The 113,558-nt window shown below is 72.7% G+C and carries 96 protein-coding genes and 2 tRNA genes (1 of these 98 cut by a window edge); 53 read left to right on the forward strand and 45 right to left on the reverse strand.

What is annotated here, in order from left to right; all coding sequences use genetic code 11:
• Positions 1 to 241: 241 nt before the first annotated feature.
• The 4 genes from pflB (at position 242) to ACFCZ1_RS02465 (ending at position 7,469) form a co-directional block, all read left to right on the forward strand.
• Complete coding sequence (gene pflB, locus ACFCZ1_RS02450) at positions 242 to 2,509, forward strand: formate C-acetyltransferase (RefSeq protein ID WP_376676448.1); 2,268 nt, start codon at positions 242 to 244, stop codon at positions 2,507 to 2,509.
• Positions 2,506 to 3,234, forward strand: coding sequence for a pyruvate formate-lyase-activating protein (gene pflA / locus ACFCZ1_RS02455; protein ID WP_376676449.1), 729 nt, complete (start codon positions 2,506 to 2,508; stop codon positions 3,232 to 3,234). Before pflB ends, pflA begins: the two co-directional genes overlap by 4 nt.
• A gap of 200 nt (positions 3,235 to 3,434) precedes the next feature.
• Positions 3,435 to 4,643 carry an enoyl-[acyl-carrier-protein] reductase FabV gene (gene fabV / locus ACFCZ1_RS02460; RefSeq protein ID WP_376676450.1) on the forward strand — a complete coding sequence of 403 codons (1,209 nt, stop codon included), beginning with the start codon at positions 3,435 to 3,437 and terminating at the stop codon, positions 4,641 to 4,643.
• Between the two features lie 315 nt (positions 4,644 to 4,958).
• Positions 4,959 to 7,469, forward strand: a complete 2,511-nt coding sequence (locus ACFCZ1_RS02465; protein WP_376676451.1) for a SpoIIE family protein phosphatase — start codon at positions 4,959 to 4,961, stop codon at positions 7,467 to 7,469.
• A gap of 129 nt (positions 7,470 to 7,598) precedes the next feature.
• Here the strand turns inward: ACFCZ1_RS02465 and ACFCZ1_RS02470 are convergent, their stop codons facing one another.
• Positions 7,599 to 11,075, reverse strand: coding sequence for a M28 family peptidase (locus ACFCZ1_RS02470; protein WP_376676773.1), 3,477 nt, complete (start codon positions 11,073 to 11,075; stop codon positions 7,599 to 7,601).
• 187 nt (positions 11,076 to 11,262) lie between these two features.
• Here ACFCZ1_RS02470 and ACFCZ1_RS02475 point away from each other — a divergent pair, with 187 nt between their 5' ends.
• Positions 11,263 to 12,222 (forward strand): LysR family transcriptional regulator, encoded by a 960-nt coding sequence (locus tag ACFCZ1_RS02475; protein WP_376676452.1) that lies wholly within the window; start codon positions 11,263 to 11,265, stop codon positions 12,220 to 12,222.
• Positions 12,223 to 12,303: 81 nt separating this feature from the next.
• On the opposite strand, the gene ACFCZ1_RS02480 is transcribed toward ACFCZ1_RS02475, so the two are convergent.
• The 3 genes from ACFCZ1_RS02480 to ACFCZ1_RS02490 all read right to left on the reverse strand — a co-directional run bounded on the left by ACFCZ1_RS02480 (position 12,304) and on the right by ACFCZ1_RS02490 (position 14,530).
• Complete coding sequence (locus tag ACFCZ1_RS02480) at positions 12,304 to 13,134, reverse strand: class I SAM-dependent methyltransferase (protein WP_376676453.1); 831 nt, start codon at positions 13,132 to 13,134, stop codon at positions 12,304 to 12,306.
• Positions 13,135 to 13,521: 387 nt separating this feature from the next.
• Positions 13,522 to 14,100 (reverse strand): hypothetical protein, encoded by a 579-nt coding sequence (locus tag ACFCZ1_RS02485; RefSeq protein WP_376676454.1) that lies wholly within the window; start codon positions 14,098 to 14,100, stop codon positions 13,522 to 13,524.
• 190 nt (positions 14,101 to 14,290) lie between these two features.
• A complete protein-coding gene (locus ACFCZ1_RS02490; RefSeq protein WP_376676455.1) occupies positions 14,291 to 14,530 on the reverse strand; it encodes an antitoxin MazE7 in 240 nt (79 codons plus the stop codon).
• Between the two features lie 118 nt (positions 14,531 to 14,648).
• Between ACFCZ1_RS02490 and ACFCZ1_RS02495 the strand changes: the two genes are divergently transcribed.
• The gene (locus ACFCZ1_RS02495) at positions 14,649 to 15,044 is read left to right on the forward strand and encodes a PRC-barrel domain-containing protein (protein ID WP_376676456.1); all 396 of its coding nucleotides are present in this window, start codon (positions 14,649 to 14,651) and stop codon (positions 15,042 to 15,044) included.
• Between the two features lie 103 nt (positions 15,045 to 15,147).
• On the opposite strand, the gene ACFCZ1_RS02500 is transcribed toward ACFCZ1_RS02495, so the two are convergent.
• The 5 genes from ACFCZ1_RS02500 to ACFCZ1_RS02520 form a co-directional block, all read right to left on the reverse strand.
• A complete protein-coding gene (locus tag ACFCZ1_RS02500; protein WP_376676457.1) occupies positions 15,148 to 15,894 on the reverse strand; it encodes a tyrosine-protein phosphatase in 747 nt (248 codons plus the stop codon).
• Positions 15,895 to 15,959: 65 nt separating this feature from the next.
• The gene (locus ACFCZ1_RS02505; RefSeq protein ID WP_376676458.1) at positions 15,960 to 16,343 is read right to left on the reverse strand and encodes a VOC family protein; all 384 of its coding nucleotides are present in this window, start codon (positions 16,341 to 16,343) and stop codon (positions 15,960 to 15,962) included.
• A 51-nt stretch (positions 16,344 to 16,394) separates the two neighbouring features.
• On the reverse strand, positions 16,395 to 17,822 hold the full coding sequence (locus ACFCZ1_RS02510; RefSeq protein ID WP_376676459.1) for an ankyrin repeat domain-containing protein: 1,428 nt from the start codon (positions 17,820 to 17,822) through the stop codon (positions 16,395 to 16,397).
• 44 nt (positions 17,823 to 17,866) lie between these two features.
• Positions 17,867 to 17,940, reverse strand: a tRNA-Cys gene (locus ACFCZ1_RS02515).
• A 167-nt stretch (positions 17,941 to 18,107) separates the two neighbouring features.
• Positions 18,108 to 18,181 (reverse strand) — tRNA-Met (locus ACFCZ1_RS02520).
• A gap of 108 nt (positions 18,182 to 18,289) precedes the next feature.
• Here ACFCZ1_RS02520 and ACFCZ1_RS02525 point away from each other — a divergent pair.
• Both ACFCZ1_RS02525 and ACFCZ1_RS02530 read left to right on the forward strand, forming a co-directional pair.
• A complete protein-coding gene (locus ACFCZ1_RS02525; protein WP_376676460.1) occupies positions 18,290 to 18,796 on the forward strand; it encodes a GNAT family N-acetyltransferase in 507 nt (168 codons plus the stop codon).
• Positions 18,797 to 19,069: 273 nt separating this feature from the next.
• Positions 19,070 to 19,810 carry an SAM-dependent methyltransferase gene (locus ACFCZ1_RS02530; protein ID WP_376676461.1) on the forward strand — a complete coding sequence of 247 codons (741 nt, stop codon included), beginning with the start codon at positions 19,070 to 19,072 and terminating at the stop codon, positions 19,808 to 19,810.
• Positions 19,811 to 19,819: 9 nt separating this feature from the next.
• Here ACFCZ1_RS02530 and ACFCZ1_RS02535 read toward each other — a convergent pair whose 3' ends face one another.
• The gene (locus ACFCZ1_RS02535; RefSeq protein ID WP_376676462.1) at positions 19,820 to 20,929 is read right to left on the reverse strand and encodes a sulfite oxidase; all 1,110 of its coding nucleotides are present in this window, start codon (positions 20,927 to 20,929) and stop codon (positions 19,820 to 19,822) included.
• 18 nt (positions 20,930 to 20,947) lie between these two features.
• Complete coding sequence (locus ACFCZ1_RS02540; RefSeq protein WP_376676463.1) at positions 20,948 to 21,460, reverse strand: GNAT family N-acetyltransferase; 513 nt, start codon at positions 21,458 to 21,460, stop codon at positions 20,948 to 20,950.
• A gap of 185 nt (positions 21,461 to 21,645) precedes the next feature.
• Between ACFCZ1_RS02540 and ACFCZ1_RS02545 the strand changes: the two genes are divergently transcribed.
• The 9 genes from ACFCZ1_RS02545 to ACFCZ1_RS02585 all read left to right on the forward strand — a co-directional run bounded on the left by ACFCZ1_RS02545 (position 21,646) and on the right by ACFCZ1_RS02585 (position 35,084).
• Complete coding sequence (locus ACFCZ1_RS02545; protein WP_376676464.1) at positions 21,646 to 23,097, forward strand: Ig-like domain-containing protein; 1,452 nt, start codon at positions 21,646 to 21,648, stop codon at positions 23,095 to 23,097.
• 87 nt (positions 23,098 to 23,184) lie between these two features.
• On the forward strand, positions 23,185 to 25,032 hold the full coding sequence (locus ACFCZ1_RS02550; protein WP_376676465.1) for a dynamin family protein: 1,848 nt from the start codon (positions 23,185 to 23,187) through the stop codon (positions 25,030 to 25,032).
• On the forward strand, positions 25,032 to 27,098 hold the full coding sequence (locus tag ACFCZ1_RS02555) for a dynamin family protein (protein WP_376676466.1): 2,067 nt from the start codon (positions 25,032 to 25,034) through the stop codon (positions 27,096 to 27,098). The genes ACFCZ1_RS02550 and ACFCZ1_RS02555 overlap by 1 nt, the downstream gene beginning before the upstream one ends.
• A gap of 57 nt (positions 27,099 to 27,155) precedes the next feature.
• A complete protein-coding gene (locus ACFCZ1_RS02560) occupies positions 27,156 to 27,947 on the forward strand; it encodes a class I SAM-dependent methyltransferase (protein WP_376676467.1) in 792 nt (263 codons plus the stop codon).
• 134 nt (positions 27,948 to 28,081) lie between these two features.
• The gene (locus ACFCZ1_RS02565) at positions 28,082 to 29,068 is read left to right on the forward strand and encodes an NAD-dependent epimerase/dehydratase family protein (protein WP_376676468.1); all 987 of its coding nucleotides are present in this window, start codon (positions 28,082 to 28,084) and stop codon (positions 29,066 to 29,068) included.
• A gap of 137 nt (positions 29,069 to 29,205) precedes the next feature.
• Entirely contained in the window at positions 29,206 to 29,766 is a 561-nt protein-coding gene (locus ACFCZ1_RS02570; RefSeq protein WP_376676469.1) for a 2Fe-2S iron-sulfur cluster-binding protein, read from the forward strand.
• Positions 29,763 to 30,779, forward strand: a complete 1,017-nt coding sequence (locus ACFCZ1_RS02575; protein ID WP_376676470.1) for an FAD binding domain-containing protein — start codon at positions 29,763 to 29,765, stop codon at positions 30,777 to 30,779. The genes ACFCZ1_RS02570 and ACFCZ1_RS02575 overlap by 4 nt, the downstream gene beginning before the upstream one ends.
• An 8-nt stretch (positions 30,780 to 30,787) precedes the next feature.
• Positions 30,788 to 32,899 carry a xanthine dehydrogenase family protein molybdopterin-binding subunit gene (locus tag ACFCZ1_RS02580; RefSeq protein WP_376676471.1) on the forward strand — a complete coding sequence of 704 codons (2,112 nt, stop codon included), beginning with the start codon at positions 30,788 to 30,790 and terminating at the stop codon, positions 32,897 to 32,899.
• A 100-nt stretch (positions 32,900 to 32,999) separates the two neighbouring features.
• Positions 33,000 to 35,084 carry a SpoIIE family protein phosphatase gene (locus ACFCZ1_RS02585; RefSeq protein ID WP_376676472.1) on the forward strand — a complete coding sequence of 695 codons (2,085 nt, stop codon included), beginning with the start codon at positions 33,000 to 33,002 and terminating at the stop codon, positions 35,082 to 35,084.
• Here ACFCZ1_RS02585 and ACFCZ1_RS02590 read toward each other — a convergent pair.
• Positions 35,059 to 36,429, reverse strand: a complete 1,371-nt coding sequence (locus ACFCZ1_RS02590; RefSeq protein WP_376676473.1) for an MFS transporter — start codon at positions 36,427 to 36,429, stop codon at positions 35,059 to 35,061. The genes ACFCZ1_RS02585 and ACFCZ1_RS02590 overlap by 26 nt on opposite strands.
• Positions 36,430 to 36,550: 121 nt before the next feature.
• Entirely contained in the window at positions 36,551 to 36,907 is a 357-nt protein-coding gene (locus ACFCZ1_RS02595) for an ArsR/SmtB family transcription factor (RefSeq protein ID WP_376676474.1), read from the reverse strand.
• A gap of 133 nt (positions 36,908 to 37,040) precedes the next feature.
• Here ACFCZ1_RS02595 and ACFCZ1_RS02600 point away from each other — a divergent pair, with 133 nt between their 5' ends.
• On the forward strand, positions 37,041 to 37,577 hold the full coding sequence (locus ACFCZ1_RS02600; protein ID WP_376676475.1) for a DoxX family protein: 537 nt from the start codon (positions 37,041 to 37,043) through the stop codon (positions 37,575 to 37,577).
• 66 nt (positions 37,578 to 37,643) lie between these two features.
• On the opposite strand, the gene ACFCZ1_RS02605 is transcribed toward ACFCZ1_RS02600, so the two are convergent.
• Complete coding sequence (locus ACFCZ1_RS02605) at positions 37,644 to 38,228, reverse strand: helix-turn-helix domain-containing protein (RefSeq protein ID WP_376676476.1); 585 nt, start codon at positions 38,226 to 38,228, stop codon at positions 37,644 to 37,646.
• Positions 38,229 to 38,305: 77 nt separating this feature from the next.
• Here ACFCZ1_RS02605 and ACFCZ1_RS02610 point away from each other — a divergent pair, with 77 nt between their 5' ends.
• Positions 38,306 to 39,805: an MFS transporter gene (locus ACFCZ1_RS02610; protein ID WP_376676477.1), complete on the forward strand. Its 1,500-nt coding sequence runs from the start codon at positions 38,306 to 38,308 to the stop codon at positions 39,803 to 39,805.
• Between the two features lie 18 nt (positions 39,806 to 39,823).
• Here the strand turns inward: ACFCZ1_RS02610 and ACFCZ1_RS02615 are convergent, their stop codons facing one another.
• The 3 genes from ACFCZ1_RS02615 to fusA form a co-directional block, all read right to left on the reverse strand.
• A complete protein-coding gene (locus ACFCZ1_RS02615; protein WP_376676478.1) occupies positions 39,824 to 40,441 on the reverse strand; it encodes a polysaccharide deacetylase family protein in 618 nt (205 codons plus the stop codon).
• 319 nt (positions 40,442 to 40,760) lie between these two features.
• A complete protein-coding gene (locus tag ACFCZ1_RS02620; protein WP_376676479.1) occupies positions 40,761 to 41,309 on the reverse strand; it encodes an FABP family protein in 549 nt (182 codons plus the stop codon).
• Between the two features lie 268 nt (positions 41,310 to 41,577).
• A complete protein-coding gene (gene fusA / locus ACFCZ1_RS02625; protein WP_376676480.1) occupies positions 41,578 to 43,656 on the reverse strand; it encodes an elongation factor G in 2,079 nt (692 codons plus the stop codon).
• 527 nt (positions 43,657 to 44,183) lie between these two features.
• On the opposite strand from fusA, the gene ACFCZ1_RS02630 reads away from it, so the two are divergent.
• From ACFCZ1_RS02630 to ACFCZ1_RS02645, 4 genes are all read left to right on the forward strand, one after another.
• On the forward strand, positions 44,184 to 44,540 hold the full coding sequence (locus ACFCZ1_RS02630; protein ID WP_376676481.1) for a hypothetical protein: 357 nt from the start codon (positions 44,184 to 44,186) through the stop codon (positions 44,538 to 44,540).
• A 187-nt stretch (positions 44,541 to 44,727) separates the two neighbouring features.
• Complete coding sequence (locus ACFCZ1_RS02635) at positions 44,728 to 45,681, forward strand: NmrA/HSCARG family protein (RefSeq protein ID WP_376676482.1); 954 nt, start codon at positions 44,728 to 44,730, stop codon at positions 45,679 to 45,681.
• A 114-nt stretch (positions 45,682 to 45,795) separates the two neighbouring features.
• Complete coding sequence (locus tag ACFCZ1_RS02640; protein ID WP_376676483.1) at positions 45,796 to 46,137, forward strand: ArsR/SmtB family transcription factor; 342 nt, start codon at positions 45,796 to 45,798, stop codon at positions 46,135 to 46,137.
• A 137-nt stretch (positions 46,138 to 46,274) separates the two neighbouring features.
• Positions 46,275 to 48,164, forward strand: a complete 1,890-nt coding sequence (locus tag ACFCZ1_RS02645; RefSeq protein WP_376676774.1) for a potassium channel family protein — start codon at positions 46,275 to 46,277, stop codon at positions 48,162 to 48,164.
• Positions 48,165 to 48,214: 50 nt separating this feature from the next.
• Here ACFCZ1_RS02645 and ACFCZ1_RS02650 read toward each other — a convergent pair whose 3' ends face one another.
• Positions 48,215 to 48,370: a DUF6131 family protein gene (locus ACFCZ1_RS02650; protein ID WP_376676484.1), complete on the reverse strand. Its 156-nt coding sequence runs from the start codon at positions 48,368 to 48,370 to the stop codon at positions 48,215 to 48,217.
• Positions 48,371 to 48,582: 212 nt separating this feature from the next.
• On the opposite strand from ACFCZ1_RS02650, the gene ACFCZ1_RS02655 reads away from it, so the two are divergent.
• From ACFCZ1_RS02655 to ACFCZ1_RS02665, 3 genes are all read left to right on the forward strand, one after another.
• Entirely contained in the window at positions 48,583 to 49,110 is a 528-nt protein-coding gene (locus ACFCZ1_RS02655; RefSeq protein WP_376676485.1) for a hypothetical protein, read from the forward strand.
• A gap of 236 nt (positions 49,111 to 49,346) precedes the next feature.
• The gene (locus ACFCZ1_RS02660) at positions 49,347 to 50,405 is read left to right on the forward strand and encodes an alpha/beta hydrolase (RefSeq protein ID WP_376676486.1); all 1,059 of its coding nucleotides are present in this window, start codon (positions 49,347 to 49,349) and stop codon (positions 50,403 to 50,405) included.
• A gap of 97 nt (positions 50,406 to 50,502) precedes the next feature.
• A complete protein-coding gene (locus ACFCZ1_RS02665) occupies positions 50,503 to 51,582 on the forward strand; it encodes an RICIN domain-containing protein (protein WP_376676487.1) in 1,080 nt (359 codons plus the stop codon).
• Positions 51,583 to 51,713: 131 nt separating this feature from the next.
• On the opposite strand, the gene ACFCZ1_RS02670 is transcribed toward ACFCZ1_RS02665, so the two are convergent.
• Entirely contained in the window at positions 51,714 to 53,027 is a 1,314-nt protein-coding gene (locus ACFCZ1_RS02670; protein WP_376676488.1) for a phosphoribosyltransferase family protein, read from the reverse strand.
• 151 nt (positions 53,028 to 53,178) lie between these two features.
• On the opposite strand from ACFCZ1_RS02670, the gene ACFCZ1_RS02675 reads away from it, so the two are divergent.
• Positions 53,179 to 53,739, forward strand: a complete 561-nt coding sequence (locus tag ACFCZ1_RS02675) for a DinB family protein (protein WP_376676489.1) — start codon at positions 53,179 to 53,181, stop codon at positions 53,737 to 53,739.
• Between the two features lie 148 nt (positions 53,740 to 53,887).
• Here the strand turns inward: ACFCZ1_RS02675 and ACFCZ1_RS02680 are convergent, their stop codons facing one another.
• Positions 53,888 to 54,088: a hypothetical protein gene (locus ACFCZ1_RS02680; RefSeq protein ID WP_376676490.1), complete on the reverse strand. Its 201-nt coding sequence runs from the start codon at positions 54,086 to 54,088 to the stop codon at positions 53,888 to 53,890.
• A 148-nt stretch (positions 54,089 to 54,236) separates the two neighbouring features.
• Between ACFCZ1_RS02680 and ACFCZ1_RS02685 the strand changes: the two genes are divergently transcribed.
• Complete coding sequence (locus tag ACFCZ1_RS02685; protein WP_376676491.1) at positions 54,237 to 55,631, forward strand: MFS transporter; 1,395 nt, start codon at positions 54,237 to 54,239, stop codon at positions 55,629 to 55,631.
• A 183-nt stretch (positions 55,632 to 55,814) separates the two neighbouring features.
• Complete coding sequence (locus ACFCZ1_RS02690; protein WP_376676492.1) at positions 55,815 to 56,339, forward strand: hypothetical protein; 525 nt, start codon at positions 55,815 to 55,817, stop codon at positions 56,337 to 56,339.
• Positions 56,340 to 56,349: 10 nt separating this feature from the next.
• On the opposite strand, the gene ACFCZ1_RS02695 is transcribed toward ACFCZ1_RS02690, so the two are convergent.
• From ACFCZ1_RS02695 to ACFCZ1_RS02720, 6 genes are all read right to left on the reverse strand, one after another.
• Entirely contained in the window at positions 56,350 to 56,565 is a 216-nt protein-coding gene (locus tag ACFCZ1_RS02695) for a hypothetical protein (protein WP_376676493.1), read from the reverse strand.
• A gap of 299 nt (positions 56,566 to 56,864) precedes the next feature.
• A complete protein-coding gene (locus ACFCZ1_RS02700; RefSeq protein ID WP_376676494.1) occupies positions 56,865 to 58,235 on the reverse strand; it encodes an FAD-binding oxidoreductase in 1,371 nt (456 codons plus the stop codon).
• 195 nt (positions 58,236 to 58,430) lie between these two features.
• The gene (locus tag ACFCZ1_RS02705; RefSeq protein WP_376676495.1) at positions 58,431 to 59,765 is read right to left on the reverse strand and encodes a radical SAM protein; all 1,335 of its coding nucleotides are present in this window, start codon (positions 59,763 to 59,765) and stop codon (positions 58,431 to 58,433) included.
• A 126-nt stretch (positions 59,766 to 59,891) separates the two neighbouring features.
• Positions 59,892 to 60,647 (reverse strand): methyltransferase domain-containing protein, encoded by a 756-nt coding sequence (locus tag ACFCZ1_RS02710; RefSeq protein WP_376676496.1) that lies wholly within the window; start codon positions 60,645 to 60,647, stop codon positions 59,892 to 59,894.
• The gene (locus tag ACFCZ1_RS02715; protein ID WP_376676497.1) at positions 60,622 to 61,116 is read right to left on the reverse strand and encodes a MarR family winged helix-turn-helix transcriptional regulator; all 495 of its coding nucleotides are present in this window, start codon (positions 61,114 to 61,116) and stop codon (positions 60,622 to 60,624) included. Before ACFCZ1_RS02715 ends, ACFCZ1_RS02710 begins: the two co-directional genes overlap by 26 nt.
• A 74-nt stretch (positions 61,117 to 61,190) precedes the next feature.
• Positions 61,191 to 62,144, reverse strand: coding sequence for a GlxA family transcriptional regulator (locus ACFCZ1_RS02720; protein WP_376676498.1), 954 nt, complete (start codon positions 62,142 to 62,144; stop codon positions 61,191 to 61,193).
• A gap of 110 nt (positions 62,145 to 62,254) precedes the next feature.
• Between ACFCZ1_RS02720 and ACFCZ1_RS02725 the strand changes: the two genes are divergently transcribed.
• Together ACFCZ1_RS02725 and ACFCZ1_RS02730 are read left to right on the forward strand one after the other, a co-directional pair.
• Positions 62,255 to 62,830, forward strand: coding sequence for a TIGR03086 family metal-binding protein (locus ACFCZ1_RS02725; RefSeq protein WP_376676499.1), 576 nt, complete (start codon positions 62,255 to 62,257; stop codon positions 62,828 to 62,830).
• 48 nt (positions 62,831 to 62,878) lie between these two features.
• Positions 62,879 to 63,505 carry a nucleoside/nucleotide kinase family protein gene (locus ACFCZ1_RS02730; protein ID WP_376676500.1) on the forward strand — a complete coding sequence of 209 codons (627 nt, stop codon included), beginning with the start codon at positions 62,879 to 62,881 and terminating at the stop codon, positions 63,503 to 63,505.
• Between the two features lie 37 nt (positions 63,506 to 63,542).
• On the opposite strand, the gene ACFCZ1_RS02735 is transcribed toward ACFCZ1_RS02730, so the two are convergent.
• On the reverse strand, positions 63,543 to 64,379 hold the full coding sequence (locus ACFCZ1_RS02735; RefSeq protein ID WP_376676501.1) for an alpha/beta fold hydrolase: 837 nt from the start codon (positions 64,377 to 64,379) through the stop codon (positions 63,543 to 63,545).
• 128 nt (positions 64,380 to 64,507) lie between these two features.
• On the opposite strand from ACFCZ1_RS02735, the gene ACFCZ1_RS02740 reads away from it, so the two are divergent.
• Positions 64,508 to 65,116, forward strand: a complete 609-nt coding sequence (locus tag ACFCZ1_RS02740; protein WP_376676502.1) for a sigma-70 family RNA polymerase sigma factor — start codon at positions 64,508 to 64,510, stop codon at positions 65,114 to 65,116.
• A 151-nt stretch (positions 65,117 to 65,267) separates the two neighbouring features.
• On the forward strand, positions 65,268 to 65,819 hold the full coding sequence (locus ACFCZ1_RS02745; protein ID WP_376676503.1) for a hypothetical protein: 552 nt from the start codon (positions 65,268 to 65,270) through the stop codon (positions 65,817 to 65,819).
• Between the two features lie 74 nt (positions 65,820 to 65,893).
• Here ACFCZ1_RS02745 and ACFCZ1_RS02750 read toward each other — a convergent pair whose 3' ends face one another.
• A complete protein-coding gene (locus tag ACFCZ1_RS02750; protein WP_376676504.1) occupies positions 65,894 to 66,634 on the reverse strand; it encodes a nucleotidyltransferase domain-containing protein in 741 nt (246 codons plus the stop codon).
• Between the two features lie 55 nt (positions 66,635 to 66,689).
• Entirely contained in the window at positions 66,690 to 67,094 is a 405-nt protein-coding gene (locus ACFCZ1_RS02755) for a hypothetical protein (protein ID WP_376676505.1), read from the reverse strand.
• A 344-nt stretch (positions 67,095 to 67,438) separates the two neighbouring features.
• On the opposite strand from ACFCZ1_RS02755, the gene ACFCZ1_RS02760 reads away from it, so the two are divergent.
• From ACFCZ1_RS02760 to ACFCZ1_RS02790, 7 genes are all read left to right on the forward strand, one after another.
• Positions 67,439 to 68,707 carry a ricin-type beta-trefoil lectin domain protein gene (locus ACFCZ1_RS02760; protein WP_376676506.1) on the forward strand — a complete coding sequence of 423 codons (1,269 nt, stop codon included), beginning with the start codon at positions 67,439 to 67,441 and terminating at the stop codon, positions 68,705 to 68,707.
• Positions 68,704 to 70,923: an RICIN domain-containing protein gene (locus tag ACFCZ1_RS02765; protein ID WP_376676507.1), complete on the forward strand. Its 2,220-nt coding sequence runs from the start codon at positions 68,704 to 68,706 to the stop codon at positions 70,921 to 70,923. The genes ACFCZ1_RS02760 and ACFCZ1_RS02765 overlap by 4 nt, the downstream gene beginning before the upstream one ends.
• Positions 70,924 to 71,743: 820 nt before the next feature.
• Positions 71,744 to 72,637 carry a hypothetical protein gene (locus tag ACFCZ1_RS02770; protein ID WP_376676508.1) on the forward strand — a complete coding sequence of 298 codons (894 nt, stop codon included), beginning with the start codon at positions 71,744 to 71,746 and terminating at the stop codon, positions 72,635 to 72,637.
• A 46-nt stretch (positions 72,638 to 72,683) separates the two neighbouring features.
• Positions 72,684 to 72,899, forward strand: coding sequence for a hypothetical protein (locus ACFCZ1_RS02775; protein ID WP_376676509.1), 216 nt, complete (start codon positions 72,684 to 72,686; stop codon positions 72,897 to 72,899).
• A 112-nt stretch (positions 72,900 to 73,011) separates the two neighbouring features.
• On the forward strand, positions 73,012 to 73,416 hold the full coding sequence (locus ACFCZ1_RS02780; RefSeq protein ID WP_376676510.1) for a luciferase family protein: 405 nt from the start codon (positions 73,012 to 73,014) through the stop codon (positions 73,414 to 73,416).
• A gap of 149 nt (positions 73,417 to 73,565) precedes the next feature.
• Complete coding sequence (fxsT, locus tag ACFCZ1_RS02785; protein WP_376676511.1) at positions 73,566 to 77,543, forward strand: FxSxx-COOH system tetratricopeptide repeat protein; 3,978 nt, start codon at positions 73,566 to 73,568, stop codon at positions 77,541 to 77,543.
• Between the two features lie 35 nt (positions 77,544 to 77,578).
• Positions 77,579 to 78,433 carry a class I SAM-dependent methyltransferase gene (locus tag ACFCZ1_RS02790; RefSeq protein WP_376676512.1) on the forward strand — a complete coding sequence of 285 codons (855 nt, stop codon included), beginning with the start codon at positions 77,579 to 77,581 and terminating at the stop codon, positions 78,431 to 78,433.
• A gap of 10 nt (positions 78,434 to 78,443) precedes the next feature.
• Here the strand turns inward: ACFCZ1_RS02790 and ACFCZ1_RS02795 are convergent, their stop codons facing one another.
• Complete coding sequence (locus ACFCZ1_RS02795) at positions 78,444 to 80,129, reverse strand: carbohydrate binding domain-containing protein (RefSeq protein WP_376676513.1); 1,686 nt, start codon at positions 80,127 to 80,129, stop codon at positions 78,444 to 78,446.
• 345 nt (positions 80,130 to 80,474) lie between these two features.
• Between ACFCZ1_RS02795 and ACFCZ1_RS02800 the strand changes: the two genes are divergently transcribed.
• The 3 genes from ACFCZ1_RS02800 to ACFCZ1_RS02810 are packed head-to-tail and all read left to right on the forward strand — an operon-like array spanning position 80,475 to position 82,898.
• Entirely contained in the window at positions 80,475 to 81,245 is a 771-nt protein-coding gene (locus ACFCZ1_RS02800) for an ABC transporter substrate-binding protein (RefSeq protein WP_376676775.1), read from the forward strand.
• Positions 81,212 to 82,042, forward strand: coding sequence for an amino acid ABC transporter permease (locus tag ACFCZ1_RS02805; protein ID WP_376676514.1), 831 nt, complete (start codon positions 81,212 to 81,214; stop codon positions 82,040 to 82,042). Before ACFCZ1_RS02800 ends, ACFCZ1_RS02805 begins: the two co-directional genes overlap by 34 nt.
• Before the next feature lie 34 nt (positions 82,043 to 82,076).
• Positions 82,077 to 82,898 carry an amino acid ABC transporter ATP-binding protein gene (locus ACFCZ1_RS02810; protein WP_376676515.1) on the forward strand — a complete coding sequence of 274 codons (822 nt, stop codon included), beginning with the start codon at positions 82,077 to 82,079 and terminating at the stop codon, positions 82,896 to 82,898.
• A gap of 34 nt (positions 82,899 to 82,932) precedes the next feature.
• Here ACFCZ1_RS02810 and ACFCZ1_RS02815 read toward each other — a convergent pair whose 3' ends face one another.
• A complete protein-coding gene (locus ACFCZ1_RS02815; RefSeq protein WP_376676516.1) occupies positions 82,933 to 83,091 on the reverse strand; it encodes a hypothetical protein in 159 nt (52 codons plus the stop codon).
• 129 nt (positions 83,092 to 83,220) lie between these two features.
• On the opposite strand from ACFCZ1_RS02815, the gene ACFCZ1_RS02820 reads away from it, so the two are divergent.
• A complete protein-coding gene (locus tag ACFCZ1_RS02820; RefSeq protein WP_376676517.1) occupies positions 83,221 to 84,192 on the forward strand; it encodes a TAXI family TRAP transporter solute-binding subunit in 972 nt (323 codons plus the stop codon).
• 43 nt (positions 84,193 to 84,235) lie between these two features.
• Here the strand turns inward: ACFCZ1_RS02820 and ACFCZ1_RS02825 are convergent, their stop codons facing one another.
• Genes ACFCZ1_RS02825 through ACFCZ1_RS02835 form a run of 3 tightly spaced genes read right to left on the reverse strand, consistent with a single transcriptional unit; the run spans position 84,236 to position 87,748 of the window.
• The gene (locus tag ACFCZ1_RS02825) at positions 84,236 to 85,645 is read right to left on the reverse strand and encodes an ATP-binding protein (RefSeq protein ID WP_376676518.1); all 1,410 of its coding nucleotides are present in this window, start codon (positions 85,643 to 85,645) and stop codon (positions 84,236 to 84,238) included.
• Positions 85,642 to 86,355 (reverse strand): response regulator transcription factor, encoded by a 714-nt coding sequence (locus ACFCZ1_RS02830; RefSeq protein ID WP_376676519.1) that lies wholly within the window; start codon positions 86,353 to 86,355, stop codon positions 85,642 to 85,644. The genes ACFCZ1_RS02825 and ACFCZ1_RS02830 overlap by 4 nt, the downstream gene beginning before the upstream one ends.
• A 31-nt stretch (positions 86,356 to 86,386) precedes the next feature.
• Positions 86,387 to 87,748 carry an MFS transporter gene (locus ACFCZ1_RS02835; protein ID WP_376676776.1) on the reverse strand — a complete coding sequence of 454 codons (1,362 nt, stop codon included), beginning with the start codon at positions 87,746 to 87,748 and terminating at the stop codon, positions 86,387 to 86,389.
• Positions 87,749 to 87,976: 228 nt separating this feature from the next.
• On the opposite strand from ACFCZ1_RS02835, the gene ACFCZ1_RS02840 reads away from it, so the two are divergent.
• The gene (locus tag ACFCZ1_RS02840) at positions 87,977 to 88,555 is read left to right on the forward strand and encodes a hypothetical protein (RefSeq protein ID WP_376676520.1); all 579 of its coding nucleotides are present in this window, start codon (positions 87,977 to 87,979) and stop codon (positions 88,553 to 88,555) included.
• 24 nt (positions 88,556 to 88,579) lie between these two features.
• On the opposite strand, the gene nadE is transcribed toward ACFCZ1_RS02840, so the two are convergent.
• From nadE to ACFCZ1_RS02860, 4 genes are all read right to left on the reverse strand, one after another.
• Entirely contained in the window at positions 88,580 to 89,410 is an 831-nt protein-coding gene (gene nadE, locus ACFCZ1_RS02845) for an ammonia-dependent NAD(+) synthetase (RefSeq protein WP_376676521.1), read from the reverse strand.
• An 856-nt stretch (positions 89,411 to 90,266) separates the two neighbouring features.
• The gene (locus ACFCZ1_RS02850) at positions 90,267 to 93,083 is read right to left on the reverse strand and encodes an AAA family ATPase (protein ID WP_376676522.1); all 2,817 of its coding nucleotides are present in this window, start codon (positions 93,081 to 93,083) and stop codon (positions 90,267 to 90,269) included.
• A 274-nt stretch (positions 93,084 to 93,357) separates the two neighbouring features.
• Positions 93,358 to 94,725 (reverse strand): cytochrome P450, encoded by a 1,368-nt coding sequence (locus tag ACFCZ1_RS02855; RefSeq protein ID WP_376676523.1) that lies wholly within the window; start codon positions 94,723 to 94,725, stop codon positions 93,358 to 93,360.
• A 14-nt stretch (positions 94,726 to 94,739) separates the two neighbouring features.
• Entirely contained in the window at positions 94,740 to 95,777 is a 1,038-nt protein-coding gene (locus tag ACFCZ1_RS02860; protein ID WP_376676524.1) for a lyase, read from the reverse strand.
• 628 nt (positions 95,778 to 96,405) lie between these two features.
• Between ACFCZ1_RS02860 and ACFCZ1_RS02865 the strand changes: the two genes are divergently transcribed.
• Positions 96,406 to 96,855 carry a hypothetical protein gene (locus tag ACFCZ1_RS02865; RefSeq protein ID WP_376676525.1) on the forward strand — a complete coding sequence of 150 codons (450 nt, stop codon included), beginning with the start codon at positions 96,406 to 96,408 and terminating at the stop codon, positions 96,853 to 96,855.
• A 135-nt stretch (positions 96,856 to 96,990) separates the two neighbouring features.
• Here the strand turns inward: ACFCZ1_RS02865 and ACFCZ1_RS02870 are convergent, their stop codons facing one another.
• Positions 96,991 to 98,334 (reverse strand): LCP family protein, encoded by a 1,344-nt coding sequence (locus ACFCZ1_RS02870; protein ID WP_376676526.1) that lies wholly within the window; start codon positions 98,332 to 98,334, stop codon positions 96,991 to 96,993.
• 126 nt (positions 98,335 to 98,460) lie between these two features.
• Between ACFCZ1_RS02870 and ACFCZ1_RS02875 the strand changes: the two genes are divergently transcribed.
• Positions 98,461 to 99,342: a hypothetical protein gene (locus ACFCZ1_RS02875; RefSeq protein WP_376676527.1), complete on the forward strand. Its 882-nt coding sequence runs from the start codon at positions 98,461 to 98,463 to the stop codon at positions 99,340 to 99,342.
• A gap of 46 nt (positions 99,343 to 99,388) precedes the next feature.
• Here ACFCZ1_RS02875 and ACFCZ1_RS02880 read toward each other — a convergent pair whose 3' ends face one another.
• A complete protein-coding gene (locus ACFCZ1_RS02880) occupies positions 99,389 to 99,673 on the reverse strand; it encodes a hypothetical protein (protein WP_376676528.1) in 285 nt (94 codons plus the stop codon).
• Between the two features lie 126 nt (positions 99,674 to 99,799).
• Here ACFCZ1_RS02880 and ACFCZ1_RS02885 point away from each other — a divergent pair, with 126 nt between their 5' ends.
• The 4 genes from ACFCZ1_RS02885 to ACFCZ1_RS02900 all read left to right on the forward strand — a co-directional run bounded on the left by ACFCZ1_RS02885 (position 99,800) and on the right by ACFCZ1_RS02900 (position 103,784).
• Positions 99,800 to 100,372 carry a putative glycolipid-binding domain-containing protein gene (locus ACFCZ1_RS02885; RefSeq protein WP_376676529.1) on the forward strand — a complete coding sequence of 191 codons (573 nt, stop codon included), beginning with the start codon at positions 99,800 to 99,802 and terminating at the stop codon, positions 100,370 to 100,372.
• A gap of 410 nt (positions 100,373 to 100,782) precedes the next feature.
• Entirely contained in the window at positions 100,783 to 101,361 is a 579-nt protein-coding gene (locus ACFCZ1_RS02890) for an RNA polymerase sigma factor (protein ID WP_376676530.1), read from the forward strand.
• A 917-nt stretch (positions 101,362 to 102,278) separates the two neighbouring features.
• Positions 102,279 to 103,064, forward strand: coding sequence for an IclR family transcriptional regulator C-terminal domain-containing protein (locus ACFCZ1_RS02895; protein WP_376676777.1), 786 nt, complete (start codon positions 102,279 to 102,281; stop codon positions 103,062 to 103,064).
• Positions 103,065 to 103,295: 231 nt separating this feature from the next.
• Positions 103,296 to 103,784, forward strand: coding sequence for a hypothetical protein (locus ACFCZ1_RS02900; RefSeq protein ID WP_376676531.1), 489 nt, complete (start codon positions 103,296 to 103,298; stop codon positions 103,782 to 103,784).
• A 29-nt stretch (positions 103,785 to 103,813) separates the two neighbouring features.
• Here ACFCZ1_RS02900 and ACFCZ1_RS02905 read toward each other — a convergent pair whose 3' ends face one another.
• The 4 genes from ACFCZ1_RS02905 to ACFCZ1_RS02920 all read right to left on the reverse strand — a co-directional run bounded on the left by ACFCZ1_RS02905 (position 103,814) and on the right by ACFCZ1_RS02920 (position 105,859).
• On the reverse strand, positions 103,814 to 104,047 hold the full coding sequence (locus ACFCZ1_RS02905; RefSeq protein WP_376676532.1) for a DUF6213 family protein: 234 nt from the start codon (positions 104,045 to 104,047) through the stop codon (positions 103,814 to 103,816).
• Positions 104,048 to 104,141: 94 nt separating this feature from the next.
• On the reverse strand, positions 104,142 to 104,879 hold the full coding sequence (locus tag ACFCZ1_RS02910; RefSeq protein ID WP_376676533.1) for a VOC family protein: 738 nt from the start codon (positions 104,877 to 104,879) through the stop codon (positions 104,142 to 104,144).
• Positions 104,880 to 105,162: 283 nt separating this feature from the next.
• Complete coding sequence (locus ACFCZ1_RS02915; protein WP_376676534.1) at positions 105,163 to 105,363, reverse strand: DUF5988 family protein; 201 nt, start codon at positions 105,361 to 105,363, stop codon at positions 105,163 to 105,165.
• A 79-nt stretch (positions 105,364 to 105,442) separates the two neighbouring features.
• Positions 105,443 to 105,859: a VOC family protein gene (locus tag ACFCZ1_RS02920; protein ID WP_376676535.1), complete on the reverse strand. Its 417-nt coding sequence runs from the start codon at positions 105,857 to 105,859 to the stop codon at positions 105,443 to 105,445.
• A 212-nt stretch (positions 105,860 to 106,071) separates the two neighbouring features.
• Between ACFCZ1_RS02920 and ACFCZ1_RS02925 the strand changes: the two genes are divergently transcribed.
• Positions 106,072 to 110,040 carry a Pls/PosA family non-ribosomal peptide synthetase gene (locus tag ACFCZ1_RS02925; protein ID WP_376676536.1) on the forward strand — a complete coding sequence of 1,323 codons (3,969 nt, stop codon included), beginning with the start codon at positions 106,072 to 106,074 and terminating at the stop codon, positions 110,038 to 110,040.
• A 64-nt stretch (positions 110,041 to 110,104) separates the two neighbouring features.
• Complete coding sequence (locus ACFCZ1_RS02930) at positions 110,105 to 111,520, forward strand: M1 family metallopeptidase (RefSeq protein ID WP_376676537.1); 1,416 nt, start codon at positions 110,105 to 110,107, stop codon at positions 111,518 to 111,520.
• 55 nt (positions 111,521 to 111,575) lie between these two features.
• Here ACFCZ1_RS02930 and katG read toward each other — a convergent pair whose 3' ends face one another.
• Positions 111,576 to 113,558 carry the 3' portion of a catalase/peroxidase HPI gene (katG, locus tag ACFCZ1_RS02935; protein ID WP_376676538.1) on the reverse strand. It continues 249 nt past the right edge of the window, so 1,983 of the gene's 2,232 nt are visible here — the last part of the coding sequence; its start codon lies beyond the right edge, outside the window — the gene reads right to left on this strand; its stop codon occupies positions 111,576 to 111,578.

Below are 113,558 nucleotides of genomic sequence, written 5' to 3' on the forward strand. Positions count from 1 at the left end.
CGCGAGTGCCGGTCCGCGAGTGCCGGTCCACCCGTCCCGCGGTGCCGCGGGGGAGGGCGGAACGTCCCGCGCGCCATCGGGACCACCGGCCCTCTCCCGTCCGGTACACACGGGCCGGTCGGCGGCCCCACCTGCCTGTTCGGCTCTGTCCCGGCGGCAGGGCCGACGGACACCATCGAGAGGTGAGGCCCTGGCGATCCTCACCGACCCCCGGCCGCCCCAGCACCCTGGAGATGACGAGATGACCGTGACCGCCCAGCCCCCTGCCGGCACCATCCCCACCGACACCGCGTGGCGCGGTTTCACCGGTGGCCGGTGGCAGCGGCACATCGACGTCCGCGGCTTCATCCAGGCGAACTACACACCGTACGAGGGGGACGCCGCGTTCCTCGCCGGTCCCAGCGACCGCACCCTCGCCGTATGGAGCGCCGTAGCCGCTCTCTTCCCCGAGGAGCGCCGCAAGGGCGTACTCGACGTCGACACCGCCACGCCCTCCACCATCACCTCCCACGCGCCCGGCTACATCGACCGCGACCGGGAGCTGATCGTCGGGTTGCAGACCGACGCCCCGCTGAAGCGGGCCATCATGCCCAACGGCGGACTGCGCATGGTCGAGAACGGGCTGCGCGCGTACGGCTTCGAGCCGGACCCGTTCGTCACCACCGTCTTCGGCACGTACCGCAAGACCCACAACGACGGTGTCTTCGACGCCTACACCCCCGAAATGCTGCGGGCCCGCAGGGCCGGCATCATCACGGGCCTGCCCGACGCCTACGGGCGGGGCCGGATCATCGGCGACTACCGCCGCGTCGCCCTCTACGGGACCGGCCGGCTGATCGAGGCCAAGCGCGCCGAGCGGGCGAGGCTGGACGGGCTCCCGTCCACGGGCGACGTGATCCGCGACCGCGAGGAACTGGCTGAGCAGATCCGGGCGCTGGGCGAGCTCGAGCGGATGGCCGCTTCCTACGGCTGCGACGTGTCCCGTCCCGCCGCCACCGCGCACGAGGCCGTCCAGTGGCTGTACCTGGGCTTCCTCGCCGCCGTGAAGGAGCAGAACGGCGCGGCCATGTCCCTGGGCCGGACCTCCACCTTCCTGGACGTCTACCTCCAGCGCGACCTCGACGAGGGCCGCATGGACGAGAGCCGCGCCCAAGAGCTCATCGACGACTTCGTGATCAAGCTGCGGATCGTGCGGTTCCTGCGCACACCGGAGTACGACGCGCTGTTCTCCGGAGACCCCACCTGGGTCACGGAGTCCATCGGCGGCATCGGTGAGGACGGCCGCCCCCTGGTCACCCGCACCTCGTTCCGGTTCCTGCAGACCCTGTACAACCTCGGCCCCGCCCCGGAGCCCAACCTGACCGTGCTGTGGTCCCCGCGACTGCCCGAGGGCTTCAAGCGGTTCACCGCCCAGGTGTCCATCGACACCAGCTCCATCCAGTACGAGTCCGACGAGCTCCTGCGGCCGCGTACCGGTGACGACACCGCGATCGCCTGCTGCGTGTCCGCGATGGCCGTGGGCAGCCAGATGCAGTTCTTCGGTGCCCGCGTGAACCTCGCCAAGGCCCTGCTGTACGCGATCAACGGCGGCCGCGACGAGATGAGCGGCGAGCAGGTGGCCCCGGCGACGGCCCCGCTGACCGGCGAGTACCTCGACCACGCAGAGGTGGCCGAGGCCTACGACCGCACGCTGGACTGGCTCGCCGCGACCTACGTCAACGCGCTCAACGTGATCCACTACATGCACGACAAGTACGCCTACGAACGTATCGAGATGGCCCTGCACGACCACCCCGTCCACCGCACCATGGCGTGCGGCATCGCGGGCCTGTCCGTGGCGACCGACAGCCTCTCGGCCATCAAGCACGCCCGCGTCAAGGTCATCCGGGACGCCACCGGGCTCGCCGTCGACTACCTGGTCGAGGGCGACTACCCGGCCTACGGCAACGACGACGACCGCGCGGACGGCATCGCGGTCGAGCTGGTCCGCTCCTTCATGGCCAAGGTGCGCCGCCACCCCACCCACCGCAATGCCGAACACACGCTGTCCGTGCTCACGATCACCTCCAACGTCGTCTACGGCAAGCACACCGGCACCACACCCGACGGCCGCCGTGCCGGCACCCCCTTCGCCCCGGGCGCCAACCCGATGAACGGCCGCGACCACCACGGCATGGCCGCCTCCGCCCTGTCCGTCGCCAAGATCCCGTACGACCAGGCACGCGACGGAATCTCGCTGACCTCGACCATCACCCCGGAGGGCCTCGGGCACGACCCGGCGGAACGGGCGGGGCACCTCGTCGGCCTCCTCGACGCCTACACCACCGCCGGCGGCTTCCACATGAACGTCAACGTCCTCGACCGGGCCACACTCCAGGACGCCATGGAACACCCGGACAACTACCCCGACCTGACCATCCGCGTCTCCGGCTACGCCGTCAACTTCGTCCGGCTCACCCGCGAACAGCAGCTGGACGTCATCAACCGCACCTTCCACGGTGCGCGATGACCACCGGCCGCATCCACTCCTGGGACCTGTCCACCGGCGTGGACGGGCCCGGCACCCGGTTCGTCCTGTTCCTCAGCGGCTGCCCGCTGCGCTGCCTGTACTGCGCCAACCCCGACACCTGGCACATGCGCGACGGGCGGGAGGTCACCGTGGACGAGGTGGTCGAGCGCATCGAGCGGTACCGGCAGTTCACCGACCTGGCCGGTGGGGGAGTGACCCTGACCGGAGGCGAGCCCCTGCTCCAGTCCGCCTTCACCGCCGAAGTGCTGCACCGGTGCAAGGAGCTGGGCCTGCACACCGCACTGGACACCTCGGGCGCCCTCGGCATCCGGGCCGACGACGCGCTCCTGGCCGATACCGACCTCGTCCTGCTCGACATCAAGTCCTTCGACACCGCCACCTACCGCCGCCTGACCGGCGGCCACCTGGCCCCGACCCTCAACTTCGCCACCCGCCTGAACCGGCTCGCCGTCCCCGCCTGGATCCGCTACGTCCTGGTTCCCGGATGGACCGACGACCCGGCAGCCGTCGACGGGCTGGGCCGCTTCCTCGCGGGACTGGACAACGTCGACCGCGTCGACGTCCTGCCCTTCCACAAACTCGGTGCCCACAAGTACGACGCGCTCGGCATCCCCTTCCCGCTCCGTGAGAACCCCGTACCGGACGGCGCACTCGTCGAACGCGTCCGTGACCAGTTCCGGGCGCACGGCTTGCGGGCGAGATGACGAACCGGCCGGGCCCGGTCCCCCACCGGCCGCCCCGGTACGGCTACGACGGGTCCTCGTGGGAACCCTCCAAGCCCGGCCGGACATCGTTGTGCCGGTCAAGATCACCGTGTTCCCGCGCACGGCCGCAGACTTGCGGGACGGGGTGGCCGAGACGGCCGCCTCGTCCTTGTCCGTGACGACACCTGGGGCACCACACCGTGAGCGAACGCGTCATCGCGCCCAAGAGCCGGGGCTTCCTGTTCCTCGACTCCCACCCCGACGGCTGCCGACAGCTGGTGGAAGAGATGTGGCAGGCCGTCCCCGCCCCGGTCACCGCCGGGGGCGAAGGACCGGTGGCCCTGGTCATCGGCTCGTCCGCCGGGTACGGCCTGGCCGCCACGATCGCGGGCCTGGCCCGTGTCGGTATCCGTGGCATCGGCGTGTGCTTCGAGAAGGCGCCCGCGCGGCGCACCGGCACGGCCGGCTGGTACCGCACCGCCGCCACCGCCCGGCTCGCCCGACAGCACGGGCGGGACATGGTCTTCCTCAACGGCGACGCGTTCAGCGACACGGTGAAGGAGCAGGTTGCCGACCTCCTCGCCGAGCGGTTCGGGGGACGACTCGACTTCCTGGTCTACTCGGTGGCCGCGCCTCGCCGCACCGACCCGGACACCGGCGACGTGCACGCTTCGGTCCTCAAGCCGATCGGCTCGCCGTACACCACCAAGACCCTCGTCTTCGACGACCACGGTGCCCCGGAGGTGAAGGAGGTCGCCACCGCGCCGGCCGAGGGCGACGACGTCGAGCAGACCGTGGCGGTCATGGGCGGCACCGACTGGGAACGGTGGATCACGTTCCTGGCCGGCCGGTCCCTGCTCGCCGACGGCTTCACCACCGTCGCCCTGTCCTACATCGGCTCGCCGCTCACCGCGGCGATCTACCGGCAGGGCGCGATCGGCGCCGCGAAGTCCCATCTGGAAGCCACCGCACGCACGTTGGACGAGCGCCTCGGCAAGACCCTGGGCGGCCGGGCCGTGACGTCGGTCAACGCCGCCGCCGTCACCCAGTCCTCCACCGCCATCCCCGGCATCGCCCTGTACGTCGGGCTGCTGCGCGGCGTACTCGGCGACGCCATGGTGGCCCCGATCGGTCAACTGGTCCAGCTGTGGGACCAGCTGACCGGCGCCCGCCCCCTCGACCTCGACGACGAGGGCCGGGTCCGCCTCGACACCTGGGAACTCGACCCGGCCGTGCAGAACGCCGTCGCCGAACGCTGGAGCACCGCCACCAGCGACACCATCGCCGAACTCGCCGACCTCGACTGGTTCAGCGACGAAGTCCGCCGCCTCTACGGCTTCTCCGTCCCCGGGGTCGACTACACCGCCGCCGTCGAAACCGACGTCCCCTGGCCCGCCCCCACCATCTGACCCGCGCTACGAACGCCCCGGCAGCGGGGACGGGGCGCGACGGCCCCAAGTCTGTGAGACGGCCACGCGGCAGCCCGTGGACCGCGACCCCGGACGCACCGGGCCCGGGCCGCCGGGGACCGCCGAGTCCGGGGGAGCGGGCGCCGCGCCCCTTCCGTCAGACCGGGCACGGTGGACGACCCTCTGCCGACGGGTGGCGGCGCGGCGATACTGGAGCTGAGGCGACCGCTCGACCCGCGGTCTCTGGTCACCCCGGGTAGTCGCTGCGGGAATACCCACTGAGCGTGGCGTTCGGCAGGTCGAAGGGTGGTAGCGATGGACGCACCAGCTCCGGGGCTGGGCGAGGGGCCCGAGGACCCGTTCGCGCTGCACAACTCGGCCTCGGCGGTAGTGGACGGCCAGGGCAGGGTCGTCGGCTGGAGCGAGCGCGCACAGGAGCACCTCGGCTACCCGCCCGAGGAGGTGATCGGCCGGACGGCGATCGAATTCCTGTTCGATGCCGGTGACCGTCAGGCAGTCCTGGACGCGGCGGCCGCGTGCGAGCGTGAGCAGGGCTGGTCCGGCGTCATGCCCGTCCTGCACCGCAGCGGGCAACGGGTGGAGCTGGGTTTCCGCGCCCGCCCGGTCATCCGCGCCGGCTCCGACCGCGAGTGGTTCCTCGTCGCCGCCCCGGCACAGGAGGTGCGCCAGTGGGAGACGGACCGGTCGGTCCTGGACGGCCTGTTCCGGCGCTCCCCGATCGGGCTGTCCGTCCACGCCCCCGACCTGAGCATCCTGCGGGTCAACCGGGCGCTGGCCCGGTTCGCGCAACTTCCCGCGTCGGAGGTCCGGGGCCGATGCATCGGCGACTTCCTCATCGGTCCGGACCTGCAGACCATCGAGACCCGGCTGCGACGGGTGCTGGCGACGGGCGCGCCCCTGATCTTCACCGAGCAGCCCTGTCGCCTGTGGAGTGAACCCGGCCGCGAGCGGGTGGTGTCGGTGTCGGCGTTCCGGATGGAGGATCCCTCCGGCGCGATCCTCGGAGTCACCCAATTGGTGGAGGACGTCACCGACCGCTACCGGGCCCGGCGGCGGCTCGCCCTGCTCAACCGGGCGAGCGTCCGCATCGGGACCACACTGGATCTCGGCCAGACCACCCGCGAGCTGGCCGACGTCGCCGTCCCCGACCTCGCCGACGCCGTCTCGGTGGATCTGCTGGAGTCGGTGGCCCGCGGCGAGGAGGCGGCCGAGGAGGCGGGCGAGGAGGCGGGCGAGGAGGCGGGCGGAGGCGGACCGGTCCGCAGGATGGCCGTCCACTCGGTCATGGGAGAGGCACTGCAGGTGATGTACTCCGCCGGAGAGGTCTTCCACTTCGACCCCCGCACCCCGCAGGCCCGGTGCCTCGCCGAACAGCAGCCCATCCTCGAACCAGTGCTCCAGAGCAGCCCCGGCTGGTACTTCCGGGATCCGGAGCGCATACGGCGCGCCCTCGGCCTGGGCGCTCACTCACTGATCGTCGTACCGCTGACGGCCCGCGGTCTGCTCCTCGGCCTGCTCAGCCTGTGGCGGGCCGAGCGGCCCGAACCGTTCGAGGAGGACGACCTCACGCTCGCGGAGGAATTCGCCGCGCGCGCCGCCCTGTGCATCGACAACGCCCGCCGCTACACCCAGCAGTACCAGGGGGCGCTGACATTGCAGCGCAGCCTGCTGCCGCGGGAACTGCCCGAACACAGCGCGGTCGAGGTCGCGCACCGCTATCTGCCGGCCGATCCCGCCACCGGCGTCGGCGGCGACTGGTTCGATCTCATCCCCCTCTCCGGGGCCCGCGTCGCCCTCGTCGTCGGCGATGTCGTCGGCCACGGCCTGCACGCCGCGGCCACCATGGGCCGCCTGCGCACAGCCGTGCACACGCTGGCCAGCCTCGACTACGCACCGGACGAGGTCCTCTCCCACCTCGACGACCTGGTCAACCGCCTGGCAGATGAGCAGGAGCCTGCCGACGGACGCTCGCAGGGCCAGCAGATCGTCGGCGCGACCTGCCTCTACGCGGTCTACGACCCCATCTCCCGGCGCTGCACCATGGCCCGCGCGGGCCACCTGCCCCCCGCCGTGGTGACCTCCGACGGCACGGTGAGCCTGCCCGACCTTCCCGAGGGACCACCCCTGGGCCTGGGCGGACTCCCGTTCGAGGCCGCCGAATGGGAACTCGCCGAGGGAAGCCTGCTGGCGCTGTACACGGACGGCCTCGTCGAAGCCCGTGGCCACGACCTCGACGAGGGTCTCGCGCAGCTGCGAGAAGCCCTGTCCCGGCCCGGCCGCTCGCTGGAGGAGACCTGTACGGCGGTGCAGGACGCCCTGCTGCCCGAGCACCCGCGCGACGACGTCGCACTGCTCCTCGCCCGCACCCGCGTGCTGGCGCCGGAGCAGGTCGCCTCCTGGGAACTGCCCGCCGAGCCGACCGCCGTCGCCCGGGCACGGGAGCTGACGGAGGCCACACTGACCAAGTGGGGCCTGGAAGGGCTCGTCTTCACCGCCGAACTGGTCGTCAGCGAACTGGTCACCAACGCCTACCGGTACGGCGGCGGCACCCCGATGACCCTGCGGCTCATCCGCGACCGCAGCCTGATCTGCGAGGTCTCCGACAGCAGCAGCACCGCTCCGCACCTACGGCGGGCGCGCACCACCGATGAGGGCGGGCGCGGTCTCCTGCTGGTGGCCCAGCTCACCGAACGGTGGGGCACCCGCTACACCCGGGACGGCAAGACCGTCTGGACGGAGCTCCCCCTGGCCACGGCGGCGGAGGGGTACTCCGCGGCTGCCGCGATGCTGGGCTTCGATCGGTGACACCAGGGCGGTCCGCGGCCGTGGAGGCGGCGGCCGGGACCGAGGGGTCACCGGCCGCCGTACGGCGTGCGTCCGGCCCGGACCCCGCAGCGCGGGGACCGGGCCGGACTCCAGGTGGTCAGGCGGGCGTCAGCTCACCTGGACGGTGACGTCGTCCACGACGAAGGAGGTCTGCAAGGACTGGTCCTCCACGCCGTTGAACTTCAGGGTGACGGTCTGGCCGGCGAACGGCGAGAGGTCGTACGACTTCTGCACGTAGCCGGAGTTCGCGTCCAGGTTGGACAGGGTCGCCAGGGTCTGGCCGCCCACCGAGACGGTGAACCGGTCGTAGACGACGCTTTCGTCCTCGTCCGTGTCGATGTGGAGGAAGAACGAGAGCTGGTACGAGGAGCAGCCCGACGGGATCGTCAGCGACTGCGAGGCACTGTCCGTGTGGGTGGACCCGTACCCGTTCAGCCACGCCATGTAGCCGCCGCCGTGCGGGACCTGGCCGGACTGGTTGGTGATCACGCCCGCGGTCGCCGTCCACGGGCTGGCGCCGTTCTCGAAGCCGCCGTTGACCACGAGCTGGCGCGGGGTGCAGGTGCCGCCGCCACCGCTGACCGTCAGCGTGTACGTCGTGCTGTGGCTGACGGTGCCGGAGCCGGTGACCGTCAGGGTGTAGGTGCCGGGCACGGTGCTCGCGCCGACCTGGACGGACAGCGTCGAGGAGCTGCCGGACTGCACGGACGTCGGGCTGAGGGTGGCGCTCACCCCGGCCGGCGCGCCGGACACGGACAGGGCCACCGTCTGCGCGGCGCCGCTCACGGTCTGGGTGTTCACCGTGGCGGAGGTGGAGCCGCCGGGAGCCGCGGTGCCCGCGGACGGGCTGGTGCCGAGGGAGAAGTCCTGCGCGGGCGTCTCCCCGCCCACGGCCTGCTTCCAGACGGCGTACGCGACGCCGTCGGCGCTGCGGTCCAGCACCGTGGCGTTGATGTTGTTCGCGGTGTCGCAGGCGCTGTGGTAGCAGGAGTCGTAGGCGGCGTTCGCGGTGCCGCCCCACTTGGCCGCCTGCGCCGAGGTCTTGCGGGCGCTGGCGCCGGCCGCGTAGCCGGAGGTGGGGATGCCGGCCTGCTGGAAGGAGTAGTCGTCGCTGCGGCCCTGGCCCTCGGTGTTCTCTTCGGGCGCCAGGTTCAGCGAGGTCCAGTACGCCTTGAGCGGGGCGGCGGTGGTGGAGTTGACGTTGTTGATGAAGTAGCCGCCGTTGGGGGAGCCGACCATGTCGAAGTTGTAGTAGCCCTTGACGGCCGCGCGCTGGGCGCTGCTCAGCTGGCCGACGTAGAACTCGGAGCCGTTGAGGCCCTGCTCCTCATCGGTCCACCAGGCGAAGCGGACGTGCTTCGTCATCGTAGGGTTCTTCTGGGCGAGGACGAGCGCGTTCTCCAGCAGGGTCGCGGAGCCCGAGCCGTTGTCGTTGATGCCCGGACCGGCCGAGACGCCGTCGAGGTGGGCGCCGAACATGACCGTCTGGTCGGCGGGGCCGCCCGGCCAGTCGGCGATCAGGTTGTTCGACGGATAGGTGCAGGAGGTGCAGTTCTGCTCGGTCACCGTGTAACCGGCGGCCTGCAGCTTGCCCTTCACGTACGCCAGCGACTGGGTGTAACCGGCACTGCCCGCACGGCGGTTGCCGCCGTTCTGGGTCGCGATGGTGTTGAACTGGGTCAGGTGTGCCTGGACGTTGGCGACGCTGATGTCCGGCGGGTCGTTGGGAGGCTGGGTCCCGCCGACGTTGAGCGCGTAGTCGACGGTGTGGGAGAGCGCGCTCCCCTGTCCCTTGACGACGACGGTGGACGCGCCGGGCGCCGCGTTGGCGGTGGCGGTCAGGGTCAGCACCGAGGACTGGCCGGACTGTACGGTGGCCGGGTTGAAGGAGGCGCTCACCCCGGCCGGCAGGCCGGTGGCGGTCAGTGTCACCGACTGCGCGGTGCCGGTCGTGACGGTGGTGCCGACCGTGGTGGTGACGGTACCGCCCTGCTGGACGGTGCCCGACGACGGGTTCAGCGCCATCGAGAAGTCGTTGTTCTGGCCGCTCGGCGTACAGGTCGGGTCGGCGGACTGGGCCGGCACCGTGATGGCGTCCCACGCGGCCTTGGTCTTGTTGAAGAGGTCGCAGGTGGTGTCGAGCGACTTGGCGGAACTCAGCGTCGCCGTACGGTACTTCTTGTACGACATGCTGCTGGTCTTGAGCAGCATCCCGCCGTAGAAGATCTTGCCCGCGTTCTGCACGCCCACACCGGTCAGCGTGGACTGGTTGCAGGTGGGGCTGCTGGGTTTGCCGCCGCCCGGGTTGGTGCCCTCGGCCAGCAGGTAGAACCAGTGGTTCAGCGGGCCCGCGGCCTTGTGCACCTCGGTGCCGGGTATCGCGGAGCTGTAGCAGGCCGGGTCGTTGTTGACGGCCGGCGGGTTGTACATGTTGCGGATCGGGCCCCGGCCCTGGAGGTTGATGACCTCGCCGACCGTGTAGTCCGGAGTGTCGTACGGGGAGGGCTCGTTGATGTACGCCTCGGTCAGCGCCCCGAAGATGTCGCCGGTCGCCTCGCCGAGCCCGGCCTCCTGGCCGCTGGTGCCGCCGGGGGTGTTGGAGTCGATGGCGTGCCCGTACTCGTGGGCCACCACGTCCACGCCGGCGATCCACTCGTTGGCGCTGTTGTGCCCGATGGTGACCGAGCTGCCGTCCCAGTAGGCGTTGAGGTCGCTCAGGCCGACCTTGCCCGGGAAGCTGCGCCCGTTGCCGCTGACGCCGTTGCGGCCCAGCCACTGGCCGAGCATGTCCCACTGCTTCTGCGCGGCGAACATGAGGTCCACGCAGCCGGTTTCCTTGCTGGTCGGGTTGCCGGTACCCCAGGAGTCGGTCGACTTCGTGAAGACCGTGCCGGTGCTGTAGTCCGCACAGCTCAGGCCGGTCCGGTTCGGGTCGCGCAGCGTGTACGTGGAACCGGAGTTGGTGGTGTCGACGGTGAGCGGGTTCGGGCCGTTCCACTTGCTGTTGCCGGAGCCGGCGACCACGTCGTCGTAGCTGTCGACGAAGGCACCGCTGCGGGCGTCCACGAACACGTGCAGTGAGCTGGGCGCCGTCCGCGTCCGCCCGGTCAGGACGGTCTCCCAGGCCAGGAGCGGCTTGTCGTCCTTCAGCCGGACGACGAGCCGGCTGCTCTCGACCTTGTCGACCGAGGCCAGTTTCGTCCGCGAGGTGGCCTCGGCGTCCTTCGCGGTGACCGAAGGCCGGGTCGCGACGTCGATGCGCACGGAGGAGGCCGACTGGAGGGCGCGTACCTTGCCCGCGCCGTCCGCGAGCACGACCGCGTCGCCCCCGACGACCGGAAGGCCGCGGTAGCTGCGCTCGTACGCGACGGAGTAGAGATCCTTCACCCAGGGGGTGACCAGGCGTCGTTCGTACCGCTCCTGCGAGGAGTTGACCAGGGAATCGAGACCGCTGCCGACGGCCTGGTCCGCGGCGGCGACCGCGCGTGCGGCCGGTGTGTCCTGCGGGGACGGTGCGGGCTGCGCGTGCGGCGCTGCCGATGCCGTCCCGGCCAGGGTTCCGGCGAGGCTCGCGGTCAGCGCCATCGCTGCCACGGCCGCCGTCCATCTGGTGGGCTGCAACGTCCACTCCGATCGTGGGGGGGGGTGGGTGGGGGGTGTGCGTGCACGTTCGCGGCCGAGTATGAGCGTGTACATGACGGGATTGGGACATCTCGGCGGACATAAGGCCCGCGTTATGGTGCCTCGGCGGCGCGCTGCGTACGCTGCCCGGATGCAGCTGGAGTTGAGGCATCTGCAAGCTGTCTGCCGGATCGCCGAAGCGGGCAGTCTGGGGGGAGCGGCGCGGCGCCTCGGGGTGTCCCAGCCCGCGCTCTCGGCCCAGCTGCGCCGCATCGAGCGGGTCACGGGCGGCGAGCTGTTCGTGCGTGGCCGCAGTGGGGTGGAGCCCACGGCGCTGGGCCAGTTCGTGCTGGCCAAGGCGCGCCGGGTGCTCAGCGAGATGGACGCGCTGGGAGCGGAGGCGCGGGCCATCGACACCGGGACCCCGCTGCGGCTGGGCTGCATCCTGCTCGTGCTGATCGACGGTCTGCTGGCGGAGACCGACCTGTTCCGCTCCGGGCAGGAGATCACGGTCGACCTGGAGGACTCGGTGACCGTGCTGGCCCGGATGCTCGGCGCCGGCCGCTACGACGCCATCGTGTATGGGGAGGTCAACGACCACGAGGTGGTGCTCCCCGAGGGGGCCCTGGCGAGGACGCTCATCCCGAAGGAGCCGTTCTGCATCAGGCTGTCGGCCCGGCACCGCCTTGCGGGCGCGGACCGCATCGAGCTGGCCGACCTCGCCGGCGAATCGTGGATGACGCTGGTGGTGGACGACGACGGCGGCCCCGAGGCCCTGGTCGCCGCCTGCGCGAAGGCGGGGTTCACCCCGTCACTGCGCTACCGGATCACCGACCGCAAGATGCACTACGACCTGATCGCCGCCGGCCGCGCGATCTCCCTCAGTCAGCCCACGGCCCCGGCGGCGGAGGGCACGGTGATGCGCCCGCTCGTCGGCGCCCCGGTGACCGGCCGGATCCGGCTCGCCTGGAGCCGCTCCGCGGTCTCGGCCGGCCAGGCGGAGCTGCTCTACCGCGCCGCGGCCCGCGCGTACGTGGCCAATGTCGGCAACAACGCGTTCCACAAGGAGTGGTGGGACGCCCACCCGGAGGTGCATCCGGCGGCGGACTGACCGTACCGGCGTCGCGGCGGCCGTGTCCGGTCCTCGTGTCCGGCCCCCGTGCCCGGTCCCGTGCCCGGTCCCGTGCCCGGGTCAGTCCTGGCGGTGGGCGGTGAGCAGCAGGTACTCCCACTCCATGGCGCCGTCCCGGAGGTGTTCGCGGGCGAGGGCGTCGAGGTCGGCGTCCAGGGCGGCGGCGCGCTCGGGGTCGTCGCCGAGGCTGCGGTAGACGGCGACGGTCGGCCCGTAGCAGGCCTTGAAGAACTCACGGAAGTCCGCTGGCTGCGGGAACCGGTCCACGCGGACGGTCTCGCGGCGGGCGTCGACGTCGGTGACGCGGTCGCCGAGGAGCTCGTGGACGTGCTCCTCGTCCCCCCACAGCGGAGGCGGCTGCGCCCCGGGCGGCGGCGGGGGCGCGTACGGCTTCATGGTGGCGAACATCCGGCCCACGAAGCCCTGAGGGGTCCAGTTGACCAGCCCGACCGTGCCGCCGGAGCGGCAGACGCGCAGCATCTCGTCCGCGGCGGTCCGGTGGTGCGGGGCGAACATGACGCCGACGCACGACATCACGACGTCGAACTCGCCGTCCGCGAAGGGCAGAGCCTCCGCGTCCGCCTCCCGCCACTCCAGCCGGGCACCCCGTACGGCGGCCAGGTGCCGCCCGATCTCCAGCAGCTCGGGGGTGAGGTCGGACGCCACCACGTCGGCCCCGGCCAGGGCGGCCGGAATCGCCGCGTTGCCGGAGCCCGCCCCGATGTCGAGGACGCGGTCGCCGGGCCGCACACCGCACTCGCGGACCAACAGGGCTCCCAGCTCCGGGATGACGTGGGAGGCGACCGACGGGTAGTCGCCCATCGCCCACATCGTGCGGTGCTTGGCCTTCAGGGTGCGGTCGGCCTGGACCGCTTCGCTCGGCTGGGTCATGACAGCCGCCCTCCAGGGGCCTGAGCAGCCCCGTTCTCCGAGCATAGGGAGCTTTCGCGGACCCAGCCTCTTGACGGGCGACAGGGCCTGGAACGGTGCGGGCGTGGGGATCCCGAAGCCCTGGCGCGGGCCGTGGAGGGGGCCGTGGCGGGAGACCGGCACCGACCTGATGCCCGGCTGCCTCACCGCAGTTCGCCGGGCATCACCCCCGCCGTGCACCTCGCCGACCGGGCCCGCCGGGTGGACCTCCCCACGGCGGCGCACCCCGCCGGTCCGGAGGTACGGCGGGCGGCGCCGGCCAGGGCCCTGACGGAGCTGCCCGCCGGACTGCGCGGGCGCGCCGGCCCGACCCCACCGCCGTGGCGGAGGGCGTCACGCCGGCGCCGGTCAGCGGCGGCTGTTGAGGAACCCGATGGCGACGGCGCCCCACCAGGCGGCCTGCGAGACGGCCGCGGTCGCGGCACCCCGGAGCAGGAGCGCGCGGGTGGCGGGCCGGCCGTCGAGGGCGGCCAGCCGCCGGTGCAGGACGCCCGCCTGCACGCCGTTCAGGGCCAGGAGCAGGACGAGGCCGAGTTTGACGCAGGTGAGGGGCGAGGACAGGTCCGGGTGGAGGAAGGCCCCGCTGGCGATGAGCCCGGCCAGCCCGGCCCAGACCGGCAGGTGCAGGGGGGTGGTGGCCTCGACCACGTCGCGCAGCGATTTGCGGCCGCTGAGCCAGAGGGCCCCGTAGTAGTCGATCGCGAGGACCGCACCGAAGCCGATGACGAGGGAGGCGAGGTGGACGAAGAGGGCCACGGTGTGGAGCGTGGGGTCTGCCCGGAGGTGGACGGCCACCCAGGTGCTGGCGGCCCATCCGGCGCATACGGTGAGCGAAGCCAGAGCGGGTGCGCACCACTGCGGAACCTGGAGGAGATCGGACGGCTGTCCGGATCTTCGTCGGATCGGGGCGGCATCTGCGGTGGACATGGTGCTCCGATGGCGGGGGAGGTGCAGGTGAGGGTGGGTCCGCGCCTTCGAGTGGCGCGAGCGAGGTAAGGCTGCCCTAAGCTTTTGATTCCGTCAATCGTGCGTCCCGGGCCCCCTTCCGGCGCACACGTTGCGTGCACGCCGGACTACGCTCCGGTGGCCTGGCGCCTGCCGGTTGACGCGGAGCGCCTCACACCGCCGGGGGGCCGGAGGGGCCGGGGCCGAAGTCGTGCTCGAAACCCTCGCGGAACCCGGGCCGCGTCACCGCCTCCTCGAAGGCGCGGGCGGCGCGGGCGAGAGCGACGTCGTTCTCCTGGGCGGCGGTCAGTTCCGCCAGGTACGCCCGCAGGCTCAGCCCACGGGCCGCGGCGAGGGCGGCGAGCCGGTCGTGGACATCGGTGTCGACCTCGACTGTGGTGGTGTCAGCCATGGTCCGAGTATGCGCGGTCCGCAGCGGCGGCGGGGTGGTTACGGCTCCGGTTACGGGGCAGGCGCGACGTGCGGCGGGAAGGTCCCGCCGCCCGCCCGACCGGAGGAGTTGTTTTCGCGTGACTGAGCACGTGTGGAGTTACCGCCCGACCGCTCGCCATCTGGCGGGCACCGACCTCACGGGCTGGAAGGTCGAGGCCACGGACGGCAGCATCGGCAAGGTCGACAAGCACAACGACGAGGTCGGTGACGCCTACCTGGTGGTGGACACCGGCGTGTGGATCTTCGGGAAGGAAGTCCTCATCCCGGCCGGCGCCGTGACCGAGGTCGACCTGGAGAACGAGACGGTTCACGTGGACGCCACCAAGGAACAGGTCAAGGCGGCCCCGGAGTTCCACCGTGAGAAGCACCTCGGCGACGCGGGCTACCGCGAGGAGCTGACCACACACTACGGAATCGGAGGCCCGCTCGGAGGCCCGCTCGGAGGCCCGTTCGGCGGTGACCACCGGGCCTGACGCCCAGGCCGCACCGCCGCGACGCGCGCGGGCCGCGACGGCCTGTCGGGGCGGTCGCCGACCGCCGCGACAGGCTCCGCCCGGCCGTCGGCGGGCCGCTGGTTCAGGCCTGCTGCGGGGCGGGTTCGAGCAGGTTCTCGCGCAGGGCGGCGACGAGGGTGTCGTCCACGCCGAGCAGATCTGCCGCGTAGGCCCGCACGGACCCGTGCTCGCGGTTCAGGGCCGCGAGGAACAAGCTCATCACCTCGGCGGGCGCCCGCCCGTACCCCGGCCAGACGGGCTCCTGGCCGGGATGGTCGGTCCGCCAGTCCGCGAGCAGCCGGGCGGTCGCGAGCCCGGTGAGGGCGAAGTCCTCGACGATGACGTCCTCGGGGACCCCCAGCAGGGCCAGGACCAGCGCCGCCAGCAGACCGGTGCGGTCCTTGCCGGAGGCGCAGTGGAAGGCCACGGGGCCGTCCTGGCCGGCGATCACGTCGAGGGCTGCGCGCAGTTCCACGACGCCGTCGTGGGCGACTTCCATGTACCGCTCGGCGAGGTACGGCCCGGTCTCGACGTCCGGGCCGAGCGACGGCTGGTCGTAGGGCCGGTGCTCGATGCTGAGGTGGTGGTAGGCGAGTGACGGATGCGCGGGCACCCGGCCCTTCGCGTCGATCTCCCAGGAGTACCGCAGGTCGATGACCGCGCCTACGCCGAGTTCCAGGAATCGCTCCCAGTCCGCACCCCGCAGCTTGCCGAGGGAGTCGGCCCGGAACAGCCGGCCCCACCTCACCGCATGTCCGCCGTCGGCGGTCGTATAGCCGCCCAGATCACGGAAGTTGTGCAGCCGCTCGAAGGATATGTGTCTGTCCACACGTGGACTCTATGCCGTGATCGGGGAACGGCGGTGTACCAACCCGTGGTTGAGGCGATGCGCGGTCAGGCCGACTCGTGGAGCACGGACAGCACGTTGCCCGCGGGGTCCTTGAACCAGGCGATCGACGGCATGCCCTCCCCTTGCTCCCTGACGATGCCCTTGGCGTCGTGGTCGAAGCCCGGATAGCGCTCGAAGCCCACACCGAGCGCCGTGAGCTCGTCGACGGTCTTCTCGACGTCGGCCACCGGGAAGTTGAGCACGGTGAAGTCCGCCGCCCGGTGGTTTTCCTTGGGGTACAGCAGAACGGTCCCGCCGCCTCCGAGGTGCAGGAAGAGCATGCCGTTCTCCTCCGAAACCCGCAGGCCGAGCGTCCCGCCGTAGAACTCCTTGGCCTTATGGACGTCGTCCACCGAGAACCCGCTGAATGCCTTGGTGTCCTGGAACATGATCACTCCCGTGTGCCGCAGCTCCCCTCTCCCATCTTCCTCCCGGAGGCGTCAGCCCGCCCCGGGGCCGGGAGGGCGCAGCACGTCCTGAAGGCTCTGTCCCGTCGCGTTGTCGCGGACCGCGGGGTCCACCCCGGCGGCCAGCAGGGCCGCCACCCCCGGGGCGTCACCGTGCCGCGCGCGCTCGAACAGTTCCCGCCTCAGCGGCCGCAGGGCGCGCGGCAGTCGGCCCCGCCCCGAGGCCCACGCCTGCTGCACGGCGAAGCATCCCGCGACCGCGCCGCCGAAGGCCCGTACGGCCTGCTCGCGCTGCTGCTCCAGTGCCGTGTGGGGGACCCGGAGCCTGCCGTCGCGGAAGGAGACCAGGTGCCATTCGCCACCGCAGCGGACCCGCACCGGTTCCAGGACGGCGGGCGGTCCGGGCGGCCCGTACGAGGTGCCCGCGGCCGGGAAGAGGGCGGCCGTCACCAGCGGATGCAGCTCTTCCGGCGCGACGCGCCCCGTGCGGACCAGCTGGAGGTCGGGCAGGCGCCGCCACGCGGTCCGCGGGACCGTGGGCGCGGAGCTGTACCGGTACGGCTCACCGGCTCGGGTGCGGAGGGGAACGCGGGCGCCGGGGCCGGCCGGTTCCAGCAGGATGTTCCCGCCGTACGCGCCGGGTATCCGGAACCGGTCGGCGACACCGGCCGCGACCAGGCGTCTTACCTCGCGGACCATCCGGGGCAGGTCCAGGGGAAGCCCGGCGATGACGTCCGAAGCGCGCGGCAGGGCCGTCAGGTCCGCGTCGATGCCCGCGGCGGCGAAGGCGCCGGCGATGTCCCCGCGGGCCTGGAGTACGGCGACCCACTCCTCCCTCGCGGCAGGGTCCGCGGCGCCGGGTTCGGTCTCGGGCAGCTCCCGCGGCCCGAGCGCAGTGCCGTCCGCGTCGAAGAAGGGGAGGCGTCCCGCGCCGCCGCCGCACCGCTCGCGCAGCTCCGGTGCGTGCCGGGCGTCCCAGAGGTGGCGCGTCAGGGTCCAGTCCTCGACCAGGCCCCCGCTCGACGCCCCGACGGCCTCGGCGGTGAGGAAGTCCAGGACGAGCCGCTGCGGACCGTCGTACCGCGCGGGGGTGAGGGCGGCCAGGTACGCCCCGCGCGCGTCGGCCCGGGAGCCGTGCCGGGCGAGGAGGACCACCCGGCGCGGCGCCAGCACGGTGGTGTCCGCGAGCCGGGGCAGGTGCCAGCGCAGCAGGTCCGGGGCCAGGTGGGCGAGGTCGTCCGCGACCGAGTCCCGGGCGGCGGCGCCGTGGCGCTCCGCGATCCGCGTCAGGTCGAGGGCGACGTCCACGGCGCAGACCGCGCAAGCCGACCGCCAGTCGCCGGCGGACCGGGCCTCGGTCGCGCCCTCGATCATCCATCGCGGTACCGCGAACCGCCGGACCCGGTGCCACAGGGCGAGCTCCCCGACGGGCAGCCCGCCCACCAGCGGTCGTCTGCTCACAAGTCATCGCCGATCGGGGGAGGAACGGGAGGGCGGCGGGGCGGCAGGGCCGGTCGGATTCGAACCGACGTCCTCCGGCTGTGCAGGCCAGGTGCGACGACCTCTGCGCTACGGCCCTGCCGAGGAGATCGTAACGAGTGGCCGCGAGGTGCCGGCGCGGCTGCGCCATGGACTGCCCGAGCGCCGTACCGGACCGGCTCACGAACGACGCATGACGAACGAACGACGAGCGACGCAAACGGCGAAGGCCCCGGATCCGTGAGGATCCGGGGCCTTCGCCATCAGTAGCGGGGACAGGATTTGAACCTGCGACCTCTGGGTTATGAGCCCAGCGAGCTACCGAGCTGCTCCACCCCGCGTCGGTAGACACCACCCTACGGCACTGCGCGGCCGCCGCCGACCACCCCCGGTACGGGGCGGCCCGAAATCGGGTGTCGCGGCCCGGCCGGGCCGCGACAATGCTGTCCATGCGCATACGAGCGGCACGCCCCGACGAAATGCCCCTCCTCCAGGACATCGAGAGGGCGGCCGGGCTGTGCTTCCGAGAGGTCGGCATGCCGGAGATCGCCGACGACGAGCCGCTTCCGCTGGATGAGCTCGCCCGCTACCAGCGGGCCGGGCTCGCCTGGGTCGCCGTCGACGAGGCCGACGCCCCCGTCGCGTACCTGATCGCCGGCCGCGTCGACGGAGGCCTCCACGTCGAGCAGGTGTCGGTGCACCCGGACAGCGCGCGCCGCGGTGTCGGCCGCTCCCTGCTGGACCACCTGGCGGACCGGGCCGCGCGCGACGGCCTGCCCGAGCTCACCCTCACCACCTTCACCGACGTCCCCTGGAACGCCCCGTACTACGAGCGCTGCGGATTCCGGCAGCTGGACGAGGGCGGGCTCACGCCCGGCCTGAGGGAGATCCGCGAGCAGGAAGCGCGGCACGGCCTGGACCGGTGGCCGCGCGTCTGCATGCGCCGGGCCCTGTGACCGGGGCACCGCGAACCGGCCCGCGGCGCTCCGTCGGCGGTCCTCGGCGGTGAGCGCCGGCCGCCGCCGGCCGTACGGCGGCATGCCGAAGGAGACCGACTCGCACGGCTCCGCCGGGCGCGACCGTCCTCGCGTCGGCCACCCTCTTCGAGCCCGCGCCCAAGGCCCCGGACCCGGCCGGCCCGGGCGGAGGAGTCCGCCCGGCGGTGCGGTCTCCCGTGAGGCGGCGCAAAATCGGATGCGGCCGCGGGCCCCGTCTGGCAGCCTGCCGCGGTGAACCGCGAACTGATCTCCCTCCTGGCCCATACCCACCATCCCGTCGCCGCTCCGCTGTCGGACCACACGGTGCACGGTCTTCTGGAGCGCGGCCTGCCGCGCGGTGACGAACGGGTCCTCGACCTCGGCTGCGGCGGCGGTGAGTGGCTGCTGCGCTGCCTACGCATGCACGAGGGCGTCCGCGCCCACGGAGTCGACATCTCGGAGCCGGCCCTCGACCGGGCCCGGTCCGCCGCGGACCGGCTCGCCGTCGCGGACCGCCTGACGCTCCACCACCAACCGGCCTCGGACCACACCTCCGCGGACCCCTACGACCTCGTCCTGAGCGTCGGCGCCGCCCACGCCTTCGGCGGCCTGCTGCCCACCCTGGAGGCCGCCGGGAAGCACCTCGCCCCCGGCGGGCACCTTCTGATCGGCGACGGCTTCTGGCAGCAGGAGCCCTCCCCCGAAGCGGTGGAGATGCTGGGCGACTTCGCCGATCTCGCCGGCACGCTGGACAACGTCGCCGCGGCCGGCTGGACGCCCGTGTTCGGCCACGTCAGCAGCCGCGAGGAGCTCGACTCCTACGAGTGGTCCTGGAGCGGCTCCCTGGCCGCCTGGGCGCTGGACCACCCCGAGGACCCCGACGCCCCCGACGCCCTGGCCGCCTCCGCGCTCCACCGGCGGGAATGGCTGAGCGTCTACCGGGAGACCTGGGGCTTCGTCACGCTGCTGCTCCGCGCCGACCCGCCCCGCTGACCGCGGCGGTCACCGGCACAGCACGGGCACCTGCTGGACCAGGTTGTTGCCGAAGCCGCCCCGGTTCCAGGGCTGTTCCAGGGGCTGGGTGCGGCCTTCGGCGTCCGTGGCGCGGGCGATCAGGGTGTGGCTGCCGGGCGTGGCGGTCCAGGAGTGCTGCCAGGCCTGCCACGCCCAGCGGTGCTCACCCTGCGGCGTCAGACCGGCCCCGCTCCAGGAACCGCCGCCGTCGCAGCTCACCTCCACCCGGGCCACCGGCCCGTAGCCCGACCAGGCGCGCCCCTCCAGCCGTACGGGTCCGGCGGGCACGACGCGGACGCGCGACATGAAGTCCGGGAACCCCGGCGGGACCATCAGGGCGCGCGGCGCGATCCGGGTCACCGGTTCGCCGGGCTCGTCGGGATCCTGCCGGTAGCGGTAGGCCACCGCCTGCTGGAACCCGGTGAACGGGGCGTCGACCAGGGTGATCTCCCGCAGCCACTTCACGTGCGCCATCCCGTACCAGCCGGGGACGACCAGGCGCAGGGGGTACCCGTGCTGCGGCGGCAGCGGCCGGCCGTTCATGGCGTACGCGATCAGCACCTCCGGATCGTTCCCGGTCGCGACCCGCAGCGGCAGGCTGCGCTGGTAGTCCTGCTCGACCCCGCGCTCCACGCCGTGGTCGGCGCCCGTGAAGACGGCTTCCACGGCGTCCCGCTCCACACCGGCCTCGGCGAGGACGGCCCGCAGCGGGACGCCCGTCCAGTCGGCGGTGCCCACCGCCTCGACCAGCCAGGGCTGGCTGACCGGGCGCGGAGACAGCCGGGCCCGGCCGTTGCCCGCGCACTCCATCGTGACCCGCCGGGTGACGGCGGGGAGCGCGCGGAGGGACTCCGGGGTCAGGGTCAGCGGCGTACGGACCCGGCCGCCGACGACCAGGTCCCGGTCGCCGGCGTCCGCGGTGGGGATGTCGTAGTGGACCAGCACGTAGTGCAGGCCCGGCGGGGTGACCTCGTAGCGCAGGGCCTCCAGCGGAAGGCCGTGGTTGCGGGCCGCGAGCGCCAGCTCCTCGTGGCTGAGGCCCTCACCGGGGTCCGCCACCCGCGGCGGTGTGCTGACATCGCTCAGGGACGCCTCCATGCCCCCATGGTCCCGCTCCTACAGGTTCCGTACAAAACGGAGGCCGGGACGGCCGTCCACCTCCGTCTCCCCGGCGGGGACGAACCCCGTACGGGCCAGTACGGCGCGCGAGCCGGCGTTGTCGAGCGTGGTGACCGCCGTCAGCGTGGTCAGTCCGTACTCGGCACCGGCCAGGCCGCAGACCTCGCGGACGGCCGATGTGGCCAGCCCCCGCCCCGCGGCCCGCTCGGCGATCCGGTAGCCGAGCTCGGCCGAACCGTCCGCCACGTCGACCAGGTTGACCCGGCCCAGTACCTCGTCGTCGGCGGCGCTCACGAGGACGTGGAACAGGCAGCCGCCCGTGGCCTGCTCGGCCAGCAGCGCACGGTGGCGCGCGCCGAAGTCGGCGAAGTAGCGGTCGCCGCGGTCGGGCACCGACGCGGCGAAGTAGGACCGGTTCTCCCGCTCGAAGGCGAGCAGGGCCACGGCGTGGTCGGGGCGCAGCAGCTGGAGCCGGAACGGGAGGCCGGCCTGGTCGTGGGGAGAGGGCATGACCGGATGCTACGCAAGCCTCCCGGCGGCCGGGCCGAGGGGGCCCGGCGCCCGAAGTGTGCTCCGTACGAGTTCTCTTGGGGTGCCCGTTCGGCCGCAGAGCCGAGTTCATGATCATCATTTTGGCTCCCGATCGTTTTGATACGGACATCCGGCCGTGTGAGACCTGGGAGGGCTGTGTGGCCATGTCACCGACGCGAGGAAAGCAACCGACGAAGGCGTGGGGCGTGGTGGCCGCCGTGACGGGAGCCGTGCTGGTGGTCGCGGCGGGTCCGGGCCGGGCCCACGACGCGGACACCGCGGGATCCACGGCGGGGAGCCTGCCGAAGGAAGCGGCGGTCACCCTGCTGGTCGGACGGGCGGTGGACGAGGGCGCCCGGGCGGGCGCGGGACGGTGCGCCGTGCACACGTTCCGCCCGGGCCTGTGCGGCGGCTGGCGGGAGCAGCGGGTACGGGCCACCTCCCGCGGGACGGGATCCGTCCTGCGGATGCCGGCCCTCGGCGACGCCTCGCGCGCCGCCCGCGCGGACGCGCTGCCCACTGATGCCGACGCGCCGCTGGAGATCGCCCTCGCGGACCGGGGACGGCTCACCGACGTGACCGTGACCGACGGGCACGGGCGCCACCTCGCAGGCGAACTCGGAGCGGACAGCGGGTACTGGCTGAACACCGAACCGCTGCGGGCGGGGGAGACGTACACCGTGCAGGTCGGCGCCCAGGACGCGGCCGGCACACCGGTCGGGGTGACCATGGCCTTCAGCACCGCGCCGCCCGCCGACGGGGGCCGCCTGACGGCCGAGTTCGGGCCCGGTCCCGGCACGTACGGCGCGGGGGAGATCGTCACGGCCGGCCTCAGCCGGCCGGTGCCCGCCGACGACGCGACGGCCCGCGCCCGGGTGGAGCAGGCACTGCAGGTGACCTCGGAGCCGCACGTCGAGGGCGCCTGGCACTGGGTCGACGAATCGACCCTGCACTACCGGCCGCGTACGTACTGGCCCGCCCACACCACGGTCCGCGTGCGCAGCGGTCTCGACGGGGTCGAGGTCGGCGACCTCGGCTACGGCGGCCCCTCCGAGCCGCTGGAGTTCACCGTCGGGGACCGGATCGAGGCCCTCACCGACTCCGCCACCCACGAGATGACCGTGCGCCGCAACGGACGGGTCATCAGGACGATCCCGGTCACCACCGGAAAGGCCGGGTTCAGGACGCGCGCCGGCATCAAGGTGGTGCTGCGCAAGGAGCCCAGGGTGCGGATGCGCGGGGACACCGTCGGCATCCAGCGCGGCACCAAGGAGTTCTACGACCTGCCCGTGCTCTACGCGACGCGCGTGACGTGGAGCGGCGAGTACATCCACGCCGCGCCCTGGTCGGTCGAGGCGCAGGGCGAGGAGAACGTCAGCCACGGCTGTACGGGCATGAGCACCGAGGACGCGGCGTGGTTCTTCGACACCGTGCGCGAAGGGGACATCGTCGAGGTGGTCAACAGCGGCGGCGCGAAGATGGCCCCCTTCGACAACGGCTTCGGCGACTGGAACCTGGACTGGCCGACCTGGCTGGAGGGCAGCGCCCTGGCGACCCGCCCCGCGCGGCCGCACGGTTCCCCGCTCCCGCCGTCCCGCCTGCACCCGACCACCTGATCCGGGAACGCCGAATCGGGGGCGCCGGAAGCCGTCCGTTGGCATCATGGTCGCGCCGGGTCGGTGTGGACGGGGTGGGGTGGCGCCGTGGGCGGTACGGGAATGCACGCGCGGGATCTGCCGCAGCGCGAACTGGCGGAACAGGTGGCCCTGCTCGCGGACCGGGCCGGAGCGGACTCGGCGGCCTCGCTGATCCGCCGCGCAGCCCGCCGGGCGGAGTCGCCGCTGGCCCGCATCTGCGTCATCGGCGGCAGCAACGTGGGCAAGTCACGCCTCGTCAACGAACTGATCGGCGCGGACTGCCTGCCGGTGTCCGTCCACGCGACGAACGGACCGCCCGTCGTGGTGCGTCCTACCGTCGCCGACGTTCCGCAGGAGGCCGGCCCCGCGGAGGCCGGCCCCGCGGAGGCCGGCCCCGCGGAGGCGGCGGCGGACGCGGAGACGGCCGGCGCGGCGCCGACGGGGCACCGCACCGTACGCCTCCGGGTGCCGGCCGGTTCCTGGCCGGCCCGGGCCGGCGTGGAACTCGTGGACACGCCCGGCTGGGAGGGCTGGTCCGGCGTACGGCAGCCCGACGGCGCCGCCCTCGCCAGGATCGTGGCCGACTGCGACGTGGTGGTCGTGGTCACCGAGGCGCGCCGCGCGATGCTCGCCACCGAACAGGCCCGGATCAAAGCCCTGGCCGCCGCCCCGCACACGCCACCGCTCGCGATCGTCGTCACCAAGCTCTCCGAGGTCGAGGACGAGGCGGCCGAGATCCTGCGGCGGGTCAACCACCTCGCGGGACAGCTGGCCCCCGAGGCACTGGTGCTGCCCGGACCGGTACGCCCGCCCGGCCCGCCCGGCCCGCCCGGCCCGCCCGGCCCGCCCGGCACTGCACCCGAGGCCGGGGCCGGGGCCGCCCCCGACGGGCTCGACCAGCTGCGCTCGGCGCTGGCACGGCTGGCCGGCGTCCGGCTGCGCCGCGCGCTGCGGACGATCCGCCGGCTGTACCTGCTCGCCGCCACCTGCGACCTGGTGGCGGAGGCCGCCGGCCGGGCGCTGACGGACGCGCACTGGACCGACCCCGTCAGGGCCCGCGCGGCGCAGATCTGGCACACGGCGCACGAGAGCGCCCGCTTCCACTGGATCGTGCTCAGCGCCGACGCGGGGGAGTGGCGCGCCGCGCTCGTGGCGACGATCGCCGCGGAGGCGCGCAGGCGCCGGGCCACCGCCGTACGCGAACTCGCCGCGCGCTTCTCGCAGATGCTGGAGACCCCGGAGGAGCAGCACTTCATCCGGCTCCACACCATCCCGTACACCGCGGAGGCCCTGCAGCACTTCGAATCCTGGATCACAGCGACCGTCGACCGGGTGCTGGAAAGGGACACCGGCCGGCTGCGCGACGTACTGCTGCGCAACCGGCCCGGCGAGGAGCTGTTCCAGGGACTGGCCGTCCCACCCGCCCAGCGGGTCGTGCCGACGGCGGCGCTGCCCGGGGTGGCGGACACGGCGGCGGCCGCGGAATCGCAGAACGCGACCGGCTGGGACGCCTCCTGGCTGCCGGAGTTCGTCGGCACCGCCATCGAGAGCGTGCTGACACCCGTCTCCACCGAGGTGGTGGCGCAGATCGCCGGAGCGGCCGGCACGGCCCTGGTGACGGAGGCGCTCGAACACGGCCAGGCGGAGCGGCGCGAGCGCACCATCGACGACCTGGAGCGGATCGTCGAAGCCGCCTTCACCGAACAGGTGGTCCGTACGGACGCGCGGATCGGCCAGGTGTACGAGCGCCTGCTGAGTCAGGCCCGGGACCGCGACGAGCAGTGGTGGCGGCTCCACACGACGGCGGTCGCAGCCCAGCCGGACTCGATCGGACACTGGCGTTCACTCCAGAGCACGGCGCGGTCGCTGGGCCGGTCCGTGCACGCTCACCTATCCCTCCTGGAAGGGGCCTGATGGCGCACGACAACCGGCAGTTACCCGCCGGCCAGGAATCACCGGTCGCACAGTTCCGCGGCTGGAGCGACAACATAGGCACACTGCGCTCGTACTACCAGAGCCTGCAGCAGGTGGCCGGCGAGGCCGCGAGGGCCATCGCGCCGCCCGGAGCCCCGGGCGGGCCGCTGGACCTCGGCATCAACGGCGCGGTCTTCGAGCGCGAGACCTTCCGGATCATGGTGCTCGGAGAGTTCAGCAGCGGCAAGAGCACGCTGATCAACGCCCTGCTGGGGAAGAAACTGCTCCCCACCAAGGCCAATCCGGCCACGGCGTTCACCACGGTCCTGCGCTGGGGCGAGACCGAACGGGCCTGGCTGTACCGGGACACCGACCGGCGGGGCGCCGAGAAGGCCGTCACGACGGAGGAGTTCAAACGGGAGGTCTCCCTCCAGATCGACGCGCACGGAGCGCCGCGGACCCCGTCGTTCGCCCTGGCCGTCGTCGAGCAGCCGCTGGAGCTGCTGCGCAGCTCGGTGGAGATCGTCGACTCGGCCGGGATCAACGAGAGCCCGGACCGCGAGCTGGTCACCCTGCGGTACCTGGAGGAAGTGGACGCCGTCGTCTTCGTCACCGACGCGGGTCGGCCGTTCACCCTCCACGAGACCGAGAACTACCTCACCCGCGTCAAGAAGCTCGGGCACCGGGACATCTTCTTCGTGGTCAACCAGTTCGACCGGATCGAGGAGGAGGAACGGGCCGAGGTGATGAGCCGGTGCCGCAACGCGGTGGCCGAGCTCTCGGGGGGCAGCGGTTCGGCCGCCGCCTCCAACGTGTTCTTCGTCAGCGCCCTCCAGGCACTGAAGTCGCGGCTGGACGGGGACGAGGAAGGGCTGCGGGCCTCGGGGATCGGACGGCTGGAGGCCGCCCTGGAGGTCTTCTGCATGCGCGACGCGGCCCGGGTGAAGTTCGTCCGGCTCGCCGAGTTCCTGCGGCACAACGCCGTGAACCTGCGCGCGCGGCTGCACGACGAGGGCGCCATCCTGATGAAGTCGACGGCCGAGCTGCGCGAGCTGCTCGACCGCAGCCAGGCCACCCAGGACCAACTGCGCGCCAGCGCCGACGCCATCCGCGACATCGTGGCCAACCGGGTTCTCGACATCGAGAACGAACTGCAGCTGAAGTTCAGCGCGTTCCTGACCACCATCAGCGGCGAGATCGCCGACTGGCACGTCACGACCGGGCCGGGGCGCCTGAGCCGGGCCGTCCGGTCCTTCACCCAGGGCGGCCGCGTGGCGGCCCAGCACGAGCTGCGGGAGGCGTACACGGTCCAGCTCCAGGAACGCATGCAGGTCTTCTGCACGGAAAGCCTCGACCGCCTCATCGAGCAGCGTCAGGCGGATCTGCTGCGCCAGCTCGAACCGCTGATCCAGGCGCACGCGACTCTGCTCGACAAGCTCCGTGCGGAGCTGACCGGCGCGCAGTCGGTCCGGGACCAGGACCGCCTGCTCTACACGCTCGCGGTCGTGGCGGGGAAGGGCGACGGCCGCGGCGGGCGGTACCACCAGGACGACGTGCCGCTGTTGTTCCGTCCCAGCTCGCTCATGGCGATCGGCGCGGGCACCGGTGCGGCGGTCGCGGGCGGTGCGGCCGCGGCCGGCCTGATCACCCTGGGGCTGGCCGTGCCACCGGTCGGCATCGCGGCGGCCATCGGAGCGGCCGTCGGACCGCTCATGGCCTCCGCGGCGGTCCTCTTCGCCGACGGCAAGCTGCAGTCCCGTGCGGCCCAGGAGTTCTCCGACCACGTGAGGGACTCGGCGGGCACGACCGCCCGCCAGTACGCGGACAGCCGTGCCGCCGATCTGCGGGCCGTGTGGGGCGGCATCAGCACGGCGCTCCACACCCAACTGCAGGACCTCATCGGCATCGTCCAGCGAAACATCGAGGAGTCCCGGTTCGACGAACAGGCCAAGGCGGGGCTGCGGGACCAGCTGTACGTGTACGAGCAGCGGATCACGGAGGTGGAGCAGCTCATCGGAGTCTTCCTGCAGCCCTTCGTGTCCGAGGCGGAGCGCGAGCAGGCGTAGCCGCGGGCGGCGGCGTGGCAGGTGGAGAAGCGGCGGTGGCGGGCCGATAGTGGGGCCGTGAGCGACGCGTCGCAGGAAGCCGGGCGACCCGGTGCCGGAGAGGGCGCCGCCTGGTCCGGTCGCGAGGGTGCGCAGGCCTTCGCGGCCGTGGAGGCGGCCACGGACTGGCTCCTCGGATATCCGTTCGTCTTCCGGGCCCTGAGCCGCCGGATCGGAGCCGGCCAGGTCCTGGTGGACTACGGATGCGGGCCGGGCACAGTGGCCGACCGGGCGGCCCGGCGGCTCGGGGTGCGCGTGCTGGGAGTGGACACCTCGCCCGAGATGCTCGCGCTGGCGCGCGGTTCGGGCTCGGCGGTGGCGGAGTACCACCTCGTCGAGAACGGGCGGGTGACGGGCCTGCCGGACGGCTGCGCCGACGCGGTGATGTGCAACCACGTGCTCGCCTCGCTGCCGACGGAGGAGGCGGTGCTCGCGGTCTTCACCGAGATCCGCCGCCTGCTGCGGCCCGGCGCCCCGTTCGTCCTGCTGGCCACCGATCCCGACTGCGGCGGAAGGGACTACGCCTCGCTGCGCATCGGCGAGTCGGGCCGGGCGTACCGGCCGGGCGAGCCGCTCACCGTACGGCTCCGGCGCACGGACGGATCCTGGCAGGAGGTCCGCAACCACGCGTGGCCGGTCGCCGTCGTCCCCGCCCTGCTGGAGCACACCGGCTTCCGGGGCGTCGTCCAGCAACGTCCCACCGTGGACGAGGCACTCGCCCTCGCGGACCCGGAACTGGTGAACAGCCGCAGCTGGTCGGCGGAGCGGGCCAGACCGCCGCTGGTGATCACTTCGGCCTCGGCGGCCTGACGGCTCACGCGCTTCGCGGTTGAAGGATCGCGGCTCTGAGCCCCGCGCCCCGCGCCCCGCGCCCCGCGCTCTCCGCTCTCCGCTCTCGGCGAAGAGGCGGGCGTCGGCCCACGGCCCGTGTTCGGGTGGGCCCCATGGAGATCTTGATACTGGGCGGGACGGCATGGCTCGGCCGCGAGGTCGCGCGGCAGGCACTGGCACGCGGGCACCGGGTGACCTGCCTGGCCCGCGGGGAGAGCGGCGGCGTCGCCGAGGGCGCGGCACTGGTCACCGCCGACCGGCGCGACCCGGCGGCGTACGCGAGCGTGGCGGGCCGGGACTGGGACGCCGTGGTCGAGGTGTCCTGGCAGCCCGGATTCGTCCGAGGGGCGCTGGCCGCGCTCGGCGCGCGGGCGGGCCACTGGGCGTACGTGTCGTCGGTCAGCGCGTACGCCTCGCACGCGGAACCGGGCGCGGACGAGACGGCCGCGCTGCTGCCCGCGACAGAGCGGGACGAAGCCGGCCGCGACCGGTACGGCGAGGCCAAGGTGGCCTGCGAGGAGGCCTCCACGGCAGCGGTGGGGGACCGGCTGCTCATCGCGCGGGCCGGCCTGATCGGCGGACCCGGCGACCACAGCGGCCGCACCGGGTACTGGGTCGGACGCGCCGCCCGCGAGCCGCTGGCCCCGCTGCTGGTACCCGACTCCCCGGACGTGCCGACGCAGGCCGTCGACGTACGGGACCTCGCGGCCTGGCTGCTCGACTGCGCGCGGAAGGGGACGACCGGCACCTACGACGCGGTCGGCCCGGTCATGCCCTTCGGGGAGTGGGTCGCACTGTCGCGCGAGATCGGCGGGCACACGGGGCCGGTGGTGGAGGTGGGAACCGACTGGCTGCTCGGGCAGCAGGTGGCCCAGTTCATGGGTGAGGAGTCACTCGCGATGTGGATGACCGACCCGCAGTGGGCCGGCTTCAGCGCCCGCGCCGGCGACGCGGCGCTCGAGGCCGGCCTGCGCCACCGCCCCCGCGCGGAGCTCCTGGCGGACACCCTGCGCTGGGAGCGGGAGGCGGGCCTGGACCGGCCGCGCCGGGCCGGCCTGAGCGCCGCACGCGAGCGCGAACTCCTGGACCGGCTGCGCTGAGGGCCGTCCCGCGGTGTCCGGGCGGGGCCGACCGGTGGAAGATCCCCACCGCGCTCGGCAACGCCCCGCGTGGCACGCCGCCCACCGGGCATCGCGACGGCATGGTCGACGGGTAACGGACACGGAGGGAGCCGGCGGTGGCGAGTGCGACGGATCCCCATGCCTCCCGCGTCACGCTCCGCGTCAACGGCACGGACCACGTCCTCCCGCTCGACCACCGGGTCACCCTGCTGGACGCCCTGCGCGACCACCTCGGACTGACCGGCGTGAAGAAGGGGTGCGACCACGGACAGTGCGGGGCCTGCACGGTGCTCGTCGACGGGCGGCGGCTGAACAGCTGCCTCCAGCTCGCGGTGGCCCGGGACGGCGCGCACGTCACCACGGTGGAGGGGCTCGCCGCGGACGCCTCGACCGCGGGCACCGCCGGGGCACTGCATCCGCTCCAGCAGGCGTTCCTCGACCGGGACGCCTTCCAGTGCGGTTTCTGCACGCCGGGCCAGCTCTGCTCCGCCGTCGCGGCGATCGCGGAAGCCGCCGCGGGCCACCCCTCGCACGTCACACCCGACGAGGCCTTCGCCGAGCCCGCCGGTCCCGTCACGCTGACCGCGCGGGAGATCAGGGAACGCCTCAGCGGCAACCTCTGCCGCTGTGGCGCCTACCCCCGCATCGTCGACGCCGTGCTGGACGTGATCGAGTGAAACCCTTCGCCTACGTGCGCGCGACCAGCCTCCAGGAGGCGACGGCCGCCCACGCCCGGCTGCCCGGCTCCCGCTATCTCGCCGGCGGCACCAACCTCGTGGACCTCATGAAACTGGGAGTCGAGAGCCCCGGCGCCCTCATCGACCTCTCCGGGCTGCCGCTGGCCGGCATCGAGCGGCTGCCCGCGGGGACGCTCCGAATCGGTGCCATGGCGCGCAACAGCGACGTGGCCGCCCACCCCCTCGTGCGCGCGCACCACCCGGCCCTCGCCCGGGCCCTGCTCGCCGGAGCGTCGGCGCAGCTGCGCAACGCCGCCACCACCGGGGGCAACCTCCTGCAGCGCACCCGGTGCACCTACTTCCAGGACGTGTCCGCGCCCTGCAACAAACGCGACCCGGGCTCCGGCTGCGCCGCGCGCGACGGGGTCCACCGCGATCACGCCGTACTCGGGCACTCCGCGCACTGCGTCGCCACCCACCCCTCGGACATGGCCGTGGCCCTCGCCGCCCTCGACGCGGACATCGAGCTGTACGGCCGGGCGGGCACCCGTACCGTGCCCGCCGCCGACTTCCACCGGCTCCCCGGCGAGCGGCCGGAGCAGGACACGGTCATCGCGGACGGGGAGATCGTCACCGCCGTCCTCCTGCCCGCCCCCGCCCCCGGCGCCGTCTCCCTCTACCGCAAGGCCCGCGAGCGGGCCTCCTACGCCTTCGCGCTGGCCTCGGTGGCCGTCGTGCTCGACCTCGACCCCGCCGCCCGTCGCGTGCGGCGCGTCGCCCTCGCCTTCGGGGGCCTGGCCCACCGCCCCTGGCGCGCCGCCACGGCCGAGGAACGGCTGACCGGCGCCGAGCCGACCGCCGACGCCGTCCGGGAGGCCGTCGACGCGGAGCTGGCCCGGGCGCGGCCCCTGCGCGACAACGCCCACAAGATCGCGCTCGCCCGCAACCTCGCGTGCGACGCACTCGCCACGCTCGCCCGGCGGGCGCAGGACGGACGCCCCCGCACCCCGTAGGAGCAGGAATGTGCCCCGACCGTCCCGACCGCGACGCCCCCGCCCTCGGTTCCCCCGTCCCGCGGCGCGAGGGGCACCAGAAGGTCACGGGCGCCGCGCGCTACGCCACCGACCGCCACCCGCCCGGCCGCGCCTACGCCTGGCCCGTGCCCGCCACCGTGCCCCGCGGCCGCGTCACCGCCGTGGACACCGGCCCCGGCCTGGCGCTCCCGGGCGTACTGGGCGTCCTCACCCCGTACGACGCGCCCCGGCTCGGCCCCTCGGACGACCCCACCCTCCAGGTGCTCCAGAACACCGCGGTCCCGCACCGCGGCTGGTACGTGGCCCTGGCCGTCGCCGAGACCCCCGAAGCGGCGAGGGCCGCCGCCGAAGCGGTACGGATCACCTACGCGACCGAGGAGCACGACGTCGGCCTGCGCACCGACCACCCCGACGCCTACCTGCCCGAGGAGGTCAACGGCGGGTACCCCGGCCTGCGGGAACGGGGGGACCCGGACGCGGCCCTCGCCGCCGCACCCGTACGGGTCGACTGCGTCTACACCGTGCCGCCCCTGCACAACCACCCCATGGAACCGCACGCCGCCACCGCCCGGTGGGACGCGGTGGGCGGCCGCGAGCACCTGACCGTCCACGACTCCAGCCAGGGCGCGGGGGCGGTTCGGACGGCGCTGGCCCCCCTGTTCGGGCTGCCCGAGGAGGACGTCACGGTCGTCAGCGAGCACGTCGGCGGAGGCTTCGGTTCCAAGGGCACCCCGCGCCCCCACGTGGTGCTGGCCGCCATGGCCGCCCGTCACGTCGGACGCCCCGTCGAACTCGCCCTGCCCCGGCGCCACCTGGCCGCCGCGGTCGGGCACCGCGCGCAGACCCTCCACGAGATCAGCCTGGGTGCCCGCCCGGACGGCACCCTCACCGCGCTGACCCACGAGGTCACCACGTACACCTCCCGGGTCCGGGAGTTCGTGGAGCAGGCGGCCGTCCCCGCCCGCGTCATGTACGCCGTACCCGACAGCCGCACCCTCCACCGGGCCGTCGCCCTGGACGTCCCCACACCGTCCTGGATGCGCGCCCCGGGGGAGGCACCCGGCATGTACGCCCTGGAGTCGGCCATGGACGAGCTGGCCGAAGCGCTGGGAGTCGACCCCGTCGAGCTGCGCGTCCGCAACGAGCCCGCGCGTGAACCCGACACCGGCCGGCCCTTCAGCAGCCGTCACCTCGTGGAGTGCCTCCGGGAGGGCGCGGACCGCTTCGGCTGGGCCGCATCGCGTACGCCGCACCGGGAAGGACCGTACCTCCGGGGCACCGGGGTGGCAGCCGCCACGTATCCCGTGTTCATCGCGCCCTCGACCGCCCGGGCCCACGCCCGGCCCGACGGGAGCCACCTCGTCGAGATCAACGCCACCGACATCGGGACGGGCGCCCGTACCGTCCTCGCCCAGGTGGCGGCCGACGCCCTCGCCGTCCCGCTGGACTCCGTGACGGTGGCCATCGGCAGCACCGACCTGCCGCGGGCCGCACTCGCCGGCGGATCCGCCGGAACGGCCTCCTGGGGGTGGGCGGTGCACCAGGCCTGCACCGCGCTGGCCGCCCGCCTGGCAGGACTGCGGCACCCCGTGCCCGCCGAGGGGCTGTCGGCGACGGCCGACACGACGCAGGCCGTCCGGGAGGGGTCCCCGTACGCCCGCCACGCGTTCGGTGCCCACTTCGCCGACGTCCGGGTCGACACGGTCACCGGGGAGGTGCGCGTACGCCGTCTGCTCGGTGTCTTCGCCGCCGGTCACATCCTGAACCCGGTCACGGCGCGCTCGCAGTTCACCGGCGGGATGGTCATGGGCATCGGGATGGCGCTGACGGAACGCAGCACGGCCGACCCCCTCCTCGGCGGCTTCACCGAGGGCGACCTCGCGGCCTACCACGTGCCGGTCCACGCCGACGTGCCCGACATCGAGGTGCACTGGATCGACGAGCACGACGAACACCTCAACCCGATGGGGAGCAAAGGCATCGGCGAGATCGGCATCGTCGGCACGGCGGCCGCGATCGGCAACGCCGTGTGCCACGCCACCGGGAAGCGCCTGCGCGACCTGCCCCTCACCCCGGACCGGGTCCTGCCGGTGCTGTAGGCCGTACGGCCCACGCCTTCCCCGCCCGCGGCGCCCGTCCGGACGCTGCGGGGCCGATTTGGGGGGACGATGAAAGCCAGCCGGGAAGGGAGCGCCGTTGATGGATGCGACCGATGCCTTCGCGACGGGCGGCGCACGGCGCGCCGAGGCCGGGGTCTCCCCGCCGAGCGGGCTGCTCGACGTCCTGAACGTCGCGGCGGTCGTCCTCGACGCGGAGGGGCGGGTCGCCCTGTGGAGCCCGCAGGCCGAGCAGCTGTTCGGGTGGACGGCCAAGGAGGCCCTCGGCCGGCCCGCCGCCCGCCTGCTGGCCGCCGAGGACCACGTGGACCTGGTCGTGGAACTGTTCGCGCGGGTCATGGGCGGCGCGGGGGACTGGGCCGGAGCGTTCCCCGTACGGCACAAGGACGGGAGCACGCGCCTGGTCGAGTTCCGCAACATGCGCCTGCTCGACGAGCGCGGAGACCTGTACGCCCTCGGGATCGCCACGGACCGCACACGGCTGCGGCAGCTGGAGCGGGACCTGGCCCTCTCCGCCCGTCTGGTGGCCCAGTCCCCGATCGGCCTGGCGGTCCTGGACACCGACCTGCGCTACGTCCTGGTCAATCCGTCGCTGGAGCGCATCAACGGGCTCCCCGCCTCCGAGCACATCGGACGGGCCGTCCACGAGGCCCTGTCCTTCCTCGACGACGCGGGAGCCGTCGAGGCGGCGATGCGCCAGGTCCTGGCCACGGGTACGCCGCTGGTCGAACAGTTCACCGCCGGGCACACCCAGGGCGATCAGCATCATGAACACGCCTGGTCGGTCTCGTACTACCGGCTGGAGGACTCCTCCGGTCGGGTCCTGGGACTGGCGACCTCCGTGGTGGACGTCACCCAGAGTCACCAGGCGGCCAAGGAGATCGCCCGCAGCCGCCGCCGCCTCGCGCTGATCGCGGACGCCACGGTCCGTATCGGCACCACCCTCGACCTGGACCAGACCGCCCGCGAGCTCGCCGACGTCGTCGTGCCCGAGCTCGCCGACATCGCCGCGGTCGACATCCTCGACTCCGTCCTCGAAGGCCGGCCCAGCCTGAAGTCCTCCGCCCACGAACCGGCCGTGTTCCGGGCCCTGGCCGTGGCGGCCGCCTTTCCCAGCGAAGCGGTACGCGCCGCGGACCCCCCGGGCGACATCGCCCGGTACGCGGCGGACCGCCTGGTCACCCGGTCCGTGACGACCGGGCACCCGGTACTGGTCGCCCACGTGCACGCACAGGACATCTCGCGCATCGCCCGCGACGACGACGCGGCCGCGCTGCTGACCCGGGCCGGCCTGCGCTCCTACCTGGCCGTGCCGCTCATCGCCCGCGGCGAGGTCCTCGGGGCCCTCGACCTCAAACGCACCCGCAACCCGCTGCCGTTCAACGACGACGACATCATCCTGGCGGGTGAACTGGCCGCCCGTGCCGCCGTGTGCATCGACAACGCCCGCTGGTACCGCAACGCGCACCACACCGCCCTCGCCCTCCAGCACCACCTCCTCCCGCACCACCCGCCGCCCACACCCGGCCTGGAGGTCGCCTACCGCTACCGGCCGGCCGCGGCCACCAGCGAGATCGGCGGTGACTGGTTCGACGCCATCTCCCAGCCGGACGACACCACCGTCCTCGTCGTCGGCGACGTCATGGGCAGCGGGATCAACGCCGCCGCGGGCATGGGACAGCTGCGCACCGCCACCCGGACCCTCGCGGAACTGGCCCTTGAACCCACCCGCGTACTCGAGCAGCTGGACCGCACCACCAGCGCCCTCGAGGAGACCATCGCCACGTGCGTCTACGCCGTCTACGACCCCCACCGCGCGGAGTGCCGCATCGCCGTCGCCGGACACCTGCCCCCGGTCCTCATCCGCTCCGGCCGGGCCCCGCGGCTGCTCGAACTGCCCACCGGGACACCGCTGGGCGTGGGCGGCATCCCGTTCGAGGCCACCACCGTGCGGATGCAGCCCGGCGACCAGCTGGTCCTGTACACCGACGGTCTGGTCGAGACCCGGGACCAGCCCATCGACGAGCGGCTCGACCTCCTCCTGGACCTGCTCGCCGACACCAGCCGGCCGCTGGAGGAGACCTGCGACAGGCTCCTGGACACGCTGCGCCGGCCGGACGACCACGACGACGTCGCCCTGGTCATCGCCCGCGCGAAACCGCTGTGAGACCGCTGGAGGGCCACTGGTGGTGGTACCGGTCGATGACGTAGTGGTGGCCGTGCCGCCAGCCGCCCGCCGCGGGGCGGGCGCCGGCGAGGTGGGGGTGGTCGGGAGGCAGGTCGGGGTGGACGTGTTCGAGCCGGGACGGGTCACGGGCGGGCCACAGGGCGGCGGCGGCCGCGGCGGCGGTCAGGGAGACGGCGCCGAGGGTCAGTGCGGTCACCGCGAGCCCGGCCCCGGCGGCCAGCCAGCCGGCCAGGGGGTACGTCAGCAGCCAGCAGCTGTGGGAGAGGGAGAACTGCGCGGCGAACGCGGCGGGCAGGTCCGCATCGGCCGTGGAGCGGCGGATCACGCGGCCGCCGGGGGTCAGTACGGCGGAACAGGCGGCGCCTATCGACGCCCAGAGCAGCAGGACCGCGGTCCACGACCAGGTGCCCGGTGACGTCGAGGTGAGCACGGCAACGGCCGCCAGGACCACCGGGAGGGCGAAGGCGGCCGGGAGCATCAGCGCGCGGTCGGGGACGCGGCGCAGCAGGCGCGGCAGCAGCAGAGCGGTCACCAGGGATCCCGCGCCGTAGGCGCCGAGGGCGAGGGAGACGGCGCCCGCCGGCCGGCCGAAGTGGTCCCGTACCAGGACGACCGTGTCGACGAAGACGATGGCTCCGGCGGCCGCCACCGCGAGGTCGAGTGCGAGCAGGGCCCGCAGGCGGGGCGTCGCGCGGAACAGGCGGACGCCGAAGGCCGCCTTGGCGCAGGCGCCCGCGGTGCGCTCGACGGGCACCGGCCGCGGCAGCACCGTGGCCAGGACCAGCGCGGCGGAGGCGGCGAAGCCGGCGGTGGTCCCGGCGAAGAGCCAGTCGTAGGAGACCAGGGTCAGCAGGGCCGCGGCCAGAGCCGGGCTGAACAGGCTCTCCAGGTCATAGGCGAGCCGCGACATGGACAGGGCCCGGGTGTAGTCGCGCTCGGCGGGCAGCACCTCGGGAACAGTGGCCTGGAAGACGGGCGTGAAGGTCGCCGAGGCTGCCTGGAGCAGGAAGATCAGGAGGTAGACCTCCCAGACCTCGGTGACGAACGGCAGCGCCGCGGCGACCGCGGCGCGGAGCAGGTCCGCCGTCGCCATCAGGGTGCGGCGGGGGATCCGGTCGGCGACCGCGCCGACGAACGGGGCGATGGCGACGTAGGCGGTCATCTTGATCGCCAAGGCCGTGCCGAGCACCGCCGAGGCGTCGTTCCCGGCGATGTCGTACGCGAGCAGGCTGAGCGCGACGGTCGCCAGGCCGGTGCCGACCAGGGCGACGGCCTGAGCGGTGAACAGGCGCCGGTAGGTGCGGTTGCGCAGTACGGACAGCATCGTTCCCGTCCCGGTCGGGTCGGCGTGGGGAGACCCCCGGCTCCCACCATAGCCAACATGTGCGCACCTGAGCACATGTTCCATACCGGGGAGCGGGGAGCGGGCGCGGCCGGGCGTGCGGTCAGTCGTGCGGCGGAAGGGAGCGCAGCTCGTGGTCGGCGACGCTCAGGGCCTCGTCCACCAGACGCCGCAGGTGCCCGTGGCGCAGCGCGTAGACCACGCGGCGGCCGTCCTTGCGGCTGGTGACGAGCCCGGCGAGGCGGAGCTTGGCGAGGTGCTGGCTGACGGAGGGCCGGGCGGCCCCGCAGGCCTCGGTGAGCGTGCTGACATCGGCCTCGCCGCGCCCGAGCTCGTCCAGCAGCGCCAGGCGGGTGGCGTCCGCGAGCAGCGCGAGGACGGACACGGCGACCGCCAGGCGCTCGCCCTGGTCCCGCTCCTGCGAGCCGTCTGCACCTGCCAGGTGCGTGCTTGCGCTCATGCGCACATGGTAGGCGGGCCCGTAGGCCCGTACGGAGGATCTGCGGGCCAATGCGGGGGCGGCGGCGCCCGGAGCGGATACGGATGGTGCGTATCGCCGTGCGCGCAGCCACCCCACTCGCGAGGAGACCCCGATGAGCCGCATCAACCGACGTGACCTCGCCCTGCTGGCGCTGCGGGCCGGTACGGGCGCGGTGCTGATCGCACACGGCACGCAGAAGCTCTTCGGGTGGTTCGGCGGCGCGGGCCTGGAGGGAACGGCGGCCGCGATGGAGCACATGGGTTTCAAGCCCGGGCGGGAGAGCGCGATCGCGGCCGGTCTGGGCGAGGCCGGCGGCGGGGCGCTGCTGATCCTGGGGCTGGCCACGCCGGCCGCGGGCGCCGCGGCGGCGGGAGCCATGGCGGGCGCCGTGTCCGTGCACGCGCCGGCCGGGTTCTTCAACCAGGGCGGCGGGTTCGAGTACCCCGCGTTCCTCGGGTTCACCGCGGCCGCCGTCGGCCTCGCCGGACCCGGCCGCTACTCGATCGACCACGCCACCGGACACTACTTCGACCAGCGGTGGACGGTCCTGCTGGCCTTCGCGGCCAGCGCGGTCGCCGCCGCCGCGGTGGTCGCCAAACGCGCCGGGGGGCGGTCGGACGCGGCCCCGGAGGCCGCAGACCGAGGATGACACGGAGTTTGACACGGCGGATGACACGGAGGGTGCGCGGATCGGGCCGGTCGGCGTGCCACGGCGTCAGGCGCGCGGCTTGGCGCGGACGTGCATGCGCTCGCCCTGTCTCCCGAAGAGGCTGAGGATCTCGACCGGCCGCCCGTCCGCGGAGCTGAACCAGTGGGGCACCCGGGTGTCGAACTCGGCGGCCTCACCCGGGCCGAGGACCAGGTCGTGCTCGGCGAGGACGATGCGCAGCCGGCCGTCCAGCACGTACAGCCACTCGTAGCCCTCGTGCGCGCGGAGTTCCGGCTCGCCGCCCCGGTCATTGATGATCATCTTGAACGCCTGCAGGGGGCCCGTGCTGCGGGTGAGGGGGAGGAACGTACCGCCCCTCGGCAGGGTGCCGGGCTTCAGCCTGACCCGGGGATCCCCGACCTCGGGGGCGCCCACGAGGTCGTCCAGGGGTACGTGGTAGGCACCGGCGAGCGGCAGCAGCAGTTCCAGGCTCGGGCGGCGCTGACCGGACTCCAGGCGGGAAAGGGTGCTCTTGGAGATGCCGGTCACCTCGGAGAGCGCGGCCAGGGTGAGCCCGCGCTGGGCGCGCAGCCGCTTGAGCCGGGGAGCGACGTCATCGAGGACCGCCTGGTACGGCGGTGGTGTGTCCATGGGGGCATTCCACTCCGCCGTCCCGGAACCGGCAACAAAGTTTGCCGTCACCGCCCGGCGGGCGCAGCCTCCGGCGCATGAGCCCCTACAGCGATCGCGGCCACGGCCGCCACAGCACCGACCACCCCGGCAGCGCACTGAAGGAGAACACCGCAGCCGCAAGCGACCAGAGGACGCCTGCCGTTCGAGGGGCGCTCGCCGCGCTCTCGCTGTCCATGCTGCTGTCCTCGCTCGGCACCAGCATCGCGGGCGTCGGCCTGCCGACGCTGGCGCAGGCGTTCGCCGCCTCCTTCCAGCAGGTCCAGTGGATCGTCCTCGCCTACCTCCTCGCCATCACCACCCTCATCGTCAGCGTCGGACGCCTCGGCGACATCGTCGGCCGCCGGCGGCTGCTGCTGGCCGGGACATCGCTGTTCACGGCCGCCTCGGTGCTGTGCGGCCTCGCGCCCACGCTCTGGTGGCTCATCGCCGCCCGCGCGGCGCAGGGCCTCGGAGCGGCCGTCATGATGGCCCTCACCATGGCGTTCGTCGGCGAGACGGTGCCGAAAGCGAGGACCGGCAGCGCCATGGGGCTGCTCGGGACGATGTCCGCGATCGGTACCGCCCTCGGCCCCTCGCTCGGCGGCGCCCTGATCTCCGGACCCGGCTGGCGGGCGATGTTCCTCGTCAACGCGCCGCTCGGCATCCTGACCCTGCTCCTCGCCCACCGCCACCTGCCCGCCGACCGGCGGGATACGGAGAAGGACCGGGCCGGCTTCGACCACGTGGGCACACTGCTGCTCGCCCTGACGCTCGCGGCCTACGCGCTCGCCATGACCCTGGGGCGCGGCGGTTTCGGTCCCCTCAACACGGCTCTGTTGCTGGCCGCGGTGCTGGGAGCGGCTCTCTTCGTGCGCGCCGAGACGCGAGCCGCATCACCGCTGATCCGGCCGGAGGTCTTCCGTGAGCCGGCCCTGGGCGCGAGCCTCGCCACGAGCGGGCTCGTCTCGACGGTGATGATGGCCACGCTGGTGGTCGGGCCCTTCTACCTCTCCCGCACGCTGGGGCTCGGCGAGGCCATGACCGGACTCGTCCTGTCGGCCGGCCCGCTGGTGGCGGCGCTGACCGGCGTACCGGCCGGTCGCATCGCGGACCGGTTCGGCGCGGCGCGCATGACCCTCGCCGGGCTCACCGCCATGGCGGCCGGTTGCCTGCTGCTGTCGGTGATCCCGGCGACGCTCGGTGTCCTCGGCTACGTAGCCCCCCTCGCGGTCGTCACCGCCGGCTACGCGGTGTTCCAGACGGCCAACAACACGGCCGTCATGGCGGACGTGCGCCCGGACCGCAGGGGCCTCGTCTCCGGCATGCTCAACCTGTCGCGCAACCTCGGACTGATCACCGGCGCCTCGGTCATGGGAGCCGTGTTCGCGTTCGCCTCGGCCACCACCGACGTGGCGACGGGTCGCCCGGAGGCCGTTGCCACGGGGATGCGGATCACGTTCGGGGTCGCGGCGGCTCTGATCGCCCTCGCCCTCGCCCTCGCCATCGCGGTGGGAAGCCGGGCCGTACGCGGCGCGGCGGCGGTGAATGACCGCTGACCGAGGGACCGTTCGCCGTCAGGAGGCGGTGGCCGCCTCCGTGAGGAACCGGCGGAGGTCGATGATCTCGTAGTCGTCGCCCCGGGCCGCGTCGATGATCCGGGGGAGGGCCTGGGCGTCGATGACGACGCCGTCGCCGGTGCTGCCCACGTGCATCTGGATGATCGCGCCGGGGGAGAGGGCGTCCACGGCCCGCTCCACCGCCTCGTCCACCGTCATGCCGCCCGCCGGGCCCAGATACCCCTTGGTGTCCGCGGTGAACTCGATCGCCGCGTAGCCGAGGCCGTTGACGTCTGCCACGGAATCCTCGGTGGTCGCGCTGTAGGGGAAGCGGAAGAAGGGCAGGGGCTCGGCCCCGGAGGCCGTACGGATCGCGGCGTCGGCGCGGTGCACCTCGTCCGCCCGGTCCGCGGTGCTCAGGTCGGCGAAGTGGGGGTGGCTGTACGAGTGGTTGCCCAGGCCGTGCGCCGCCGCCATGGCGCGCACCGCCGTGGGGTGGTCATCGGCGAACCGGCCGGTCGGAAAGAAGGTGGCGGGCACCTTCCGGCGCCGCAGTTCGCCCAGGACGGTGTCGATCCCGCTTGTGTCCCACGCGGCGTTGAAGGTGAGGGCCACGACCCTGCGGGACGTGGGCAACCGGCGGATCTCGCCGCCGAGCAGCGTCGTCGGCGGCCGCGGGCCCGCCCCCGCCGCTGCCGCTGCCGCGCGGGGAGGGGCCCCGGGAGGGGCCCCGGGAGGGGCCCCGGGAGGGGCCCCGGGAGGCGCGCCGGGAGTCCGTTCCGTGCGCCGTGGCGCCGCCTGCGCGCCGGAACCCGGTGCGAGCCCGGCGGCCAGCAGCGCCGTCATCGCGGCCCGTCGTCCCACGAATCCCATGGACCCTCCCTCTCCGATGTCACGACTATGCGAGACGGGGGAGACGCCCACCGCTCGGACCGTGCCGGGCATCCGGGTGGTGTCAGGGTGAGGACGGGCGTCGGCGCAGGTGGGCCGTCAGGTGGTGCTGGAGGGGCCGGCCCACGGCCGCCATGTCGTGAGTGACCGTCATCTCCTCGCCCTGAAGGGCGTAGTGGCGGCGCGTCGCGGTGACCTCCTTGGCCAGCGGTGTCAGCGCCACTTCCTTGGTCTCGATCTCGATCTCCGTGGCGGACACCCGCCCCACGTACGTCTCGACGATGCCGGTGGGGTGGGCGAGTACGACTTCCAGGGACGCGTCGGGTGTCACCCGCCACCACCCGGCCTCGCGCCCGGCCGGGCGGACCGGGGCCCCGGAACCGTCGATCAGCCACGCGCGTGCCTCGTAGCGCAGGAAGGGGCGGCCGTCGTGGCTGAAGGTGATCTCCTGCTCGTACCGGAAGTCCTGCTCCAGGGTCGGGTACTCACCGCGGCCGCGGCCGTGCCAGCGCCCCAGCAGGGGCAGCACGGGCCGCAGCAGCGGGTGCGGATCGGGACCCTCGCCGAGGACGTGGCTGTCGGGGTACGGATTGTCCTGCGGCGACTCGAACATGTGCACCTTGCCTGTCTGCGGATACCACCAGGGGTGCAGCCTAGATCCTGTCGTCGAAGCAGCGTCGGCGAGGCCCGCGGCGAGGTGCCGTGGCTGGGGGTACCTCCCAGCGGTGGCTGGGGGAGCGTCGCGGGCCGGGCGGGCCTTGACGGCAGGGCCCGGTGCCGTGACCGGCAGGTCCACCGGGTCAGAGCACCGGGCCCGGGGCCGTTCGAGGCCCCGGACCGCCCCGCCCCCGCGGTGGGGGCGGGGCGGGCCCGTCCGGCGGCTACCGGGTCAGCAGGGCCGCCGCGACCGGGGCCGGGACCGGCGCCAGGCCGGCCGGGCGGGCGGTGAAGGCTCCCCGGCCCTGGGTGCGGCCGCGCAGCCGGGACGCGTAGCCGAACAGCTCGGCCAGCGGCACGGCCGCGGTGATCACCGCGGTACCGGACGCGGACGTGGATCCGCTGACCCGGCCGCGACGGGCCGCGAGGTCACCGAGGACTCCGCCCACACCGTCCTGCGGGACGGTCACCGTGACGTCCACGACCGGCTCCAGCAGCTCCACCGTGCTCACGCGCAGCGCCTCGCGCAGCGCGAACCGGCCCGCCGCCCGGAACGCGATCTCCGAGGAGTCCTTGGAGTGGGTCGCCCCGTCGGTGAGCGTGACGCGGAGTCCCGTCACCGGGAAGCCCCCGAGGGGGCCCTCCGCGAGGGCGTCCCGGCAGCCCGCCTCCACGGCGCGCGCGTACTCCTGCGGCACGCGGCCGCCGACGACCGCCGACCGGAACTCGAAGCCCACCCCCTCCAGCGGCTCGACGTCGATGACGACGTGCGCGAACTGGCCCGCGCCCCCGTCCTGTTTGACATGCCGGTAGACCAGCCCGGTCACCCCGCGCACGACGGTCTCCCGGTAGGAGACCTGCGGCCGCCCGACGACGACCTCCACCCCGTGGCCGCTGCGGATCTTCTCCACCGCGACCTCCAGGTGGAGTTCGCCCATCCCCGACAGCACGGTCTGCCCGGTTTCCGGGTCGGACCGCACCACGAGCGAGGGATCCTCCTCGGCGAGCCGGGCCAGCGCGGACGCGAGGCGTCCGGTGTCGCCGGTGCGGCCGGCCTCGACCGCGACCGAGACCACCGGATCGGCCACCGTGGGCGGTTCGAGGACCACGGGCGCGCCCGGCGCGCACAGGGTCGTGCCCGCCCGGGCGGCCTTCAGCCCGATCACCGCGACGATGTCGCCGGCGACCGCCTCCTCCCGCTCCTCGTGCCGGTCGGCCTGCACCCGCAGGATCCGGCCGACCCGCTCCGTACGGCCCGTACCGGAGTCCAGTACGGACTCTCCCTTGCGGAGCGTGCCCGCGTAGACGCGCAGGTAGGTGAGCCGCCCGGTCGGTGTCGCCGTCACCTTGAAGGCGAGGGCCGCGAACGGCTCCGCCGGATCGGGCGCGCGTTCCTGCTCCGCGCCGTCGGCCGTGCCGCGCACCGGCGGCATGTCCGCGGGCGACGGCAGGTACGCCAGGACCCCGTCCAGCAGCGGCTCGACACCGCGGTTGCGGTACGCCGAGCCGCACAGCACCACCACGCCGTCCCCACGGAGCGTCAGCTCCCGCAGGGCGCGGGCCAAGGTCCGCCCGGTCAGTGCGGACGTCGCGCAGAACTCCTCCAGGGCGTCCGCGTGGAGCTCGGCCACCGTCTCCTCCAGGAGCCGGCGCCGCCGCTCCGCCTCCTCGCGCAGCGGCTCGGGCACCGGCCCCGTCTCGTACGAGTCGTGGCCGGAGCGCCAGAGCAGCGAGCGCATGGCCAGCAGGTCGACGACGCCGGTGAAGGCGTCCTCCTTCCCGATGGGCAGCTGGACCACCAGGGGAACCGCGCCCAGCCGCTCCCGGATCGAGTCGACGGCCGTGTCGAGGTCCGCGCCCGCCCGGTCCAGCTTGTTGACGAACGCGATCCGCGGCACACCGTGCCGGTCGGCCTGCCGCCACACCGACTCGCTCTGCGGCTCGACTCCGGCGACGGCGTCGAACACCGCGACGGCCCCGTCCAGCACCCGCAGGGACCGCTCGACCTCGTCGGAGAAGTCGACGTGGCCCGGGGTGTCGATCAGGTTGACGCGATGTCCGTCCCAGGTGCAGCTGACGGCCGCGGCGAAGATGGTGATGCCGCGGTCGCGTTCCTGGGCGTCGAAGTCGGTGACGGTCGTCCCGTCGTGCACCTCGCCCCGCTTGTGGATCGCGCCGGTCGCGAACAGGATGCGTTCGGTGATCGTCGTCTTGCCGGCGTCGACGTGGGCGAGGATGCCCAGGTTGCGGACGGTGGTGGTGGCGGGGGAAGTCGTGGCGAGAGGTTGCCGGTCGATGCGCATGGCCCGAGGCCTTTCGAATCATTTCGAAGATGAGGAAGAGGGCAGCGCGATTCCCGGACGCGGTCCCGTTCCGTTCCGTTCGGTCCCTTCGCCCCCCGCCGCTTCCCGCGCGGCTGCGCCGCCGCCCGCCGGAACAAGGTCCGGAAAGACGGCGCAAAGGGAGACGGGGAGCAGGGGGAGCAAGGAAACGGGGAACGGGGGAACAGGGGATTTAACAGTGCGTCGCGGGCATACGGTGCCGGCCGCGCAGCCGGCACCGCGCGCCGTGAGACACCGGGATCACGTCGTACCGGGACGGGGGAGCGACGGCGGCTGCGGTGCTGTGGATGCACATGGCCCGGCTCCCCTTCTCTTCACTCGGCATGAGGCGTACGACGCCGCTCTGACCGGCGGCGCGTACGGCGAGTGTAGTGAGCGGTCCGGCCGAGGGCATGGCATTTTCCGGGGCCCGGAAGGCGCGCCCGTATCCGCGCGGATGGGCATACTCCGGATAGGTGGACCGGATCCTCGGCTGCAAGGGGTGTGACATGGCACGGCTGTGCGTCGACGGTGACGACCTGGTGGTCCGCCTGGCGTGGTGGGAGAGGCCGGCGGCCCGCCGCGGTGACGTACGCGTCCCACTGGCGAGCCTGACGCACGTGGAGGTCACGCGGGACTGGTGGCGCGCCCTGCGCGGCGTACGGACGCGGGGCACGCTCATCCCCGGTGCGCTGTGCCTGGGGAGGTGGCGGCACGCCACGGGCGAGGACTTCGTGGCGATCCGGCGCACGCATCCGGACGTGGTCCTCGTCGACCTGTGGCCGCCTGCCCCCTTCGCCCGGATCACCGTGAGCTGCCCCCACGGCGAGCGCGTGGCCGCGGCCGTCCGGGCGGCCACGTCGTGACCGGCGGCCCGGGGGCGACGGATTGCCCGGGCCCCGGGCCGCGTACCCCTCGGGGGACGCGGGGGACGCGGGGGGTGTGTCTGCGGCAGCCAGAGAAACGATTCGCCACGCCCGGCGTGACGGGGTCACGCCCCCGGATCCGCGTGGCGTGACGATCCGGACGCGGAGAGTGTGCGAAGAAAGGGTCATGGGCGAGAAGAAGACGATCACGGTGTTCGGTGCGACCGGCTCGCAGGGCGGTGGCCTGGTGCGGGCGGTCCTGGCGGACCGGGAGAGCGAGTTCGCGATCCGGGCGGTGACCCGCCACGCGGGTTCCGAGAAGGCCCGCGAGCTGGAACGGCTCGGGGCGGAGGTGATCGAGGCCGACATGGACGACGAGGCGAGCCTGGCCCCGGCCTTCGAGCACGCGTACGGCGCCTACCTGGTCACCAACTTCTGGGAGCACATGTCCGCCGAGCGGGAGCAGGCCCAGGCGCTGGCGCTCGCCCGGGCCGCTTCGCACGCCGGCGTCCAGCACGCGATCTGGTCCACGCTGGAGGACACGCGCGAGTGCATCCCGCTGGAGGACCCACGGATGCCCACGCTCCAGGAGCACTACAAGGTGCCGCACTTCGACGCCAAGGCGGAGGCCGACCACTACTTCACCGAAGCGGGCGTACCGACGACCTTCCTGCGCACCACGTTCTACTGGGAGAACCTGCTCGGGATGTTCGCCCCGCAGCGGGCGCAGGACGGCGCCCTCGAGCTGGTGCTCCCGATGGGTGACAGCAGGCTCTCCGGCATCGCGGTGGACGACATCGGCAAGACCGCCCTGGCCGTCTTCAAACGCGACACCGACCTCATCGCCGCCACCGTCAGCATCGCCGGCGAGCACCTCAAGGTCGCCGACATGGCGTCGGCGCTCTCGGAGGCCCTCGGCGAGCCCGTGCGGTACCAGCCGGTCACCGCGGACGCCTACCGGGCCCTCGGCTTTCCGGGTGCCGACGAAGCGGGGAACATGTTCCAGTTCTACGCCGACTGCGAGGCCCGCTTCACCGCGGCCCGAGACCTCACCGCCGTCCGCGACCTCAATCCGGCGCTCCAGGACTTCCGCACCTGGCTCGCCGCCCATGGCGACGCACTGCGCGCCGCGTGGGCCTGAGGCTCGCTAGCGCCGGGGGCGCCGGGGGCTGCACGGATCCGCAGTTGTGGAGGTCGCAGGGCGTGAGGGCGTGCGAAACGTCGCGTCCGGCGCAGTCGAGGCAGGTGGTTCCAGGTGAGCGCACCGCTCTACCAGCTCAAGGCGGAGTTCTTCAAGACCCTCGGCCACCCGGTCCGCATCCGTGTCCTGGAGCTCCTCGGCGAACGCGAGCACGCCGTGGCCGAGATCCTGCCGGAGGCCGGGGTGGAGGCCGCGAGCCTGTCCCAGCAGCTGGCCGTCCTGCGCGGGGCCAACCTGGTGACCAGCCGCCGCGAGGGGTCCCACGTCCACTACGCGCTCACCAGCCCCGGGATCGCCGAGCTCCTGCGGGTCGCCCGCGGCATCCTCTCCGGTGTCCTGGAGGGCCGGGCGGAACTCCTCGCCGACCTGCGTGCCGCGGGGCCGCCGAGGGGCTGAGCCTCCCGCCGCGGGCGACGGCGCCGATCCGGCGGGCCCGCCGCGGGGCCGACCACACCGGCGCCGGGAGCGCAAGGCATTCTGAGCCGGTGCAGATTCCGCAGCAGGTTCTTCAAGTCCCGGGCGCCGAGGGCCGGATGGTGGTGTGCGGTGACGACGGGCTCGCCCGCAGGCTGGCAGCCGAACTCGGCGAGGCGTACGGGGAACGGGTGACGCTGGTGGTGCCGCCCGCGAGCGAGCCACCGCTCGCGGTGGGCCGGACCGCCCGGCGGGGGCGGTGGGGGCGCGTCCCGTCGGCCAGGGCGCTGCGCGCGGTGGCGGGGGAGCCGCTCGCGGAGGGGCCGCAGGTCGTGGAGGCGGCGGAGCCGGACGAGGAGGTGCTGTCCGCCGCGGGGGTGGCCGGCGCCGCCGCGCTGGCGCTCGTCTACGAGGACGACGACAGGAACGTACGGGCCGCCCTGGTGGCCCGGCGGCTCAATCCGAGGCTGCGGCTGGTGATCCGGCTCTACAACCGCAAGCTCGGCCAGCACTTGGAGGACCTCCTGGACCAGGCGGCCATCGTCGCCGAACCGGGGCTCGATCCACGTGAGCGGGACTCCGCCACGACCGTGCTGTCCGACGCCGACACGGCCGCCCCCGCACTGGCCGCGAGCGCCGTCGCGGGAACGAGCAAGGTGGTCCAGGCGGACGGCCTGCTGCTGCGGGCGGTCGAGCGGATGCCACCCGGCAGGGGCGAGACCGCCGATCCCGGCCTGTGCACCCTCGCGCTGCTGTCCGCGACGTCCACCGACCCGGCCGGCAGCGAGAGCTCTGTACTCGGCGGCGAACGCGGCCTCCAACTCCTGCCCGACGACCGCGCGGTGGCGGCCGCCACGGGACGCGGCACCGTGGCGCTGGAAGCGGTGGCCCACGCGGGCCCGGCGTCGGCGGCGCCACGGCTCGGAACGGCGTCGCTGCCGGTGGCCTCGCTGTTCTCCCGGAGACTGCGCTGGTCGCTGGGCGGCGTCGTGGCGGCCGTCACCGCACTGGCCGTGGCGTCCTGGCTGACCACCGGCGACCACCCCCTGCACGCCGCGTACGTCACCCTGCTGGACATCTTCGCGATCAACGATCCGGCGGTCGGGGCCCCCACCCAGCGGCAGGTGCTGCAGATCCTGGCCGGATTCGTCGGCCTGCTCCTCCTGCCGGTGCTGGTGGCCGCCGCGCTCGAAGGGCTGGGGGCGTTCCGCACCGCCACCGTGCTGCGCCGGCCGCCCCGCGGGCTGTCCGGGCACGTGGTGCTGCTGGGGCTCGGCAAGATCGGCGCCCGGGTGCTGGCGCGGCTGCGGGAACTGGACATCCCGGTGGTGTGCGTGGAATCGGACCCACAGGCCCGGGGAGTGGCACTGGCCCGCCGCCTGCGGGTGCCCGTGGTCGTCGGCGACGTGACCGACGAAGGCGTACTTGAGGGAGCCCGCGTCCATCGCGCGCACGCGCTGCTCGCCCTCACCAGCTCGGACACCACCAACCTCGAAGCCGCCCTGTACGCCCGCGGGGTGAAGCCCGATCTCCGGGTCGTCATGCGCCTGTACGAGGACGACTTCGCGACGGCCGTCTACCGCACCCTGCGCGTCGCCCACCCGGAAGCCCTCACGCGCAGCCGCAGCGTCACCCATCTGGCCGCGCCCGCCTTCGCCGGGGCGATGATGGGCCGGCAGATCCTGGGTGCCATAGCGGTGGAACGCCGGGTGCTGCTCTTCGCCGTCGTCGACGTGGCGGGCCACCCGCAACTGGAAGGCCGAACGATCGCCGAGTCCTTCCGCCCGGGTGCCTGGCGGGTGATCGCCCTCGACACCGCGTCCCCCGAGGACCGCCGCCCCGACCTGGCGTCGCTCCCCCGCGAGGGGACGGACCCCAGCCAGGGCCTGGCGTGGGAGCTGCACCCCGGTTACGTCCTCAAACCCGAGGACCGGGTCGTGCTGGCCGCCACCCGCCGCGGCCTGGCCGAACTCCTCGGCCGCACCGGCGCGCCTGCCGCACGGGCCTGAGGGCCGGGTGCGGCGGGGGGCGCGCCGGGCGACGGGGAGGAGCCGTGCTGTCAGTAGTAGTGGCGTCGGCCTCCCACGGCGTGGCCGACGGCTCCCAGAATCCACAGGACGGCGCCGACGACGAGCAGGATGATGCCGATGGTCCAGAGGATGGAGATCCCGGTGAGGAAGCCGATGATCAGCAGGATGACGCCAAGAATGATCATGATGTTCTCTCCCATCTCGTAGTCGGCCCCTGCCCCGTTTCGCCAGCGGCATGCGGCGCCGGCGAAACGGGGCGCCGCGGGTGCACGGCGCGTGCCCGTCCGGCAGCCCGCTGTGTCCGCCCCGCGCGGCCGGGGCGCAGGCGGATCCGCGTGGCAGACTTCTTCCTTGATCACGAGGGCAATGGGCCCCGTGTAGACGGGAATGGGACGAAGTGCGCAAGGCGAGGTGGGCGGCCGCGGCTGCCGGTGCGGTGCTGCTGGTCGCGGGTTGTGGCAGTGAGGGCGGTTCGGACAAGGGCAAGGTGGGTGAGGCGCCCCCGGCGGGCTCCTCCGCCCCGGCCAAGGCGGGGTCGGCCGGCGCCCTGGACGCCGCGGCGGTGAAGAAGGAGATCGAGGGCGCGGCCACGGCGGCCGGCTTCGCCGAGAAGGCCGGGGACGACGTCCCCGCCGCCCTCAAGTCCTGCATGGTCTCCTGGGCCGCCGACACGAAGAAGGCCACGGACTCGAAGAAGTCCTACGACGACACGGTCGCCGCCCTGACCAAGGGTGGATGGAAGGAATCGCGCACCCTCGACCAGCAGGTCTCGGTCGTCAAGACGCTGGACAAGAGCGGCTGGAGCCTGAAGGCGAGCCACCACGGCAAGGCGGGTGCCCTGCTGATGGTCTCGTTCATTGCCACGGACACCGGCCCCGCCTGCGAGAAGCTGTTCCAGGAAGACCTGGCCAAGAACAAGCAGTAGGCGCCAACGCCCGGGCCGGGGGCGCGAGTTCTTCACTCGCGGCCCCGGCCACGGGCCCCCGGCTGGGGCCGGGGCCGACGCCCGACCGATGTGGTTCCGGCCATGAGAAGCAGAAAAATTTTCTAGAACTAGACTCCAAATTGACGTGGCGTCTGGTCCACACTCGGCCCATGGCCCACAACCCGCCCCGCACATCCTCGACCAGACCGCGGTTATCCGCCCGGCTGCCGCGCGCGATGGCGGCGGTCTTCGCCCTGGCCGCCGCCGTGCTCCTGTCGGGCACTCCGCCCGTCCACGCCGACCCCCAAGGTCCGCCCGCCATGACGGACGGGTCCGGCCTGACCCAGGTCTCCGCCGTGACGGGCACCGGGACCAACTTCGTGGTCACCGTCTCCACGCCCGAGGTCGCCGGCGAGCACCGCATCCGGATCCTGCTGCCCGCCGGCTACGCGGCCGACCCCGCGAAGCGCTACCCGGTCCTCTACTTCCTGCACGGTGCGTCCGACGACCCCGGCAACCCCGCGCTGGCCTACCCCGCGCTCACGGCAGCCCAGTCCATGATCACGGTCATTCCGGACGGGGGCCGCCGCGGCTGGTACGCCAACTGGCTCGACCAGAAGACCGCCGCGGGGGCGCAGAACTGGGAGAACTTCCACATCAACCAGGTGATCCCCTTCATCGACGCCAACCTGCGCACCGTCGCCGGCAAGCAGGGACGGGCCGTCGCGGGCCTGTCCATGGGTGGATTCGGCGCCCTGCACTACGCCCAGCGCCACCCCGGCCTGTTCAACCAGGTCGCCACCCTCTCCGGCGCCAACGACCTGTCCAGGAACCACGCGGTCACCCGCGCGGCCGTCGTCGCCACCCTGACCAACGCCGGTGCCCCGCTGTGCGGTTCCAGCTCCGAACCCACCTGCAACCTCGAATTCGGGCCCGCAGTCTCCAGCGACGCCGTCTTCGGCACCCCGTATCCGGTGTTCGACGCCGACTGGCGCTGGAACGCCGCGGATCCCATCGCGCACATGGCAGCCCTGGAAGGCATGGGCATCGCCGTCTACACCGGCAGCGGCAACGGCAACCCCGCCGACTTCGAGTTCTGGGCCGAGTCGGCGGCGCGGCACACCAAGGAACGGCTGGACGCCCTCGGATTCCCGTACCACTACGTGAACTACGGCAACGGCTCCGGCTGGGGCGACGGCTGCCGCGGCGGCCACACCAGCGGCTGCTGGAGCCAGGACCTCGTGGACTACGTGCCGCGCCTGGAATCGGCGTTCGCCGCCGGCACGGCCGCATGACAGTCCCCTGCGATCCGGTCAGCCCGGTCGCCCCGCTCACCCCGCTCACTCCGGCCGATCGGATCACCCCTCCCGACCGACAAGAAAGGACCCACCCATGACCTCGACCCCCGCGCGGGAACGCTCGACGGCCTTCCTGCGCATGCTCGCCGCAGCCCTGGCGACGTGCTGCGTCGCCCTGGGCATCATGGCCTCCCCCTTGGCGTCGGCCACGGCCCACGCGGACGAGAACTGCGGCTCCCCGCTCCAGTGCGTGAGCCTCAAGTCCGTCAGCAACGGCCGCCAGCTCGACGTACAGAACGGCTCCCGCGACGACGGGGCCTACATCGTCACCAACTCCGCACCCGGCTACCACCAGTCCTGGAACCTGAACGTCGACCCGGCGGACTACAGCTTCACCATCGTCAACGGCACCACGGGCAAGTGCATCGACCTCAGCTGGCCCGCGCTGCGGCAGCAGACGTGCCGCGGTCAGAAGAGCCAGAAGTGGTACTTCCAGCCCGTGGCCGGCTCCACCACCGCGTTCATGATCCGCAACGAGAGCGACAACTCCTGCCTCGACCTCGTGGGCAACGCCCAGTACGACGACGCCTGGACCGGGAAGTCCAGCTGCCACGCCGGCATCAACCAGCGCTGGAGCACGAACTCGGCGGCCGCCTTCGGCCTGGCGGTGGACCACGGCGCCCGGGTCTGCCAGAAGGACCCCGCGAGCTGCTCCTGGGCGGTCGGGAGCGAGGCCCCGGCCGCGCCCCTGCCGAAGGTCTGCGCCTCCGCGGTCTGGTACAACAACTCCGGCTCCGCGGTCGCCCAGTCCTTCTCGGTGACCAGGACCACCGGCTGGCAGAGCGGCATCACGACCCAGCTGTCGGCGGACCTCAGCGCGGGCGCCGCCCCGGCACTGATGACGAGGATCAGCTCCAGCCTGTCGTTCACTAACGTCTGGCAGGGGTCCACGAGCGTCGGTGACGCCATCCAGGTGTCCGTCCCGCCCGCGCAGTACGGGTGGGTCACCCTCTCCGTGCTGGCGAAGAAGGTGACCGGGTCCTGGACGTTCGACGCGCGCGGGTTCCCCTGGAAGGCCGACGACACCATCACCGTCCCGGTCAAGGACGACCCGGCCGGCGGCGCGACCCTCTACATAGCCAACACCAGCCCGACCTTCACCTCCTGCTCCTGATCCGGGCCGCGCCGCCGTTCGTGCGACGGCGCTGACCTGCCCGCCCCTGTCGCCCGGTCCCGCCGGGCGACAGGGGCGGCCCCGGGTCTCCTGCCGGCCCCCGGTCGTGGAACACCCGCCCGCTCGGGGGTCTATCCGGCCCGTGACAGCAGGTGCGCCGTGAACCAGTCGCGGGCCAGGCCGGCCACCGCGTCCAGCGCACCCGGCTCCTCGAACAGGTGTGTGGCTCCGGGGACGATCTCCAGGCTGTTCTCGCAGCGCAGCCGGGCCTGGGCCTGTCGGTTGAGTTCGAGCACCGTCGTGTCGAGACCGCCCACGATGAGGAGGGTCGGCGCCCGTACGCCGGCGAGCCGAGACCCGGCGAGGTCGGGACGGCCCCCGCGGGAGACCACGGCGCCCACGTCGGAGCCCGCGCCGTAGCCCGCGCCGGCGCTCGCCTCCGGGCCGACGGAAGCGGCCCACAACGCGGCGGCGGCCCCGGTGCTCGCCCCGAAGTAGCCGATGGGAAGGTCGTGTTCGCGGCGACGCAGCCAGGCCGTGGTCTCCGTCAGCCGCCGGGCCAAGGTCTCGATGTCGAAGACGTTCGCCCGGTCGGCCTCCTCCTGCGGTGTGAGCAGGTCGAAGAGCAGGGTGCCCAGGCCCGCCTGCCGCAGGGCCGCAGCCACCGACCGGTTGCGCGGGCTGCGGCGGCCGCTCCCGGAGCCGTGGGCGAAGACGACGACGGCCCCGACGTCCTGCGGCAGGACGAGGTCACCGGCCAGCCCGACGCCGCCGGCGTCCACCACCACCTCCGCCTCGCGGGGCGCGGAGCGGTCCGCCGCGCGTGCCAGAAGGGAGACGACCTCGTCGTCGGAGGTCTGGGAGAAGTCCTGGTACCACTCCCCGACGGCGGAGAACCCAGGGGGCGTGGACAGGCACACGACCTCGTCCGCGACGGTGCGCAGCCAGGCGACCGCGTCCGGTGGCGCCACCGGCACGGCCAGCACCACGCGCGCCGCGCCCATCTCCCGTACCACCTGGCAGGCCGCGGCGGCCGTGGCGCCGGTCGCGATCCCGTCGTCGACGACGATCACCGTCCGGCCGGCGAGCGGCACCCGCTGCCGGCCGGCGCGGAACTTCGCGGCCTGCCGTGCGAGTTCCGCCTCCTCGACGCGCTCGACCGCCGCCAGGTCCTCCCTGCGGACCCGGCTGCGGGCCACGATGTCCTCGCTGATGACGCGTACGCCGCCTTCGCCGATGGCACCGAATCCCAGCTCGCGGTGGTACGGCACCCCGAGCTTGCGGACCACGATCACATCGAGCGGGGCTCCGAGGGCCTGCGCCACCTGGAAGGCCACCGGGACCCCGCCGCGCGGCAGCCCCAGGACGACGGGGCCTTCCCGCGCCAGGTGACGGAGTACTGGGGCCAGGCGCCAGCCGGCGTCCGCGCGATCGGCGAAGAACACGGTGGTACACCCCCAGACCGAGGGGAGACGGAAACCACGTACGCACCTACTTCGAAACAACACCGGATACGGGTCCACCGCAAATCGGCGGAGCACCGCGCGACGCGTCCCCCGGTAAAGACGTCGGCCACGGTCTCGCTAGTCTCCCGCCATGACGACCCCACGCAGCAGAGCCGAATTCTTCGTCGACCCCGAGAAGGACGGCCGGTTCCGCGGCCCCGCGACCGGGGATGAGCGGAGCATGCTGGCCGGTTTCCTGGCGGACCAGCGCGCGACCCTGGAGATGAAGTGCGCCGGCCTGGACACCGAGCTGTCCCGGCGGTCGGTGGAACCGTCGACGCTCTCGCTGCTCGGCCTGGTCCGCCACCTCGCCGATGTGGAGCGCCGCTGGTTCCGGCAGGTCCTGGCCCGGCAGGACGTGGCTCCGCTGTTCTCCTCGCAGGCCGATCCCGACGGGGATTTCGACGGGGCGCGGTCCGGCGACGGCGACGCCGAGGCGGTCCGCGCGGCCTGGGAGGCGTGGAGGGCCGAAGTGGCGTTCGCCGACCGCTTCGTCGCGGGGACGCCCGACCTCGACGTCGAGGGCGACGACGCGTGGCGCGGCAGGGTGTCGCTGCGGTGGGTCCTCATCCACCTGGTCGAGGAGTACGCCCGGCACAACGGACACGCTGACCTGCTGCGCGAGCGGATCGACGGCGCGATAGGCGTGTGAGCGGCGGCGGAGACGGCGGTGGCGGAGACGGCGGACCGTCCGGACGACCACCGCCCGGACGACCGCCGCCCGCCCGGACGACCGCCGCCCGGCCGGGTGACCGCGGCCCGGCCGGGCGGCTGCGTGCGTGCGGCGACGGGAACTCCGGTCAGATGTCCTCGTCGTTCATGTCGTCCTTGTCGCGCATCCGGTCTTCCTCGCGCCGACGGCTGATCTCGTCGGGCCCCTTCCCACCGGGGGTGGGCCGGCTCGGTTCGGGGTGAACCGGGTCCTGGCCGGGGCGCATCATGCGCTCCTGCTCCTCGCGGCCCTTGCCCGGCTCCTGGCGCTTGGCCTTGCTACCGCCCATGAAGTGACTCCTCGGATGCGTGTGGAAGGGGTTCGTGCTCCACCACGCTGACACGGAAGGCAGCCGCACGCTCCTTTTGCTCACCCGGTGCCGAAACGACGGACGCGGGGGATCATGAATACGTGCCGCATCGAACGGACGGGCCGCCATGACCTCCGTGACCAAGGCGAGCCCGGGCCTCTTCACCACGCGGGAGCGCGCCGTGATCGCGGCGGCGGCCCTCTCCATGCTGCTGGTGGAGATGGACTGGTTCGCCCTCAACCTGATGATCCCGGTGATCGCCGACGAGTTCGGCACACCGGCGACCGACCTGCAGTGGCTGGTGAGCGGCTACATGCTGGCGCTGGGCGCGCTGATGATCGTCGGCGGCCGGGCCGCCGATCTGCTGGGCAGGCGCCGGGTGCTCGTGGGCGGTCTGGTGGGCTTCGCCGTGCTGTCCGTGGCGTGCAGCGCCGCCCAGAACGTGGGCTGGCTGATCGCCGGCCGGGTCGTGCAGGGCGCCGCGGCGGCGTTCGTCTTCCCCGTGGCCGTCGCCGTCGTGACCGCGCACTTCCGCGACGACCGCCAGGGCCGGGCGGTGGCCACGGTGCTCGCGTTCAGTGCCATCGGGATCGCGCTGGGACCCTTCGTGGGCGGCGCGTTCGCCGAGCACGTGAGCTGGCGCGCCGTTTTCCTGCTGAACGTGCCCGTCTGCGTCCTGGCCGCCGCGCTGATGCTGCGCTTCGTGACGGAGACGCGTGACGAGCAGGCGGTGCGCGGACTCGACATCCCCGGCGTCGTCACGCTCGCGGTCGGGATCACCGGCATCATGCTCGCGGTGGACCAGGGCGCGCACTGGGGATGGGCCTCGCCGCCCACCCTGCTGTGTCTGACCGGTGGCGCCGCGCTCCTGGCGGCCTTCGCCGTGATCGAGGGCAGGACCGACGAGCCCCTGCTGGACCTCGGGTTGCTGCGGAACGGCCCGTTCGTCCTGGTAACGGCCGCCGGTTCCGTGTCCAACGTCGTGTACTGCCTGGTAGCGGTGCTGTCCGCGCTGTACCTCCAGCAGGCCCGCGGGCTTTCGCCCCTGGAGTCGGGGCTGGTGTTCCTCGCGCTGTCCGGTGGTGCCGGGGCGGCCAGCTACTGGTCGGGCGCGCTGGCCCGGCGATGGCGGCCGGAATCGCTCATGGCGGCCGGCATGCTGCTGAGCGGAGTCAGCCTGTTCGCCCTCACCTGGGCCACGCCCCTCGCCCTGTACACGGCGGTCTTCGCCCTCGTCGGCATCGGGGTGGGCCTGGGCTGGGCGCTGACCCAGGTGGCGACCCAGTCCTACGTCCCGGCCTCCCGCCTCGCGGCGGCGTCCGGCTTCGTCCTGACCTCGATGGTGCTGCTCGGGGCCGTGGCGGTCGCCGTGGCGTCCACCGCGCTCGAAGCGGTCAGCGGCTCGGCCACCGATGCGGCCGCCGACGGCTCCGCGACTGAGGCCGTCCTACGGGTGGCAGCGGCCCTGGCCCTCGTGGGCGGGGCCGCCCTCGCCGCACTGGCCCGGCCGAGGGCGGGGTGAATCCCGTGGGAGGCAACGGGCAGGTCGCCGCCTGGAACACCTTCAACACCTTCAACACCTTCGACGCCGAGCGGCACGGCGTCTCGTACCGCCTCCACCTCCGGGCACTGGGACCGGCCCGGGGTGGCCGCGACGGACCGGGGCCGGCCCCCCGTCCGACCGCTGATCCTCGCAATCCTCTGCATGCGGGAGGAACGCCTCGGCCGTCCCGGCCGCTCGCTGTGGATCGCCTCGTCCGTCCCGGCCCGCACGGGGCGTGGACCGCAGGCCCTGAGGTCCCTGGACACGGCCGCCCAGTTGCTCAAGGACGGTCCCACGGACCGGGACCCCCGCCTGGGCCCGGTGGTTCGACCAGCCGGAGCTCGACGGTCACCACGGACTGGCGCGGGCCGCGCCGGGGAACCGGACCGGGCGGCCGCGCTCCTCCACGGCGCGGCACACGCCGGCGACGACGGCCCCGCCTACCGTGTGCTGTTCGCCGCCGAACCGGCCCGGGTCCTGGCCGGAGCCGGCGACCGGCGCGAGGCCGAAACGGCCATGGCGACGCTGATGGGCGCCGTACCGGCCGTCGGCTCGGGGCGCGCGCTGCGCGCGATGGGCCACGCGGCCCGGCTCGTCGAGCACGGCCACCGCGTACCGCGCCGTACCCGCGACACCGCCCGCCACCTCGCGTCGCTGCTGCCGGGGCGGCGCCGGGTTCCGGCTTGAGGGCGGGGGGTCAGGTCAACAGGCGGCTGTCGGGGCCGTTCTGGCCGCCGGCGGTGTCGTCGTCGAACCAGTAGTCGCCGGCGGCCAGGTACCGCGAGGAGTGGGCGCGCTCGCCCGGCAGCCCGGCGGTCACCGCGCGCCTGCCGTCCTCGCGGGGGAGCGGATGGGTTCCGGGCTGCCGGTGGGTGACCTCGGTACGGTCCTTGCGCAGCTTGCGTTCCAGCACGGCGGAGGCTCCTCACACGAATCGGGCCCCCAGCCTGACACACAACGTCACGACCGGCACGACGATCATCACGCAGTGTGATGCGCGTGTTCGGGGGGTCCGTGAAGTCGACCGGGTTCGCGGGGAGTTGGTGCGAGAGGCCGCCACCGACCGCTGTGGGCGCGGCCGGCCCCGCCCAGCGGGGGCTCAGGCGGGGCCGTGGACCTCTCCACGGGGGAGTAGAGGAGATCGCCGCTGGCACAGCATGGCACTTGTTTCAGCCAGACAACAAGGGTTCTGGCTGAAACAAGTTGTTCGTTCTAGGGCTTGATGTTCTGGTTGAGGTGGAACAGGTTGCCCGGATCGTAGGTCCGCTTGACCTGCACGAGCCGCTCGTAGTTGCCCTTGTAGTTGGCCCTGATGCGGTCCTGGTCGTCGTCCGCCATGAAGTTGACGTACCCGCCCTCCTCCGAGTGCGGGGCGGTCGCCTCGTAGTAGTCGCGGACCCAGGCGGTGTTGGCCTCGTTGTCCGCGGGGTCGGGCCACATCCCCGCGATGACGGTGGCGAACGTGGCGTCGCGGTAGGCGAAGGCCGTCGCGTCCGGTGCGACGCGGTGGCAGGCGCCGTTGATGGGATAGATGTGCACGGTCGAGTTCACCGCAGGCAGCCGCGGCGCGTGCACGAGATGCGCCTCGATCGCGGCGTCGCTCAGCTCGGTCACGAAGTTGGCCTTCCAGTAGTGCTGGAGGCCCGGCGGTACGAGTGCGTCGAAAGCGCTGTTGAGTGCCGGATACGGCATGGGGCCGACGTGCTCGGCGACCACCGGCGCGATGTCGTGGAACGGCCGGAGGGCGCGCTCGCCCTCGTCGAGGGGGCCGGACCAGCACGACGCGATCAGGATGAATACGTCGCCGTGCCGGTCCTCCGGGATGAACGGGAGCGGCGGGGCGATCTGGAAGGCGGGGAACCCGCCGAGTTGCTCCGGCGCGTCGGCGATGAGGTCGCGGAAGGAACGCAGGACGGTCGCGGCGTCGTCCATCTCGTAGAGGATCGGCCCGCCGTAGATGTCCTTGACCGGGCTGAGCCGGAACTCGAAGGACGTCACCGCGCCGAAGTTGCCGCTCCCACCGCGCAGGGCCCAGAAGAGGTCCTGGTTCTCCTCCTCGCTCGCGACGAGCAGCCGGCCGTCCGCGGTCACCACGTCGGCCGAGATCAGATTGTCGCAGCTGAGGCCCAGTCCACGGGACAGGTAGCCGATGCCGCCGCCGAGGGTGAGGCCGCCGACACCCGTGGTGGAGATGATCCCGCCCGTCGTGGCCAGACCGAAGGCGTGCGTCGCCGCGTTGAAGTCGCCCCAGGTCGCACCGCCCTCCGCCCGCGCGGTCTGCCGCGCGGGATCGACCCGGACGCCTCGCATCCCGGACAGATCGGCCACCACGCCGCCGTCGCAGGTGCCGAAGCCGGGCACGCTGTGCCCGCCGCCACGGACCGCGAGGTCGAGCCCGTTCTCCCGGGCGAAGTCGACCGAGGCCATCACGTCACCCGCGTTGGCGCAGCGCACGACGACGGCCGGCGACTTGTCGATCATCGCGTTGTAGACCTTGCGCGCCTCGTCGTAGGCGTCGTCCCCCGGGGCGACGACCGCCCCGCGTACGCGTTCCCGCAGCTGCTCGATCGAGGCCTTGCTCATGGCGATCGCTCCTGGTGTGCGGTGTGTAGCCGGCCCTGCCCGCTTCCGCGCGGATGGCCGGCCCCGTACCTCGCCCGCCGCCGGACTGCCTCACACTCCACGCTACGCCGGTGGGACGAAGCCTCAACCCGAGGGCTCGGGGCGCGGCCCGGCCGCCGTCAGGAAGCGGCCGGGGCCGGTCGAGGAACGGGCCGGTCAGGACACCGTCCCGTCGAGTCCCTCCAGGCTGTCCATGAACGAGCTGACCGAGAACACGGCACGGCCGGGACCGGCCGGGCCGTAGCCGGGCGGGGAGCTGAGGCCGTACTCCTCGAGCGTCGCCCGGTAGGTCTCCAGCAGCCGGATGTGGTATTCGAGCGGCGCACCCTGCGGATTGGCCTTGCCCAGGGGCGTCGTCGGTTCCGGGCACCAGGTCGTGAAGCGTGGAACGACCCCGTTCGACATGAAGAACCGCAGGCCCTCGGCGGTCGACTCGATCGCCTCGCTCACCTTCGTGAACCCGAAGGGCTCGGCCATCTCGATGCCCGCCACGAAGTTGGGGATCACATTGCGCGGACCGAACACCTCGGTGGAGTCCAGGATCCTGCGGTGCCACTCGTCCCGGCCGACGTAGCGTTCCTTGCCCGGGCAGTGCAGCTGGAACAGCCGGCGGTCCCACACCTCGAAGTTGGGGTGGTAGATCCGGATGCCGTGGTCGTGGAAGCGCTGCACGTCCTCGCGCGGCAGCGCCTGGGCCACGACCTTGCCGATCCACCGGCCCGGGAAGCGCTCCTCGATGGCCTTCGCGTAGTGGCCGTAGAAGTCGGCTTCGTCGCGGCCGGCCACCTGGGAGGTGATCGAGCCGCCCGTGAGGGTGTACGCGCGGGAGGTGCCGGCCGTGTCGTAACGGTCGATGATCTCCAGGGCCTCCAGCACCTCCTCCACCGGCTTCACCCCGGTGTAGGGCCGTCCGGCCGCCTTGTGCTGGCGCCAGTTGTGGTTGATGTCGCAGAACTGGCACTCCTCCTTGGCCCCGAAGTACTGGCACACCCGGAAGACCGTCAGGTAGACGAGGTAGCCCCACTGGATGGTCGGCGCCACCTCCATCACCGACTTGCCGTTCGACAGCGTGTGCCGGTAGTACTCCGGCATCGGCGGCAGCCCGACGTCCGCGATCCGCGCGCCGTCCAGGTACAGCCCGAGCGTGCCGTCCTCGCCGCCCCGCACGACGTACGGGGAGTCCGGATTGACCCGTACGGACACCACGGTGCGGCGCAGCCCGTACGGGCCGCCCGTGAGCACGATCTCCTCGGGCGGCCGGTTCAGCGCGGCCGCACCGAGCTCCGGCAGCGTGCGGTGGTCGAAGGAGAAGATGAAGTACGACTTCGGCTTGACGTCGCCGGACGCCCCGTCGGCGGTGCCGCTGAGCGCGGACTCGTCGAAGGCCATGCCGCCGCGCAGGAGGTCCTCCTTGACCACGGCTTCCCGCGGGACGTGCGGGAAGCGCCCCATCAGGTCCTCGACGAGCGCGGTACGGCTGATGCTTTCCACGTGTTGCTCCATTCCTGACCGACCCACCGTGGTCGTGCGGTCGTGCGGCCGTGTGCGACGTGTGCGTGTGCGTGTGGGTGTGAGGTCGTGAGGTCGTGCCCGTTCGGTGATGCGGGTGCGGCCCCGTCACGGTTTACGGGCGTGGAGCACGTGCATACCCCGTGCACCCGCGGCGTCGTGGGCGACCTCCAGTCCCGCGGAACGGCATTGACCGGCCAGCCAGTCGGCGCCGATCCGCAGCTTCGGGTAGCTGCTGGTCCGCAGGGTCCACTCGCCGTCCACCCGGGTGTGGAGCAGGTCGTGGACCATCACGGTGTCCTCGTCGACGTACTCCAGGAAACAGGTCAGCAGCCGGTCCTCGGCGCTGCGCACGGGCAGGAACCGGCCGGTTCCCTCCAGCGGCCTCGTGAGGTCGCGATAGGTGATCACCAGGTGGCCGCCCGGAGCGAGGGCGCTCCGTACGTCACCGAGCAGCGCCGTCACGTCGGAGGCGGCCGGGAGATGCGGAAGGGTGTCCCCCATGCAGACGACGGCGGCCACCGTCCCGGCGGCGGCGATGTGCGGCAGGGCGGTACGGATGTCGGCGTGGACCGGACGGATCGGTGAGTCCTGACCGGCGTGCCCGATGAGTTCCTCCAGCAGCTTCTTGCTGGTGTCGACGGCGCTGACGGACCGGAAGCCGAGACGGGCCAGGGCCAGGGACTGGGCGCCGGGACCGCAGCCGAGGTCGATGGCGGTGTCCCCGACGGGACCGCCGGGTGACAGGCCGAGGCCGCGCAGCAGCGCCGCCTGCTCCTGCGCGAGCGAGGCGATGTCACCTCCGAGCATCCAGGTGTACTGGTCGGCGAGCAGGTCTTCATAGTGGTCGGTCACTGTTGCCATGCGGACTCCCGTGGTCGGGCAGCGGACGGGTCTCTCCGTTACGGACCCATTCGGCGAGGTCGGCGAGATGGACGTTGGCCCGGGCCGCGTCGAGTTCGGCGCCCAGGGCGGCCCGGTAGGTGGACGTGGCCGCCGCGTACCGTTCCCGCCCGGCGTCGGTGACGGTGGCGGTCACGGCGCGGCCGTCGCCGGTGCCGGGGGTCCGTTCGGCCAGTCCCTGGGCCTCCAGCCGGGCGATCAGGCGGGTGGTCGAGCTGTCCTTCATCCCGATGCGCTCGGCCAGTTCGCCCATTCTCAGGCCACCGCCGCTCTCCGGTCGGCTCAACGCGCACATGGCCCGGTATTCGGAGAGCGGGAGGGCGTGTCGCCGTTGCAGGACGTCGTCGAGCTGACGTTCCATCCGGCCCAGCAGCCGCACCGCCATGCACCAGCGGTCGTCCTCGGCGTCATCGGCGGGGGGAGAGGACAACTCCCCAGATTCCAGGGGCACTTCCATTGCGCCACGGTATCTGCTTGCTCATGCAAGGATCAACGCGGGGCTCGCTACGGGGTGCGCGTGAAGGAGCGGCGGTAGGAGCGGGGCGGCACCCCGCGGCGGCGCACGAACTGTTCCCGCAGGACGGCGGCGCTCGTGTAACCCACCGTGCGGGCGATCTCCTCGACGGGGAGATCGGTGGTCTCCAGCAGCTCTTCGGCGCGGCTCAGCCGCAGATTGACCAGCCACGCGTGCGGGGTCGTGCCGGTCGCGGCCGTGAAGCGGCGTGCGAAGGAGCGCTTGCTCATCACGGCCCGCCGGGCCAGCTCCGCGACGGGAAGCCGCTCGTGGAGGTGCTGGCGGGCCCAGTCGAGGACTTCGGTGAGGCGTTCGTCCTGCGCGTCCTCGGGGACGGGGGCGGCGAGGTACTGCGCCTGCCCTCCCTCACGGTGCGAGGGCAGCACGAGGTCGCGCGCGATGGCGTTGGCCGTCGCCGCGCCGTGCTCCCGCCTGAGCAGATGGAGGCAGAGGTCGAAGCCCGCGGCTGCCCCCGCGCCCGTGATGACGCGGCCTTCGTCGACGTAGAGGGCGTGGGGGTCGACGGTGACCTCCGGATGGCGGCGGGAGAGGAGTTCGGCGAACCGCCAGTGCGTGGTGGCCCGCCGCCCGTCGAGCAGTCCGGCTGCGGCGAGCGCGTAGGTACCGACACAGTGCGCCGCGACCAGGGCGCCGCGGTCGTGGGCGGCGGACAGCGCCTGCAGTACGGCGGGCGCGGGCGGCGTCCGGAAATCGGCCCAGGGCAGGGCGATCACCAGATCCGCGGAGGCCATCCGCTCCAGGCCGTACTCGACCGCGACCGCCACGCCGACGTCGGTGGACACCGGCCCGGGCCGGTCGCTGCACAGGGCGAAGTCGAAGGGGGGCAGGCCCGCACGCTCGCCGAACACCTCGGCGACGACACCGACCGCCAGCATTCCGACGCCGGGCGGTGCGTAGGCGGCGATCGTCACGAAAGGCGGCATGCGGGGAGTGTGGCACGTTTCCCGCGATCGGCGGCAACCTGACGGCCGGGAGCGGGGCGGGCCGGGCGAGGCTCCCCGTCGGGAGCCGGCCCGGGACCTACGGTCGGCGCATGGACAACAGCAGCATCAGCTCTCTGCTCGGCGCGGCCGCCGCGCGGGCCGTGCCCGTCGTGCGGGCCGTCCGGGAGGAGCAGCTCGGTGATCCGACGCCCTGCGCCGGTTATGACGTACGGGAGTTGCTCGACCACCTCCTCGACGTCGTCGTGAACTTCACCCGGCTCGCCCGGAAGCAGCCCAGCAGCTTCGGGGAGGAGCCGGACCGCCTGAGTACGGGCGACTGGCGCGAGCTGTTCGCCGAGGAGACCGGCCGGCTGGTCGCGGCGTGGGGCGAGCCCGGCGCCGAAGAAGGGACCACCGGCGGGATGCACCAGCCCGCCCGCTTCGTCGGGACCCTCGTGCTGCTCGACATGACCGTCCACGCATGGGACGTCGCGCGCGCCACCGGGCAGGACTTCACCCCCGATCCGGCGGGCGTGGAGGTCCTGTCCGGGGTGATCGGGGACATGGCTCCGGCCGCACGCGACGCGGGGATGTTCGACGAGCCGAAGCAGGTCGCTCCGGACGCCTCCGGGTTCGACACGCTGCTGGCCGCCACCGGCCGGGACCCCGGCTGGCGGCCCGCCTGAACCCCGCCCGGGCCCCCGCCCGGACGCGCTGTCGGGCAGGATACGGACGTGGAGACGACGGAACTCGTAGTGCGGGCCCGCACCCTGGCCGGCCGGTGCGGCCCGGGTGGCCGACGGGTCCTCGGGATCGCCGGGCAGCCCGGGGCCGGGAAATCGACGCTGGCCGGGCGGCTGGCCGGGGAGCTGGGGCCGGCGCTGGCCGTCGTGGTGCCGATGGACGGGTTCCACCTCGCCCGTACCGAGCTCGAACGGCTGGGCCGGGCCCACCGGAAGGGTGCCCCCGACACCTTCGACGCGGCCGGGTACACCGCCCTGCTGCGCCGGCTGCGCGAACCGGACGGGGCTACGGTCTACGCGCCGGCCTTCGACCGCTCGCTCGACGAGCCGATCGCCGGAAGCATCGCCGTCGGTCCCGCCGTACCCCTGGTGATCACCGAGGGGAACTACCTGCTGCACGACGAGGGGGAGTGGGCGCGGGTGCGGCACCTGCTCGACGAGGCGTGGTACCTCGCCCCCGACGACGCCCTGCGGATCCGGCGGCTGGTCGAGCGGCACGTGCGCCACGGCAGGGAGCACGCCGACGCGCGCGCCTGGGTGGCCCGTTCGGACGAGGCCAACGCCCGCCTCATCGCCCCGGGACGTGACCGGGCGGACCTCGTCATCGGCACGGGCTGACGCGCGTCCCACGTCGGCGTGAGCGCGCGACCGGGTCTCAGCCGCCCGGGCGCAGGAAGGCCGAGGTGGTCGCCACGAACCGGGCGGCGTCGTCGAGCCAGGGGTAGTGGCCCGCTCCCGGCTGCACGACGAGCGTGGAGTCGGGGAACAGCCGGCCGAACTCGGTGACCGCCGGAGGCGGGCTGTTCAGATCGAACTCCCCGGCGAGCAGCAGGACCGGGACCTCGCAGGCGGCGAGCGCCGCACGGGTGCCCTGCGGGTCGAACGCGCCCTCGGCCGCGAACAGGGTGACGGCCTGCATGTTGTCCGGCCGGCCGGCCGCGTGGTGCCGCCGGGCCGCAGTGTCCCACCGGCCGTAGCGGAAGGGGGCGATGGCCTCCCAGTCGCTGCCCGTGCCGTCGTTGACGGCCTCCAGGGCGGCGAAGGCCGATGGGAACCACGGCTCCTTGCGGCGGAGCCGGGCGAGCTCGCGTCGCGTCTCTCCGGTGATCGGGATGCCGACGGCCCGGGTGCCGGGAGTGATCAGGGCGAGTCTGCCGACGTTCGCCGGGCGGCGGGCCGCGTACTGCGTCGCGATGTTCGCGCCGGCGGAGTGGGCGAGCAGGTCCATCACGGCGAGTCCCAGGTGTTCCCGCAGGGCCTCGACGTCCTCCGCGAGGCGGTCGCAGCGGTAGGAGGAGGCGTCTTCGGGAACGGCCGACCGGCCGGTGCCCCGAAGGTCCGGGACGATCAGCCGGCGATGCGCGGACAGACCGCCGAGGTCGCCGAGGTAGAGGGAGTCCGCAGGACCCCCGGGGACGCAGACGAGCGGGTCGCCGTCTCCGAGTACGCGGTAGGCGAGCAGGGTTCCGTCGGGCGCGGTGAAAGTGGGCACGGCGTGGAGGATGGCAGTCGGGTCGGCAGCGGGGCAAGGGAAATATGTGAAATGAACGGTCAAGCCATCTATAACTAGGTTGTACAACCTGGTTGTGGTGGACGCGTGAACGGGTGTACAACCGAGTCGTGACAGACGAAGACGACGTGCCCCGGAACCCGGAGGCGCTGACCGAGGAACAGGCCGCGCGGATGCTCGCCGCAGTGAACGACGTCATCCGCGCGGGCGAGGAGGCGCGGGCGCTGCGGGCCGAGATGATCAGGCTGTTCACCGGCTTCGGCTGGACCCAGGACAAGATCGCCCGGCTCACCGGGATGAGCCAGCCCGCCGTGTCCAAGCAGGTGGCGAAATGTAGGAAGGCCGACCCGGAGCCCCTGATGGGGCTGTCCCTCGGCCAACGCGACACCCCGTGGCTCGAAGGGCGTCTGTGGGGCCTTGCCGAGGAGATCTCCGAAGCCCTGCCCGGTACCGCGCGCTGCACCTCGTACCTGAACGCCGTCGCCCGGGGACGCAAGCGCTTCACGCCGCAGAACGTCGACGAGCTGCGGCGGATCGTCGAAGAGGACCTGAGGCTGGGCCGGGCGGAGCTCCCCGGTGGCTATCGGGACGCGTACGACGAGATCAGCCGTGGCCTGGACATCCCCTCGAAGGCGGCTGCCATCGCACCGGCGTCCGTGCGCCGCGCCCTCGGCTGCCAGATCCAGCGCGACCGGCTCAGGAGCGACTCCCGGACCTGACGCGCCCGGTGAAGGACGTGAAGGTGCTGGGCGGCGGGGCCCGCCGGGGCGCGGCTTCCGCTCGGCGCCGCCCTGTGCGAGTGACGGCGGGCCGTTGATATAGCGTGATCCCCTCTTTAAGACATGTACACGCCCACGGGGGACTCGCCAGATGACTTATCCGCCGCAGCAAGGCCCCGGCCCGTACGGCCAGCCGGGCCCGTACGGACAGCAGCCGCCGCAGGGGTACCCGCCCCAGCCGGGGCCGCCGCCCGGATACCCGCAGCAGCAGATGTACCCGCCCCAGCAGCACATGCAGATGCAGGCGCCGCCCCCGCACCAGCAGTGGGCCGGGCCCGCGCCCGTTCCGGCGCCGCCGTCCCGCGGCGGGGGCATGGGCTTCATGAAGATTCTCAAGATCATCGGTGTCGTGCTCGCCCTCATCGCCTGCGCGGTGGGCTACTTCCTGAGCCGGGACGACGCCGACAAGGCGGAGGTCGGGGACTGCCTCAAGAACAACGGGTCCACGGTGACTCCTGACCTCCAGGTGGTGAAGTGCGGGGGCGCCGAAGCCACCTACAAGGTGGTCGCGGTGATCCCGGACACGCTCGACACCTCCAAGTGCGAGGGCAAGTCGGACATCGGTTACCACGAGCAGACCCGGGGTTCGCGCCGCAGCTCGGGCAAGCAGTTCGTGCTCTGCATCGACAAGGTCAAGAAGTAGCCGCAGCCGCCCGGTGCCCGGCCCGCCGCTCGCGCGGCCGGGCCGGGTCCTTCGGACCGCAGGCCCCGTCAGGGTCAGGCGGGCGCGGCCACCGATTCGATGACGCCGTGCCAGGCCCGGCGGTACCCCTCGCGCAGCGGCCCGCCGACGAGGTCGAGGACCTCCGCCGCCGCACCGGTCAGGAGCGAGGCGTTTCCCGACTCGCACAGCGACAGGTGCCCGTCGAGCAGCGCGGCCCCGCGTCGCGCGTCCGCCTCCAGGAGGCGCCGTGGCAGCCACTTCCCGCCACCGGTCCACGCGCGGTGGTGGTCGAAGAGCAGATCGGCCGCGGCGGCGAGGGCGAACCCGGCCACCGCGAGACGCTCCGTGCGGTCGTCCGCGTCGGCGAGGTCGTCCAGCGCGTCCGTCAGCCCGTACCTCCTGGTCTCGACCGTCTGCTGATCCAGCGACGGCGGCCCCTTGAGGAGGTCCGCTTCGGCCAGCGCCCGGGCACGCCCGGCCTCACCGTCCCTGTCGACCAGGACGAAACCGGTGGCGTACATGCTCTGCATGACCGCCCGACGGGCGGCGACGTCCGCGGCGAAGAGCTCCGAGAGACCCGCGCGGGTGTGGAAGAACAGCTCGGCGACACGTCCCTCGAACCGGACGGTCTCCCGGCCGGTTTCGCCGCCGTCCCCGAGGAGCACGGCGATGTCCAGGTCGCTGCCGGGCGTTGCCCGTCCGGCAGCCGTCGATCCGGCGAGGATCACGCAGAGCGCGCCGGGGAAGCGGTCATGGGCGAGACGTCGGGCTTGGTCGACGGGATCAGCGTGCATGCGGGCCAGCCTTTCAAGAACCTTGCTCAATGGCGATCGGATGCTCCCGGAGCGGTCACGGCCGCCCGAGGGCGGGCCCGTGGCCGGAGCCGAGGAGGGCGATCTCCGCGTTCACCGAGGCGAGTTCGTCATGGCGGTCCATGAGGCTCAGCTGCTTCCCGTAGCGGATCAACGCGGTGAGGAGCAGCGGCGTCCGCTCGGGCTCCAGTGCGTGCATGCGGCGCGCGGCGTCGACGGACTCGGCCCGGAGGGCCAGTGCCGTCCCGGGCTGATGGGCGAATTCCTGTCGGCTGTAGTGGTACAGAGCGTCCGTCAGGAGAGGCAGATACGCCAGCGGGCTCACCTGGACGAGAACGCGGAAGGCCGCGACCTGCTGCCGGATCGGCAGGGTCTCCGATCCGAGGAGGGCCACCCGGGCCCGCAGTACCGCGTCGTGATTGATGTGCGCCATGTGAGTCATGAGGGTGATTCTGAAAGCCGCACCGGTGCCCAAACAAGGGCATTCGGCTGTGCCGTTCGTCCTACGAAAATGCCGTCTGACCTGTCATGATGGATACGTATTCACCCCTGCGCCCGCCCCGGACGGTCTGTCAGCCGCCGTGATGACGCCGGCGCGTGGCGCAGAGCCGCCCGACTTACCTCGCCACTTCCCGCGACTTCTTGAGCGTTCACGAACATGAGCCGTGCACCGGCTCTTGACAGGGAATTTGTTCACTTCTTAAATCACGTACTGAACTAAGTGCCCACCCCCCTCGGACCCTGGCCGTGCAGGTATGTCATGTACATGCCGGGGAAGGGAGACTCATGGACTTCCCACGCTTAACCCGGCGCTCGCTGCTGTCCCTTGTCCCGGTTCTCGCCCTCGTGTCACTGTCCACCGGCCTCGCGCAGGGCCTGCCCGCGGACAGCGCCCCCGCACCTTCGGCCGCCGCCGCGCCGGCCGCCGTCACGTTCTCCGACGAGTTCGACGGGCCCGCGGGCGCAGCGGTCAACGGAGCGAAATGGCAGATGGAGACGGGCGACAACGTCAACAACCACGAGCGGCAGTACTACACCCCGGACAACCGCAACGCCGCCCTCGACGGCCAGGGCCATCTCGTCGTCACCGCCCGCCGGGAGAACCCGGGCAACTACCAGTGCTGGTACGGAAGGTGCGAGTACACCTCCGCCCGCCTGAACACGGCCGGCAGGTTCACCGCGACGTACGGCCGGGTCGAGGCCCGGATGAAGATTCCGCGCGGACAGGGCATGTGGCCCGCCTTCTGGATGCTGGGCGCTGACATAGGCCAGGTCGGATGGCCCGCCTCGGGCGAGATCGATGTCATGGAGAACGTGGGCTTCGAGCCGTCCACGGTCCACGGCACCCTCCACGGCCCCGGATACTCCGGCTCCGGCGGCATCGGCGCCGGCTACACCCTGCCCGGCGGGCAGGCGTTCGCCGACGCCTTCCACACCTTCGCCGTCGAATGGAGCCGGGACGCGATCACCTGGTCCGTGGACGGCACCGTGTACCAGCGGCGCACCCCCGCCGACCTCGGCGGACGCCAGTGGGTCTTCGACAAGCCGTTCTTCCTGATCCTCAACCTCGCGGTCGGCGGCTACTGGCCCGGAGACCCCGACGGCAGCACCGCCTTCCCCCAGCAGCTGCTCGTCGACTACGTCCGCGTCACCACCGACGGCGCTCAGCCCGGCGGCGGCGCCATCACCGGCATCGGCGGCAAGTGCGTGGACGTGGCGGGGGCCGCCACCGCCAACGGCACCCCCGTACAGCTCTACGACTGCAACGGAACGGCCGCCCAGCGGTGGAGCGTCGCGGGCGACGGCACGATCCGCGCACTCGGCAAGTGCCTGGACGTGGCATCGGGCGGTACGGCCGACGGTACGAAGGTCCAGCTGTGGGACTGCAACGGTACGGCCGCCCAGCAATGGGCCGTTCCGGCGGCACGCGACATCGTCAACCCGCAGGCGGACAAGTGCCTCGACGCCGCGGGCAACAGCTCGGCCAACGGCACCCGGCTGCAGATCTGGACCTGCACCGGTGCCGCCAACCAGAAGTGGACGGTGACCCGGTGACCCGGATCGCCGGACCGTGGGTCACGGCCTCCGTGGCCGTGGCCGTGGCCGTGGCCGCGGCCGCCTCGGTCCTCGCCGTCGTCCAGCCCTCCCGGGCGGCCACCCCACGGGCGCCGGCCGAGGTGGCCGCCGCCCTGCCCACGGGCTGGTCCACGATCGTGAACTCCGGCAGCGGAAAATGCCTGGACGCGCGCTCGGCCGCCACCGCGAACGGCACGGCGGTGCAGCAGTACGCCTGCAACGACACCGCCGCACAGCAATGGAGTTTCACGCAGACCGGCGACGGTTTCGTCCGCATCGGCAACCGCAACGACGTCAACCAGGTCGTCGACGTGAGCGGCACGTCCTCAGCGGACAACGCGCCCGTGCACCTGTGGACGTACGGCGGAGGCGGCAACCAGCAGTGGCGGGCCGTCGAAGAGGGCGGCGGCGCCTACCACTTCGTCAGCCGGCACAGCGGCAAATGCCTGGACGTACCCGCCGCCTCGACCGCCGACAGCGTCCAGCTGGTGCAGTACACCTGCAACGGGACGGCGGCCCAGCGCTTTCAGGTCGCGCCGGTGAGCACCGGGCCCGGGGACGTCGACCTCGGCCCGAACGTGGTCGTCTTCGACCCGTCGATGCCGTCCTCCACGATCCAGGACCGGCTGGACTCGATCTTCACGCAGCAGGAGACCAACCAGTTCGGCCCCCAGCGCTACGCGGTGATGTTCAAGCCGGGAACCTACAGCAACGACGTCAACGTCGGCTTCTACACCCAGGTCCTCGGTCTCGGCCAGTCGCCCGACTCGGTCACCGTCAACGGCGCCGTGCACGTGGAGGCCGACTGGTTCCCGCCGAACAACGCCACCCAGAACTTCTGGCGCGGCGCCGAGAACCTCTCGGTGAACCCGACGGGCGGAACCGACCGGTGGGCGGTCTCCCAGGCCGCGCCCTACCGGCGCATGCACGTCCGCGGCAACCTCGCGCTGGACGACGGCGGTTGGGCCAGCGGCGGATTCATGGCCGACACCAAGGTCGACGGCCAGGTGCGGTCAGGTTCCCAGCAGCAGTGGCTGACCCGCAACTCCCAGCTCGGCAGCTGGAACGGCGCCAACTGGAACATGGTGTTCGTCGGAAGCCAGGGCGTACCGGGCACCAGCTTCCCCAACCCGCCCCACACCACGGTGAACCAGACCCCAGCGGTCCGTGAGAAGCCCTTCCTGTACGTGGACGGCGCCGGCGCCTACCGGGTGTTCGTGCCTTCCCTGCGCACCGACTCCTCCGCCACCACGTGGGCGAACGGGACCGCGGCGGGCAGCTCGCTCGGCATGGACCGGTTCTTCGTCGTCAAGGCCGGGGCGAGTGCCGCGCAGATCAACGCCGCCTTGGCCGAGGGCAAGAACCTGCTGGTCACGCCGGGTGTCTACCATCTGGACCAGACCCTGCGGGTGACCCGTCCGGACACCGTCGTCCTCGGTCTCGGCCTCGCCAGCTTCATCCCTGACAACGGTGTCACCGCGATGACGGTCGCCGACGTCGACGGGGTGAAGGTGGCGGGCCTGCTCTTCGACGCCGGTCCTGCCAACTCCAGGACGCTGATGGAGGTCGGCCCGGCCGGCGCCGCCGCCGGCCACTCGGCGAACCCCACCTCCCTGCACGACGTGTTCTTCCGCGTCGGCGGAGCCGCCGTGGGCAAGGCGACCACCAGCCTCGTCGTCAACAGCGACGACGTCATCGGCGACCACATGTGGATCTGGCGCGGCGACCACGGCAGCGGCATCGGCTGGAACAGCAACACGGCGGACACGGGACTCGTGGTCAACGGCGACAACGTGACCATGTACGGACTGTTCGTCGAGCACTACCAGAAGCACCAGACCGTGTGGAACGGCAACGGCGGGCGCACGTACTTCTACCAGAACGAGATGCCGTACGACCCGCCGAACCAGGCAGCCTGGACGAACGGTTCCACCCAGGGCTGGGCCGCGTACAAGGTCGCCGACAACGTGACCAGCCATCAGGCCTTCGGGCTCGGCAGCTACTGCTTCTTCAACGCCGACCCCGGCGTTGCCGCCGAGCGCGCCTTCGAGGCCCCCAACCATCCGAACGTGCGCTTCCGAAGCATGGTGACCGTCTCGCTCGGCGGCACCGGGACCATCCGGCACGTCATCAACGACAAGGGAGGGCCCTCCAACTCGTCGACCAACGTGGCCTACCTGGTCAGCTATCCGTGAGAGGCGTCGGGGCCGTGCGGGACACCCGCGAGGCCCCGAAGGCCGTCCGGGCTCCGAGCCCCGTTCACCCGGGGCTGTCGGCCTCACCGGACGGCGGTCGGCGGACGGGGGACTGCCGGCTACCGCGGCGGCCGCGGCCGCCGGCCCGCCCCCTCACCCCCGGTAGCCGGGGCGCCGCCCCACACCCTGCGCGGCACGGTCGCTCCCGACGCCCCTGCCTGTACGTCCTCCCTGGACGTCCAGGCGGGCATACGGGTGGCTGCGGGCCCGGCGCCGACGACGGCGGCGGCCGCCGAGGCCGGCCACGGCTGCGCCGCCGAAACCTGCGCCGTTTCCGCGCTGTTCGACGCGGTGACCACACGCGGGCGCACGCCGGCATCGGTGACTGGCCGCAGGCCCGGACGGCACGGAGGTCCTGATCGGGCCGGGCGTGGCAGGAGCCGGCGGATGCGACCGGCGCCCTGGTCACGGACCGGGGCGCCGCCTTCACGGATCCGGCGGCCACGTCCCGGCACGGCGCACCACGGCATCCGCACGGGCTGCGTCCGCGCCGAGGTCCGCCGCCCGACCCGGATTCCACCCCTGCCGGGAGCCCCGGCGGCGGTTTCCGGCCCGATCTGGCCGGCCTGAAATGAGGAAACGTTTATGCAGGTTGCGGTCCCGAAGGCGGCGCACGGAGGCAGGTGGTGGATGCCTGTCCACCGTTCGACTGGCATATGCGCACGTCTGGCCGCACAGGCGCATGATCGGGCAGCCCCTCGGTGAAGCTCGTGGCGTCCGGCAGCCGCCGCTGTCACCGAACGAAAGGCCGGCAACGCCCATGTTGATCGTCCAGCTCGCCCTCGTGTCAGAGACCACGACCAACCAGATCAGCCCCTCGCAGCTCACCCGGGTGGCCGCGGCCCTGCAGAAACAGGCGACCCGGGATTTCGGGCCCATCTGGGAAGTCAATGCGACCGTGGACGCCTTCGACAGACTGGAGGACGTTCCCGTCGGGTACTGGCCACTGATCGTGGTCGACGACGTCCCCGGCGCGGCGGGCTTCCACACGGACGAGAACGGACAGCCGTTCTCCCTGATCGAGTTCGGCGCCAGCTGGTCCCTGACGGCGAGCCACGAGATGCTGGAGATGTGCGCCGACCCGTTCGGGCGTCGTCTGGTGTCCGGCAAGTCTCCGCACCCGGACCAGGGCGTGGTCGAGTTCCTGGTGGAGGTCTCCGACCCGTCGGAGGCCGAGGAGTTCGGCTACACCATCAACGGCCTTCTCGTCTCGGACTTCTTCACCCCGAGATTCTACGATCCGGTCGCCGTCGAGGGTGCCCGCTACAGCTTCGGTGGCCACATCAAGGAGCCCAGGCAGGTGCTGCGCGGCGGTTACATCAGCTGGCGCGAGCCGGTCTCGGACGAGTGGTGGCAGCAGATCTGGTTCGAGGGCAACAAACCGAAGTTCCGCAACCTGGGGCGCCTGACCGGCAGCGGCAGCCTCCGCGCGGCCATCGATGCCAAGACCAAGACGGTCAGTCGTCTCGCCGCCAGTGGTCCGGCCTCCAAGCCCTACAGCGACGCGAAGGCACTCACGGCACGGGTCAAGGAGTCCACCAACGCCCGGGCCGAAGCATGGCGCAGCCAGATCGACAGCCTGAAGGCCGCGAACCCCGCGGCCAAGGCCTTCAAGGGGAAGGAGAAAGGGAAGGGGAAGGGGAAGGGGAAGTGACGGCGGCCGTGACCGCATCTTTGGCCCGACTGCCAGGGAGGCCGTGGTGAGCGATGAAGCCCAGGAGCGGAAGGCTCGCGCGGACAAGATCCGCAAGAAGATCCACCGGCCCGGTTCCGAATCGCCGGAACCGGAGCCGTCGGCCGATGAGCAGGCGGAGGGGGAGAGTCTGAAGGAAGGCGTCGAACGCCGAATGCGCGAGCTCGGCGAAGCCGATCGCGACGATCGTCCGCCGTCCTCGGGAGATGACGGCGAACGCTGACCGAACGGCGCTGTCCCTCCGCATGGTTACGGTCTGTCCGCCCGCCGAACCGGAGGGTGGGATTCGGTCAAGGGCCTTGTGGTGTCGGCCGGGAGGCGGGCACGCTCGGGGAATGAACACAGCTAGGCTCGCCAGTGAACAGCTGATGGGTTGGTCCGCCCTGAGCGAAGGCCGGGCCCTCTGCGGTGCCAGGCTCGGACTGAACGCCGGTCTTCGGGAGATAGTTCACTTTCACAGTGATCACGAAGCCGACGTCCACCTGACCCACGCGATGATCACGAAGCTTCGGCCGGCTCTCGCCGGGTCCTCCGCGATCCGTTTGCGAGCCGGTTCCGAATGGGTGACGCTGCGTCTGGACATAGGGTCCGACATCGACCTGCTGGCCACCCTGGTCAGCGCGGCCCTCGCGGCCGGGGCCCGAGCCGACGCCGAACCGGGCGGCGGGCGCGTCCGTCTCCCGGCACCCTGCACGCGCCTCGGGAAACCGGCCGCGGCCGTCCTGTCCGGCTGCCTGTGAGCCCTGCGTGCGTCGTGGCACATCGGGTACCCGGCCGGGTCCGCGGAGTGCTCGCCCGCCAGTGAGCCGCCGGCCGCCCGGCGGCCCGACGCCTACACCCGGCTCCGGTGGGCACAACGACCTGGAGGGCGCCGACCGGGGGGAAGCGGATGACAGTGAGTCGCAGGAGCCGTGACGGACGTATCGTCACCTTCTATTCGTACACGGGCGGCACGGGCCGCACCATGGCGCTGGCCAACACCGCCTGGATCCTGGCGGCCAACGGCAAGCGGGTGCTCGCCGTGGACTGGGACCTGGAGGCCCCGGGCCTGCACCGGTACTTCCACCCCTTCCTGGACCCCGCCTCGCTCGGGGCCACCACCGGGGTCATCGACCTGATCAGCGAGTACGCCTGGGCGGTGACCAGCCCGATGCAGCGCGCCGACGACTGGCACAGGGACTACGCGCGCATACGGCCGCACGCCGTCTCGCTCACCCCGCAGGCCCGCGGCTGGGAGTTCCCGGACGGCGGCACCCTGGACTTCGTCCCGGCGGGCCGGCAGAACCGCGAGTACGCGGCGACCGTCTCCGCCTTCGACTGGGACAACTTCTACGACCGGCTCGGCGGCGGGCTCTTCTTCGACGCCTTGCGCGCCGACATGAAGCGGAACTACGACTACGTCCTGATCGACAGCCGCACCGGTCTGTCCGACGTCGCGGACATCTGCACCGTCCACCTCCCGGACACCCTCGTCGCCTGCTTCACCCTGTCCGACCAGTCCATCGACGGCGCCGCGTCCGTCGCCCGCCAGATCCACGAGCGGTTCAACGACCGCGGCATCAAGATCTACCCGGTCCCGATGCGCATCGACGGCGGCGAGAAGGAGAAGGCCGACGCCGGCCGGGCGCTGGCCCGGATCAGGTTCGACCGCTTCCCGAACGGCCTGGTCGGGGACGAGCTCACCTCGTACTGGGGCGCGGTGGAGATCCCCTACCGCCCCTCCTACGCCTACGAGGAGACCCTGGCCACCTTCGGCGACGAGGCCGGGCGCACCGACTCCCTCCTGTCCGCCTTCGAGCGGCTCACCTCGGTGGTCACCGAGGGCCGGATCACCTCCATGCCGGTCATCGGCGAGGAGGTCCGGCTGCGCATCCGCGACGCCTTCACCCGGCGCCGTTCGGCATCGCCCGCCGACCTGTTCCTGTCCTACGCCGCCGAGGACCGGATGTGGGCCGACTGGATCGAGTCGGTGCTCACCCGGGCCGGTTTCCGGGTCGTGCCGAAGGACGTCTCGGCCGAGCGGTCGCCGGTAGCGGCCGCCGACGACACCCCCGGGGGCGCGGGCATCGGCATCGACACCGCCGCCCGGACCGTGGCGCTGCTCTCGACGGCGTACCTCAGGTCCGCCCGGGCCGTGGACGTGTGGGAGCGGGCGGCGGCCGAGGACCCGACCGGGAGCCGGCGTCAGCTGGTCCCGCTGAGGGTGGGCGACGTACGGCTCTCCACGCCGTACACCGACCGCGGTCCGGTGGACCTCTTCCGGCTCGACGAGGCCCACGCCACCACCGCCCTGCTGCGGGCGGTGGAGCGTCCCACGGCCCTGCCCGACCGTGTCAGCAGCGCCTCCCCGCCCGGCCCCCGCTACCCGGGGACCGTCCCGAAGATCTGGAACGCGCCGCCCCGCAATCCCGGGTTCGCCGGGCGCGGCATCGTGCTGGAGCGGATGCGCGACCAGCTCGGCGGGGGCATGGCCGTGGTGCTGCCACAACCGCAGACCCTGTTCGGGCTCGGCGGCGTCGGCAAGACCCAGGTGGCGCTGGAGTATGTGCACCGGTTCATGGCCGACTACGACCTGGTGTGGTGGATCCCCTCGGAGCAGACCGACGGCGTGGTCGCGGCCCTCTCGGAGCTGGCGGCACGGCTGGGCGCGCCGACCGGCGAGGACATGGCGGCCGCCTCCCAGGAGGCGATCGACCTGCTGCGGCGCGGGGTTCCCTCCTCCCGCTGGCTGCTGGTCTTCGACAACGCGGACGATCCCGAGGCGCTCACACGGTTCTTCCCGCCGGGCGGGCCGGGCCATGTCCTGGTGACCTCCCGCAACCAGTCCTGGTCGCAGTACGGTGACGCGCTGCCGGTGGACGTGTTCCTGCGGGAGGAGTCCATCGAGCACCTCCGGCGCCGGGCCCCCGGGCTCAGCAAGGAAGACGCCGAGCAGGTGGCGGTGGCGGTGGGCGACCTGCCGCTGGCCGTCGAGCAGGCGGGTGCCTGGATCGCGGAGACGGCGACGCCCGTGTCCGCGTACGTCGATCAGCTGGCGCAGCAGGCGGCCCGCGTCCTTGCCCTGAACCAGCCGCCCGGCTACCCGGAGCCGGTGGCCACCACCTGGAACATCTCCATCGAGCGGCTGCAGTCCCGTTCCCCGGCCGCCGTCCGGCTGCTCCAGCTCTGCGCCTTCCTCGCGCCCGAGCCGATCTCCGCGAACCTGCTCTACGGCAAGGAGATGATCGACTCCCTCAAGCCCTACGACTCCTCGCTGCAGGAGAAGCTGGTGCTGGGCCGGGTGATCCGGGAGATCGGCCGGTTCGCGCTGGCCAAGATCGACCAGGTGAGCAACAGCATCCAGGTGCACCGGCTGGTCCAGGCGGTGATCCGGGCCCGGCTGAGCGAGGAGGAGCAGCGCGAGGCCCGGCACGCGGTCCACCGGATCCTGGCCGGGGCCCGGCCGGACGACGACGAGCCCGTCGACGATCCGCAGACGTGGCCGCGGTTCCACACCATCTGGCCGCACCTGACCCCGTCGGAGGCCCGGTTCTGCACGGAACCTGAGACGCGCAGGCTGCTGATCGACCGGGTGCGCTACCTGTGGAAGCGCGGCGATCTCAAGGCCGCCCACGCCCTCGGCGAGGAACTGCGCGAGGCGTGGAAGGAGATGCTGGGCGACAACGACCCGCAGTACCTGTACCTGCGCTTCCACCTGTCGAACATCCTGCGCTCGCAGGGCCGGTTCGTGGAGGCGAAAGAGCTGGACGAGGTCACGCTGGAGCGGCAGAAGGCGGTGCTCGGCCCCTCGCACCCGCACACGTACATGACCATGAGCGGTCTCGCCGACACGCTGGGCGCACTGGGCCGTTACGGACGGGCGATGGAGCTGGCGACCGACGCGCACGAGGGCTTCGGCCAGATCTTCCACGAGGCGCACCCGCGCACGCTGGCCGCCGCGCACAACCGGGCGCTGAACCTGCGGCTCGTGGGTCAGTACACCAGGGCTCGTGAGATCGACCAGGAGGTGCACGACCTGCGCACGGAAGTGCTCGGGCCGGAGCACCCGTACACCCTGTCCTCCGCGCAGAACCTGGCGCGCGACCTGCGCGAGATGGGCCGGTACGAGGAATCGGTGCAGCTGCTCAGCCGGACGTACGACACCTGCAAGCGGACGCTGGGGCGGACGTTCCCCGGCACCCTGTCGGCCGCGAGGAACCTCGCGGTGTCGCTGCGCCGGGCCGGTCAGCTGGAGGACGCCCTCCGGCTGACCACGGCCACCCGGGCCCGCTACCGGGCCAAGTACACCTCCGTCAACCCGGACCTGCTGTCCTGCGAGCTCAACCTGGCCTCGGACCTGTTCGCGACCGGGGATCCGGGCGGGGCGCGGGACCTGGCGCAGGAGGTGGTGGACGAGTACATGAAGGTGCCGGGCGAGCGGCACCCGTACACCCTGGCGGCCGTGAACAACCTGGCGGTCTTCCACTGGGGCACGGGCGTGGCGGAGACGGCGGAGACGATGCTGCGCCAGACGATCCCGTACATGCGCGAGGTGCTGGGCGACGCCCACCCGCACACCGTCTTCGCCCACCTCAACCTGGCCAACGTCCGCGCCGAGCTGGGCGATCCCGAGGGCGCCCTGGAGCTGGAGCGGACGGCGGTGACGCGCCTGCGCGAGGTGCTCGGGGCGCACCACCCGGAGACCCTGGCGGGCGCCTCCAACATCGCGGTCAGCCTGGAGGCGATGGGCCGGGGGGAGGAGGCGCCGCGGATCCGTGCGGAATCGGTGACCGAACTGGCCCGGCTGCTCGGCGAGGACCACGCCCTGACGCGCCACGCGCGCGACGGACGGCGCTTCCACCGCGACCTGGAGCCCCTGGCCCTGTGAACCCGAACCATCCCCCGGACAGGAGGAGGCGCGACGTGCCGACCGCCCCGGACAGCCGCTACGCCGATGAGCTCGGCCGGACCAACCCGTCGGAGACGGCCCGGCTGCGGGCACTCACCGACGCCCTCGACGCCGATACGCTCCGCCGCCTCGACGCCGTCGGCCCGGCGCCCGGCGCGCGGGTCCTGGAAGTCGGCGCCGGCACCGGCACGGTGGCCGCCTGGCTGGCCTCGCGCTGCCCGCGGGGACTGATCACCGCGACCGACCTCGACACCACCCACCTGCCCACCGGTCTGCCCGGCCACGTGCGGGTGCTGCGCCACGACGTGACCCGCGACCCGTTTCCCGCGGAATCCTTCGACCTGATCCACGCCCGCTGCGTCCTGCTGCACCTGCCGGAACGCGAGCGCGTGGTGGAGCGGATGAGGGACTGGCTGGCCCCCGGGGGCACCCTGCTGCTGGAGGACGTGGTGCACTTCCCCCACACGGGCCTTGCGCCCGGCGATCCCGTCCGCCGCTCCGTGGAGGGGATCTGCGCCCTCCTGGCCGACTCCTACGGAATGGAACCGGACTGGGGCCTGCGCGCGCCCGATGTGCTCCACCGGTACGGATACGAGCAGATCGCCGCCGAGATCGCCCTGCCGGTCTTCCGGAAGGGCGCCCCGATCGCCGACTTCTGGTACCGGACGGTGGCCGCCCTCGCCCCCCGCCTCCGGGAGTCCGGCTGCATGACCGAAGCCGGGATCGGCTCCGCCCTGGCGGCGCTGCGGGACCCGGACCGCGTCTCCTTCCCGCTCGGAGTCCACGCGGTCCGGGCCCGCAGGCCGCCCGCGGCCCAGGCCCCGTCGTCAGAGCGGCCTGACCGGCGCCACTTCGACGACATGACCTGACCGCCCCGGATCAGCCGGTGAAGCCGGCGGTGAGGGAGGTGAACTGCCAGTCGTTCTGCGCGATGCCGGAGCAGCTCTCCTGCAGCCCGCCGCCGGCGCAGCCACGGTCGCGGTTGACGGACCAGAAGGCGAGACGGGCGATGTGGTGGGAGTTGGCCCAGTTGCGGATGTCGGTCCAGTTCTGCACGGTGGTGGTTTCCTGGGTGTCGCTGACCCCGTTCATGCCGGAGATGCCGATGTGGGAGTAGGCGGTGGCGTCGTCCCAGCCGAAGGTGGACTTGAGTTTGGTCTTGAGGCCTTCGGTCGCGCTGACGGTGCTGGCGTACATGTCGGTCGAGGCGTTGCCGAAGTCGAAGGGCATGATGGTGAACACGTCGATCCCGGCGCCCTGCGCCTTCGACTGTTCGATGAGGCGGTTACCCCACGAGGTGGGTCCCGTGGTGCCGGTGCCGAAGGTCAGGATGGTCCTGAGGCCCGGATTGTTCTGCTTGACGATCTTGAGTGCGCCGATGATGCGGTCCTGGACCACGGCGTTCTCGAACTCGTCCGTGTTCTCGATGTCGACGTCGACGGCCTTGAGGCCGTAGGCGTCGATCACTCGCTGGTACGCACCGGCCAGCGCCTCGGGGGTGGCGCAGTTGGGGCCGAGCTTGTTGCCCTGCCACCCGCCGATGGACGGAACGATGTCGCCGCCGGCCGCCCGGATCGAGCTGATGGTGCTCTGGTCCACCCCACCGGTCAGCGGGCGCTGGCCGTCCCAGGCCGGGTTGCATCCGCCGGAGGAGAGGATGAAGGCCATGGTGAACCACTTCGCGCCGGTCGCGTTCATCACCGTGGTCGCGCTCGGTGGATTGCCCCAGCCGAGGTAGAGGTACGGTGCCGCCTGCTTGAAGCCGGTCGGCGTGGTCCCGTTGTCGGTGGTGACGGTGACGGCGTCGGAGGCCGGTGAGGTGTTTCCCGCCAGGTCGCGGGCGCGGACGGTGAACGTGTACGCGGTGTTGGGGGCCAGCCCGGCGACCGTCGCGCCGGTCGTGGTGGACGTGTTCACCTTGGCGGCGCCCTGGTAGACGTCGTAGCCGGTGACGGCGACGTTGTCGGTGGAGGCCGCCCAGGCGAGCGAGACGCTGGAGGAGGTCTTGCCGGTGGAGGTGAGGCTGCCCGGTGTGGTCGGGGCGACGGTGTCGGTCCCGCCGCCGGGGCCCTCCAGGACGACGTCGTCGGCGTAGTAGGTGCCCTGCCCGTACCAGCCGTTGAGGTAGATCTCGGCACTGGTCTGGGAGGCGCCGGTGGTGAAGGAGACGGTGAGCTTGGTGTAGGCGGTGGCGGAGGGCGTCCAGGTGGACGCGCCGCCGGTGACGCCGAGGTAGACGTAGCTGCCGCGGACCCACGCGGAGAGCGTGTACGAGGTGTTGGGCAGGACCGCGACGGTCTGGGCGCACTTCGCGTTGTCGGAGGCGCTCACCGCCCCGGCCAGCGCCTTGCCGCCGCCGTGCACGGGGGAGCTCACGACGGAGCCCAGACCGCCGCTGCAGGACCAGCCGGCCGGTGTGCCGCCCTCGAAATCGCCGTTCGTGAGGAGGTTGGCCCCGAAGGCGGCTCCGGGGGCACTCAGCACGGCGGCCGCGCCGAGCAGGGTGGCACCGAGGCCGCATGCCAGGCGGGTTCGTGTTCGGGTGGGTCGGGTGAGGTTGGGCATGGGAGTGCCTCCATCGTGGTGGGGGGAAGGTGAGCAGCCCGGAACGTGACGTGCGGCGTGGCCGGGAACTTATGCCTCCGGATGCATCGCCGTCAACTGGTCTGGACCAACTTCACGGAATGGGAAGGATTCCCAACTGTTCGGCTTGACACGGGTGTTGTCCGAAACGCAGCATCGGGGACGGGCCGCCGGGGGCTTACGATCTCGGCGGACGGTCTCGTCCCGTGACCGCCGCCAGTCCCGCACCCGTGGAGGTCAACCGTGTACCGGACGGCCCAAGGACGCCGCACCCGCCGCAGCAGTCACCGCATCCGTGCCACGGTCGGCGCTGCCGCCGCCGCGGGAATGTTCCTCGCCACCGCCGGCTGCTCCTCCGGCGACGGCGGGCCGGGAGAGGCCGCCGGCGGCGTGCGCGTCGTCGAGAAGGGCAAGCTGACCACCTGCACCCATCTGCCGTACCCGCCGTTCCAGTTCGAGCGGGACGGCCGGGTCGTCGGCTTCGACGTGGCCCTGATCGACCTGGTCGCACAGAACCTCAAGGTCGAACAGAAGATCCTCGACACCCCGTTCGAAACCTTCAAGACGGGTGCCTTCCTGAACTCGGACCAGTGCGACCTCGCCGCGGCCGGCATGACGATCACCGACGAGCGCAAGAAGAACGTCGACTTCTCCGTCCCGTACTTCGACGCCACCCAGGCGCTCCTCGCGACCAGGAAGAGCGGTGTCACCTCCCTCGCCGAGGTCAAGGCGAAGACGGGGAAGCTGGGCGCGCAGGCCGGGACCACCGGCGAGACCTACGCCAAGGCGCAGGGCTTCGACCCGGTCGCCTTCGAGAGTTCGGACGCGGTACTGAACGGGCTCCGCACGGGGCAGGTCGACGCGGTCGTCATCGACTACCCGGTCGTCCAGGGCTGGCTGGGGGACGCGGCGAACGCCGCGGAGTTCGTCCTCGGCCAGAACATCGAGACCGGGGAGAAGTACGGCTTCCCGGTGAAGAAGGGCAACGCCGCCCTCCTCTCCGAGATCGACAAGGTGATCGCGACCGCCAAGGCCGACGGCACCTACCAGAAGCTCTACGAGCGGTGGATCGGCCCGCTGCCCCAGGCCGCGTCGTGACCTTTTCGCCGACCCGGCGGCAGCGGCGCCGTCTCTGGCAGGGCGTCCAGTACGGGATCTTCGCGGCCGTGGTGGTCCTGATCGGTGTCCTGGCCGACTGGGACCGGCTGCAGAACCAGTTCGCACGGACGGACCTGGCCCTGCGGCTCTTCCCGAAGATCATCACCACCGCCCTGCGCAACACGGTGTTGTACACGACGTCGGGTTTCGTCTTCGGCCTGCTGCTCGGTCTCGTCATCGCCATGATGAGGCTGTCGTCGGTGGCCCCGTACCGGTGGGTCGCCGGCGTCTACATCGAACTGTTCCGGGGCCTGCCCGCCCTGCTGATCTTCATCTTCGTGGGTGTGGCGGTGCCACTGGCGTTCCCCGGGACCGAGATCCCCGGCGGTACGTACGGGAAGGTCGCACTCGGCCTCGGTCTCGTCGCGGCCGCCTACATGGCGGAGACGATCCGGGCCGGCATCCAGGCGGTGCCCGAAGGGCAGACGGAGGCGGCCCGCTCGCTCGGCTTCTCGCACGGCCGGGCCATGGTGTCGGTGGTCATCCCGCAGGCACTGCGCATCGTCGTCCCGCCGCTCACCAACGAACTGGTCCTGCTGTTCAAGGACTCCTCGCTGGTGCTGTTCCTGGGTGTGACGCTGCAGGAACGCGAACTGACCAAATTCGGCCGGGATCTGGCCAGCGAGACCGCCAACTCGACCCCGATCCTGGTCGCCGGCCTGTGCTACCTCCTCGTGACCGTGCCACTGGGCTTCCTGGTGCGCCGTCTCGAGGCCCGCGCGGACAGGGCCGTGTGAGGACGAGATGTCACAGGCGAGGGGAGCGGTGGACATGACGGCAGCGGACCGCCCGGAGATCGAGATCAGGGGGCTGCACAAGTCCTTCGGCGCCGACCACGTCCTGCGGGGCATCGACCTGGACGTCGCCCGCGGCGAAGTGGTATGTGTGATCGGGCCGTCGGGCTCGGGCAAGTCGACACTGCTGCGCTGTGTGAATCTGCTGGAGGAGCCGGACGGGGGACGGGTCTTCGTCGGCGGCACGGAGGTCACCGACCTCGACGTCGACATCGACGCCGTGCGCCGCCGCATCGGCATGGTCTTCCAGCAGTTCCATCTGTTCCCGCACCTGAGCGTCACCGAGAACCTCACGCTGCCGCAGCGGCGGGTGCTCGGCAGGGACAAGGCGCGGGCCGCCGCCGTCGCCCGGGAGAACCTGGAGCGCGTCGGCCTCGCCGGGAAGGCGGACGCGTTCCCCGCGCAGTTGTCCGGCGGCCAGCAGCAGCGGGTGGCGATCGCCCGGGCGCTCTCGATGGGGCCGGAGGTGATGCTCTTCGACGAGCCGACCTCGGCGCTCGACCCGGAACTCGTGGGCGACGTGCTCTCGGTGATGAGGGCGCTCGCGGCCGAGGGCATGACGATGATGGTCGTGACCCACGAGATGGGCTTCGCCCGCGAGGTCGCGGACCGCGTCGTGTTCATGGACGGCGGAGTGATCGTCGAGCAGGGGCCGGCGGCGCAGGTGGTCGCCCACCCGCTGCACGAGCGGACCAGGGATTTCCTCCACCGCGTCCTGGACCCGGCGGCGGCCGGGACACCTGCCGCCGCCGACGGCGCCGGTGCGGGAAAGCCTGCTGACAAACAGCCCGAACGGTGAGGCAGGTGCGTCCCGTCGCCGGTCACGACAGGGCCTAGCGCAGGCCGCCGCCGTTCGTCGCCCAGGGTGCCGGCGCGATCACCCGTGCTAGCTCCCGGTGGATCTGCTCCGCCTCCCGGCGCGTCTGACCGGGCACGTCACCGCGTTCCCTTATCAACTGGGCATAGATGGGTGCTTCGTTGGAAGTGCTCAAGGTCTGGCTCCCCTGTTCGGGCCGGGCGCCCGCAGCCGGGCTGAACGAGTGTAGGGGTGCGGGGCCGGTCGGCGGGACGCGACCCCCCGATCCGGACGCACCCGGTGGGGCGCCGGATAGGCTTCCGCCGTGACCAGCGCAGAGGTGAGCCGTCGACGGGCGATGGGCGCCGGGTTCCGGGCGTTCGCGGGGGCGCTGGCGGCCGGATGCTCGGCGGGCCCCGGTCCGGTGCGGCGACTGCGGCTCGCGACGGGGCCCGAGGGAGGCCCGTACAACGCCTTCGGGAAGGCCCTGGCACAGGCCGTCGCCGCGAGCGGCAGCCGCCTGGAGATCGTGCCGGTGAGCACCGCGGCGAGCGTGAACAACCTGCGCAAGCTGGACGACGGTTCGGTCGAGCTGGCCCTGGCCATGGCGGACGCGGCCGAGGACGCGGTGCTGGGGCGTGAGCCGTTCCCCCGGCCGGCCGCGGTGACGGCGCTGGCCCGGGTCTACGTGAACTACACGCACCTCCTCGTCCCCGCGACCGGGCCGGTGTCGTCGGTCCGCCAGCTCGCCGGCCGTCCGGTCGCGGCCGGCGCGGCGGGATCGGGGGTCCAGGTGGTGGCGGGGAGGGTGCTGCGGGCGGCCGGGCTGAGCACCGGCCCCTCGTCGGCGGCCCCGCGGCAACTGAGCCTCGCCGCGTCGGTGAGTGCGCTGCGCGAGGGCGCGGTCGACGCACTGTTCTGGTCGGGAGGCGTACCCACGCCCGCCCTGTCGGGGCTGGCCCGCGAGCTGCCGGTGCGGTTCTTGCCGCTGGACGGCTACGTGGGCGCGCTGCGGGAGCGTCACGGCCCGGTCTACACCGCGGTCACGATTCCGGCCGCGGTGTACGGACTGACGGAGCCGGTGGGAACCATCGGGGTCGGCAATTACCTCCTGGCCCGTGACGACGTACCGGACGATGCCGTGCGCGAACTGCTCCAGGTGGTGTTCGACCGGTGGCGCGACCTGCTGCGGGAAGTGACGGCGGGGGCGCGGCTGGAGCCCCGGTTCGCCATCTCGACCGGGCAAGTGCCGCTCCACCCGGGGGCCGTGGCGCACTACCGGTCGGTGTACGGCTGATCGGGGTCGGGATCGGGATGTGTGGCAGATCCATGGCCGGGATCTATGGCCGGGAATCGGGGCCGGGACGGCCGACCGGCCGTCCCGGGGACGGGAGCCTGAGCTCCACGACGAGGCCGCGCGGGGTGTTGGAACCGACGGCGAGCCGGCCGCCGCTGATGCGGGCGATCTCATCGGCGATGGCCAGTCCCAGTCCGCTGCCGGGCACGTTCTGGTGCTCGGGGGAGCGGGTGAAACGCCTCAGCAGGAGCGGCAATTGGTCCTGCGGCACGCCCGGGCCGTCATCGGCGACCCGTACGACGGCCGTTCCGTCCGCGCCGTGCGCCGCGCGGACCTCGACGCGGCCGTCGCGCGGCACGAACTTGACGGCGTTGTCGAGGACCGCGTCCAGGATCCGGCCCGCCGCGTCGGGCAGCGCGAGGGCCCGCAGGGGGCCTTCCGGGGGCACGGCGGCCGTCAGTTCCAGCCCGGCGTGGCCGAAGACCGGCGTCCAGGCCGCCACCCGTTCCCGTACGGCCCGCGACACGTCCTGGTCCGTCAGCTCCGCCGTGGCGGACTCCACGCGCGCCAGCGCCAGCAGGCCGTCCAGCAGCTCCTCCAGGCGTTCCGCCTCGTCCAGGGCGCGCGCGTGTTCGGCCCGGCCGGGACCGGGGGCGATGTGCGGTTCGACGTTCTCCAGCTGCAGCACCAGCGTCGCCAGTGGATTGCGCAGCTGGTGCGAGGCGTCGGCGACGAAGTCGCGCTGGCGGCCGATGGAGTCGGCCATGGCCTGCGCCATGGTGTTGAAGTGCTGCCGCAGACGGCGCAGTTCCGGCGGTCCGGTGCCGGAGACTGCGCGGGCCCGCAGACTGCCCGCGGTCAGCCCCTCCACCGCCCGGTCCAGATCGAGGACGGGCCGCATCAGCCAGTGCGCGATGCCCGTCGCGACCAGGGCCGCGGCCGCGAAGGCGGCGGCCGCCCCGGCGGCGATGAGGGACCAGCGGACCGTCACGTCCCCACGGGCCGCGTCGGTGGGAACGGCCAGCAGGACCGCCCCGCTGACCCGCTCGTCCCGCCCCACCGGCTCGGCGAGCACGACGGTCGACGGACCCCAGGGGCGCAGGGTGGGCAGCCGGTCGGTGGAACGGCCGGTGAGGGCACGGCCGAGGGCGTCCGCCGCGTCGGCGAAGGGCCTCGTGCCGGCCCGCGCGACCGTCCCGCCCGTCGTGTCGACCACGACCACCCCGGTTCCGTACAGCTGGGCGTACCGGCTGATCTCGGCGGACAGCTCCGACCGGTCGGCCTCGGTGCGCATCCGCTCGGCGAGATCGGCGAACCGCGCCGCTTCCGAACGCCGTTGCAGCAGCAGGTGCTCGGTCCGTCCCCGCGCGTAGGCGTCGGCCAGGGGGACGCAGAGCAGCAGCGCCGCGGCCCCCATGAGCACCAGCAGCACGGCGAGCAGCCTGCGTCTCACCGCTCGTCGTCCCGCACTGCCGGGGCGCCGAGCTGGTAGCCGAACCCGCGGACGGTGCGCACCAGGCCGGGCCGGCCCGTCTTGGCGCGGATGCCCGCCACGTGGACGTCCAGTGAGCGGGAGGCGGCGAGGAAGGCGTCACCCCAGATCCGGTCCAGGATCTCCTCGCGGGAGTGCACTTCGTCCGGGCGGGCGGCAAGGAAGGCGAGGACGTCGAACTCGCGTCGGGTGAGCCGGACTCCGGCGCCCGCCACCGTGACCGTACGGCCCGCCAGGTCGACCTCGACGTCCCCGGCCCGCACGGGCCGGCCCCCGGCGGCGGGGTCGGCCGTGTGGGACTCGAAGCGGCCGGCCGAGGCGCCCGTCCGGCGGCGTACGGTGTCGATGCGGGCGATCAGCTCGGCCATGCGGAAGGGCTTGACGACGTAGTCGTCGGCTCCGGCCCGCAGCCCCTGCACGATGTCGCGCTCCTCGCAGCGCGCGGTCACCACGATCAGTGGCGCATCGCAGACGGTACGCAGCCGCCGCAGCAGGTCGAGCCCGTCCAGGTCGGGCAGTCCCAGATCGAGGAGGACGAACTCGGCTTCGCGGACGAACCGCAGGGCGTCCAGGGCGCGGCCCACCCGGCGGACGGTGTGACCGCGCTGGGCGAGGGCGGTGCCGAGGGCCTGGGCCATCCGGTCGTCGTCCTCGACGAGAAGCGCGTGCATGGAGTCCCCTCGCCACCCGTGACCCGGGGTATCAGCTTACGGGAGCCCCCGCGGGCTGCTTCCGGCCGGCGTCGGCGTCCTCGTCCGCCTCGGCGCGGCTGAGCGCCACGGCGCGGGTGTCCGGCATCAGGACGTAGGTGACGAGGGAGACGAAGGCGCACCCGGACACGTACCAGAAGAACATCGTCTCGTGGCCACTGCTCTTGAACCACAGCGCCACGTACTCGGCCGTGCCGCCGAAGAGCGCGTTGGCGATCGCGTACGGCAGCGCCACACCCAGGGCGCGCACCCGGGTCGGGAACAGCTCGGCCTTGACCGCCGCGTTGATCGAGGTGTAGCCGGTGACGATCACCAGGGCCAGCAGGGACAGCCCCAGCGCGGACCAGTACGAGGAGGCCGACCCGAGGGCGGTCATGATCGGGTAGGTGCCGACGGTGCAGCCCACCGCGAAGGTGATCAGCAGGGGACGGCGGCCGATCCGGTCGGACAGCATCCCGGCGAAGGGCTGCAGCACGGCGAAGAGGGCCAGGGCGGTGAAGCTGACCAGGGTGGCGGTCGTCTTCGCCATGCCCGCGCTCCCGACCAGGTACTTGGTGAGGTAGGTGGTGTACGTGTAGTACGCGACGGTGCCGCCGAGGGTGAGCGCCATGACCAGGCCCGCCTGCCGCCGGTGCTGCCACAGGACCTTCAGCGTGCCGCGCGTGCTCTCGTCGTGAGCGTCCTCGCCCGACGCCTCCTCCTTGAACGCGTCGGTCTCCTGGAGCCGTCGCCGCAGCCAGAAGACGATCACCGCGAACAACGCCCCGACGACGAACGGGATCCGCCAGCCCCAGCTCTCCAACTGGGCGGTGGTCAGCGTGTGCTGCAAGGTGATCAGGATGCCCAGACCGAGCAGCTGCCCGCAGGTCATCGACACGTACTGGAAGGACGAGCCCAGGCCGCGCCGGTCGCGGGCCGACGCCTCGGTGAGATAGGTGGCGCTGGCCGCGTACTCGCCGCCGATGCTCACGCCTTGGAGCAGACGCGCGAGGAGCAGCACCAGAGCGCCGAAGTAGCCGGCCTGGCCGTAGGTCGGGGCGACGGCGATCAGCAGGGCGGCCACCGACATCATGGTGACGGTCAGCGTGAGCGCGCTCTTGCGCCCGTGCCGGTCGGCGGCGCGGCCGAGGATCCACCCGCCGACGGGGCGCATCAGGAAGCCCACGGCGAAGATGCCCGCCGTGTTCATCAGCTGCGTGGTCGGGTTGTCGCCGGGGAAGAAGGAGTCGGCGAAGTAGATCGCGAAGCTGGCGTAGACGAACCAGTCGTACCACTCGACGAGATTGCCGAGTGACCCTCCGATCAGCGCGAGGCGGCGCTTCCCGCGCTCCTGCGCGGACGGCGGTGCGGGCATGGCGGCGGACGAGGTCATGGCGGCTCCAGACGGAAGTCCCAGCTGGGGGACGGGGGGAATGCCCCAGCGCGCTCGGCGGTGGGCAAGCTCCCAGAGCATGCGTCCGCCACCGCACCCGGACAAGGTCCGCTGCCCAGATCTAACGTTCCGCTAAGAAAGCACTCGGCTCTGCCAGGATGGGTAGGGGGACGGGTACGTCCTGTGCAGGCGCGTGACGAGGAGGCCGGAGTGGAAGAGCAGTTGGAGGCGAAGGGTCCGAAGCTGCCACCGTCGCACCCGCCGAGGACTCCACCGCCGCAGAAGAAGCCGGTCGAGGCTCCGCGGCCGCAGCCCGCGACGAAGCCGAAGGGGGCGACGGGCCTCCAACTGCCCCCGCACGACGGGCGGAAGGCAGCCACCCTCGCTCGCGGACGCATGGCCATCCGTAACCGGCGCGTCGCCAACTGGACGCTCACGGGCGACCGTTGGGCCGCGAACAAGGCCGCCACCCGCGTCCTGGAGACCGTCCGGAGCTGGGGCTACACCCGGCCGGAGGACGCGCCGCTGGAGCAGACGGCGCGGCTGCTCGTCGGCGCGGCCGTCGCCGACTCGGGCAAGCGGATCAGCCTGCACCTGGCCGACCAGGAGGAGATGCTCCTCGTCGTCGTGCTCAGCCACACGGCCGCGGAACCGGACGAGGACGTCCTCGTCCGGCTGGCGGCCGTGCCGGGTGTGTCGAGCTGCGGTACGGACGCCGGGCCGGACGGACGCCGGGTCTGGGCGCTGCTGGAAACGGCCCCGCCGCGCCGCCGGACACCGACGGCGTGACGAGCGGAACGGCTGCGGGGCGGTCTACGGCGCGATCGGCAGCCGGCGCTTGTGCTCGGTGAGGCGGTAGCGGCCCACGATCGTGTCGAAGGCCCGCTCACCGACCGGCTTGCCCTCCAGGAAGTCGTCGATGTCGTCGTACGTGACCCCCAGCGCGTCCTCATCGGCCTTGCCCGGGTCCAGGGTCTCCAGGTCCGCCGTGGGGGTCTTCCAGACCAGCTCGGCGGGGGCGCCCAGCAGGTCGGCGACGGCCCGTACCCGCCGCTTGGTCAGGCCGGTCAGCGGGACCAGATCGGCCGCGCCGTCGCCGAACTTCGTGAAGAAGCCGGACACCGCTTCGGCCGCGTGGTCGGTGCCGACGACCAGGCCGTCGTGCGCGCCCGCCACCGCGTACTGGGCGATCATGCGCTGGCGGGCCTTGATGTTGCCCTGCACGAAGTCCTGGTGGTGGGCGTCCCGGAAGACGGCGCCGCCGGCCAGGACGGTCTCCAGCGCGGCGTCGCTCGCGGGCTTGACGTCCACGGTCAGCACCCGGTCCGCGTTGATGAAGCCGAGGGCGAGCTGGGCGTCCTTCTCGTCGGCCTGGACGCCGTACGGGAGCCGCATGGCGTAGAAGGTCGCGTCGTGCCCGGCCGCGCGGGTCCGCTCCACGGCGAGCTGGCAGAGCCGGCCCGCGGTGGTGGAGTCCACGCCGCCGCTGATCCCGAGCACCAGGGAGCGCAGGCCGGTGGAGGTGAGCCGCTCGGCGAGGAAGGCCACGCGGCGCTCGATCTCCTGCTGGGCGTCGAAGGTCTGCGTCACCTGAAGTTCCAGGGCGATCTCCTGCTGCAGGGCGGTGGACGCCGGCTGGCTCACTGCTGCTCCTCGTGGTCGTGCGTGGCGTGGTGGTGCGTGTCCCGTCGACCCTAGTCGAAACGGCTGGTCCGCAATCCGGCCGGGGCGGCCCGACGCCCGCCGACCGCGGGGACCCCGGTCCCCGCCCGGATTGGATCCCGGAGCGCCCGGACGTCACACCGGGGCGGAAAGGATCACGGCGGAGGCGGGTGGCCGGCCACGAGAACAGCGGCCCGCGCAGGCGCCGCAGGTAGCCCGCGGGGTCGTCGACGGCGGTGGTGAGCGAGTGCGCGACCATCGTGGTGCGCGGCGGTGCGCGGCTCCCGGTCGCAGCGTCCCGGCGCGGCACGGGGTGGGGGTGACGGGGGTCACCGGTGCGGATCGAGGAGGTCCAGGAAGGCAGGCCCGCGTCCGCGGCCTGCTGCCGAGGACGGCGGAGCGGCCCGGACACCCGCGGCCACGAGCTGCCCGGCGGATCGCCCGGCAGATGCTCGCGACGGCCAGGGCCCTGCCGGGCGGTCCGCGTCCGCTGCTCCGCGGCGAACCGTCCGACGGTCCCGCTCCCGCGATCGTCTCCCCCGTGGGGGAGGTGATCCGCGAGGTCGCTGCCCCGTCGCTGCTCAGCGGATGTCCGGGGTCCTCGTCGAGCGGACCCGGCGCTCGCCCTCCGCATCGCCCAGAGCGTGTCCGCCATGACGAAGGGCCCCGTCGTCCACCGGGCGGCCCGTGCGGAACTCCGGTCCCGTCCCGATGGCCGCAGGCTCCCGCCGGGCGTCGGCCGACCGGGCCGTCACGTCACCGCGGGCGCGCACACCCGCAGAACGCCACGCGGGCCGCTGCGGTATCCGCAGCGGCCCGCGTGGCGTGGACGGGGGCGTCAGATTCCCAGGGCCCTGCGGAGCCCGAGCCGGTCGGTGCCCAGTTTGGTGAAGACCGCGGACAGCAGCTCCGAGACCCCCTGGACGTCGGTGCGCATCTCCTTGGCGATCGCCGGGTTGTCCAGGCCGAGCGCGGCATGCCGCGCCGCCGTGTTCTCCGCGACCGTCAACGTGTCCTGCTCGGAGGTGTGCAGACGGCGCGGTCGCAGCCCGGCCGACACCAGCTGCATGCGGGCACGGCTCGCCAGGACGTCGGCGCCGCAGGCCGCAACCGTCTCCATGCCCCGGTAGAGCTGCTGGGCCGCCTGGTGCGGATCACCGATGGCGTGCAGGGCGGCGCCGTGGTCGACCAGCGCGTGGGCGAGTTCGCAGGCGGCGGGGGACTGCTCGAGGTGGTCCACCGCCTCCTGCAGCAGCACCACCGCCTGGGACGGTTCCGTGGCGGCCGCCGAGACGCGCAGGGCGTGACCGATCGTGCTGGCCGCACCGAACGCGCGGGCGCGTGACACGGCCTCGGCGGCCGTGGCGCGCGCCAGCTCGGTGTTGTGGGTGACCTGTGCGAGGGCCAGGTCCAGCTGCCAGGGACTCCACGACGGGTTGCGCGTCCCGCGGAGGTCGAGCCGCTTGCCCGCCGCGGCGAGCTGCTGCTCCGCTTCCTTGATCCTGCCCTGGGCCAAGAGGAGCTTGCCCCACACGGCCTGGGGGTCCGGGTAGACGACGGCGTTGGGGAAGCTCTCCGCCAGTCCGTACTTCTCGGCGACCTGCGTCGCCTCGGTGACGTTCCCGCGGGCGAGCAGCGTCTCGATGAGGGTGCCGATCGCGTACCACTGCGCCGGGATGCCGTGTCCGATCCGGTCGGCGATCTGCAGGCCGTTGCGTACGAGGTCCTCGGCCTCGGCGAGGCGTCCGCGCCGGAAGCGGACGTAGGCCAGCAGGGTGTAGACGAACGACAGGTGCGCCCCGCGCCAGCCCTTCGCCTCGAACTCGACGATGCCGGTGTTGAAGAGCTCCTCGGCGCGGCCCGGCTGGTCGCAGTACATGAGGGTGACCGCCACGACGGCCGGCACCTCGAAGCCGAAGTCCTGGTCGGTCCAGCTCATGCCCCCGTCCAGCGCCTGCTCCGCGAAGTCCAGGGCGGTGGCCACGGCTTCGCCGCGCACGGCGGCGTCCCAGGCCCGCAGGCCCAGGATGTGGCGCTCGGCCAGACCGCGGCCGGCGAGCCGCTTGGCGAACTGGGCGAGGAGCCGGGAGCGGGCCGGTGAGTTCTCCTCGTCCACCCGGACCGAGTTCCACTTGAACTGCTCGGCCTGCATGCGCAGCCGGGTACGGGAACTCGTGGCACGGCGGGCCTCGTCGGCGAGCAGCCCGGCTGCCTCCGCCAGCTGGCCCGTGTGGGCGAGGGCCTGCGCGAGCCGGTACGTGATCGCTTCCCGCAGGCCCTGTTCGGTCTTGGGCTCTTCCAGGGCGGTCCGGAGCTGGTTGATGGTGGTCACCGGATCGTGCAGGAGGTTGGCGGAGCCGAGTTCGAACAGCACCTCGGCCCGGTCCTCGACGTCCGGCGGTTCGCGCAGCGCCCGCGCCAGATAGCGCCGTGCGGCGTCGGGCGCTCCCGCGGAGAAGCTGTCGCGCGCGGCCTGGCGCAGCTGCTGCACCACCCAGGAGTCGCCCTCGGGGTGCATCTCCAGCAGGTGCCGGGCGGCGGCAGCGGCGCCGTGCCCGTCGTCGACCAGGGCCTGTGCGGCCATGCCGTGCATCGCGACGCGCACGCCGGGCGGGATCGACCGGTAGACGGCGGTGGCGATGAGGGGGTGGAAGAACTCGACGACCTCTTGTCGCCGCACGCTGGTGAGAACGGTCAGGATGCGCGCGGCGCGCAGTTGGTCGATGGCGTCGGCGGTCTGCGCCTCGCCGAGGGCCGCGACGCTTCCGACGATGCCGGTCGGGACCGCCGTGCCCAGAACCGCGGCCGCCCAGGCGAGCCGGACCGTGGACGGTCCGAGCTGTTCGAGGCGGTCGATCAGGCCGCTGCCCTTGACGGCGGAGGCCAGATCGCGCAGCTGGGGGATGTTGTCCTGGTGCGGCTTCAGCCCGCGGTCGCGGCCCTTCATGGCCAACTCGACGACCTCGAAGGGGTTTCCGCCGGTGATCGCCCAGCACTCGCGGCAGAACATGTCGTCGGCGCTCTCGCCGAGGGCGTCGCGCACGATGCGCGCCACCGCGCTCGTGGTCAGGGGCGCCAGTTCGTGCGGGCGTGTCCCCTGGCGCCCCATCAGGGCGCGCAGTGAGGCGGCGTCGGCGGGGATCTCGTCGGGCCGGCAGGCCACCATGATGAGCATGGCCAGTTCCTCGGCCCGCGCCGCGAACGCGGTCAGCCACGCAAGGGATTCCGCGTCCGCCCAGTGCGCGTCGTCGAGGACCAGGACGACGGGGGCGCTGCGCACCGTCAAATGGGTGACGACCCAGTCCAGGCCGTCCCGAACACCTTGCGGGTCGGGCGCCGTCGGGCCGTTCGGGACGGCGGTCAGGCCGAGCGCCGGGGCGACGATGCTGTACCAGTTGCCGAGGACGTCGAGCCGGTCGTCCTCGCTCATCGCGGCGAACGTCGGCTGTATGAGCTGCCGCATCACGTGGAACGGCACCTGCTTCTCCTGCTCGCCGCCACGCGCGAACAGCACGGTGCAGCCGCGCTCGGCGGCGAGCCGACGGGCCTCGCCCAGCAGGGTGGTCTTGCCGATGCCGGCCGATCCCGCAAAAGTCAGTACGCCCCCACGGCGAGTGACCGCACCGCTGTCCGAGGCTCCGCACAGATCGTCCACCGCGCGGTGGATCGCCAGGATTTCTGTTTCTCTTTCTAGCGGAGGCTGGGAAGACCATCCCCGCGGTTCCGTACTATGTGACATTCTTGCCCCCTCATGCGCGTGCGGCCGAGTGTACGGCTCGGTGGCAAGACGTTGCCGAGTAAAGATGATATTTGGGTATCCCACCACTCGTACGGGGGCGGTGCTGTACCCTTGCCCGACTTCATTGCCGTGCGCTGCCCGGGACTTGGCGGGAGTCGGCCGTGAGACGAGCGGTTCCGATCGCAGCCCGTCAACGGCGTGCGACGGGAATCATGGGCAGCTCGCTGGGCTGGGGAATACCGGCGGGAACCTCGCGCACGGTCACACCCGGTGCGGGGGTCAGGTGCCAACGGGACGCGACGCTCGCCACCGCGGTCAGGATCTCCGCCACCGCGAACGAGTCGCCGATGCACTTGTGCTGACCGGCTCCGAACGGCACGTACCGGTGATCGCGCGGCCGCTCCGCCCCCTCCCGCCAGCGGTCCGGATCGAAGACCGTGGGATCGGGAAACAGCGCGGGGTCCCGGTGCAACGCGTACGGGCTGTAAGCGATTTCGGCGCCGGCGGGGATGGATACGCCGCCGATCGTGACGGGACCCAGGGCGCGCCGGGTGAAGAGCAGGGGTGAGTGCAGGCGCAGCGCCTCCTGGAACACCCGGTTGGTGTAGGTCAGTTCGCAGAGGTCGGTCGGGCGGACGGGGCGGTCGCCCACCACCGCGTCCACCTCGGCGTGCACGCGCCGCTCCACCTCCGGGTGACGGCCGAGTTCGTGGAAGATCCACGCCAGGGTGGTCGCCGAGGTCTCCGTACCGGCGAACATGATGGCGATCGCCTCGTCCCGTACCTGCTCGGCGCTCATCGTGGCGCCCGTTTCGGCGTCCACGCTGGACAGGAGCAGGGACAGCAGGTCGTGACGGCCCTCCTGCGCGGCACGGTCCGCTTCCGCCGTGCCGTACTGCGCGATCACCTGGTCGATGATCTGGCGCAGGCGTGCGGCGGCCGTGTCGAACCGCCGGTTGAGCGGGATGGGCAGCCGGTCGAGGGACTTGGGCATGACCGCACGCAGGAGCATGCCCTCCAGGACTACGGGCAGCGAGCGGTGCACCTCGGCGACGGCGGGCCGGCTCAGGTCCCCGGAGAAGATCATCTCGGCGACCGAGGAAAGCGCGTACTGGCGCGTCTCGGTGACCATCGAGACTTCGCGGCCCGCCGTCCAGGACGTGGACATCGCCTCCGCCTGCCGGCACATCACCTCGGCGTACCCGGCTATGTGGCTCCGGTGGAAGGCCGGCTGGATCATCCGGCGCTGCTTGCGGTGGAACTCGCCGTCGGTCGTCACGATGCCGTTGCCGAACATCGGCCGGAGCCGGTCGAAGACCCGGCCGCGGCCGAACCGCTGCGCCTGCTGGACCAGTACGGCGTGGACGTGGTCCGGGCTCGTGAGGACGTGGACGGGCCACGTGCCGATGTCGAGCCGCACCACCTCGCCGTGGTCCCGCAAGGACTCCAGGAACGCGATCGGCCGGCGCCACAGCTGCAGCGCGTGGCCCAGGAGCGGCAACCGCCCGGGAACCACGGGGGCGTTGACCACGGGGCCGGTGTGTTTCGTCTGCTCCATGGACCGACTCCCTGTCATGCCACTGAAACCAGGCCCGGTCGGATGTACGCAGACTCCAGCCCGGCCGCGAACCGTTCGTCGCTGTACCGCGTGCACTCGTAACGCTGCCACAGATCCGCGCCGATCATCCAGTCCTCGAAGCTCCGCACGCACCGGGACACCGCGGCGCGCAGCGACGGATCCGTCTCCCCGCGGGCGTCGAGGGCCTGGATCAGGTGCTGCTCTCCGGCCAGGAACTCCTCTATCCGCACCTGGATGCGGTCCTCCACCGCGCGGACCGCGTCGGCGAGCGAGCACCGATCCCAGGAGGCGATGAGGGAGACGAGGTTGTTGTTGTCACCGCAGGAGTGTTCCTTCGGCAGGGAGAACACGTCGTTCCCCCACGAGATGACGTCCACGGCGCTCGCCACGACCTCCTGGAACTCCGGCAGGTCGTGGATGCGCTGCGGCAGGTCGATGCCCAGCCCGGCCTCGACCATGTCCATCATCGGCAGCATCTGGGAACTGTGCCGGCGCATGAGGATGTAGTCCTGGACCGCGGGGAGCGCTCCGGGACCGCGGTTGCCCGCCTCCTGGTCCAAGGAGCGCAGCATGAGCGGCACATGGGAGCGGTAGCGGGCCGCGGTTCCCTCGGACATCCCGGCCAGGATGCGGTCGCAGAGGTCGATGAACCCGGTCACCAGCGGATTCGTCGACGACGACGCGCTGCCGGCCCTCCCCGTCTCCACGTACCCGGTGATCGCGGCGGAGACTGGCCCCCAGGCGTCCAGCTCACCCGTTCTGATGAGGTGGTCGTGCTGGTCGTCCAGGACGAAGGACCAGGCCATCCACTCGGCGAGCAGGACGATCCTCTCGTACGGGACCTCACCGCTCACGCGGCCCGCGAGGTGGCCGAATCCGATCCCCGCGAAGTGCTCCACGGCGTCGGTGACCAGTTCGTGGCGGACCACCCACGAGGTGGCCTCCGCGTTGGCCTGTGCGGCCTGAGGGTGCTTGGAGTTCCCGAACGGAAGGTGAAAATCGGGAACAGAGAAAGAGTTGAGCTGGGTCATTGATCCCCCGTAATGAGTCTACTTCGCCAATACCCATTCAATTCGCGATCGCGATTGCTGCGACGACCCCGCGCATGCCCCCTCCGCTGCACCTTCGCCGCAGCGGCACGCTGTGGCTCCTGGAATGAACCGATCGCGGTGCGACCAGTTTCCGCCGCCGCACGACCACATCAGGCCACCCATGGAGTAATTAACTCCCAGAGCGCAGCGCACTGTCAATGTAGGGCGAGGGGGGACGCTGAATTAATCCGGAAAATTCCGAAAGTGTATTCGCTCAAAATATGCAAAGGGCATACTTCGTGCTGTTCGGAGCGTCCGACGGGTGCCCGCCCGGGCGTGAACCCTTCCGTAGGAGGGGAGTTGGCAACGAGCCCGCACGTCGCCGGGCCGGCCGTAGGCCTCTTCCGGCCACTGCTGCGTACGCCGAAACCGGTGCATCCAGGGGGCGTTGCTCCTGTCGGGGCCGAACTCGTCGCGACAACAGCCCTGTTCGCATACGGGACGGCTCGCGCGTGTCCGGAGGCACGGGGAACCGGGAAGGGCGGCCGGGTGGCCGAAGAGTGCCGTGGAGGTACCCGGCGCTGCCTACACTGCGAGGGGACAAGGCCGTCCGGGCAGGGGTGGGAACATGCGCGAGTCAGACCCGGCAGATCTGGACGACGGCTGCGAGGCCGACGTTCTCGGCGCCTACCTGGAGGTCCTGCGGGCGCGCCTGAACGGAGAGCGCTTCGAAGCGCTCATCCGCGCGGTCCAGATCACCTGCGCCCTGCTGGGGGACGGCCATCAGCCCGTCCTGGAGGTCCCCGGAGAGGACGACCTCGCCCCCGACCTGCAGCGCGAGTACCTGTCCCTGATGGCGGTGATGATCACGGGTCACCTCGACCACCGCCTGGTCGAACTCAGCGCCCCCGACGGCGCCCGGGGCTGGGCCGTCGTGGAGAATCCCCCCGCCGTCGCGGAGAACCCTCGCGCCGTCGTCGAGAACCCCCGTTCCCGCGAGGCGCGCGAGGCCGAACGCATCTGGATCGAGCAGGAACTGGAAGGCATCATCCGCGCCGGCGACTCGACGTCGTCCTGACGTCCCCCGCGGCCGGGGTGCGGCGTTCGGGCGCGCGCCCGGTGAGCGGCGTGACGTGTGCGCACCGCGGGGCCGTCGGGCTCGGGCCGGGGTCCGCGGAGCACGCCGGTCCGGTCACGTGGAGCCCTTCGCAGCTCACCCCGGCTGAGCGTCACGGGCGGGTGTGCCGGCGCAGCGGAGGCGGTCGGCGGTGACGGGGGCGCCGTCGGCGACGTTGCGGTCGTAGGTGACGGTCTTGACGTGGACGGGCCCGGCGCCGACCGTCACGTCGAAGAAGGTGTCGTCCTTCGGGGTGGCTCGCAGGCGGGATCCGGGCAGGGCGGCCGCGAGGGTGGCGGCGTCCTCCTCGCGTCCGGCCGGGTAGCCGATGACGGGCGGCCCGGCGGGACGCACCTCCGGCGCGGACCGCGAGGTGTCGGTGACGGCGAAGCCGCTGCCGCGCAGGGCCGCTGCGACCGCGGTGTCATCCACGCGGACCGCGATCCCGGCCGGGTTGGTCGGGGCGGGGGTTTCCGGGACGGGCTGGATGCGGGTGTCGCCGGTGATGGGCCGGTCCGCGCCCAGCGCCTCCCAGAGCGCCGCGGACCGCGGCCCGTCCCACACCAGCGTGGAGCCCACCCCGGGTACGCGGTGGTCGAAGAGCCGGATCGGTACGGTCGCGAACTCGGTGCGGTCCGCACGCAGCCGGCCCAGCGCCCAGCCGATGCGGACGAGGTCCTGCAGGTCCGTGCCCTCGTCGGTGCGTACGGACTTCAGCAGGGCCCGGGCGGTGCGTGCCGTGTTCACGGGGCCGTCCAGCGCGCCCTCGGCGGTGAGCCGGGCCAGCAGGCCGGTGACCACGCGCTGCTGGCGCCGGACCCGGCCGAGGTCCCCGGGCCGCTGGTTGACGTGCCGGGCCCGGACGTAGCGCAGGGTGCGGTTCCCGTCGGTGTGGTGGACCCCGGTGCCGATGTCGAGACCGGAATTCTCGTCCTGGAGCGGCCTGTCCGTGCACACCGTCGCGCCGCCGAGGTCGTCCACGGCCTGCTCGAAGCCGGTGAAGCCCGTCTCCAGGTAGTGGTCGACCCGCAGGCCGGTGACCTTCTCGACGGTGCGCACCGTCAGCGGGCCGCCGCCGAGCGCGTAGGCGCCGTTGATCTTGCCGAGGCGGGGCGGGCCGGTCTCACCGGCGGTGCCCGCCGTACCGGCGTACTCGACGTAGGAGTCGCGCGGGATGGAGACGATGCTCGCGCGCCGACGGTCCTGGGACAGGTGCACGAGCATCATCACGTCGGTGCAGTTGCAGCCCTTGCCGCCCACGTGGAGCCGCTGCTTCTCGGCGGCGGAGAGGCCGGCGCGGCTGTCGATGCCGACGACCAGGATGTTCGTACCCCGGCCGTGGCCCGGGACCCCACGGTCGGCCGATACCGCCTGCCGGTCCAGGAACGAGCCGGATCCGAGGGTCGCGAGCAGGGCAAGGGCAACAGTGAGACGACGCAATGCATACCCCATAACTCGACAAACCAGGACAGAAGTGGAGATTAATGGGTGGGGTGTGCGCACCAGGGGATACGCGCCGGGACCGGCCGTTCCATCGCCCTCGCAGGTCCTTGTAGGTTCGGCCCCATGATCCTCACCACCCCGGCGCGGCCGCTGGACGTCGAGGCCCTGTTCCCCGGGCTGGCCGCCCATCGCGGTACGGCGACGCGGCTGCACCCCCGCGCCGGATCCCCGGGGGCGGGCGACAGCCACGTCGGCGGTCCACTGCTGTGGCCCGCCGACGAGCCCTGGCCGGCGTGCGACGAGCAGCACGAGCACAGCGGGCCGCTGCTCGCCGTCGCCCAGCTGTACAGCGGGGACGTCCCGGACCTGCCCGCCGGTCCCGACGGCTGTGATCTGCTCCAGGTGTTCTGGTGCCCCTTCGACCGCCACGGGCCCACGGGGCACGGCATGCACGTGCGGCTGCGCTGGCGCCGGTCCGCCGAGGTCCGAGAGGCCCTGCCACGGCAGCAGCAGCCGCAGGCGACGGTCGTCGGCTTCGACGGCTACGTGCCGAAGCCGTGTGTGCTGTACCCGGAGCGGGTCACCGAGTACCCGTACATCGAACTGCTGACCGGAGAGCTCGGCGAACGCGTCGGGGAATGGGAAGAGGCCCAGGAGGAGGCCGCGTACGAGGCGGGCGAGGACTCCTGCGCCCTGCCGAGCTACCAGAGCGACCTGTCCATCGCCCCCGGCTGGAAGGCCGGCGGGCACGCCGCGTGGAACGTCACGGGTCCCGGGACGACGGACTGCCGCGGCTGCGGCCACGGGATGGAGCTGCTCCTGACGATCGATACGTACGAGTGGCGCTCGGACAGCGCCAGTTGGAGACCGGCGCCGGAGGGCGAGGCCGTCCCCCAGACCGGATCGAACCGCCCGACCGGGGTCGCCGTCGGCAACTACGGCAAGCTCAACGTCTTCGCCTGCGCCGGCGACCCCGCTCACCCGCACCGCTTCGTCGTGCAGTGACCGGCGCCCGCCCCGGCGGACCGGCCGGCCGTGTGGACGGCCGCGGTCAGGGGCGGCGGCTCCCGGCGGTGATCTCGTCGCGGATCAGGTTGCGGTGCTCCTCGTACAGGAGCCGCGCGTCGTCGCTCGCGAGCACGTCGGTGCCCAGGCCGCACGCGCAGGTGACGACGGCGAGATCCGGAGCGGCCCGCCGGGTACTGCCCTCAGGGCCGGGGCCGCCCTCGCCCTTGACGTTCTCGAAGCGGAGGCGGTGGCGGTAGAGGGGCGGGCGCGGCTCGTCGCGCGTGACCGTCGTGTCGCCGTCGTCGAGGGTGAACCGGTGTTCGTTCATGCGTCCATCATCGCTTCCCCCACCGGCCCGGAACCGGTTGCGGCGCGCCCCGCGCCGCCGTCCCGGGGAACCGGCCGGGCGCTGCGTTCCCGTCCGCGGACGGCGCGGCGACGTAGGCTCGCCCGTATGAGTACTCGTCACCTCGCGCGCACCTGGGAGATCTTCCCCGACAGGGGGTACTCGACCGCTTGGCTCGGCCTCGGCGGCAGCCGCCTGGACGCGCGCGGGCGGTCCGTGGGCCTGGTCCCCGAACCGTACTGGGTGACGTACACGCTGGAGACCACCGACGCGTACGTGACCTCGCGCCTGCACGTCACGGTCGAGACCGCGGCATCGGCCAGGACGCTGGACCTGCGCAACGAAGCGGGCCGCTGGACGGTCGACGGCGAGTGCCGGCCCGATCTCGACGGCGCTCTCGACTGCGACCTGGGCCTGTGCCCGCTGACCAACACCATGCCCGTGCTCCGTCACGGCCTGCACCGGCAGCCCGGTACCGCCCCGCACCACTTCCTGATGGCCTGGGTCTCCGTGCCCAGCCTCGACGTCCGCGCGAACCGGCAGACGTACACGCACCTCGCCCGCGCCGAACACGGAGCCCGCATCCGCTACGAGTCCGGTGGCTTCCGCAGCGACGTCGAGTTCGACGACGACGGGCTGGTGCTGGACTACCCCCTCTTGGCGACGGCACTCACCCGCTGACGCCCGCGCCCGGCGGCTCGGGCCCGGCGGCCCGTGCCCGTGCCCGTGCCCGCGGCCGCATTCGCGAGGCGGCGCCCGCGTCCGCGTGCCGGCGCGTGCGGGTGTGCAGCGGTGCGCGCGGGTGTCGGGGGCGCGCGGGGGTGTCAGGGGCGCACGAAGACCCGAATGCGCCCGATCCTGAAAATTTCCGGACACCGGCGTGCACGATCGGGCGCTTTCTTCGATGGGGTGGTCCGTAGGGGGCGTTCGACGCTCCACAGCTGCCGCGTCCGGGGTCAGGCACGCCCGTTTCGCACACGCCACTTGAAGGGTTTTTGCCGACGTGAATGTTGCCCAGTTCGCCGTCCTCGTGCTGATAGACGCCACCGTGATCCGGGTGTTCGCCGTTGACGTCAGCTGTGGGGGAGTGCATGAGTGAGGGCGAGTTCGACCCATCCGGAGACCGGGCGGTCGCCAGCGAGCTGGCGGGTGTCCTGCCGGTGGACTTCACCGCCTTCCACTCCCAGCATCACCGGGCCTACCTGCGCTACGCCCATCTTCAGCTGGGCGGCCGCAAGGACGCCGAGGACGTGGTCGACGACGTCTTCACCTTCCTCCTGAAGGTGTGGCCGCACGCCTTGAAGGAGGCAAGCCTGCACGCCTTCGCCTGGGCAGCGCTGCGGGAACACGTCGAGCGGCGGATGGCCGCCCTGAACCGGCCGGTGGCGATGGTGGAGACGGCGTGGTTCGCGGCTCTGCGCCGTTCCTCCAGGGAACGGCTGGAGCTGCTGGAGTCCACGCTCGGCCTGTACACGGCCATCGCCGACCTGCCCGAGCGGCACTACGACGTGGTGTTGCTGGCCTTCCTGCTGGGCAACGAGTACGACACGGTCGCCCGGATGATGGGCATCGCTCCCGCGACCGTCCGCTCGCACATCCGCGGCGCGCGCCGAACCCTGTCCCGCAAGCTCGGGGTGGACTGGATCCCGGAAGAGGAGAAGGCCCGGTGAGCGATATGACACGCGATCGCGACATGGAGCTGTTCGCACTGGACACGGCCCTGGAGAACGCGACGGTGCTCGCGGCCGAGTACGCGGGCTACGACGAGTACGCCGCCCGCCGCCGGATCGCCCGCCGCGTCGTGGCCGACCGCGCCGGCCGGGCGAGGGCCTGCGCGGCGGGCGCCGCGCCGCTGCCCGGACAGGGAACGTCGCAGGCGGCCGATCACCTGGTGCTCGACGCCGCCTGCCATGTACGGGCCGCGCGGCGCCTGGAGGACCTGACCCGGCACCTCGTGGAGGACAGGGCCTTCACCCAGCTCGCCCTGGCAGCCGGGTCCTGGCCCCACAGCATGGAATCGGCGCTGCTCTTCGGCAGCCTCCTGCACCTGGCCGGCAGGACGGAGGGCGCACAGTTCTGGTTCCGGTACGCGGCCGGAGCCGATTCGCGGACCGGTGCCCACTGTCTCTACCTCCACCACCTCGCCCGCGCCGAGGTCGCCACCGCCCGCCACTGGAAGCGCCAGGCCGGGCTGCTGCCCGCGGACGACGGCCTGTCCGCGCTGCCCGGGATCCCCGACGACCTCGAAGAGGCGCTCGGAGCGTCCGTCATCTGGAGCTCCCCGCCCATCACCACCCAGGACCTCACCACCGTGGCGGGCGGACCCGGATACTGCGGACACACCGGGTACCGGCTCCCCGTACACCTGCGCGGGGCCGTCACCGCCCTGCTGTACGCGGTGGACCCGGACCTCGGTGAAGTCTTCCGCCCGGGCCCGCAGGTCGCGGTCGCCGTCGCCCGGCACGCCCGGCTCGACCACCTGCACCTGACCGGCGAGGCGCAGGCGTGGGCGCGCGAGGCACTCGGGCCGCCCCGCCCGACCGAGGCCTCGCGCAGGTCCCCCGAGCGGCGACCGGCCTGTGCCGCGCTGGAATCCGTACACCGGGCCCTGCGTGTGCTGGAGATCATCAACCGCTTCTCGGGCGGCGGCGTGAGCCTGACGCAGGTAGCTCGTGAGACGGAACTGCCCCAGTTGCCGCTGGCCCGGGTGATGGAGCAGCTGACCAGGGCGAACCTCGCTACCGCCATCGGGCCGGGCGCGTTCGTCGCGGGCACGGCCCTGCTGCGGGCCGGTACGGCGGACGCGGACGGGCGCGGGCAACTCCACGAGGCCCTGGCATGGGTGAGGGACGCGGTCGGCGCCGCCGTCTACGTGGGCCGGTACACCGACGGCGAGGTCTCCATCACCCAGTACGCCGACGGTCCGGCCACACCTCCGGTGGAGGAATGGGTGGACTTCCGGGCGGCGGCCCACGCCTCCGCCGTCGGAAAGGCGTTACTGACCCAGCTCGACCACGACGGCCGGCGAGACCACCTGTCCCGGCACGGGACCGTCCGCTTCACCTCCCGCACCCTCACCAGCCACCAGGCGCTCTTCCACCAGCTCGACGCACGCGAACCCCACCAACCCCTGTTGGACCTGCAGGAATACGCGCCGGGCACGGTGTGCGCCGCGGTCCCCATCACCTCGGGCCCGAACGCCGAATGCCTCGCGCTGTCGCTCCCTGCCCCGGACCCCCATCGCCTGCGGCAGGCAGCCCGGATCCTGCAGAGCGAGGCCGCCGCCGTGCTGCTCGCCCTCGTCATGGCAGGCGGCGCCCCGAGCCCGCCGACCCGCGCGGGCGAGCCGGCGGGCGGGGCATCGCGGCCATGAACTGACGGGGCCGTTTCGTGTCGGATTCCCGAAGCCCCCAGGCCTGCCGAGGAGTCTTGCAGTGGGCCGCCCGTACCCCGCCGGCGCCGCCCGTGCCTTCCGCCCCCGATGCCCCTGGTGCGCCCCGGCCGCGGGGCCGCGGCGCTCCAGCGGGTGCGTGGTCCGTCCGGATGGGGGAAGCTGGCATGGCCGAGCAGTTGGACGATGGGACAGGCAGTCGAGGAGGGTCTCGTGGAGACTTCAGGAGACGGTCGGCCCGCCCGCGCACCCCGCTCCAGGGTGCGGACGGCCACGTTGTTGTGCGCGGCGGCGGCCCTCGTGGCGGCCACCGTTCCCGCCTCCGCCCGGTCGGGGGCCGCACCGACGCCGACCCCGCCGCCTGGAACGGTCGTGGTAGCCGACTGCTTCGCGCAGGCCCAGGTACGCCCCGAGGAATACCTGCTGGCCTGCGGGGACGGCAACAACCGCCTCGTGGGGCTGCGCTGGGACACCTGGGGACGGCGGACCGCGACGGCCACCGGCACCGACATGGTGAACGACTGCCGCCCCTACTGCGCCGCGGGCCGCTTCCGCTCCTACCCGGTGAAGGTGAGCCTGAGCAAGCCGGAGCCCTGGCCCGAACACGCCGGTGTCAAGCGGTTCACCATGATCCGGCTCGTCTACACCGACACCGCACCGTCCCCGGTCGCGAAGGACGTGTCGTACAAGCTCGTGTACTGACGGCCGGACCCGTGTACGGACGACACCCCCTAGTGGCGCGTGCCCGATGCGAGTCCGATGCATTCGACGTCGATCTGATCGGCGACCTGGTCCAGCACGCCCGCCAGATCGAGCACCGTCCGTGGATCACCGCTCATCTCTCCGGAGTCGGTGGAGTACAGCCAGTCGGCCGCGAGGCGGCGCAACAGCTCGGTGACATGGTCGGCGGGTATCAGCAGTACGCCGTCGGCGGCGGGTATCAGCGGTATGGATACCTGGATCATGGGACCGCCTCCAGGAGAAGTGTCCGACACCTGTCCCAACCAGGTCCGTGAGCGGCTGATTCCGGCCGGGGCCACGGCCAGGAGGGACGCCGCTTCAGGCCGGGGGCCGCTGAGGGCTCATCACGGTGAAGAGCGCGCCCTCGGGGTCGCTGAGGGCCACCGAGCGGTCGGCGCTCGTCGTGCGGACGGGACCGGCGACCCGGCCGCCCAGAGCGGTCGCGGCGTCCGCCGCGCCCTCCAGATCGGGTACGTGGAAGTGGACGTGCCAGCGGGGGCGGACCAGCGGGTCAGGGGCCTCCTCCAGCGCACCGCCGCTGATCCGTGCGACGGTGTCGTGGCCGTGCCGCAGCACCACGTGGTCGTGTTCGTAGGAGACGGTGCACGAGCCGGGCCGCTCGGTGGCCCAGTCGAGGACCTCGCCGTAGAAGATGGCCGCGGCGAACGCGTCGCGCGTGCGCAGTTCCAGCCACGCCGGAGCGCTTCCCCGGCCCACCGCCCAGTCCGGGATGACCTCGCCCTGCCAGAAGCCGAAGACGGCCCCGGCGGGGTCCGCGGCCAGGGCGGCCCGCCCGGTGCCGAAGGCGAGGGGGCCCACGGCCATGGTGGCTCCGCGCTCGCGGATCCGCGCGGCGGTGGCGTCGGCGTCGTCGACGGCGAAGTACGGCGTCCACGCCACCGGAATGCTGAGGCCCTCGGCCAGTGCGCCCATGCCCGCGACGGGAGCTCCGTCGCGCAGGGCAACCGTGAAGCCCTCGCCGATGCGGGTGCTGCGGAACTCCCAGCCCAGCACGGCGCTGTAGAACCGCCGGGCGGAGTCCAGATCCCGGGTCATCAGGCTGACCCAGCACGGTGCACCAAAGAGTTCATGGCTCGACGTCGACACAGCTGGCAGCCTCATCCGCAGGTCGCAGGGCGGGGGGACCCGTCCACCGTAGCCCCGGCGCGGGCGACCGGCCGCGAGGCTCGGCCCGCACCGCTCCCGGTGTCTCCCAACGGTCCCTGCCGGGGGAGCCGTTCACGCGGAGCCGGTCCGGACGCCGACGGCGTCGTGCCGAGCCGGGTGGCGGCGCGTGCCGCCCGTACGACGGGCGGGTGCACGGCGCGCGGCCACCGCTCTACTCGGCGACCTCCGTTCGCTCCCACCACTCGTACACCGGCAGCTCGCCCTCCGGGCCGGTCCGGTGCCGCGAGGTGGGCCGGAAGTGTTCGTACCCGCCCCGGTGCGGGATCTTCAGGTCTTCTCCGGGCGCGGGGGCCGGAACGATCCGCTCGAGCAGGTCGTCGGGGCCGCCCTCAAGCGCTGCTTTGTCTGCCATGCCCCCAGTCTTCCGACCCGCGGGACGGCCCGCACGTCGAACCGCGGGGAGGACCGGCCGTCCGGCCGGGCGCGCGCTTTCAGGCCCGCTGCTCGCTGATGTTGACCATCCAGGTGATGCCGAAGCGGTCCGTGCACATGCCGAACACGTCGCCCCACATCTGCTTGTCCAGCGGGACCGCGACCGTACCGGTCGCGGAGAGCTTGTCCCAGTACCCGCGCAGTTCGCCGGCGTCATCCCCGCTCAGGCTCACCGCGATGTTGTTCCCGGGCTCGTGCGTCGTGCCCGGCGGGTTGTCGGCAGCCATCAGGGTGAAGCCGCTGTCGGTCTCGAGCATGCCGTGCATGATCCGTCCGGCGGCGTCCCCGGCCTCCTGACCGCCGAAGTCACCGTAGGTGTTCAGGGTCAGGGTGCCGCCGAAGGTGCCCTGGTAGAACTCCATGGCCTGGCGGGCGTCGCCGTCGAAACTGATGTACGGATTGAGTCGGGAAGGCATGTGATTCCCCTTTTCCTCATGAGTTGTCAGTTCTCGCAGGCTAGGCGATGCGCAATACCGTTCCTTCCCAGCCACGCGCAAGGCTTCAACCAGAAAATCCTTGACGGCGCACTAGACTGGAGGGCTGTTTGGCACTGGACCGGAACAACCCGGGCAAACCCGGGCTCCGCCCGGCGACCCGGGGATTCTCCGGGAACGAGACACGAGGGCCGATGGCAGCCACACCTGAGCGCGGTGAACTGACTCTCCTCGACGACGGTGAGACGCACCGGGAGACGGACGGGGAGAGGCACGGGGAGGCGCACGGGGAGGCGCACGCGCAGGCGCACCAGGAGTCCGGCAAGGCCGCCCTCCTGTCCGCCGGACCCGCCGCCCCGCCACGGACCCTCGTCGACGTCTTCGAGGCCTCCGTACGGGAGTACCCCGACGAGCTCGCCCTGGACGACGGCGCCGTCCGGCTGACCTACCGGGCACTGGCCGTCGAGGTCGAGCGCCGGCGGCGCGCTCTCGCGGCCGCCGGAGTGGGCCTCGGCGACCGGGTCGGCGTACGCGTGCCGTCCGGGACCAACGAGCTGTACGCGGCCGTCCTCGCCGTGCTCGCCGCAGGCGCCGCCTACGTGCCCGTCGACGCGGAGGACCCCGACGAGCGCGCCGAGCTGGTCTTCGGCGAGGCCGGGGTACGGGCCGTGCTGGGCGCCGGAGCGCGCATCGACGTCATCGGTCACGCGGACGCCCGACCTTCCTCCGCGGCGCGCCCCGGCCCGGGGCACGACGCCTGGATCATCTTCACCTCCGGCTCCACCGGCAAGCCCAAGGGCGTCGCCGTCAGCCATCGCAGCGCCGCCGCCTTCGTGGACGCCGAGGCCGCGCTGTTCCTCGCCGAGGAGCCGATCGCGCCCGGCGACCGGGTCATGGCCGGACTGTCCGTCGCCTTCGACGCCTCCTGCGAGGAGATGTGGCTGGCCTGGCGCCACGGCGCCTGCCTGGTGCCCGTGCCCCGCTCCCAGGTGCGCAGCGGCGCCGACCTCGGTCCCTGGCTGGTGGAGCAGGAGATCACCGTGGTCTCCACGGTGCCGACCCTGGCCGCGCTCTGGGAGCCGGAGGACCTGGGCGAGGTCCGACTGCTGATCTTCGGCGGCGAGGCCTGCCCGCCCGAGCTGACCCAGCGCCTGGTCACCGAGGGCCGCGAGGTCTGGAACACGTACGGCCCCACCGAGGCCACCGTCGTCGCCTGCGCCTCGCTGCTGACCGGTGAGGAACCGATCCGGATCGGTCTCCCGCTGAACGGCTGGGAACTGGCCGTGGTCGACGAGTCCGGGGAGCCGGTGCCGATGGGCGGCAGCGGCCAGCTCGTGATCGGCGGCGTCGGACTGGCCCGCTACCTCGACGCCGAGAAGGACGCCGAGAAGTACGCCCCGCTGGAATCCCTCGGCTGGGAGCGCGCCTACCGCAGCGGTGACCTCGTCCGCGCGGAACCGGAGGGGCTGGTCTTCCTCGGCCGCGGTGACGAGCAGATCAAGCTGGGCGGTCGCAGGATCGAGCTGGGCGAGGTGGACGCCGCGCTGCAGGCCCTGCCCGGCGTCGCCGGCGCGGCCGCCGCCGTGCGCACGGCGCGCAGCGGCAACCAGCTGCTCGTCGGCTACCTGGTCACCCAGGAGGGCTGGGACCGCTCGGCCGCCGTGGAGCGGCTGCGCGCCGAGCTGCCCGCGGCCCTCGTACCGCTGCTCGCGCCGGTCGACGAGCTGCCGACCCGTACGTCCGGCAAGGTGGACCGGGACGCGCTGCCCTGGCCCCTGCCCGAACTGGAGACCACCGGCCCCGCCGAACAGCTGTACGGCACCGAGGCCTGGCTCGCCGAGCAGTGGGGCGAGACCCTCGGAGTGGCCGTCACCGGCGCCGCCGACGACTTCTTCGCGATCGGCGGCAACAGCCTCGCCGCCGCCCAGCTCACCACCCGGCTGCGCACCCGCTATCCGAGCGCGGCCGTGCTCGACATCTACCAGCAGCCCACCCTGCGCAAGCTGGCCCGGAGGCTGGAGAAGTCCGTACAGGACGACGGTGCGGCCCGGACCATCCCCCCGGTACCGCTGCGGTCCAAGGTGATCCAGTCGCTCCTGCTGCTCCCGCTGTTCACGCTGGTCGGCCTTCGCTGGACCGTGGCGCTGCTGGCCCTGGGCAACGTCCTGCACCTGTTCGGGCCCTATCCGTGGGCGCCGACCGCCTCCTGGTGGCTCGTGGCCGCCGGCGCGGTGCTGCTCTTCAGCCCGCCCGGCCGCCTCGTGATCGCGGCCGGCGGCGCCCGCCTGCTGCTGCGCGGGGTGAAGGCGGGACGCCACCCGCGCGGCGGGAGCGTGCACCTGAGGCTGTGGACGGCCGAACGGCTGGCCGAGTACGTCGGCGCGACCTCGCTCACCGGCTCCTGGCTGGAGCGCTACGCCCGCGCTCTCGGCGCCAGGATCGGCCCCGAGGTGGACCTGCACTCGCTGCCCCCGGTCACGGGCATGCTCAAGCTCGGCCGCGGCTGCGCCGTCGAGTCCGAGGTGGACCTCTCCGGCCACTGGCTGGACGGCGACCGCCTCGAGATCGGCCCGGTCAAGGTCGGCGCGGGCGCCGTGGTCGGCACCCGCAGCATCCTCTTCCCCGGCGCTCGCGTCGGCAAGCGCGCCGAGGTGGCGCCCGGCTCCGCCGTGGTCGGCCAGATTCCCACCGGCCAGCGCTGGGCCGGAGCGCCGGCCGGCAAGCTGGGCAGGGCCAAGCGGAACTGGCCCGAGGAACGCCCGCCGCGCGGGCTCCCCTGGCGGGCCGCGTACGGTGCGGCCGGCTTCGGCCTCACGGTCCTGCCCGTGCTCGCCACCCTCCCCGCCCTGCTCGTGCTGAGCCGGTTCGTGCCGGCCGACGCGGGCCTGGCCGCGGCCCTGCGCGGAGCGCTGCTCGCCGTGGTGCCCGGGGCGCTCGCCTACGGGTTCGCGTACGCGCTGCTCCTGCTGGTCCCGGTACGGCTGCTCAGCCTCGGGCTGCGTACGGGCAACCATCCGACGCACTCCCGGGTCGGCTGGCAGGCCTGGACGGTCACCCAGCTGATGGACCTGTCCCGGGAAACCCTCTTCCCGCTGTACGCCGGACTGATCACACCGGTGTGGCTGCGGCTGCTCGGCATGAAGATCGGCCGCGGCGCGGAGGTGTCCACCGTGCTCGCGCTGCCGAGCCTCACCACCGTCGGCGAGGGCGCCTTCCTGGCCGACGACACCCTGACCGCCCCGTACGAACTGGGCGGCGGCTGGATGCGGATCGGACATTCCGAGATCGGCCGCCGGGCCTTCCTCGGCAACTCCGGAATGACCGCGCCGGGCCGCAACGTACCGGACGACGGGCTGGTCGGCGTGCTGTCCGCCACCCCGAAGAAGGCCAAGAAGGGCAGCTCGTACCTGGGCCTGCCGCCGGTCCGGCTGCCGCGCTCCGCGGCGGACGCGGACCAGAGCCGGACGTACGACCCGCCCGCGCGGCTGCTGTGGGCGCGCGGACTGGTGGAGCTGTGCCGGCTGGTCCCGGTGTTCTGCTCGGCCGCGCTGGCCGTGCTGACCGTGGCGGCGCTCTGCGCGCTGATCACGGAGAGCGGCCTGGGGATCTGGGGAGCGGCACTGCTGTCCGGGGCGGCCCTGCTCGCCGCCGGCGGCGCCGCGTGCGCGGTCGCCGTGGCCGCGAAGTGGCTGCTGGTGGGCCGGCACCGGACGGGGGAGCACCCCCTGTGGAGCGGCTTCGTTTGGCGCAACGAGCTGGCCGACACCTTCGTCGAGGTACTGGCCGTGCCGTGGCTCGTCGGATCGGTGCCCGGTACGCCGCTGCTGGCCCTGTGGCTGCGCGGGCTCGGGGCGCGGATCGGCCGGGGCGTGTGGTGCGAGAGCTACTGGCTGCCCGAGACGGACCTGGTGGTGCTGGGCGACGCGGTCAGCGTGAACCGTGGCTGTGTGCTGCAGACTCACCTCTTCCATGACCGGATCTTGAGGACGGATACTGTGGTCCTCCGTGAGGGCGCCACCCTGGGCCCGGGCGGAATCGTCCTGCCCGGGAGCACGATCGGGGCCCGCAGCACACTGGGTCCCGCCTCACTCGTGATGGCCGGCGAATCGGTCCCCGCCGATACCCGCTGGCTCGGAAACCCGATCGAGGCCTGGCGGCCTTGAGAAGGGCCGGCCCTCGGCAACACCCGCACGTCGTACGAGCACAGCGCAGGGAGCGGAAGCGGCAGTGAGCGGCCAGAGGACAGCGGCATCGGACCCGTACTTTCCGGCCAACGGCGACACCCGTTACCGCGTGCACCGGTACGAACTCGCTCTGGAATACCGTCCCGGCCCCAACCGGCTGGCCGGGACGGCCCGGCTCAGCGCGATCGCCGGACGGGCACCGCTCACCGAGTTCCACCTCAACCTGGCCGAGTTCAAAGTGGGCCGGGTCCTGCTGAACGGCCGGGCGCCGCACTACGCGCACCGGGGCGGCAAACTCCGAATCCGGCCGGCCAAGCCGCTGCCGGCGGGCGCCGCATTCACCGTCGAGGTGCACTGGGCGGGCAACCCCAAGCCGGTGCGGAGCCCGTGGGGCGGCCTCGGCTGGGAGGAACTGACCGACGGGGCGCTGGTCGCCAGCCAGCCGGTCGGCGCGCCCTCCTGGTACCCGTGCAACGACCGGCCCGCCGACAAGGCCTCGTACCAGATCTCCGTCAACACACCGTCCGCCTACACGGTGGTGGCCGGCGGCCGGCTGCTGACCCGGACGACGAAGGCCAGCACCACCACCTGGGTGTACGAGCAGTCCGCGCCGACCTCCAGCTACCTGGTCGGCCTGTCCATCGGCATGTACCAGACGGTGCTGCTCGGCGATCCCGGGCTCGGTGGTGTTCCGCAGAGCGCCCACGTGCCGGCGCACCTGCTGCCGCGGTTCTCGCGCGACTTCGCCCGGCAGCCCGCGATGATGCAGCTGTTCGAGGAACTGTTCGGGCCCTATCCCTTCGGCGAGTACGCGGTGGTCGTCGCCGACGAGGAACTGGACGTCCCGGTGGAAGCCCAGGGACTCTCCCTGTTCGGCGCCAACCACGTGGACGGCGTACGCGGCTCGGAGCGCCTGATCGCCCACGAGCTCGCACACCAGTGGTTCGGCAACAGCGTGACCATCGCCGACTGGCGGCACATCTGGCTGAACGAGGGCTTCGCGAAGTACGCGGAATGGCTCTGGTCGGAGCGCTCCGGCGGGCGCACCGCGCACGAACTGGCGGCCGCCGCGCACCGGCTGCTCGCCCCGCAGGCCCAGGACCTGCGCGTGGTCGACCCGGGCCGCAAGCTGATGTTCGACGACCGCCTCTACGAGCGCGGGGGGCTCGCCGTGCACGCGATCCGCTGCGCCCTGGGCGACGGCGCGTTCTTCCGCATGCTGCGCGACTGGGCCGCCGTCCACCGCCACGGCGTGGTGACCACGGGACACTTCACCGGCCACGTGGCGCGGTACGCGGCCGAGCCGATGGACGACCTGTTCTCGGCCTGGCTGTACGAGCCGTCCCTCCCGCCCTTCCCGCCGCTGCCCCCGGCGCCCGTGCGGGCGTCGATACCGGCGAGGCCCGGGTACCCGCCCGCGAACGGTGGGCCCATGGGCCCGGGCAGGGCTTCCGCGTAGCGCGACCGCGCCGAGGAGGTCCGGGCCGGCCGTGCGGCCGGCCCGGACCTGCTGGTCAGACCAGGTCGAACCGGTCGAGGTTCATGACCTTGTCCCACGCCGCGACGAAGTCCTCGACGAACTTCTGCCTCGCGTCGTCGCTCGCGTAGACCTCCGCGAGCGCGCGCAGCTCGGAGTTCGACCCGAAGACAAGGTCGGCACGGGTGCCGGTCCACTTGACCTCGCCGGTTGCGGCGTCGCGGCCCTCGAAGGTGTTCGCGTCCCCGGACGTCGCCGTCCACGTCGTGCCCAGGTCGAGCAGGTTGACGAAGAAGTCGTTCGTCAGGGAGCCCGGGGTCGTGGTGAAGACGCCGTGCGGCGACTGCTGGTGGTTCGCGCCGAGGACGCGCAGACCACCGATGAGGACCGTCAGCTCGGGGGCGCTCAGGGTCAGCAGGTTCGCCCGGTCGAGCAGCAGGTACTCGGCCGGCAGACGGTTGCCCTTCCCGAGGTAGTTGCGGAACCCGTCGGCGGTCGGCTCCAGCGCGGCGAAGGACTCCACGTCGGTCTGCTCCTGCGTGGCGTCCGCGCGGCCCGGCGTGAAGGGGACCGTGACGTCGGAGCCCGCGTCCTTGGCGGCCTGCTCGACCGCGGCGGCGCCGGCCAGCACGATCAGGTCGGCGAGCGAGATCCGCTTGCCGCCGCTCTGCTCGGCGTTGAAGGCCTCCTGGATCCCCGTCAGGGTGCGCAGGACGGTCGCGAGCTCGTCGGGCTCGTTGACCTCCCATCCGCTCTGCGGCTGGAGGCGGACGCGCGCGCCGTTGGCGCCGCCCCGCTTGTCGCTGCCGCGGAAGGACGAGGCGGACGCCCACGCGGTGGAGACGAGCTGGGACACCGCGAGGTCCGATGCGAGGATCCGGCTCTTGAGGGAGGCGATGTCCGAGGCGTCGACGAGCTCGTGGGTGACGGCGGGCAGGGGGTCCTGCCACAGCAGCGTCTCGGCCGGGACCTCGGGGCCGAGGTAGCGCACCACCGGGCCCATGTCGCGGTGGGTCAGCTTGAACCACGCACGGGCGAAGGCGTCCGCGAATTCGGCGGGGTTCTCGTGGAAGCGCCGGGAGATCTGCTCGTAGGCCGGGTCGAACCGCAGCGAGAGGTCCGTGGTGAGCATCGTCGGGGCGTGGCTCTTCGACGGGTCGTGGGCGTCGGGCACCGTGCCCGCTCCCGCGCCTTCCTTCGGCCGCCACTGGTGCGCGCCGGCGGGGCTCTTGAACAGCTCCCACTCGTAGCCGAACAGGATGTCGAAGAAGCTGTTGTCCCAGGCGGTCGGGGTGTTCGTCCAGATGCCCTCCAGGCCACTGGTGATGGCGTCCGCGCCCTTGCCGGTGCCGTAGGAGTTGTTCCAGCCGAGGCCCTGCTGCTCGATCGGGGCGGCCTCGGGGTCGGCGCCGACGTTCTCCGCGGGACCCGCGCCGTGGGTCTTTCCGAAGGTGTGACCGCCCGCGATCAGGGCGACGGTCTCCTCGTCGTTCATCGCCATCCGGCGGAAGGTCTCACGGATGTCGCGGGCCGCGGCGAGCGGGTCCGGGTTGCCGTTCGGGCCCTCCGGGTTGACGTAGATGAGGCCCATCTGGACGGCGCCCAGGGGGTTCTCCAGCTCGCGGTCGCCCGTGTAGCGCTCGTCGTCGAGCCAGGTGGTCTCGGGACCCCAGTAGACGTCCTCGTCGGGCTCCCAGACGTCGGCGCGGCCGCCGCCGAAGCCGAAGGTCTCGAATCCCATCTGCTCCAGGGCGACGTTGCCGGTGAGGATCATCAGGTCGGCCCACGAGAGGCTCTGGCCGTACTTCTTCTTGACCGGCCACAGCAGACGGCGGGCCTTGTCGAGGTTGCCGTTGTCCGGCCAGCTGTTCAGGGGTGCGAAGCGCTGCTGGCCGGCCCCGGCGCCGCCGCGGCCGTCGCTGATCCGGTAGGTGCCGGCGCTGTGCCAGGCCATCCGGATCATGAACGGGCCGTAGTGGCCGAAGTCGGCGGGCCACCAGTCCTGCGAGGTCGTCAGCAC

Origin of the sequence: Streptomyces sp. NPDC056224 (genome assembly GCF_042267665.1) — a bacterium.
Lineage (GTDB): Bacteria > Actinomycetota > Actinomycetes > Streptomycetales > Streptomycetaceae > Streptomyces.

Excerpts from the sequence above, each read along its gene's own strand:
- ACFCZ1_RS02685 (WP_376676491.1), top strand. The coding sequence starts at position 54,237 with ATGACCTCCGTGACCAAGGCGAGCCCGGGCCTCTTCACCACGCGGGAG.
- ACFCZ1_RS02880 (WP_376676528.1), bottom strand. The coding sequence starts at position 99,673 with ATGAACGAACACCGGTTCACCCTCGACGACGGCGACACGACGGTCACG.
- ACFCZ1_RS02800 (WP_376676775.1), top strand. The coding sequence starts at position 80,475 with ATGTTCCTCGCCACCGCCGGCTGCTCCTCCGGCGACGGCGGGCCGGGA.
- ACFCZ1_RS02890 (WP_376676530.1), top strand. The coding sequence starts at position 100,783 with ATGAGTGAGGGCGAGTTCGACCCATCCGGAGACCGGGCGGTCGCCAGC.
- ACFCZ1_RS02755 (WP_376676505.1), bottom strand. The coding sequence starts at position 67,094 with ATGACTCACATGGCGCACATCAATCACGACGCGGTACTGCGGGCCCGG.
- ACFCZ1_RS02920 (WP_376676535.1), bottom strand. The coding sequence starts at position 105,859 with ATGCCTTCCCGACTCAATCCGTACATCAGTTTCGACGGCGACGCCCGC.
- ACFCZ1_RS02465 (WP_376676451.1), top strand. The coding sequence starts at position 4,959 with ATGGACGCACCAGCTCCGGGGCTGGGCGAGGGGCCCGAGGACCCGTTC.
- ACFCZ1_RS02630 (WP_376676481.1), top strand. The coding sequence starts at position 44,184 with ATGGCACGGCTGTGCGTCGACGGTGACGACCTGGTGGTCCGCCTGGCG.
- ACFCZ1_RS02605 (WP_376676476.1), bottom strand. The coding sequence starts at position 38,228 with ATGGACACACCACCGCCGTACCAGGCGGTCCTCGATGACGTCGCTCCC.
- ACFCZ1_RS02585 (WP_376676472.1), top strand. The coding sequence starts at position 33,000 with ATGGATGCGACCGATGCCTTCGCGACGGGCGGCGCACGGCGCGCCGAG.
- pflB (WP_376676448.1), top strand. The coding sequence starts at position 242 with ATGACCGTGACCGCCCAGCCCCCTGCCGGCACCATCCCCACCGACACC.
- ACFCZ1_RS02830 (WP_376676519.1), bottom strand. The coding sequence starts at position 86,355 with ATGCACGCGCTTCTCGTCGAGGACGACGACCGGATGGCCCAGGCCCTC.
- ACFCZ1_RS02545 (WP_376676464.1), top strand. The coding sequence starts at position 21,646 with ATGTCACCGACGCGAGGAAAGCAACCGACGAAGGCGTGGGGCGTGGTG.
- ACFCZ1_RS02660 (WP_376676486.1), top strand. The coding sequence starts at position 49,347 with ATGGCGGCGGTCTTCGCCCTGGCCGCCGCCGTGCTCCTGTCGGGCACT.
- ACFCZ1_RS02905 (WP_376676532.1), bottom strand. The coding sequence starts at position 104,047 with ATGATCCAGGTATCCATACCGCTGATACCCGCCGCCGACGGCGTACTG.
- ACFCZ1_RS02780 (WP_376676510.1), top strand. The coding sequence starts at position 73,012 with ATGAACACAGCTAGGCTCGCCAGTGAACAGCTGATGGGTTGGTCCGCC.
- ACFCZ1_RS02700 (WP_376676494.1), bottom strand. The coding sequence starts at position 58,235 with ATGAGCAAGGCCTCGATCGAGCAGCTGCGGGAACGCGTACGCGGGGCG.
- ACFCZ1_RS02915 (WP_376676534.1), bottom strand. The coding sequence starts at position 105,363 with ATGGCAGACAAAGCAGCGCTTGAGGGCGGCCCCGACGACCTGCTCGAG.
- ACFCZ1_RS02645 (WP_376676774.1), top strand. The coding sequence starts at position 46,275 with ATGGTGGTGTGCGGTGACGACGGGCTCGCCCGCAGGCTGGCAGCCGAA.
- ACFCZ1_RS02595 (WP_376676474.1), bottom strand. The coding sequence starts at position 36,907 with ATGAGCGCAAGCACGCACCTGGCAGGTGCAGACGGCTCGCAGGAGCGG.
- ACFCZ1_RS02865 (WP_376676525.1), top strand. The coding sequence starts at position 96,406 with ATGCGCGAGTCAGACCCGGCAGATCTGGACGACGGCTGCGAGGCCGAC.
- ACFCZ1_RS02910 (WP_376676533.1), bottom strand. The coding sequence starts at position 104,879 with ATGACCCGGGATCTGGACTCCGCCCGGCGGTTCTACAGCGCCGTGCTG.
- ACFCZ1_RS02590 (WP_376676473.1), bottom strand. The coding sequence starts at position 36,429 with ATGCTGTCCGTACTGCGCAACCGCACCTACCGGCGCCTGTTCACCGCT.
- ACFCZ1_RS02750 (WP_376676504.1), bottom strand. The coding sequence starts at position 66,634 with ATGCACGCTGATCCCGTCGACCAAGCCCGACGTCTCGCCCATGACCGC.
- pflA (WP_376676449.1), top strand. The coding sequence starts at position 2,506 with ATGACCACCGGCCGCATCCACTCCTGGGACCTGTCCACCGGCGTGGAC.
- ACFCZ1_RS02620 (WP_376676479.1), bottom strand. The coding sequence starts at position 41,309 with ATGTTCGAGTCGCCGCAGGACAATCCGTACCCCGACAGCCACGTCCTC.
- ACFCZ1_RS02875 (WP_376676527.1), top strand. The coding sequence starts at position 98,461 with ATGATCCTCACCACCCCGGCGCGGCCGCTGGACGTCGAGGCCCTGTTC.
- fxsT (WP_376676511.1), top strand. The coding sequence starts at position 73,566 with ATGACAGTGAGTCGCAGGAGCCGTGACGGACGTATCGTCACCTTCTAT.
- ACFCZ1_RS02610 (WP_376676477.1), top strand. The coding sequence starts at position 38,306 with ATGAGCCCCTACAGCGATCGCGGCCACGGCCGCCACAGCACCGACCAC.
- ACFCZ1_RS02860 (WP_376676524.1), bottom strand. The coding sequence starts at position 95,777 with ATGACCCAGCTCAACTCTTTCTCTGTTCCCGATTTTCACCTTCCGTTC.
- ACFCZ1_RS02470 (WP_376676773.1), bottom strand. The coding sequence starts at position 11,075 with ATGGCGCTGACCGCGAGCCTCGCCGGAACCCTGGCCGGGACGGCATCG.
- ACFCZ1_RS02710 (WP_376676496.1), bottom strand. The coding sequence starts at position 60,647 with ATGGCAACAGTGACCGACCACTATGAAGACCTGCTCGCCGACCAGTAC.
- ACFCZ1_RS02580 (WP_376676471.1), top strand. The coding sequence starts at position 30,788 with ATGTGCCCCGACCGTCCCGACCGCGACGCCCCCGCCCTCGGTTCCCCC.
- ACFCZ1_RS02925 (WP_376676536.1), top strand. The coding sequence starts at position 106,072 with ATGGCAGCCACACCTGAGCGCGGTGAACTGACTCTCCTCGACGACGGT.
- ACFCZ1_RS02540 (WP_376676463.1), bottom strand. The coding sequence starts at position 21,460 with ATGCCCTCTCCCCACGACCAGGCCGGCCTCCCGTTCCGGCTCCAGCTG.
- ACFCZ1_RS02535 (WP_376676462.1), bottom strand. The coding sequence starts at position 20,929 with ATGGAGGCGTCCCTGAGCGATGTCAGCACACCGCCGCGGGTGGCGGAC.
- ACFCZ1_RS02490 (WP_376676455.1), bottom strand. The coding sequence starts at position 14,530 with ATGGCTGACACCACCACAGTCGAGGTCGACACCGATGTCCACGACCGG.
- ACFCZ1_RS02485 (WP_376676454.1), bottom strand. The coding sequence starts at position 14,100 with ATGTCCACCGCAGATGCCGCCCCGATCCGACGAAGATCCGGACAGCCG.
- ACFCZ1_RS02665 (WP_376676487.1), top strand. The coding sequence starts at position 50,503 with ATGACCTCGACCCCCGCGCGGGAACGCTCGACGGCCTTCCTGCGCATG.
- ACFCZ1_RS02480 (WP_376676453.1), bottom strand. The coding sequence starts at position 13,134 with ATGACCCAGCCGAGCGAAGCGGTCCAGGCCGACCGCACCCTGAAGGCC.
- fusA (WP_376676480.1), bottom strand. The coding sequence starts at position 43,656 with ATGCGCATCGACCGGCAACCTCTCGCCACGACTTCCCCCGCCACCACC.
- ACFCZ1_RS02475 (WP_376676452.1), top strand. The coding sequence starts at position 11,263 with ATGCAGCTGGAGTTGAGGCATCTGCAAGCTGTCTGCCGGATCGCCGAA.
- ACFCZ1_RS02810 (WP_376676515.1), top strand. The coding sequence starts at position 82,077 with ATGACGGCAGCGGACCGCCCGGAGATCGAGATCAGGGGGCTGCACAAG.
- ACFCZ1_RS02505 (WP_376676458.1), bottom strand. The coding sequence starts at position 16,343 with ATGTTCCAGGACACCAAGGCATTCAGCGGGTTCTCGGTGGACGACGTC.
- ACFCZ1_RS02635 (WP_376676482.1), top strand. The coding sequence starts at position 44,728 with ATGGGCGAGAAGAAGACGATCACGGTGTTCGGTGCGACCGGCTCGCAG.
- ACFCZ1_RS02720 (WP_376676498.1), bottom strand. The coding sequence starts at position 62,144 with ATGCCGCCTTTCGTGACGATCGCCGCCTACGCACCGCCCGGCGTCGGA.
- ACFCZ1_RS02690 (WP_376676492.1), top strand. The coding sequence starts at position 55,815 with ATGCGGGAGGAACGCCTCGGCCGTCCCGGCCGCTCGCTGTGGATCGCC.
- ACFCZ1_RS02725 (WP_376676499.1), top strand. The coding sequence starts at position 62,255 with ATGGACAACAGCAGCATCAGCTCTCTGCTCGGCGCGGCCGCCGCGCGG.
- ACFCZ1_RS02885 (WP_376676529.1), top strand. The coding sequence starts at position 99,800 with ATGAGTACTCGTCACCTCGCGCGCACCTGGGAGATCTTCCCCGACAGG.
- ACFCZ1_RS02650 (WP_376676484.1), bottom strand. The coding sequence starts at position 48,370 with ATGATCATTCTTGGCGTCATCCTGCTGATCATCGGCTTCCTCACCGGG.
- ACFCZ1_RS02525 (WP_376676460.1), top strand. The coding sequence starts at position 18,290 with ATGCGCATACGAGCGGCACGCCCCGACGAAATGCCCCTCCTCCAGGAC.
- ACFCZ1_RS02760 (WP_376676506.1), top strand. The coding sequence starts at position 67,439 with ATGGACTTCCCACGCTTAACCCGGCGCTCGCTGCTGTCCCTTGTCCCG.
- ACFCZ1_RS02795 (WP_376676513.1), bottom strand. The coding sequence starts at position 80,129 with ATGCCCAACCTCACCCGACCCACCCGAACACGAACCCGCCTGGCATGC.
- ACFCZ1_RS02835 (WP_376676776.1), bottom strand. The coding sequence starts at position 87,748 with ATGCCCGCACCGCCGTCCGCGCAGGAGCGCGGGAAGCGCCGCCTCGCG.
- ACFCZ1_RS02770 (WP_376676508.1), top strand. The coding sequence starts at position 71,744 with ATGTTGATCGTCCAGCTCGCCCTCGTGTCAGAGACCACGACCAACCAG.
- ACFCZ1_RS02675 (WP_376676489.1), top strand. The coding sequence starts at position 53,179 with ATGACGACCCCACGCAGCAGAGCCGAATTCTTCGTCGACCCCGAGAAG.
- ACFCZ1_RS02600 (WP_376676475.1), top strand. The coding sequence starts at position 37,041 with ATGAGCCGCATCAACCGACGTGACCTCGCCCTGCTGGCGCTGCGGGCC.
- ACFCZ1_RS02555 (WP_376676466.1), top strand. The coding sequence starts at position 25,032 with ATGGCGCACGACAACCGGCAGTTACCCGCCGGCCAGGAATCACCGGTC.
- ACFCZ1_RS02680 (WP_376676490.1), bottom strand. The coding sequence starts at position 54,088 with ATGGGCGGTAGCAAGGCCAAGCGCCAGGAGCCGGGCAAGGGCCGCGAG.
- ACFCZ1_RS02565 (WP_376676468.1), top strand. The coding sequence starts at position 28,082 with ATGGAGATCTTGATACTGGGCGGGACGGCATGGCTCGGCCGCGAGGTC.
- ACFCZ1_RS02855 (WP_376676523.1), bottom strand. The coding sequence starts at position 94,725 with ATGGAGCAGACGAAACACACCGGCCCCGTGGTCAACGCCCCCGTGGTT.
- ACFCZ1_RS02745 (WP_376676503.1), top strand. The coding sequence starts at position 65,268 with ATGACTTATCCGCCGCAGCAAGGCCCCGGCCCGTACGGCCAGCCGGGC.